The sequence below is a fragment of the Streptomyces sp. NPDC001020 genome, assembly GCF_053599115.1.
On sequence record NZ_JBSFLQ010000022.1, the window covers coordinates 56,001 to 143,384 of the forward strand.

Sequence of the window (87,384 nt, forward strand, 5' to 3'; positions counted from 1 at the left end):
GAACCTCCAGCGCCTTTTCGTGGCCGATCCGGCTGATGCGGTGGAGCAGTTCTTCCTTGGTCTTGTAATGGATGTAGAGCGCGGCCGGGCTCATACCGGCCCGGCCCGCGATGTCACGCGTCGTAGTCGCGTGGTAGCCGCGCTCGGCGAAGGCCTCCACAGCGGCGACCAGCAGCCGCCGGGCCGCGTCAGGGGTGACCTCGGCCCATGGCTGTGCCCCGCCGCCCGACTCCTGCGCCGCACTCATCGCTCACTCGCCCCTCTCACCGGCAGGGATAACACCATACCGCCGTGGGTGAGCGGGCGCTTAGGGCCTCTCGGTCGGCGGGGGCGCGGCTCCCGGAGTCACAGCTTCTCGAAGGGATCGTGTTCGGCGAGCAGCTTCTCCATCCGGGCCTGGTCGACCCGGCTGACGATCTGGCCCGCCTCCTGGCGGTCCCTGAGCACCTTGGCGAGCGTGAAGGCGGAGGTGACCAGGTACAGGACGGCGATGGCCAGGAACGCCCGCACCCAGGCGTCGGCGTTCAGCTTGTAGATGCCGACGGCGGTCGCGACCATGGCCACGGAGAAGGACGCGACGGCCTGGCCGTAGAAGGCGGCCGTGCTCTGCTGCTTGACCGGTGTCTCGCTCATGGGACCAGGGTCGGCGGAGGCGGCCCGGGCCACCATCCGTCCATGTACTCATACACGTACTCAGAAGGCCCGAACGCCTTCCGGGGGCAGGCTGAGGGGGAAGTCCGCACCTCTTGAACGCGCACTGCTGGTTTCCCGTCCCGCGGCCCTACCATGTGCGCCATGGCCCGACCGCGCAAGCCCCTCCTCAGCACCGACCGCATCGTCGCCGCGGCACGTGCGCTGGTGGACGCGGAGGGCCTCGCGGCCGTCTCCACACGCCGGCTCGCCGCCGAGCTCGGGGTCAGCGGCCCGTCCCTCTACAACCACTTCCGCACCAAGGACCAGATCCTGGAGGCGGTCGCGGACTCGGTGAGCGCCCAGGTCGATCTGTCGATGTTCCAGGACGGCCGTGACTGGCGGAACGCGCTGCACGACTGGGCGGTCTCCTACCGGACCGCTCTGCGCGACCACCCGAACATCGTGCCGGTCCTGGCCCGCGGGCCCGGCCGCCGCCCGGCCGCGCTGCGCCTCGCGGACGCCGTGTACGGCGCGATGGTCGAGGCGGGCTGGCCACCCGCGCAGGCCACCTCCATCGGCGCACTGATGCGCTACTTCGTCACGGGGTCGGCGCTCGGCTCGTTCGCGGGCGGCTTCGTGGACGACGAGACGGCGTACGACCCGGCCGACTACCCTCACCTCGGCCAGGCGCACCTTCTTGCCGAGCAGCAGGAGAGGGTCGACGAACGGGCCTTCGAGACCGGGCTGACGGCGCTGCTGGACGGGCTGGAGCGGCAGTACGAGCGGATCGGGCGGACCGCGCGGCCCGGAGTGACCGGGGAGACCAGGTAGGGATCGGCCGGGCACACTTCGGTCGATACCGAAGTGTCCATGCCCCATGCTGGGGCGTATGACCACAAGGAATCCGGGCCGGACGTGGCCCAGGGACTCCCAGGCGCCGGGGCTCGCCGCCCTCGCCGGGCTGATCGCCGACGAGACACGCGCCGCCTGTCTGCTGGCGCTGCTCGACGGGCGGGCTTGGACCGCCGGGGAGTTGGCGCGGCACGCGGGCGTCGCCGCGTCGACGCTGAGCGAACACCTGGGCAGGCTGGTCGCGGGCGGGCTGCTGGCCGAGGAGCGGCAGGGACGGCACCGGTATGTGCGGCTGGCCGACGTGGGGGTCGCCCAACTGGTCGAGGACATGGCCGCGCAGGCGACGCCGGGCGCTGATGTGACACGCCCGCGCACACTGCGGGAGTCGAGCGCCGGGTCCGCGATGGCCCGCGGCCGTACCTGCTACGACCATTTCGCCGGGCGGCTCGGCATCGCCCTCACCGACGCGCTGACCGCCGGCGGGCTGCTGCGTACGGCGAGTGAGCCGGAGGGGCCCTCCGGTTCCGGGAGTGCGAGCGTGCCGGTGCCCGACGGGGTGAGCGCGGTCGGGCTCCCGGCACCGGCTGAGGTGTCCGGGAAACGCACGCGTGAAGAAGGGTCCACCGGGTTCACGCTCACGGACGCGGGCCTGAGGTGGTTCGACGCCGCCGGCATCGGCCTCGACCGCAAGGGCCGCCGTCCGCTGGCACGCGCCTGCCTTGACTGGACCGAGCGCCGCCCTCATCTCGCGGGCGTCGCGGGCGCGGCCCTGTGCCGGCACGCCCTGGACGCGGGCTGGTGCGTGCGCATCGGCTCCGAGCGGGCCGTGAAGGTCACGGCGGCGGGTGAGCGTGCGCTGTCGGAGCTGCTGGGGATCGAGGCAGGGGTGCTGCGCTGACGCCCCGACCGACGCCCAGACCGGACCCCGGCCGGATCCCGGCCGCACGGGGCCGCGTCGGTCAGCGGCACGCCGTCCGGCACCGGCAGGGCGCAGGACACCGCCACCGCCGACTCCCCCACCGCGGAGCCGCGACCTCAGTCGCCGAAGCCGGTGGCCCGGGTGCGCTTCTACGTCTGGCTGCCGCTGCCCGACTCGGACCGCTACGGGTGGACGGTGGTCGCCGAGGAGCCCCGCCTGGTCGCGCTCCCCGACACCCGTCCGCTCACCGCCCGCGCGGAGGTGGACTTCGCCGACCTGGCCGGTGAGCCGTTCCTGGCGCTGCCGCCGTCCTCCGGTGCGCTGCGCGATCACTGGCTCGCTCTCGACGCCGGGACGGCCGTCCGCCGCGCGTCGGCGCCGAGGTGGCGAGCACCGAGGAGACGTACGAGGCACTGGTCGCCGGACTCGGTGTCTGTCTGGTCGCGGCGGGCAACGCGCCACTGATCACCCTGGGTGGGGTGACGACGCGTCCGGTGCGGGGCATCGGGCCCCGCCGCTATGCCATGGCCTGGCGACATGAGGACGCGCAGCGGCCCCTGGTGCGGGCCTATGTGGAGGCCTGCCGGCGGGCGACCGGCGGCACATGACATCGCGTGGGGCGGGTTCCGCTCCCCGCGGGGTGCCGTCCGGTCGTCTGCCACGACGGGCCACGTTCACGGCATCAGCTCAACACCCGTTCCAGATAGGCCCTCAGGAGTGCGCGGGTCTCCTCGATGACCTTCTCGTCGCCCTCCGGGGCCACCCTGAAGGCGAGCTGGACCAGGGTGTCGGCGGTTTCCACCGCGATCAGGAACGTGCGGCGCAGATCCTCGTCGGGTTCGCGGTCGAGGTACGCGGACAGCAGGTCCGTCAGACGGTCGGCGACCCTGTGGTTGGGTTCGTCGCGGGCGCCGACCGGTATCTGGTTGCCGAAGTCGACCAGGGAGAAGCCGGGTGCCGTGCGCTTCATGTCCAGGTACTCGTCCAGGATCGCGTCCATGGCGGCGCGCCAGCCGCCCTGGCCCTCCACCTTGGCCAGGCGGCGGGTGACGCGCTCGGTGTAGCGCTCCAGATTGCGTTCGGCCAGGGCGTCGACCATGGCCCGTTTGTTGTCGAAGAAGCGGTACACGGAGCCGATCGGCACACCGGCGCGCAGGGCCACGGCCCGGGTGCTCAGGTCGTCGTAGCCGCCCTCGTCGAGAAGGTCGGCGCAGGCGTCGAGGATCCTGGTCAGTCGTTCGGCGCTTCGGCGTTGGACGGGCGCACGGCGCAGCGATGTCGCTTGGGGCACGGGCTTCATCATGCCTGTCGCGCAGTAAGTGGTGAACCTCGCCCGTCGGTTCGGACACGGGCGGCCGTCGTGCTCATCGGGCGGCCCGGAGGTCATCCCGCGCCCGCTGAGCCCGGCCCACCTCGGCGTTCGACGCCGTGATGTCGGCCGTGCTCTCGACGGCCTTGCCGCGCACCGCCCACACGGTCTGGTCGTCCGCGTAGAGCCGGACGGTGACATGGTGCGTGCCGCGGGGGATCAGCCGCGCGGAGAGGCGGTAGTCGCCGGTGCGCAGCCGGACGAGAGGGTGGCCGTCCAGGTAGAGCCGGGCGACGCCACGGCCGGCCACGGCCACCGGACGTGCACCGACGGGCGAGAAGCGGAAGTTGCGGACGGTCAGCCGCACGTCCCAGTTATCACCGGCGTCCGGCTGGACCTCGACCGCCACCTCGGGCGCACTCTTCCTGTCGACTTCACGGTAGTGCCGTCCTTCCTCGTCCGTGTTGTCCAGCACCTTGCCCACCGGCGAGAGCGTCACCTCGCCCTTCCGCTCGTGCGCGTCGTCCGAGCCGCAGCCCGTCGAGCCACCGAGCAGGGCACCCACCGCGAGCACGGCGAGCAGTCCGCGCGTCCACGACATACCGGCGAGCGTATTGCACGCCCATTGCCGCGGGGATCCCCCTCAAGTCCTGGTTCTTGCGCCCTTCGACGGTTCCGGCCGGTCCGGCCGGTCCGGCCGTGTCCGGTACGGCTTGACTCTGCACATGTCAGCTCTAAGCTGCATCTGATCTTGCAGTGGTCAACGTGACCTTGCATCGAGCGGTGGGGTTAGCCGGACGTGGTGCATGCGTTAGAGGTCCTGCCGGGTGGTTCTGCTGGGCCTCCGGTGTCTGGGTTCGAGGTCGCGTACGTCGCCCCGGACGGGACGGGGTTGCGGCGTCCGCTGCCGGAGGCGTGGGCGGTGCCGTTCGAGCACGCCCTTCCCGTACGGGCCTTCGCGTCGTACCGGCGGCAGCGGAACCTGCCGGGCCTGTGGTGGTCGGCGACCACCGGCGGGCACGTCGGGTACGAGTCCTGGCTGGAGCGCGACCAGGTCATGCTGCTGGACTTCGATCCGGCGGTGGTGGGGATCTCCTCGCAGCCGTTCTGGCTGTTCTGGTCGGCGGCGAACGGGCGGCCGGTCTCGCACGCGCCGGACTACTTCGCCCGCCGTGAGGACGGGACGGGTGTGGTCGTCGACTGCCGTCCGGCCGATCGCCGCGGCCTGCGGGACGTGGTGAAGTTCGAGGCGACGGCGGCGGCCTGCGCCGAGGTGGGGTGGGAGTTCCGGCTGCTGGGTGTCCCGGATGCGGTCGTGGTCCGCAACGTCCGGTGGCTGGCGGGCTACCGGCACCCCCGGCATGGGGTGGAGCCGGCCGCCTCGCGGCTGCGGGAGGTGTTCGCCGAGCCGCTGCCGCTGATGGACGGGGCCGCGGCGGCGGGTGAGCCGCTGGCGGTGCTGCCGGTGCTGTTCCACCTGCTGTGGTCGCACGAGCTGACGGTGGATGTGTCGGTGCCGCTGCACTCCGGCTCGCTGGTCTCGCCGGGGGCGGGCCGGTGACCGCGGGCGGGGGCTCGGTGCTGCGGCCGGGTGACTGGGTGACCTTCGACGGCGGTGAGCATCAGGTGGTGGCTCTGGCCGGGACGGCGGTGCGGCTGCGGTCCGCTGCCGGGGCGGAATCGGTGGTGCTGGCCTCGTATCTGATGGCGGCGCCGGACTTCGCTGTTACCGGCGCCGAGCCGCTGCCGGAGATGGAGCCGTTCGGTCTGCTGGAGACGCTGCCGGATCCGGCGCGGGCGGCGGCGGTCGAGTGGCAGCGGCATGTGGTGGAGGTGGAGACCGGGCTGCCGCCCGGCGCCGAGCCGGGAACACCTGCGCGGCCGGAGTACGACCTGGTGTCGCGGACGGTGGTGGAGCGGGCCCAGGCGAAGGCCGACGAGCTGGGCGTGAGCCTGCGCACGGTGATGGACAAGCGGTCCCGCTACGCCCGGCAGGGGTTGTGGGGGCTGGTTGATCAGCGGTTGGTGCGGGTGAGGGAGGCGACCGGGCGGGCAGATGCGCGCGTGGTCGCGGCGATCCGCCAGGTGCTGGACGACCAGACGCAGGTGTCGACCGGGACGCGGTCGCGGGTGATCCGGCGGGTGGTGAAGCTGGTGGAGGCCACCCACGGCGAAGGGGTGGTGCCCCTGCCGAGCCGGAACACCTTCTACCGCCTCATCGACACGCTCTCGGCCGGGCGGCACGCCTTTGGGTCGGCGGTCACGCGGCGGCAGACGGCGAACCGGCCGGCGGGGCCGTTCACGCCGACGTTCGCGGACCGGCCCGGGGAACAGGTGCAGATCGACTCCACCCCGCTGGATGTGATGGTGGTCCTGGACTCGGGGGTGAGGGCGCGGGCGGATCTGACGATCGCGGTCGACGTCGCCACCCGCACGATCTGCGCGGCGGTGCTGCGGCCGGTGGGCACCAAGGCGGTGGACGCTTCGCTGCTGCTTGCGCGGATGCTGGTCCCGGAGCCGATGCGGCCAGGCTGGTCCGCGTCGCTACGGATGGCGGTCTCGCGGATGCCGCACAGGCAGCTGCTCGGCGTCGACGCGCGGATGGAGCAGGCCGCGGCGAAGCCGGTGATCGTGCCGGACACCGTGGTCATCGACGGCGGGAAGGTGTTCATCTCCGACACCTTCCTGCGGGCCTGCGAACGCCTCGGCATCTCCGTCCAGCGGGCGCGTCCGCGCACGCCGACGGACAAGGCGATCGTGGAGGCGACGTTCTCCGCGATCAACACGCTGTTCTGCCAGCACCTGGCCGGTTACACCGGCCGGGACGTCACCCGCCGCGGCGAGAAGATCGAGCAGGCCGCCGTCTGGACGATCCCCGAACTACAGGACCTGCTGGAGGAGTGGCTGCTGGCCGGGTGGCAGATGCGGCCGCACGACGCCCTGCGCGACCCGTTCCGGCCGGGCAAGGCGATGTCGCCGAACGACAAGTACGCCTCCCTGGTCGCGGCGGCCGGCTACCTGCCGCTGGTGCTGCGCGGGGAGGACTACCTGGAGCTGCTGCCGGTGGCCTGGCGGGCGATCAACGACTACGGCATCCGCATCGGCCACCGCACCTACGACGCGCCCGAGCTCGGGCCGTGGCGGCGCCAGCACTCCGGCCACGCGGCCAAGCGGGGTCTGTGGGAGGTGCACTACGACCCCTACGACCTGACCCGCGTCTTCGTCCGCACCACCGGCGGCTGGATCACCGCACCCTGGGTCCACCTGCCGCTGGTGAACGCCCCCTTCGCGGACTTCACCTGGGACCACGCCCGGCGCCTGGCCGCCGCGGCCGGCCTGGACGACGCGAACGAAGCCGACGTCGCGCGGGTCCTGGACGCGCTGCTGACCCGGGCCGAGCACGGACCGGACATCCGCACCGCCCGGGTCCTGGGCCGCACCCGCACCGCCGCCGCACTCCCCGCGCCCGCGGCGGAACCCGAGACCGAGAACACGCCCGACCCCGCCGGGCCCGACTCCGCGCCGTCCGCGGAGGTGGTGCCCTTCGGGGTCTTCGACGCCCACGCCGAAGCCGAAAGGTGGCTATGAGCACGCCCGCGACCGCGACCCCGCAGCCGGACACCGACGAGCAGGCGCCGCCGGACTCCCCGCTGACGACGAAGGAGGGTTGGCGCCGCTACGTCGAGCACGAGACCGCGGCGCCGAAGCTGCTGCCCGCCGCCGAGCGGGCCGCGCTGACCGGGCGGGAACGGGCCCGGGTGGACGAGCGGCGGCGGGAGTATCACGCGGACCTGCCGCTGGTGAACACCCCGACGATCCGGAAGGTGATCTCCACCGCCCGGCTGCTGATCCAGCTCAACCGCCACCAGGTCTCCGCCCGCCGCGGCGTGATCCTCTCCGGCGCCTCCGGCACGGGCAAGACGACCGCGCTCACCCAGCTGGGCCGCGCGCACGAGCTGGCCACCCGCAAGCGCCACCCGCACGACCGCTCCCGCCTGCCGGTCGTCTATGTCACCGTCCCGCCGGCGGCCACCCCGAAGATGCTGGCGCAGGAGTTCGCCCGGTTCTTCGGGCTGACCTTCCCGGCCCGGGCCACCCACACCGACATCGTCGACGCCGTCTGCGCCACCGCCGCGCACGTCCACGTCGACCTGGTCCTGGTGGACGAGCTGCACAACCTCAACCTCGGCTCCCGCTCCGGGGCGGAAGCATCCGACCAGCTGAAGTACTTCGCCGAGCGGCTGCCGGCCACGTTCGCCTACGCGGGCATCGACATCGAAAGCCAGGGCCTGTTCGCCGGCACGCGCGGCCGGCAGATCGCCGGACGGTTCGTCGTCATCCGCGCCGCCCCGTTCTCCTACGCCACCACCGGCGACAAGGAAGCCTGGCGGGGCCTGGTCGGCACGCTGGAATCCATGCTCCGCCTCCACGAGCACGCGCCGGGCACGCTGAGCGCGATGAGCGACTACCTCTTCCACCGCACCGGCGGCATGATCGGCAGCCTGTCGCAGCTCATCCGCGGCGCCGCCGTGCTGGCCATCGAGGACGAGAGCGAACGCATCACCGAGGACCTGCTGGCCCTTGTCCCGATCGACTTCGCCGCCGAGCAGTCCGAGCAACTCACCGCTCCGGCCAAGGCGACCGGGCGGCGGAGGCGCGCGGCCTGATGCTCCGCACGCTTCCCGACCCCGTTCCGCCCGCCCGGCACGAGATCCCCCCGTCCTACATCAGCCGCCTGGCCACCCTGCACGGCCTGGACGTCAACGGCCTGTGGTTACAGGTCACCCAGCCCGCATACCCCGGGGCAGGCCGCCGCGTCGTCGTCCCCGAACGGCTCGCCGCGCTGACCGGCCGCAGCGTCCACGCCCTGGCCGGGGCGATGCCGGAACTGCGCGACCCGCCGCCGAACTGGGAGATGTTCCGCCACCAGCCGCAGACCGGCTGCCACCTCTGCGACGCCCGCCATCCCGGCGGCCGGGTGGTGCGGCTCTTGCCCCACCACGCTTACGTCTGCCTGCGGCACGGCACCTGGATCGGGCCGCCCGACATCGACCACCCCGCCGTCGATCTCACCCGGCTCCCGGACATCATCGACGCACAGCGGCGCCACCTGCTCGTGCTGCGGCGCTACGGCTGGGCCGCCACCTACGACGCGGTGCTGACCGGCCTCATGCTCTGCGCGCATATGTGGTCCCCGGAAGGGCGCCCGTCGCCCTTCGGCCGCTGGGACTCCTGGGACGACCGCCTCGACATCCTGATCCCCTTCGACCGGGAGAAGCAGGACTACGTCGGCTTCAGCACCTCGAAGCTGTTCGCCGCGGTCTATCCCGAAGCCGTCGCCCTCGCACCGCTGATCGCCTCCCCCTACTGGCGTCGGCTGGCCGGCGGCACCGAAGCCGAGCAGGCCCGGTTCTTCGCGGAGGTCGCGGGCCGCGTCACCTATCCCTACAGCCCGCCCGACCGGACCGGTGACGCCGTCGCCCACTGGGCGCTCGCCGACTCCTGGCGACCGCCCAGCCGGCCCCTGACGACCTACACGCCCGGCCGCGTCCGCGGCACCCTGCCCGGCGTCGCCGCGAACCGGCTCGCCCGGCACGAAAAGAGCGCGTTGTGGTTCAGCCGGCTCCGCCGGAACCAGGGCCGCACGCTCCTCTTCCACGGTCACCTCAAGCCGGTCCTCCTGCGCGACGGCGAACCCCAGTACGTGAAGTGGGAGGGCACCATCTGGCACAGCACGCGCACCGACGATCAGTTGAAGGAACAGGCCGCGAAAATGCGCCGGGCACTCGAAGTCACATGCTCTCGCCTGCCGCACCAGCGCACGGAAACCGCAAGATCAAATTTCGCAGAACCTCCCGGCCGCCCGCTGCCTTAGGGCGTGTCCGGTGGGTCACGGGTGACCCACCGGACACGCCCTAGTTGTACGTCGCGAACAGGGATGAACCGACCGGCCCTTGACGTGGGTCGAGCGGAGGGGCGGCTTCGGTGATCGGAGTCCGGCGGAACAACCCGTCCAGCCGTCAGCGCTGCTCCTGTACAGCGGGTACTGGTGAACCATGACCGGCACCTTCACCACCCGCACCGTCGACGTGACAACCGGCTCCGCCGAAACCATGCACGACCTGACGAACGCGTGCTCCGCGTTCCTCCGGGAGGTCGCTCACGGGAGAGACGGACTGCTGAACGTCTTCACCCCGCACGCGACGTCCAGCCTGGCCGTCATCGAGACCGGGGCCGGCAGTGACAACGACCTGCTGGCGGCCCTCCGTGAGGTTCTTCGCGCGGACGACCGCTGGCAGGACCGCCACGGCGGTACGGTCCCCGGCCGCGATCACATGCTCCCGGCCCTGGTCCCGCCCCACGCCACGCTGCCCGTGGTCGGCGGTGAGCTGGAGCTGGGGACCTCGCAGTCCGTCGTTCTGGTGACCACCGGCCGGGACACCCCCGACCGAAAGATCCGGCTGTCCTTCCTCGGCTGACCGTACGCCGCGCTGCCCAGGCGTTCAGGTCCGCGGAGTGCTGCCGGTGTCGATGAGGATCTGTTCGGCCCGGGTGACATTGTCGGCCCGTACGGCTCTGGCCATTGCGGCCCGTGCCGCGTCGGGTGCCGCGTCGGGCGGGACCACCAGCAGAGCGAAGTGATCGTTCTCGCCCCGGGTAATGAGGACCGTGTCGTCACCGACCGGGAAGGAGTCGATGCGCACGACCCGGTCGTCAATGGCCAGCCGCGTCGGGAGCTCCTGCCAGGCACTCTCGTCCAAGCCGACGCGCGTGACGGGGCCGAGGTGCTCGGTCAGGGCAGTGATCAGACCGGGAAGCTCGGCACCGATGTCGCGGGAGCGCGGCCACCACGCGCCGTCCAGGACTCCCCCGCGCTCTTGCGTCGTCTCCAGCCGCAGGAGCGCCGTCCCAGGTCTCACAGAATGGTAAATCGCATCCGGCAGAAGCCCGGGAAGGCGTGGGGTGCCGGAATCGGCCATGAGTGCTCGCCTGTCTCCGAGAGTTCCGCGCATTCGCTCGTCGTCCGGAATGTGCCGGCAGCACCGGGCGAAGCGCTCGCAGTAATCCCACCGTACTCCGCAGGCCGGCGGCGGGTCGCCCACAGGGTCGTCGCACGCCCGCGTTCCCGCAAGGTTGCCTGGTCGCGCGAGGCCTGCGGACCCGCCTGCCGGAGTAGGGTGAAGAAGCCGAGAACACTTCGCACACCGGCGCCCATGCGGGTGTCGTTCCCGGCGATTCGCACTGCCGGGCCGTCGACGACGAGCCCGGGGCAGGGTTCGCATCATGGCTGTCACTGTCGACCGTATGACCACCGGCGAGCATGCCCCTCCGCCGCCCGCTCGCCTGTCCCTGACGCCGGGAACGGTGCCGGGGCTTCTGGATGGTGCCTGGTGGCCTCGCTCGCGTGACCTCTCCCGCGAGCTCCCCGCACTGGCGGAGAGGCTGGACCACTCCTGGGGGCGGGTTACCCACGTCACGGTGAATCCGGCCTTCTGGCCCGTGATCCCGCGCAAGGTTCCCGTCACCGGACACACGGTGCACGTGGGGTGGTTCACGAATGAGCAGGACCCGCACAAGCTCCTCGTGTTCTCCTACACCGCAGAGCGCCTGGACCTGCTGATCATCCCGCCGGAGACCGCCCCGGCCGCGGCCGCCAGGCTGATGTCCGCCGCGACCACCCCCGGAGGCCTCCTCACCGCGAGCAGGCTGATGGAGGACGAGCGAGCGGCCGACGACGCAAGGGAGTCACGGGACCGCGAAGAGGAATGGGAGACCGAGGGTGGGACCACACCACCACCGGCCGGGAACCCGACCGGGCCTCCGCCCTCCGCCCGAGGGATGTGAGGGCAGTGGAGATCGCCGTCATCCTGGCCTTGATCCTGGGCCTGATCACTGTGGGAGCCGTCCTGATTCGTCGGCTCAACGCCCAGCACGACGAAAGGATCGCAAGCTTCCACTACAGCGGCGTCCTGCCGTGGCGCGACAGCAGCAGCCGGAAGCGCCCCCGGTCGACCATCGACCCCGCCGGCCCCCTCCTCGCCCGTAACCGCCGCGAGCAACCGCACGGGGACCGCGGACGCCGCCGGATCTACTCCGGACGGAGGCGGTGATCATGACGTCCGCACACGCCACGCCCACCCCCGCACCAGCGGATCCGGTACCCCCGGCGGGATACGCCGACATCCGCGTCGTCGCCGCGTCCCCCGAGACCGCCCGCCGCGTCGCGGAAGTCCTCCGGCACTGCTTCGATTCCACCGAACAACGCAGCTACCCGGCCGGCCGCGAAGGCGGTACCCGACTCCACTTCACTGTGGACACAACGCATTCCGCCGAACCCGCGCGATCCTGGCTGGCGACCAGCCGGGCTTCGGCCGCCGACCGCCCACAGCACGGCGACGTCTGAACAGCCCGTGCAGTGCATGCCCCTGCACAAGCCCTCAGGTCAGCGACCTGAGGGGCATCGGTGAATCGCCACCTCGACTTGATCGGCTTCACCCGTGTGAAGGAGGCTCCGCCCCGTGCCAGGCTGCCGTGAGCAGGAGCAGGGCCCCAGCCAGTGGACGCCGCGACATCCCCTCGTCCCCGAGGGCGAAGCTCACGAAAGTACCGTAGCGTTGGCCCATGAGCGTCTTCATCAAGCTGGTGGAGAATCGGCCGCCAAAGGAGTACGCGAACGAGCGTAGGGCGGATATCTCCTACGACGACACCGTTGAGGAGAATTCCGAGATCTCTTACCAATACGACGTACTTCCCAGCGGGGCCCTGAGAATCCTCCGGGTTATGAGAGGAGCGGAAGCCGTCATCCATGCGGTCTACGCCCCGGGCCTGTGGTTCCGCGTCGAGGGCCTCTGCCGCGGCACTACGGAATAGCGGCACGAACAGGGCCCGAACAGGAAACGTCATACCTCGGCTGCTGGAACGAGGCCGGATCGCGCGGGAGCGACCACACGAGATCTACCGACCGAGCCGAACGCGCGACGTCACCCAGCTCGGGCACCCACTTGAGGCCGTCCAGCCCCGAGAACACCTTGCCGGGGTGCTCGCCCCATATCCCGCGCCTCTCCTGTTCAGCAGGACCGTTGCCAGTCAGGAGCCTTCAGGGACCGTCCGGGGACGTTGATCACCCTGCGGTGGCTCCTTCCACCGCCCGCCTCGCCCGACGTTCCGCAGCAGGTGCGACTTCAGCCGGGCCCACTCGGCGTCGGGTAGATCACCCCGCCCCACAAGAGTCGGAACGACATGGACGCCGCCCAGTCACCAGACCCGTAGGACACTGCCTAGACCAGCGTCCCAACCGGGTAGCCGGGCCTCACGATGCAAGGTAAATCTACGCAACTCGCACACCTGCCGTGCAGGGATACCTTTCATCTCGCTGGTCACCATCAATGAACGATGCACTGTCGAGCTGCACCGGACAGGCCGGTCCGCATCGATCCGTCACGCCCCCTTGCGCGTCGGACCCCCGAATCCTACGGTGTTACATAGGAATAAGTGACGAGGGAGCGGTGATGAGCGGCGACGCGAGGAAGACCGCGGAGGGGCTGTCCTATCTCTCCGGTTTCGGCAACGAACACAGCTCCGAGGCGGTACCGGGCGCCCTGCCCGACGGCCGCAACTCCCCGCAGCGCGCTCCGCTCGGGCTGTACGCGGAGCAGTTGAGCGGCACGGCGTTCACGGAACCCCGGGCGCACAACCGCCGTTCATGGCTGTATCGCATCCGCCCCTCGGCGGCGCACCCGGCCTTCACCCGCGCGGACAACGGCGCGCTGCGCTCGGCTCCGTTCACGGAGACGGTGCCCGACCCGAACCGGCTGCGCTGGAACCCCCTGCCGGAACCCGCGGCGGGGACGGACTTCCTGGCCGGCCTGTGGACCCTCGGCGGCAACGGCGACGCCGCTCAGCGCGCCGGCATGGCCGTGCATCTGTATCACGCCAACGCGTCCATGGACCGGGTGTTCAGCGACGCCGACGGTGAGCTGCTGATCGTCCCGGAGCGGGGCGGGCTGCTGCTGCGCACCGAGTTCGGGATGCTGCATGTGGAACCTGGTCATGTGGCGCTGGTTCCACGTGGGGTGCGCTTCCGTGTGGAGCTGCTCGACGAGTGGGCCCGCGGTTATGTGTGCGAGAACTACGGTGCACCCTTCCGGCTGCCCGACCTCGGCCCGATCGGCGCCAACGGCCTCGCCAACGCCCGCGACTTCCGTGCCCCGGTGGCCGCGTACGAGGACGTCGAGGGCCCGGTCGAGGTGGTGAACAAGTTCTGCGGCAACCTCTGGACGGCCGTCTACGACCACTCGCCGCTCGATGTCGTCGCCTGGCACGGCAACCATGTGCCGTACGTCTATGACCTGCACCGGTTCAATGTGATCGGCACCATCAGCTACGACCATCCGGACCCGTCGATCTTCACGGTGCTGACCTCACCGAGCGACACTCCGGGTCTGGCGGGCATCGACTTCGTCGTCTTCGCGCCGCGCTGGCTGGTGGGCGAGGACACCTTCCGGCCGCCGTACTTCCACCGGAACGTGATGAGCGAGTACATGGGTCTCATCGAAGGCGCGTACGACGCCAAGGCGGAGGGCTTCGTTCCGGGCGGCGGCTCGCTGCACAACATGATGTCGGCGCACGGTCCGGACCAGGAGACGTTCGAGAGGGCCAGCGCCGCCGAGCTCGGGCCGCAGAAGATCGACGACGGGCTGGCGTTCATGTTCGAGACCCGCTGGCCGGTCACCCTGACGCCGCACGCGGCAGCGGCGGACCACCTGCAACGTCGGTACGACGACGTGTGGCAGGGCGTCGAGCGCCACTTCCGCCCGGTGCGCTGAGTGGCGACGACCGGTACGGACAGCCCCGTGTCCTCCTTCGCCCCCGACTCGGTCGTCCTGAACCGAAAGCTGCCTCTCTGGTATCAGGTGTCGCAGTCGCTGCGTGCCTCGATACTCAGCCGCTCGCCCCGGGACCCGTTGCGCCTGCCCACGGAAGAGCAGTTGGCGGGACACTACGGGGTGAGCGTGCTGACCATGCGGCAGGCGTTGAAGGAACTGGAGGAGGAGGGGCTGATCAGCCGCCACCGCCGGCGCGGCACGTTCATCGAGCCCAGTGCGCTCAGGGGCGCCCCGGTACGGCTGCTGGGCTCGGTGGACGCGATCGTGGCCCAGCAGTCCGGCATGACGACGGAGTTGCTGGAACATGGCCGGGTCCCGGTGCCGGCCGAACTCGCCGAGTACTTCCCGGATCTGGCGGAGGTCGCCACGTACCACCGGTTGCGCAGCGACGAGAACACGGGCGAGCCGACCAACCACGCCCGCAACTACGTCCGTCCCGAGCTGGCCCGCCTCATCGACCGCGAGGATCTGACGCGGTGGCCGATGACCAAGGTGCTGCGGGACGTCGTGGGCGCGAAAATCAGCCGCATCACGGACACCGTGGAGGCGCGGCTGGCCGACCCGGAGACGGCACGGCTGCTCCAGGTCCCGCTGCTCAGCCCGATCCTGCACTACACCGGCATCGCGTACGACGCCGAAGGGTTGCCGCTCGACGTGGCGGTGATCCACTACCGGGGGGACCGTTTCTCGTTCACGGTCACCCTCGAGGCCGACTGACTCGAGAGCTGTCCCGACAGGCGACGCCTGCCAGGGCACCAGTCGTACGATGCCCAGCGTGACGTACGACGACGCTCCGCTGCTCGCGGACCTCCTGCCGTGGTCCGTCGCACCTCTGCGGCCGGGCCGGGCCTGGCCGTCGGCGCCCGACGCGGATTCGCTGAGGGCGCGCTGGGGCGCGCTGATGAGGGCCGAACCGTCCGGCCGCGAGGCGCTGTTCGAGCCCTCGCGTGCGCGCACGCTGCACACGTCGGTCGGGCAGCTACCGGGCCGGGCCGGCGGAACCGGGAGGCTGTTGCGTGCCTCGGGCCCCTGCCCGGAGCCCGTTCGTGTGCTGCACGCACCGTTCGACGAGCAGTGGCTGATCCCCGACCACCGGCTGATCGACGTGGCCCGCCCCGAGTTGTGGCGGGTGGCGGACCCGCACCAGGTCTTCGTCGTGGAGACGGCCGCCGCCTCCGGTTCTGCGGGCCCGTTCCTGCTGGTGTCGTCACTGCTGCCGGTGCTCCGGGCCGGCCGCGTCCGCCCGCTGTACCGGCGCCCCGGTGGCAGGGAACCGAACCTGACGCCGGGCCTGTTGGAGCATCTGGGTGCCCGTCTCGGCCACCGCCCTGAGCCGGAGGATGTCCTTGCCTGGTGCGTGGCGACCGTACGCCGTGGCCCCGACGGCCTCGCCGTCCCCCTCACCGAGGACCCCGGACTGTGGGCACGCGGAGCCGAGTTGGGCCGCCGGATGCTCTGGCTGATGCGCCGGGACGGCGAGCGCCCCAAGCTTCCTGGCGGCCGGCGGCCGTATGTCCGCGCTCCGCTGCCCGCGCGTCCCATGGCACTCCACTACGACCGCGACGAGGAGACCCTCCACCTCGACGGGGGCCGTATCTCCCCGGTCCCGCCACAAGCCTGGGACTTCGAGGTGGCCGGGGCCCGGATCCTGGAGCAGTGGTTCGCGGCCCGGACCGCCGAGCCGCAGCCCGGCACCCTGGCGGCGATCCGCCCGGCCGCCTGGCCGCAGGCCTGGACGTCCGAGCTGCTGGAACTGATCACGATCCTCGCGCTCCTGGCCGAACTCCGACCGCGGCAGTCGGAGCTCGAGTTGGCCGCCCCCGTCACGGCCACCGAGCTGCGCACAGCGGGGGTGCTCCCGGTGCCGGAGACGGCCCGTCTGCCCGCTTCGGTGCTGGACCACCACGAGGAGGGCCCCGAGGGCCAGTTCGCGCTGCTCTAGTCGGAGGACCCTGACAGGGGGCGGCGCGGCGGAGGCACCGGCGCGACGGGGCGGTCGCCCACCCGCTGGGGCGCCAGTCACCTGACGGCAGGCATGAGGCAGGGCCCCCCTTTCAAGGCCTCTCGATCGGAGGGGACCGTCGGGACACGGCGGAACATCCGAGCCGACGGGGTGGGAATGCCGGTGGTTCCGCCCACAGCGCTGCTACCGGGTGGGGGCGAGACGCGCATGGGGGACGTGCCCGCGCCCGGGAGCACACCGAGGCGCTGCCGCGCGCCGTGGGGATGGCGGACGACTCGATCGCAGCGCTGTGCCGGGACGGTGTGGCGGCCTGAGCGTGGGCTCTTGCGAGACGCCCGCGTCGCGGGCGCCGGGAGGAACGCCGGTGTCGCTCAGCGCCCGCCGAACAGTGAACGCCGCAGTCGGCGCAGCGGAGCGAAGAGCGAGACCCCCCTCACGCGCGCACCCCTGTCGGAGCGGTCGTGCGCGGCACTACGCGAGGTCAGTTCGCGCATCAGCAAGGTCGCCTCGGCCGTCTCGCGCTGCGGAACGGCAGGACCCGCCAGCACCGAGAGATGGCGGTCGAGCCGCGAACTGGTCGCACTGTTCCCGCAGACGATGGCAGGGACTCTTGCCCTGCTGCGCACTGTTATCTGTTCCATGTCACTCCCCACCCGTACGAGTCCACCCGGCCCGGGCAGAGTAACCCTATCGCCCCCTCGCGGCACTCGTGTATCGCGGGCCCAGGATTCACCTTCTCTGTAAGGGGATTGACGATCACTGTCCGAATCCGACGGTTTGGAGGGAGAGTTGGAGGGAGGATCGGCTGGTGACGATGTGTGACGCCGTCGGTCCGGACCGTTGTGGTGGGTGACGTCGCCGAGCGCTGGGACCCCTTGTCGTCCCGGGGCGTGTCGCGAGCGAGGAGCTCGAGGGGAGCACGGGTGCACGGTGAGGCGCGTGGGCCGGAGTTGACGCACCCTGCCGCCTGGCAGTGCGCCGGGTCCACCGAGGGCGACGACCGTGCTCCTCGGCCTCCTGCTCGTCGTCGCCTCGTGGCCCGGTGTTCAAAAGGGACGGCATCCGCGCTCGGTTGAGCTAATTTGGGGAGAAATCGCGCGGAGTGAATTCGTCGCGCGGATGTGAATGGGGGCGGACGTGTCCGAAGAGCCCGGCCGTGAACGTGTGGTCGCGGAGCGCTACCGTCTGCTGTCCCCCCTCGGCGAGGGCGGCATGGGAACGGTGTGGCGGGCCCGCGACGAGGTCCTGCACCGGGAGGTGGCCGTCAAGGAAGTGCGTGCCCCGGTCGGGCTTTCGGCGGCCGAGATCGAGCGCCTGTACACCCGTCTGGAGCGCGAGGCCTGGGCCGCCGCCCGGGTGGCGCACCGGAACGTGGTGACGGTCTACGACGTGGCCCACGAGGACGGCCGTCCGTGGATCGTGATGGAACTGATCCGCGGCATCGCCCTGTCGGATCTGCTGGACGCGGAGGGCCCCCTCGCTCCACAGCGGGCGGCGTCCATCGGCGCCGAGGTGCTTGCCGCACTGCGCGCGGCGCACGCGGCCGGGGTGCTGCACCGGGACGTCAAGCCGGCCAATGTGCTGCTGGCGAACGACGGCCGGGTGGTCCTCACGGACTTCGGTATCGCCCGGGTCGAGGGCAGCTCGGCGCTGACGATGACCGGCGAGGTCATCGGTTCGCCGGAGTTCCTCTCCCCCGAGCAGGCGCTGGGGCGCACTCTGGGGCCCGAGTCCGACCTGTGGTCGCTCGGTGTGCTGCTGTACGCGGCGGTCGAGGGCCACTCGCCGTTCCGGCAGGACACCCCGCTCACCACGCTGCGGGCGGTCGTCGACGAGGAACTGCCGCCACCACGCCGAGCCGGCCCGCTGACCTGGGTGATCGAGGGACTGCTGCGCAAGGACCCGGCCGAACGTCTCCCGGGCGAGCGGGTCGAGCAGGACCTGCGGATCATCAGCGCGGGCGGCACCCCACGCACGGGTGCGCCTACGTACACGCCGACCGTCGCGGCCTTCCCGGACGGAGCACCTGATCCTCATCCGCCCGCCTCCGGGGCCGACTCCGTGACCGGGCCCACCTACACGGCTCCGCCCGAGCCTGCGAGGCGCAACCGCCGTGCCGTCGTCGCCCTTCTCGTGGGCCTGACCGCCCTCGCGCTGGCCGTGGCAGGACTGACGTACGCCTTGGTGAACCGCGATGCCGGCGACAACGGGGGGAACCCGGGCGGCGGGGCCACGCGGCACGGCAACAGCACTGTCACCAGCGGCGGTCCGAGCAGTCCCGCGAAGAGCACCGGCGCGGGTACCACTGCGACCAGCACTCCTACCAGCGGTTCCCCGTCCCCCAGTACGAGCCGTCATACGGACAGCCCGCCCGCCCAGTCCGTGTCGGTGAAGGTCGTGGGCGAGCACACCGACTACTCCGGCGTCTGCTGGTCGCCGGATTCGGAGGCACCCACGTTCACGGCGACCTTCACGGTGGGCAGCGTCCCGGCCGATGTGTCCTACCGCTGGGTCGCGAGCGCGGGGCAGATCTCGAACCCGGAGTGGACAACGCTGTCGTTCCCGAAGGGCGGCGAGCGGACGGCGCAGCGGCAGATCGCGATCACCACCGACGACACGGGTGGCACGACGGTGCGCGGCAAGGTGCACTTGGAGGTGCGCGGCCCGGTGCGGGCCACGTCCAACTCGGTTCCGTTCTCGATCACCTGCGAGACGGAGACCCCGACGGGCGGGGCCTCCCCCTCCGCTTCTTGACCGTCAGGCCAGGCTGTTGAGCAGCGGCAGGTAGCCGCCGGACTGGCCGGCCGCGGTCGGGTGGTAGGACTCGCCGATGTTCAGCCAGTCGACGCTGTGCAGCCAGGAGTCTCCCGAGCAGATCTCGTGGCCACTGAAGGTGGAGCGGGTGTCACCGAAGGCGAAGCCGTGGTTGGCGGCACGCTTGGCGATGGCGGCGTCGATGTAGTCGGCTGCGCCGTTTATGGCCGACCGCTTGGTCTCGGACAGCCCGAGGCAGAGGGTGGTGTTGAGCTTGTAGAAGCGGGGGTAGCCCAGAACGACCACGCGGGCCGAGGGGGCCTTGGACCTGATCGCGTTGTAGACGGCGTCGAGCCGGCTGGGCAGGGTCGAGTCGACGTACGCCTTGGCCGTGGCGATCCGCGACAGGCAGGCGCTGTCGGAGGTGATCACACAGTTCGTCATGACATCCGCGAAGCCGGCGTCGTTGCCTCCGATGCTGATGGAGACGAGGCTCGTGGACGAGTTGAGGGCACCGAGCTGATTGTTGATCACATCGGTGGTGACGGCGCCCGAGCAGGCCATGAAGCTGAACGAGGACGGGGCGTGGGAGGCCTGCCACAGGTACGGGTAGGCCTTGGTGCTGCGTTTGCAACTGCTGGAGTCGATGTAGCTGCCGGAGCCGACACCGGAGGAGTAGGAGTCACCGAGGGCCACATAGGCCCCTGTCGATGCCTGCGCCGAGGCCGCCCCCGTGAGGGCGATGCCGATGGCGAGGAACAACGAAGTCACGTACGCCACAAGGCGAGTACGTCTCATGGAATCTCCTTTGCGGGGGGTGGGGCACGAACGGTGCCGCAACTGTGGTACCAGCTACGCGCGTTGACCGGAAGTGTTCATGCCAAGATTTAGCGCTTGCTCAGATCCCGCCCCCGCATGACCACTGCCCGATTGATTACGTGACCATGACAGATATGTGACGACGTGCCAACCCCTTGAAATCTTGAGGAAGTTGCCCCACTCTTTCCTCAGCCCTGGGCGGAACACACCGCTCCGAGACCATGCACCTGCCGGGTTCTTCCCGTTCCAGAGAACTGCCGCCGGGGTCGGCCGGGCCGTCTGGGAGTTCGACCACCTGATGGAAGGCCAGACGCCGTTCGAGGCAGGAGCCTCCGGCGCCTTCACCTCCCCGGTCATGGACATCGACCAGGGGTTGTGAACTGCTGCTGCTTGACAGCACTTGAGTGCGTTCTGGCGTGCATGAGTAAGTGCTGTGGCTCAGCGCGCTGGATTCCGGGGATGGGAATGGGAGTTCTTGTATCGAGTGCGTGACCGGTGCGGGTAGGTGCTCGTTGACTGCGGTGGCAGGGTCTTCGGTTGTCGGGCGGGGCGTGGATCATGGGCGGGTTGCGGGAGGTGGCGGCGTCGTTCGTGGTGCCCGGCCCGTTGGTGGTTGCCGTCCGTACCTGTCTCAAGGGCAGATCCCGAAGTGACTGCACCAGCACCACAGAGGAAACCTCACCCAGCCAGGCCCGTTCGTCGGACCAAATCACCGGTCATACGACAGCAACCCACATCTCCGGGTACGGCCCCGCGCCCCCGGCCGGTGGGCGCGGCGCACGCACGCCATGCGCAGTACCCGGGGGACAGGCCGCGGAAATCCGGTGCGCTGGGCGCCTGAGTGACGGATCATGGCGGCATGTCCGCGAACCCACACGACGCTCTGCCGATCCGGCTCGCCGTCGACGACAGCGACTCGCCGTCCGACGTCGTCGACGCGCTGTTCCTCGGCCGCTTCGCGACGGGCGAGCAACCGTACTCGCACGCGGCGAACATCGACCGCGTACGGTCCGGGGCCACTCTTCTGCCACCGGGCGCCCGGCTGCTGCGGGCCGCCCGCGACGACGACCGCAGCGCGACGCTCGCCGAAGGGGACGGCTGGACCCTGCTGGTCTCCCGCTGGAACCGCGGCGCTGACGTCACGGTCACCGCGACCAGCGCCGAACTGGCCGAACAGGTGCTGGACCAGGCCACGGACGGCGCGGCGGACGAGCCGGAGCCACAGCCGGAGAACGTGACGATGGGGTTCTGGTACGTGTCGCCGAGGCGCGGCGCGCACCGTACGACGCGTCAGATCTCGGCAGGCACCTGGGAGGAGGTCCGTCCGAACTACACGGCGCCGGTGGCGGACACCATGGACCGGCTGATGAAGACGACACCGGAAGACATCGCGGGCCGTCTGCTGCTGCTGCACGGCCCGCCGGGCACGGGCAAGACGTCGGCGCTGCGCACACTCGCCCGCTCGTGGCGGGACTGGTGCCAGGTGGACTGCGTCCTGGACCCCGAACGCCTGTTCTCGGACGTCGGCTACCTCATGGACATCGCGATCGGCGAGGAGGAGGTGGCGGGCAAGGGCCGCTGGCGGCTGCTCCTGCTGGAGGACTGCGACGAGCTGATCCGCGGCGAGGCCAAGCACACGGCCGGCCAGGCGCTGTCACGTCTGCTGAACCTGACGGACGGACTACTGGGACAGGGCAGGAACGTTCTGGTGGGCGTCACGACCAACGAGGCCCTGGAACGCCTCCACCCGGCTGTCGTCCGCCCCGGCCGCTGCCTGGCCCGGATCGAGGTCGGTCCGCTGACCCGTACGGAGGCGGTGAGCTGGCTGGGCCGGGAGGAGGGCGTGGGCCGCGACGGCGCGACACTGGCGGAGCTGTACGCGCTGCGGCGGGGGACAACGCCCGCATCGGTGCCGGACCAGCGGGCGGATGCGGACTCCGGGCTGTACCTGTAGCTCTACCTGCAGCTCTACCTGTAGAAGAGCGCGGCCGGTGCTTTGATGGACGTATGACCCTGTTGGTCGGCACATCGGGGTGGCAGTACCGGGACTGGCGGGACGTCCTGTACCCGGCCGACGTACCCATGCGGCTGTGGCTGGAGGAGTACACGACACGGTTCGCCACGGTCGAGATCAACAACGCGTTCTACCGGCTGCCGTCCCGGGAGACCTTCGAGTCCTGGCGGGAGCGGGTGCCGCGGGACTTCGTGGTCGCGGTGAAGGCGAGCCGGTACCTGACGCACATCAAACGTCTGCGGGATCCCGAGGAGCCGGTGCACCGCCTGATGAGCCACGCGGCAGGCCTCGGCGACCGCCTGGGCCCGGTCCTGCTGCAGCTTCCGCCGACCCTGCGCGTGGATCCGGTCCTCCTCGACGACTGCCTCGCCCGCTTCCCCTCCGGCACCAGGGTCGCGGTCGAACCGCGCCACGACTCGTGGTGGACGCCTCGGGTGCGCGGGGTGCTGGAGGCCCGGGGCGCGGCGCTGTGCTGGGCCGACGTACTGTCCCGCCCGGTCACCCCGCTGTGGCGGACCGCCGACTGGGGCTACGTCCGCTTCCACGCGGGCCGTGCCCGGCCGTGGCCTCACTACGGCCGCCAGTCCCTGACGACCTGGGTCCACCGCGTCGCCGAGGCCTGGCCCGAGGGCCGGGACGTGTACGCCTACTTCAACAACGACCCGCACGCGGCGGCGGTCCTGGACGCGACGGCGTTCGCCCGCGCGGCCACGGCGGCAGGCCTGCCGGTGACCCGCACGCCCTCACACCTGCCGACGCCCGCGGGCACGGCGTGAGCCCGCACGGTGCCGGACCCGGCCCCGCAGCCCCGGGCGGCAACCCGTCCTCAGTCCCCGTAAGCCGACCGCAGGGCATCCTGTATCGCGGCCAGCGCCGCGGATTCGTCCAGTCCGAGCCGCCGTACCTTCTCGGCATAGGCCTGCGCCGCTGCCGCCGCCTCGCGCTCGGCGGCTGAGCCGGCGGCGGCCACGAACGTTCCGTTGCGCCCCCGCGTCTCGATCACCCCGTCGGCCTCCAGCGCCTTGTACGCCTTGGCGACCGTGTTGGCCGCGAGGCCGAGGGACTCGGCCAGCCCTCGCACGGTGGGCAGCCGGTAGCCCACCGGCAGCACCCCCGAGCGGGCCTGCTCGGAGATCTGCATCCGCACCTGTTCGTAGGGCGGTGCGCTCCCGTCGATGTGAATCTTCAAGGTCACGGGGCGATTGTCCCGCACTCTTCAGGAAAATGATGAGCGTTCCGGCGCTTGTTCCGCGTACTGTGCGCCCTCATGACTGTGATCGTGCGCGACCTCAGGCCCGACGTTCCGGCCGACGTGGAGGGCTTCGCCCGTGTCCGCCACCTCGCGCTCCCGTACATCCTGTGGACGCCGGACGCCGTCCGCCACCATCTCCTCCACAGCCCCCCGGACGCTCGCCGCCGCTGCCTTGTCGCGGAAGAGGACGGCGAGGTGATCGGCACGGCCCAGATCGGACTCGCCCACGACAGCCCGGAGCCGGGCCAGGGCCAGCTCAACGTCTACGTCCGCCCGGACAGGACCCGGCGCGGCGCCGGCGAGCTCCTCGTCCGCGCCGCGGAGGAGTATCTGGCCTCCCTCGGCGCGACCAGGCTGTTCGCCTGGGTCCTGGACGAGCCGGCCAACCGCGCCTTCGCCGAGCGGCACGGCTACCGGAGCAGCCGCTCCGCCCACTTCCTGCGCCTGGACCTGGCGCAGGCCACGCTCCCGCCGCCCGGAACCCTTCCCGCGGGCGTCGAGCTGCGCACCGGCGCCGACTTCGCGGACGATCCGCGTCCGCTGTTCGAGCTGGACGCGGAGACGATGGAGGACGAACCGGGCGACATCGACTCCGAGTTCACCGACTACGAAGCCTGGGTCGAGGAGTACTGGAAGCATCCGCTCCTGAACCGCGAACTGACCACGGTCGCGGTCGTCGACGGTCGCCCCGCCTCCTTCAGCGTGGCCTACACGGACGGTACGGACCGCTACGTCACCGCCATGACCGGCACCGCCCGCGCCTTCCGCGGCCGCGGCCTCGCCAAACTCGCCAAGAACGATTCCCTGCACCGGGCCCGCGCCGCCGGGTTCACCCAGGCGTTCACGGGCAACGACGTCGGCAACGGCCCGATGCTCGCCATCAACAAGTGGTTCGGTTACGAGATCTGCGCTACGGAGGTCCGGTATGTCCGCGAACTCGGCTGAGGTGACGACCCGGGTGGAGGTCGTCCTCGTCAAGGCGGGCCGCACGAAGATCCGTTACCCTGCCGGGCTGCTCCACGACGACGGCACCCGGATCACCGTGCGCGCCCCCTGGGCGGGCGACGGCGTCCGTGACTTCGGCTTCGTACGGTTCGAACCCGGTGACGTCTTCACCGAGTACTACTGGCGCGACCGGTGGTACGCGGTGAAGGAGGTCCGCGACGGGCAGGGAGTGCTGAAGGGCTGGTACTGCGACATCACCCGCCCGGCCACGCTCCGCGGCGGCGAGCTGGTCGTCGAGGACCTCGACCTGGACCTGTGGCGCTCCGCCGACGGCACAACCGTACTGCGCCTCGACGAGGACGAGTTCGCGGCGAGCGGCCTGGCGACGGCGGACCCGCGGGCGGCGACGGCTGCCACGCAGGCCCTCGACACCCTCGAACTCCTCGCCCGTCAGCATGACTTCGAGGCGCTGTTCGCCTGAGCCCGGTGCTCAGACCTCCGCCACCACCGCATACCGCTCGTCGGCCACCTCCTTCCCCCACAGCCGGGCGTCGTCCGACAGCCGCTCGACGCGGACGTCCCGGGCGAGGGGCGCAAGGAGGTCGGTCAGGTGGTCGGCGGGCACACCGACCGGGCTCACCGTCCCCCACACGCCCTCGACCAGTACCAGGCGTCCGCCGGGGCGCAGCAGTCCCCGCCAGTGCCGCAGAACGCGGCCTGGGTCGGGCAGGGTCCACAGCACATGGCGGACGAGGACGACGTCGAAGAGCTGCTCGCCGACCGGCGGGGTCGCGGCGTCACCGATATGGAACACGGTGTCATGGCCCGCCGTCTTGGCGCGGGCCAGTTCGACCATGGCCGGCGACAGGTCCACCCCCGTCACCCGGTAACCCCGCTCGGCGGCCAGCAGCGACAGGCTGCCCGTGCCGCAGCCCAGGTCCAGGAGGTCACCGGGACGGGGTGGCAGCCATGCCTCCAGCCGGGCGGCCCAGGCCTCGCGCACCGCAGGGTCGCGCAGCCCGTGGTCGGGTTCGTCGTCGAACGTGGCGGCCTCGATGTCCCAGTTCACCTCCGCGCCCGGGGCCGCCGAGGTTTCGGCCACCTTCTTCTTGGTCATGTACCCGGTCATGCCACCAGAGTGACAGTCACCACTGACAATCGCTTCACGGCAGTCGCCACACACAGCCCGCCACCGATCAGGAGCCGCACCGAAAGGCTCCACCTCCGCACACCCGGTAGGCACAAGGAGGCAGCTATGCGCCGAGTGACCGTGCACAAGCCCCTGAAGAAGACCGACTCCCGCCGGACGCGGGAGAAGGCCGACGAACTCCCCACCGGGCGTGCCGAGGTGCGAAAGGACATCGCACGCGTCTGGTGGCCGGACGGCTGATCCCGCCCGCCACCCGACGCCGTGAGAACCCTTACCCCAGCCGCTTGCGGTAGTGGACACGGTCGTACGGTCCGTCGACGCGGCGTTCCACGACCTCGTACCCGTACCTGGGGTAGATCTTCTGGTTCTCCCACATCATCGCGTTCGTGTAGAGCCTGACCTCGGGCAGCCCCAGCGCACGCGCGCGTGCATCGACGAAGGCGAGCAGCCGCCGTCCCACACCCCGTCCCCAGGCGTCGGGGTGCACGGCGATGCTGTCGAGGAAGAGATGGTCCTCGTACGCCTCCACCACCACGAGGCCGGCCACCGGATTCCCCGTCACGAACACCCGCCCCGCGGCCACATCCGCCGAGTGATCCTGCTCCATGGGCTGCGGCACCACACCGATCCGTTCGATGTAGTGGTGGTACGCCGCTTCGGTCACGGCCTTCACCGCTGGTACGTCGGCGGCGACGGCGGGCCTGACCTCCGCGTCTGTCCTGACATCTGTCATGTGACGCACGGTACTTGGGATCAGCTGAACGCCGACGCGCAGGTGGTCGCGGTGGCGTGGGCCGGGTCGAGGGCGTTCGCCACCTCGTGGAAGGCGATCCGGTCGGACAGGCCGATGGCCACGTGCTCGGAGAGGTCGACCGGGCAGAGGTTCTGCAACAGGACGTTACGGACGTCCGATCCGCTGAGGAACTGCGAGGTGTACGGTGTGACCACCTCGTCGAACCTGGTGGCGATGACCGTGTAGTGGACGCCGGCCACGGTGTCGCCGCCCGCGTTGAGCTTGGTCAGGAACGCGGAGCCGGCCACCTGGTCGGCGAGCCCGGGCGTTGCCATGGAGAGCAGGTCCCCGGCACCGGGGAAGTACGGCAGCAGGTTGGCGAGCCCGTTCAGGGTGGTGCCGTGGTTGTCGGGCGCGATACCGACGAGGGCGTTCACCTTGGCGGCGCCGCCGAGGAACTTCAGGTAGTGGCGGGGCATCATGCCGCCCTGCGAGTGGCCGACGATGTCGACCTTGGCCGCGCCGGTCGCGGTGAGCACCTTGTCGACGAAGGCCCCGAGCTGCTCGGCGGAGGTGGCGATGGGGCCGAGCCCATGGAAGAGGGGGACGCCCGGCAGCTGACCGTAGTCGAGCGAGAAGACGCAGTATCCGCGGCTCGTCAAGTAGGGCGCGAGGGTCAGCCAGTTGTCGACGGAGTTCGCGAACGTGCCGTGGACGAGGACCACCGGGCGGGGGTGGACGGCGGACGGCTTGCAGGAGTAGTCGTTCCACCCCCCGCTCGGTGCGGCGGCTTCGGCGGTGGCGGTGGGAATGACGGCGACCGCGGCGGTCAGCAGCAGCGCGGCCAGCGGTCTGAGCATGCGTTTCCAGGGCAGCATCGGGTGATCTCCTTGCGGCTCACGGAAGATGTGAAGACCTTGCGCCCTGTGATCCGGATCACGAGGATGCTGTTCACCCGTCAAGTTACGAACGAGTAGCCCGCGCGTGAAGTTACGTGTCGGTAAAAACTCCGGTGACGGCCGACGGTGCCCGCTATTCCTGGAAGCGAACCGACCCCGCGTGACACTCGGTCACCAGGCAGGCCGGATCGGCCCACGGGGCGCCATGCGCAGCAACTGTCCTCGCAGAGCACGCATTTCGCGCTCCCCGAGTAGTTCCGCCCAGGGCCGCACAGCCTCCGCCGCGGCCTCCTCGGCGGCCCGGGTGCACTCCCAACCGTGCTCGGTGAGCACGATGAGCCGGGCTCGCGCGTCCTCGGGATGCGGCCGACGCTCGACGTACCCCTTGCGCACCAACTCGTCGACGAGCTGGCTCGCGGCTTGCTTGGTCACCCCGAGATGGGCGGCCAGCTCCGTGACGGTCGCGCCGTCCGGGGCGAGCCGGGTGAAGGCGAATCCGTGCGCGGGCCGCACCCCCTCGAAGCCGCGGGCGACGACACCGTCATGGATGCGCTGGGTGAGCTCACCGGCGACGGCGAGCAAGGCGGCGGACAGGGCCATGGCCTCGGAGTTCTGCACGAAGGCATTGAAACATCCTTGACAGATAGTCAAGCAGCTTGACTATTATTACAGTCAAGCAACTTGACCATCTCTCGACGGAGGCACACCCATGCCCATCGTCCGCTCACCCGAAGCCGTGACCCACGAAATGCACGGCGCCCGTTTCATCTCGTACGCCACCCCCGCGACCGGCAGCAAGGAGCTGTGCGCCTGGCGCGGCGAGATCCCCGCGGGCACCCGCGCCCCCCTCCACACCGTGACCCGGGAGGAGATCTTCCACCTGCTCGGCGGGGAGCTGTTGATCACGCTCGACGGCCAGACCGAACGGATCACCGCGGGTGACACGGTGATCATCAACCCCGGCGCGACCCTGGGGGTCGAGAACCCGACGGACGAGGTCGCCGTCTCCTGGGTCACCACCTCCATCGGCCTGGAGGCGGAACTCGCCGACGGCACACGCATCACTCCCCCCTGGGCGCACTGACACCCAGGTCACCCCAACTCCGCTGCCCCGTCATGAAGATGACGGGGCAGCGCTCGTTCGGCCCGCTTCCCCGATCACCTCGAAACCGATCTCACGTTCGAATCATGTCGCCGACCTGGGATGATGGGGTTAGAGTAATCGAACGCAAGTGCGACAGATATTTCGGGCGAATAGTCGAAAATAGGGTGGAGTGATGGAGGTGCGACATGGCGGACTTCGCGCATGTGCATGTCGCGTCCGGTTACTCCGCGCGGTACGGCGGCGCCCATCCCGAGCACCTCGTCCGACGGGCAGCCGAACGCGGCATGAGGGCGCTCGCGCTCACCGACCGGGACACGGTCACCGGTGCCGTACGGTTCGCCGAGGCCTGCGCCAGGGACGGGATCCGGCCGGTCTTCGGTGTCGACCTGGCGGTGGAAGCCCTCGCGCCCCCTCCCCCGGCACAGCGCCGCCGCACCCCGGCGCGCGGTGGCGCGCATGTGGTCGAACCGCCGCTGCGGGTCGTGCTGCTCGCCCGGAACCGGACCGGATGGGCCCGGTTGTGCCGCATCACCTCGGCCGCCCACGCCGGTGCCGTGGGCGGCAGGGCGCCGGTCGTGCCGTGGCAGGCGCTGCGCGAGCACGGCGGCCCCGACCTGATCGTGCTGCTCGGGCCGCTCTCGGAGCCGGTGCGGGCGCTGGCGGCGGGCCGGGAGGACGTCGCGGTGAAGCTGCTGGCGCCCTGGCGGGAGATCTTCGGCGACGGGGTCCGGCTGGAAGCCGTCGTGCACAAACGTTCCGGCACCGGGCCCGGGTCGCTTCGCCTGGCCGCCCGCACCCTGACACTGGCCGACCGCACCGGTACCACCGCCGTACTCTCCAACGCCGTCCGCTACGCGGACCCGGACCAGCATCGCCTCGCCGACGTCCTGGACGCCGCGCGGCTGCTGCGGCCCATCGACCGGCGCCGCCTGGACAGCGGGCAGCGCTGGCTCAAGGACGAAGGAAGGATGGCCGGCATCGCGCGGCTGGTCGCCGAATGCGCCGGAGCCGATGACCGACGGGCACGTCGGCTGCTGGCGGACACCGCCGCCACGGCGGCCGCGTGCACGGTCGACCCCGCGGCGGACCTCGGCCTGGGCACACCGCATCTCCCGGAACCGGAAGTGTTCGGTGCCGAGCCCGGACCGGGCGGCGCGGCACGGCTGCTACGGCAGCGGTGCGAGGACGGCCTGGCCCGGCGGGGCCTGGAACACGACCGGCCCGCATTGGACCGGCTGGACGAGGAACTCGCCGTGATCTCCCGGCTGGGCTACGGCTCCTACTTCCTCGCTGTCGGCCAGGTCGTGGCCGACATCCGGGCGAAGGGCATCCGGGTCGCGGCCCGCGGCTCGGGCGCCGGGTCGATGGTCTGCCACGCGCTGGGCATCGCCACCGCCAACCCGCTCGACCACCACCTGCTGTTCGAACGCTTCCTGAGCGTGCGCCGGGCGTCGCTGCCCGACATCGACATCGACGTGGAGTCCGCCCGACGGCTGGAGTGCTACGACGCGATCTTCGACCGGTTCGGTGCGGAACGGGTGGCGGTCACCGCGATGCCCGAGACCTACCGGGCCCGCCGGGCCCTGCGGGACACCGGTCTCGCACTCGGGATCGCGCCGGCGGAGGTCGACCGGATCGCCAAGAGCTTCCCGCATCTGCGGGCCTCGGACATCACCGGTGCGCTCGCCGAGTTGCCCGAACTGCGGCAGTTGGCGGCCGAGGCGGACCGGTACGGGCCGCTGTGGGAGCTCGCCGAGGGGCTCGACTCCCTGGTCCACGGCATGGCCATGCACCCCTGCGGTGTGGTCATCAGCGACGCGACGCTCCTGGACCGGCTGCCGGTGCAGCCGACCCCTCAGGGCGACTACCCGATGGCGATGGCGGCGAAGGAGGAGATCGAGGCGCTGGGCAACATCAAGCTGGACGTCCTGGGCGTGCGGATGCAGTCCGCGATGGCCCATGCCGTCGCGGAGATCGAACGGACGACCGGCAACCGCATCGACCTGGACGACCCACGGCAGGTGCCGCTCGACGACGTCTTCGCGTTCAAGCTCATCCAGGAGAGTCGGACCCTTGGCCTGTTCCAGCTGGAATCCCCTGGCCAGCAGGACCTTCTCTCCCGGATGCAGCCCCGCGATCCGCAGGACGTCATCGCCGACATCAGCCTCTTCCGGCCCGGGCCGGTCGCCGGAGGCATGCCCGAGCGGTACATCGCCGCACGTCACGGAGGCTCGCCTGAGTACGCCCACCCGGACCTGGAGCCGGTGCTCGCCGACACCTACGGTGTGACCATCTGGCACGAGCAGATCATCGAGACCTTGTCGGTGATGACGGGCTGCGACCGTTCCCTGGCCGAGGTCGCCCGGCGGGCGCTCGGCGACAGGGCGCGGCTGCCCGGAATCAGGGACTGGTTCCATCGCCAGGCGCGCGCCCGCGGTTACAGCCCAGCGGTCCTGGACGAGGTCTGGAAGACCGTCGAGGCCTTCGGTGCCTACGGCTTCTGCCGGGCGCACGCGGTCGCCTTCGCCGTGCCCGCCCTGCAGAGCGCCTGGCTCAAGGCGCACTACCCGGCGTTCCTGCTGGCCGGCCTCCTCGAGCACGACCCCGGCATGTGGCCCAAGCGTGTCCTCGTCGCCGACGCCCGCCGCCACGGTGTGCCGGTCCTGTCCGTCGACATCAACCGCTCCGGGGTGAAGCACACCGTGGAGAAGACCGAGTCGGGGCAGTGGGGCGTGCGGCTGGCGCTGTCCGCGGTGCACGGCATCAGCGAGGGCCAGTGCGCACGGATCGAGGAGGGCCGGCCGTACGGATCGCTGTCGGACTTCTGGCAGCGGGCCCACCCCAGCAGGCCCGTCGCCGAACGCCTCGCTCAGATCGGCGCGCTGGACTGCCTGCACGACGGACAGCTGACCCGACGCGATCTACTGCTGCAGATCTCCGAGTTGCACCGGCAGTCCCGCACCCGGTCCGCGGGCACGGGCCAGTTGCCCCTCGACGCGGGAGCCGTCGGAGGAGCGGAGCCCAGCGGTCTGCCGGAGATGACCGGGCGCGAGGCCCTGAGCGCGGAACTGAGCACCCTCGGTATCGACGTCTCCAAGCACCTGATGGAGCACCACCACCGGCTGCTGCGGGAGATCGGCGCGACCGACGCGGCACATCTGGCCGGTATGCGCCCGGGCCGGCAGGTCCTCGTCGCCGGTGTGCGGGCCGCGACCCAGACCCCGCCGATCGCCAGCGGCAGGCGGGTCATCTTCGTCACCCTGGAGGACGGTTCCGGCCTGGTCGACCTGGCGTTCTTCGAGGACTCCCACCCGGCCTGCGCGCACACCGTCTTCCACAGCGGGCTGCTGCTGGTGCGGGGCACGGTCCAGGTACGCGGCACCCGTCGCACGGTCGTCGGCACCATGGCCTGGGACCTGGACAAGATCGCCGCCGCCCGCCGTGACCACGGCCCGGAGGCCGCGCTCGCCCTGCTCGGGGCCGACCACCCGTACCCGACTCCCGCCCAGCCGCAGCGCACCCTGGCCAACGGCACCACAGGCGCCCGGCTGCACCCGTACGCCGACCTGCAGCCGGCCGGCAGCCGTTCGGCCGATCTGAGGAAGCTCGGCTACACCAGCCCCGGTTCGGCAGGCTGACGTGTCACACGGGCAACGGTCCCGCCAGCGCCTTCTGGTGCTGCATCCGCGTCAGCCGCAGCACGACGGCGATGGCGAGCAGCGCGGCCGCGACATCGACGGCATCGGAGAACACCATCGTGCGGGACGCGTCGTGCAGTGCCGAAGCGGTCTCTGCGCGGTCGTACGAGGTGTAGGCGGCCCGGTCGGCGAGGAGCGAGACGATCCACAGCGACCACCAGGCGTTGACCAGTCCGTGCGAGCGGCGCGCGGCCCAGGGGGTGCTGGCGTCCCAGACGTCGAGGGCGATCCGGCGCGGGAACCAGAGGTTCACGACGGGGGTGAACCAGGCGCCGATCGCCCAGCCGCGCGACTTGCTGTGCGCGGACTGGTCGAACACCTCGGCGTTGACCCGCACCCGGTAGAACCAGCAGAGGTACACGACGATGCTGATCACCAGCGTGACGACCTGAGCGATGCCGGACACGCCGTACATGTCGTCGGCGTGGTCGGCGCGCCGGGTCACGTCGGGGCCGATGACGCCGTCCATGAGGTCGCCCGTGACGTCGAACTGCAGGAAGTCCGCCCAGATGGAGAACAGGTCCGCGGCGATGACGAGTCCGAGCGCCGCGGCGGCGGCCCGGCCGAGACCGACCGGCGACCGCAGCCAGGCCCCGGGGGCACCTACGTGCGACGGGCCGAGTGGCGGCGTGATGGCGCACTGGGCGCAGAGGGTGCCTTCGGGCACGGCGGCGGCATGGCGACAGCGGGCACAGAGCATACGGGTCCCCCGGGACGTACGAGACAGGCACAGACGTGGAAGCGCCGTGCACGACTCTCCCCGAGGCTCACGCACAGCATCCGGAAGATACGTTCCTGCAACTCTGCGCGTCCACTTCGACTACACCCGGGTCCGCCCGCTGACGCAGCCCTCGAAGTCGCACAAATATTCGAACAAGGTCTACGGTGGAAACAAGGAACGCCCGAGACACGTGAGGCGTCTGGTGAACCCAGGGAGTGCGGAATGGCCACGCGTCAGCGGCACATCGCCCACCTCCATCTGCACGCCACGCTGACGGAGGCCCAGCTCGACGACATCATCGAACTGATGTCAGGCATCACGCCTCATGTCCAGGCCGTCCCGCCGAACGCCGTTCAGCTCGACCTGACCTCGGCGCTCAGGTACTTCAACCAGTCCCCCTACAACGTGCTCCAGATGGCGATGCTCCGGCTGAAGGCCCTCTACGACATCGAAACCAGCGCCGGACTCGCGGGCAACCGCATGCTGGCCGCCATGGCGGCCGACACGTCCGCGCCGGGACACACCACCTGGGTCCCCACCGACCAGGCCGCCGACTGGCTGCGCCCCCGCCCGGTCATCGCGCTGCCGGGGATCGGCCGCGTCACCGCGACCACCCTCGACCGGTACGGTCTGCACACCATCGGCCAGATCGCCGATCTGCCGCCGGCGACCCTGCAACGCCTCCTCGGCGTCGGCCAGGCACGACTGCTGTCCGAACGCGCCCGCGGTCACGACCCCCGTCCGGTCACCCCGCTGGAACCGGCGGCACATTTGACCGCCGATCTCGTGCTCGACCGGGACTGCCTCGATCCCGCCCAGCATCACCGAGCCGTCCTCGGCCTCGCCGAACAGATCGGCAGACGCCTGCGCGGTGAAAGCCAGGTCACCGGGCGTATCACCCTCACGGTGCGATACGCCGACCGCAGCTCCACCACACGCACACGCAAGCTGACGGAACTCACCGACCACTCACCCGCCCTCGCCGAGGCCGCCCTGGGCCTGCTGGCCGGCCTCGGACTGCAGCGGGCGAGGGTACGCGCCTTCGCGATCCGCGCCGACGACCTGTCGCCGGCCGAGGCCGCTCACCGCCAGCTCTCCATGGACCCCGGCGACGACCGCTCCCGCGCCGCCGAGGCCGCCGCGGACAAGGCCCGCCACCGCTTCGGCTCAGGAGCCGTACGCCCCGCCACACTGGCCGGCGGCCCGGAACAGGCACCGGCCAGACGATGAAAGTCCCGCCCCCCGAAATGCGGGGGGCGGGACTTCGTCAGGCCGGCGGGAGGGGTCAGCCGATCTCGGCGCCCACCGCAGAGAGCGCCGCGGTGACCGGCTGGAAGAAGGTCTCACCGCCCGAAGTGCAGTCGCCGCTGCCTCCGGAGGTGAGGCCGATCGCGGTGTCGCCGTCGAAGAGCGCGCCACCGCTGTCACCGGGCTCGGCACAGACGTCGGTCTGGACGAGGCCGCTGACCGTGCCCTCCGCGTAGTTCACGGTGGCATCCAGGCCGGTGACCGTGCCGGAGTGCACCTGGGTCGTCGAGCCGCTGCGCGTCACCTTCTCGCCGACCGTCGCATCGCCCGCCTTGGTGATGGCCTGCGTGGAGCCGTTGTAGAGGTCGACGGCGCTCGGGTGGTCGACCTCCGCCGTGTACTTGACCAGACCGAAGTCGGTGCCCGGGAAGCTGGACTGCTCGTTCTGGCCGATCTCCTTGCCGTCGGAGTCCGACCAGGTGGAGATCGCCTCGGTGCAGTGTCCGGCGGTGAGGAAGTACGGCTGGCCGCCCTTGACCACGTTGAAGCCGAGCGAACAGCGCCCGCCGGAACCCTTGATCGCGTCACCGCCCGCGATGAACGCCTTGTACTCCGCCTTGGACCGGCGCAGTTCGGCCCGTCCGCCCAGGCCGTCGACGACCTTGGTGAGCTTCGCCCACTCGGCCTGCGAGACGGTCTTGTCGGCCGTGACGACGACCCTGTTGCTGCGGGGGTCGGTCGCCCACGAGGTGCCGGGGATGGTCGCGTCCTTGGTGAGCGTGGTGCGGGCGCCCGCCAGTTCGCTCAGGGTGTGCCGGACGATTCTGGCCTGGGCCCCGGCCGCCCTGACCTTCTTCGCGCCCGCTTCGTCGAGCACGTTGACGACGAGGTGCTTCGCCTTCGCGTCGTAATACGTTCCGGCCGTACCGGCGCCCAGGTCCTTGTCGAGCGACGAGGCGAGCTTTCCAGCCGCGGCGACCGAGAGGGTGTGGGGCGTCTCGGCCTTCGGAGTCTCACTCGCGTTCGCGTTCTGGAAGGTGACACCCGCGGCGATCAGTGCGGCAACGCCGGCGCCGGCCAGGGCCGCGCGCCGCTTGGGTATGCGTCGGTGCTTCAACTCACGTCCTCCTGTGGGGGGTCGACCGCGGGGAGATGGTGGGGGGCCGCCGCGGCCGAAAGGCGTACGGGAACGGGGCGGCGCACCACAACAGCCACATCCGTACCCGACGTGCGGCGCCCACTATTCCGAGGTCGACAGGGCGCACACAAGGTCGACTTCAGGACGCTTGTCCATCAACGGGCCTACGTTCCCGATGAGATGACCCTGCCTGGTCGCACCGCGCTCCGTTCCCGTTGCAAACACTGACGGTTGGTCATCCATGCGCGGCCTGCGAGGTCTAGTCCTGTCCGGATTTCGTCCCCTCGAGGTCTTCATTCAGCGCGGGGACGGGCAGCGGGAGTTGCTCCTGCACCGATTGCTCGGCCGCCTGGGGCGCCGCCGGAGCCTGCCGCCGGGGCGCTTCCGCCACCGGCTGCTGCGCCCGCTCCAGGAACCGCAGCAGTTCCACCGGGAAGGGCAGGACGAGCGTGGAGTTCTTCTCGGCGGCGACCGCCACCACGGTCTGCAGCAGTCGCAGTTGCAGCGCGGCCGGGGACTCGGACATCTGCTGTGCCGCCTCCGCCAGCTTCTTGGAAGCCTGGAGTTCCGCGTCGGCGTTGATGACCCGGGCCCGCCGTTCCCGGTCGGCCTCGGCCTGCCGGGCCATGGAACGCTTCATGGTCTCCGGCAGCGACACGTCCTTGATCTCGACGCGGTCGATGGTGACGCCCCACTCCACGGCCGGGCTGTCGATCATCAACTCCAGCCCCTCGTTGAGCCTTTCGCGATTGGACAGCAGATCGTCCAGCTCGCTCTTGCCGATGATGGACCGCAGCGAGGTCTGCGCCATCTGCGAGACGGCGAACCGGTAGTCCTCGACCTGAACGATCGCGTCGGCCGGCGAGGTCACCTTGAAGTACACGACGGCATCCACGCGCACCGTGACGTTGTCCCGGGTGATGCCCTCCTGCGCGGGCACCGGCATCGTCACGATCTGCATGTTGACCTTGCGGAGCCGGTCGACGAAGGGCACGACCATCGTGAATCCGGGCCCGCGCACCTCGGGCCTGAGCCGCCCGAGGCGGAACACCACTCCCCGCTCGTACTGCTTGACGACCCTGGCCGCCGCCATCGCGTAGACGGCGCCGGCAGACGCGAGGGCCACTCCCGCCGCCACCAGTTCCTCGACCATGTCGGCCCCCCAGGGTCCGAAGTGGGCGTACTCAGGGGAGTTCGCACGCGTTCGCCGCGCGCACTTTTGACGGTAACTCCGGAATGTGAGCAAGAGCGAGCCCCCGTACGCAAGTTGCGTACGGGGGCTCGCCCACCGCTGGCTGCGGTAGGTGGCCGGTTGTCAGCCGACGCTCACGCCATAGTGGCTGAGGGCCGCGGTGACCGGCTGGAAGAAGGTCGTGCCACCGGAGGTGCAGTTGCCGCTGCCGCCGGAGGTCAGGCCGTAGGCCACGGATCCGCTGTAGAGGGGACCGCCGCTGTCGCCGCCCTCGGCACAGACCGTGGTCTGGATCATGCCGTAGACGATGCCGTCACTGCCGTAGTTGACGGTGGCGTTCAGTGCGGTGACCTTGCCGCTGTGCGTACCCGTGGTGGAGCCGCGCCGGTAGACGGTCGTACCGACGCTCGGGGTGGCGGCACTGGAGATGGTCTGGCTGCCGACCGCGCTCGGGTGCGCGATCGAGGAGTTGGTGTAGCGCACCAACGCGTAGTCGCTGCCGGGGAAGGTGTAGCCGACGTTCGTGCCGAGCACGGTGGTGTGACCGGAGTTGGAGTACCAGGTGGAGGCGACCTTCCCGCAGTGTCCGGCGGTCAGGAAGTAGTAGGTGCTTCCACTGTGCACGTTGAAGCCGAGCGAGCAGCGGTAGGCGCCGCCGTAGATGGCGTCGCCACCGGAGATCAGCTTGCTGAACCGGCCCGGCGTGTGCTTGATGGTGAGGGCGCCGGCATTGCTGCCCGCCGCCTTCTTGATCTTCGCGATGTCGGCCTGGGAGACCCTGCTGTCGACGGTGACGACCACGCGATGCGTGGCCGGGTCGACGGCCCAGGCGGTGCCCGCGACATCGGACTTGAGTACCGAGTCGCTCACACTGCTGAGCTGGGTCGCGCTGAAGGTCTGTGCGTCGCTCGCGTTCGCGGTGGGGACGGCGAACGCGGCCGCGGCCATGAAACCGGTGGCCACGGCGACAAGCCGGGTCCATCTCGCGGCCCTGGTTGTGGGGGTGGTGCGCTTGATCCTCACTTTTCGTTCCCTCCAAGGGAATTCGGGGGCCCACGTGGGGTTGGGGCCCGTGAGGCGCAGCCAGGGGCAGTAGGTCCGGATTCCGAACATGCCGTGCCCCTGACAAGCACTAGAGGGGAGTATTCGGGCGCGCGGCCGATCGGCGCAAGGGCACCTTTCGGCCGCGCATCACTCACCCCGTCGGTGCATCAGGCGGATTGAGGGGCAGCCGGGCAAACGGGCGTGGCTCAGCAGTCGCAGCCACAGTCACATCCGTCACCGCAGCTACAGCAGTTCCCGCAGCATTCACAGGCGTTGCCGCACCCGTCGCAGCAGTCGCAGCCGCCCTGGCACCAGCCCTCCCGCCGTTTCCGCGACCAGGGCCCCTCGAACTCGTCGGCGCAGCACACCTTGCACGTGCAGCACAGTCCGGCGGCGGCCGCGCACCCGGCCCACAGGCCCCGCCTGTCGGGGCGCGGTGGCTCGCCACCGAAGGGGTTCCCGTCGGGCGGACCCCCCGAGTCCTGGGGGTGCCGGGGTGGCGCGTAGGGGCCCTGCGGGCTGTACGGACCGCCCTGCTGCGGTGGACCGAAGGCGCCCTCGACGGCATGCCCGCATGACTCGGCCCCGAAAGCCCGGTCCACCGAGCGCCGCAGTTCGTGCACGAGCAGGACGTGCGCGAGCCGTCGGTCGGTGCCGTGTCCTTCGGAGGATCCCCCGGACCCCCAGGTGACGTCACGCAGCGCGAGCCGTATCCCGTGCAGGGCGTCATCGGCCAGGCGGCGGGCTTCCTCCAGCGACGTCCCGGTGTGGGTGAGCGGGTTCCAGGCACCCGACGCGGCGTCAGCCTCCTGGTCCTCCACGGCGTCCAGCAGATGCGCGAGCCGCCCGAAGAGCCGGCCGGCCTCTGCGAGCGGCTCGACGTTGCCGGGGCGCCCGGCCAGCACCGCCGTGTACGCGAAGGCGGCGGCGGTGGCGGTCTCGGTCGGCTCGGTCACGGTCAGGATCGGGGTGCCGGGCCCGGCGAGCGCCTCGATGCCGACCTGACGGTCCACGGCGTCCACGAGCACGGCGGTGTCGAAGCCGACGGCGGAGCCGGCGCGGGCTCCGGCCCTGCCCCAGCTCGTGGCGACCCGGCGCGCGGCGAGTGCCACCGGCTTGCGCGCCAACAGCCCGTCTCCGTCGGCCGCGTGGTCGCGCACCTTGGCGGATGCGAGTACCAGCGAGACGGCGGCCGCCAGTCGCGCCCCCTCGCCCCGCGCGACGGATGCGGTGCGCATACCGCGCAGCGGACAGGGACCCGCGGTGCGCCGCCATCCGGTGGTCCGCTTTGCCTGAGCCCCCGTCAGGACGGAGATGAGCAGCCCGTCGTAGTTCGTCACCACGCGGGCGAACTGCCCGTGGTCCTCGCGCAGCGCGAGGCACAGCCCGCACAGATGCGCCATCCACTGGGTTCCGAGATCCTCGCCCAGCCGGTGCCGACAAGGCCGTACCATCCCGAACACGACACTCCCCCGTGACTCGTGCGATGTTGAGCTGCGGCATCGTATCTGCCACCTCGTTCACCCGTACGCACGACCCGTCACCCATACGCCGCCGCAAATAATATTTCACTCTCAGTCAGCAGCCGTATACCGAACGCCCCTTGGGGGAAGCGGGCTCTCGACGGACGCGTTGTGCACCAGTACCGTCACGAATCCCCCGCGCGGCGTCTATCCGCTTGGCGCCACATCCGCATCATGGACGACCATGGGATCGCGTAAGGCTTGAAAGTCCGCTGTGAGAGGAGGCGTCCATGGGATCGGTGCGCAAGGCGAGTGCCTGGCTTGGCCTCGTCGACGACAACGATGACGAGCGTTACTACGACGACGACTACGCCGAGGGTCAGGAGCAGGGTGACGCCTGGGTGACCGACCCGCGCGTGCAGATCGCGCCCGACACAGGTCAGGACACGGGCCGCCGGATCGGCACGGTCACCCCGGACAGCTTCCGGGACGCCCGGATCATCGGCGAGCTCTTCCGGGACGGCGTCCCCGTCATCATGAACCTCACGAACATGGAGGGGGCCGACGCCAAGCGCGTGGTGGACTTCGCGGCCGGCCTGATCTTCGGCCTGCACGGCTCGATCGACCGCGTCTCCACCCGGGTCTTCCTGCTGACTCCCGCGAACACGGAGATCGTCAGCGGCGACACCGCAGGCCGGCGGAGCGACGGCTTCTTCAACCAGAGCTGAGGCAGGGCCGCTCACCGGCCCTGCCCGCTTCGGGTCCGGTCAGCGGAAGGCGTCGAGCCCGGTGAGCGCCTTGCCGAGCACGAGCTGGTGCATCTCGACGGTGCCCTCGTAGGTGAGCACCGACTCCAGATTGGTGGCGTGCCGCATCACGGGGTACTCCAGTGAGATCCCGTTGGCGCCGAGGATGGTGCGCGCGGTGCGGCAGATCTCGATGGCCTCACGCACGTTGTTGAGCTTGCCGAAGCTGACCTGTTCGGGACGCAGTCGTCCCGCGTCCATGCGCCGCCCCAGATGGTGGGCGAGCAGGATCCCCTTGTGCAGTTCGACCGCCATGTCGGCGAGCTTGGCCTGGGTCAGCTGGAACCCGCCGATGGGCCTGCCGAACTGTTCCCTGGTCTTCGCGTACTCGACAGCCGCCTCGAAACACGACCGGGCGGCCCCCATCGCCCCCCACACGATCCCGTACCGGGCGTGGGAGAGACAGGTGAGCGGCCCCTTGAGCCCGACGACGCCCGGCAGTACGGCGTCGGAGGGCACCCGCACGTCGTCGAGAACCAGCTCACTGGTGACGGACGCCCGCAGTGACCACTTGTGCTTGATCTCGGGGGCGGCGAACCCGGGACGGTCGGTGGGGACGACGAACCCGCGGATCCCCTCGTCGGTGCGCGCCCACACGACGGCGACGCCTGCGACCGACCCATTGGTGATCCACATCTTGCGGCCGTTCAGCACCCAGTCGGACCCGTCACGCTTGGCGTACGTGCGCAGCGCGGACGGGTCGGAGCCATGGTCGGGCTCGGTGAGCCCGAAGCATCCGATGACATCGCCGGCGGCCATACGGGGCAGCCACTGCTGCTTCTGCTCCTCGCTCCCGAACCGGTGGATCGCGTACATGGCCAGTGATCCCTGCACGGAGACGAGGGACCGGATCCCGGAGTCGGCGGCCTCCAACTCCAGGCAGGCGAGCCCGTACTGCACGGCGCCGGCCCCGGCACACCCGTACCCGCTCAGCGACATCCCGAGGGCGCCGATCCGGCCCAGCTCCCGGGCGAGCTCACGGATCTGAGGCAGTTCGCCCCGCTCGTACCAGTCGGCGACGTTCGGCAGCACACGCTCCGCCGCCCAGGCCCGCACGGTGTCACGAATGGCGAGATCCTCGGCATCCAGCAGGTCGTCGATCCCGAGCGGATCGGCGGGGTCGAAGGGCGGCAACGTCGAGGACGCGGACATGGACAGCCTCCGTGACACTGAAAACTAGCAGCGCTAACCAAGGGACGTGGCCGACGCTACGGGGCGCCGTACTGTGCGTCCAGTATCGGGGCGGCGATCGCGGGGCAGAGGTGCGCCAGGGCCGTCGGCGTGCGCCGCGCGGAAGGGTGGGGCGGCTACGCCGAGACGGGTGAGTCCGTGGCCTTGCCGGGGGCTTCCTGGGGGGCCTCCCGGGGCGCCGGGACCACGTTCATCGGGCCCGCCGCGGGCGGCTCGCAGTTCATGACTCGCGGCAACCGGAGCGCCATCACCGCTCCCAGCAGCAACAGCGCCGCGCTGACCAGCAGCGTCACATGCAGCCCGTGCACGAAGGACTCCCGGGCGGCGTGACGCAGGGCCGCGCCGCGCGTGCCGCCGAGGCGGTCGGCAACGTCGTAAGCCTCCCCCAGCGAATGGGTGGCGGCCGCGGAAGCCGACGCCGGAACACCCGGCACCGACGACAGGCCGGGCGCGTACGCGGCGTTCATCACGCTGCCCAGCAGCGCGATCCCGATGCCCGCGCCCAGCTGGTACGAGGTCTCCCCGACCGCCGCCGCCCCGCCGGCCTGGGTCTGCGGCGCCTCGCTCAGCATCGACTCGTACGCCCCGAAGAGCGTCGTCTCCAGCCCGAAGCCCAGCAGGACGAAACCGGACAACAGCAGCCCCGGGTTGTCGTGCCCGCCCATCGCGGTCAGCGCGGTCACCGCTCCGGCTGTGAGGCAGAAGCCGAAGACGACCATGCGCCGCGGGCCGAAGCGCTGCAGCATGTTCCGGCCGGCCAGCCCCGCCGCCATCGCCGCGAACGTCAGCGGCAGCAGGCGCAGACCCGTCTGCAGCGGGGAAAGACGCAGGACCAGCTGCAGATACTGCGCCGCGATCAGTTCGAGACCGACCAGCGCCAGCATGGCCAGCACGATGCACCCCACCGAGGTGCTGAACGCCGGCCGTGCGAACATCCGCAGGTCGACGAGCGGGTGCGCGCGGCGGCGCTGACGGCGTACGAACGCGACCAGCAGGGCCGCACCCGCCAGCAGCAACAGCAGCGTCCACAGGCCGAACGGCGCCTCGCCACCGAGCCGCTTCACGCCCAGGACCACGACGAAGAGACCGGCCGCCGCCATCAGCGCACCGACCACGTCCCACGGGCCGTCGCCCTCGCCCCTCGACTCCGGCAGCAGCAGCCGCCCGACCGGCAGGCTGACCAGCATCAGCGGGATGTTGATGAGGAAGACCGAGCCCCACCAGAAGTGCTCCAGCAGGAAGCCGCCCAGCAGCGGTCCGACCGCCGCGCCCACCGCGGCCACCGCGCTCCAGATGCCGATCGCCAGCGCCCGCTCGCGCCGGTCGGGGAAGACGTGCCGCAGGATGGACAGGGTCGCGGGCATGATCATCGCGCCGCCCACGCCGAGCAGGGCCCGTGCCGCGATCAGCACATGCGCGTCCTGGGCGAGGGCCGCGACACCGGAGGCCACACCGAAGAGGGCGTATCCGGCGAGCAGGACCCGTCTGCGGCCGATCCGGTCGCCCAGCGTGCCGAAGAGGATCAGCAGCGAGGCGCAGACGAGTGGATAGGCGTCGACGATCCAGAGCAGTTCTATCGCGCCCGGCTTGAGGTCCTCGGTGACGGCGGGCACGGCGACGTGCAGCACGGTGGCGTCGACGGCGACGAGCAGCAGGCTCACGCAGAGGACCACGAGGACGACCCAGCGGCGCGCACCGTCCCCGGTCTCCCGACGGCGCGACGCAAGGGCAGCCGTGGTCGTCCCGGACATGTACGTACCTCCCAGATGGTCCCTCGCTTCGGCGGATCCACGGGATGGGGACTTGCCCGCGGCTGCGGCCGGGAGGAGCGGTTCTCCCATGGCCCACGCAACAATGCGAGTGATCCGCAAGCGTACGCGAGTTCTGATGGCCGTCGCGTGGCGGACCTCTCATGTGCGGCGGGAAGGGGGTGTGGCATACAACACGCCCCCCTGCGCCAATACGCCGAGGAACATCTCGGGTTCCCTTGAACGTCGATAATCGAGCGCGTGACCGATCTTGAAACGTGCCTGGCGCCGCCTCGCACCGGCGCCGTGCACCGGGCCGCCCCCGCCCTGGCCGGGTACGCGGCGGTCCGCGCCGTGGGCCTCGTCGCGCTCGCGCTGTGGAGCGCGGCGCGGGGCACGAGCGCACACACCCTGCTGACCGCCCGCTGGGACTCGCTCTGGTACACCCGGATCGCCGAGCTCGGCTACGGCTACGAGGTCCGCCTCCCGAACGGCGACGTGCACTCGAATCTCGCGTTCTTCCCGCTGCTGCCCTGGCTGGAGCGGGTGGGCGCGGCGCTGACCCCACTGTCGTACCCCGACGCGGGCCTCCTCGTCGCCACGCTCGCCTCTCTCGCCGCGGCCTGGGGGATCTTCGCCGTGGCGGAGCATGTGTACGACCGTCGCGTCGGCGTCTGTGCGGTTCTGCTGTGGGCGGTGCTGCCGGTCGGGATCGTGCAGTCGATGGCGTACAGCGAGTCCCTGTTCACGGCACTGGCCGCCTGGTCGTTGTACGCGGTCCTGACGGGCCGGTGGGTGACGGCGGGCGTGCTCGCCTCGCTGGCGGGGCTGACCCGGCCGGTGGGGGCGGCCGTCGTCGCGGCCGTGTGGGCGGCCGCCCTCGCCTCGTACCTACGGGACCGGCGCACACACCCGACGACCGGCGCGCCGCCCCTTCGTCACGCCGTCGGTATGCTCCTCGCTCCCCTCGGTGCCGCCGGCTACGTCCTCTGGGTCGGCCACCGCACCGGCAAGGGCCCCCTCGGCTATCTGGACGTCCAGGCCGGCTGGCGGAACGGCTTCGACGGCGGCTATGCCTTCGCCCGCTTCGTCGCCGACAAGTTCACATCCTTTCCGTCGGCTCTGGCCGGCGTCGGGCTGATCGTCGGGGTCGCGCTGATCGTCTGGTTGTACGTGGTGTGCGTACGGCAGCGCCAACCGCTGCCGTTGCTCGTGTACACAGGTGTGGTCACCGCACTCGCCCTGTGCGCGTCAAGCTACTTCGGTTCGAAACCGCGCCTGCTACTGCCCGCCTTCCCCCTTTTGCTGCCCCTCGCCCGAGCCCTTGCCCGGGTGCGTCCTTCCAGGTCGGCGACGGTTCTCGGCGCTGTCGGGGCCGCGTCGGCCCTCTACGGGGCGTTCTGGCTGAACGGCTCCGGTCCGCCGTGATCCACTTCACCGGGACAGGTGAGCGGCCGGATAATTCCACCCCGGCATTCGGCGAACGAATTAATAAAATGCGCGAGCCCAGAGCCCATGGTGAATTGAACGCCGGTACCACACCGTTGCCGAATTCCCAGAAATCACCCTGTTGTTGAGAGGAATCCCACATCACATCGTCATCACAAATCCGGTGATTCGGCCGGGCGCGCTGCTCACCGGCTGTAACGTCGATTGACGTGTGTACCGAACCAAAGCTGAGCCGTCTGGACCGGGTGTTCGCCCGGTTGGACCGTGAGCCGGAACGACCGGCCCACATTGATGTGCCCAGGATGAGCCGGCACCGAGTGGTTCTCTTCTCGGCGACTCTGGCCTTCTACGCGGCGATCGTGTGGGCCGTGGTCGTCTCCTCCTGGCTGGTCCGGCTCGACTGGCAGGTCATGTTCTTCCGGCCCTACCAGCAGTGGCCGCAGATCCACGCGTTCCTCGACTACTACGTGGTCCTGGGCCAGCGCGGCCCGACCGCGGTGATGGTCGCGGCCTGGCTGGGCTGGCGCTCCTGGCGGCAGCACACCCTGCGCCCGCTGCTCTCGCTGGGCGCGGCGCTCCTCCTGCTGAACGCCACGGTGGGTGCCGCCAAGTACGGCATGGGCCGCCTCGGGCCGCACTACGCGACCGTCATCGGATCGAACGAGATGTGGAGCGGCGGCGATATATTTCCCTCCGGCCACACCGCGAACGCCGTGGTGACCTGGGGCATCCTGGCCTATCTGGCCTCGACGCCGCGGGCCAGGCGGTGGCTGTCCGCGCTCTCCGCGGTGACCTCCCTCGGCGTCGGCCTGACCACGGTCTACCTCGGTACGCACTGGCTGAGCGACGTGCTCCTCGGCTGGGCCGCGGGGCTGCTCATCCTGCTGGCGCTGCCCTGGTTCGAGCCGCTGATCGCCCGCGCGGAGACGGGCATCTTCGCCCTGCGGGACCGTTGGCGCAGCCGCCGTGCCGTCCCGGGACCGGTCCCGGTCGGCACGCCCACACCGGTCGCCCTCCCGCGCGTGGCCGTGGACAAGGACGTGCAGGCCCGGGAGCAGGTGGCCGCCACCCGTACGCCCCGGTCACCCGTCTACCTCGCTCCTGGCCCGCACACGGCCCGTTCGGAGCGCACTCCGGTCACGCCTGCGGGCAGCCGACGGCCGCCGCACTCGGACCGGGTGTCGCGCGGCACCGCGTCGGCCCGGCCCGTGGCGGGCGGCTGAGCGACCGACACGCGGGTCCCGGTACACACCGCCTCCCCGCCCGCCCACCGAAGGCCCCGGCTCGCCCGAGCCGGGGCTTTCGACGCGACCGGTCACCTGTGCGTCGCCGGGTCAGCCCTTCCAGCAGCGCCTGACACGGGCATTCTCGACCTCGAAGTTCAGCCGTCCGGGGCGGTACTCCATGGTGATGATCGCGCCCGGCGGCAGCGAGCGGACCGTGGTCCAGCCGCGCTCACGGGCGAGCCGCTCGGCTCGGTGCACATCCAGGCCGACATACGTCTCCGGGGGATCCTCGGGTTCTGCGCCGGGGGTGGGAATGGGTGCCATGCCGCCACGTTAGGCCGCGGACCCCGGCCACGGAAGTCGGGGCTCGTCTCCCGGGCCGGCCATCCCCCTCCGTCACGCTTCTGTCACAGATTCACGACACCCGTTTCGCCCCAACGGAGTCACACGTACGAGGGGTTCCGCATGTGTCGCACACCTCCTCGAACGTAATTCGGGACCGGCTTTCGGACGGTCCGACGGGGCTCCGGATAACCCTGCGGAAATGACCGCGATCGGTTCACTCCTTTCCTTTCCATTCCGATTCCGGGATGCCCCGCACTGCCGGGTTCCACATAAGGAGCGCACGACTTCGGCACAGAATCCCCGTACACCCTTGCCGGAACGCGGGTCGGCGGCCGCATCCTGGTGCGAGCCCGCGGAACAGCCGGACCCCGGGCTCCAGCAGAGCCCGTCGCCCAGCCCGTTCGGGAGCCAAGGACAGCCGGTCCGGGTCGTGTTGGGCATCCCTACCGTCCCGGCGGTTCGGCGGGATCAGGCACCTTGGACGTCGAGCCGCTGACCGGGCATGATCAGGCCGGGATCACCGCCGATGACCGCCCTGTTGCGGACGTACAGCCGCTGCCAGGTGCTCCCGTGCCGCTCGGCGATGCCGCTGAGGGTGTCGTCGCTGCGGACGGTGTAGTCGCCGTGTGCGGCCCGACGGCCGGTGTGTCCGGTCGAGCGCTCCGGCGCCTTCGACCGCTGCTTCGGCGAGGCCGACCGAGTGCTGGCGGGCGCCGGGGACGGGCGTGTGGCCGCCGCTGTGCCGGACGCGGCGGGCGCGCCACCGTAGTTTTCCCCTCCAAGGCCCCGGGATCCCCCAAGGCGGGGCGCGTCGGCCCGCGTGTGGGACGCGGTCGTCGCGCCGCCCCGTCCGCCGGAGATGGTGCTGCGCGCCGATGCTGCGGCGCGGCCGGTGGACGTACCCGGGCGGTGCTCGTTGCACACGGCGGAGGAAAGTAGGCAGGCCGACGGTTCGGTATCAATCAACGCCTTGTCGTTCCAGGCCAGTTGTCTGTTACCGGGGGTATCGGCGGTTTCCGGACACCCATTTCATTCACTGATTTCCGGATATATCAACCGGCCACACCATCGGCGCGTGAGTCACTCCATGAAGTCAACTTCCGTCAGTGATCGTCCAGTTGACGTTGAGTAACCGATTCCGCAGGCAACTTCACCCTGCGCTTCTGATGGTTCGGCTCCGTTCTTTTCCAAGCGTGACTCCGGCCACAGATCGCCCGTTGTCATCTTCATGAGCCCGGGGACCCCCGGGCTCATGGGCCGGGAGCCACCCGGCACCGTCACGCACCGCATCCCGAGGGAGCCACCCGTGCCGCGCATGCTCGACGTCAGCGACGCCGTACGCGCCGAGATCGGCGACGAAGAAGCCGACCGGCTGCTCGCCGGAGAGAACGCCCCGGGCAGTTACGACTGCACCTCCTGCCGCACCCCGGGCGACTCCGTGCTGGAGCGCACCAGCACCGTCCTGTTCATCGGCGAGGAGACCGCCGTCCTCGCCTTCGCCCACGCCACCTGTCTGCCCTCCCAGGTCGTCCAGGTCACCGAGGAGCAACTGCAGGGCGCCGTCCGCTCCATCACCGCCGAACAGGGGCCCGCCAGGGGCGTGCCCGAGCAGGCGGTGCTGGGCGTCACCAGTGGCCTCGTCCTGATCGCCGGGGATTTGTATCCGGCGCTCGTCGTGGAGCCGACCGCGCCCATCGTGCGCCCGGGCACGGTCGGCATCGGTGACGACTTCCTGACCCTGCTCATCGAGCAGGGATTCATGCCGCTGACCACGACCGAGTCGATGCCGCCCGTGCTGCACGGCTGGTCGGTCCTGCTCGCGATGGGCCAGCTGCACGCCGTGCTGCAGCCCGGGCCGAACGGCGGACAGCCGGTGGCCTGGTGGCAGGCGCACCAGCCGCTGCACGTCACCGACGGGTGGCGCGCGGCCGCCAACAAGCACCAGCAGGTACTGATGTTCGCGGCGCCGGTGGGTTCGATCGGCCGCCAGCCGCGGGAGGACCTGCTGCGCGATGCGCTGGACAAGGCGGCGGCGAACGGAATGCTGGTGGCCGCCGCCCTGCCGCTGGCGGGTACCTGAGCGTTCGCCGAAAGCGGTTCCCGGCCGCGAGCCGCCGAAGCGGCCTAATCGACCGCATCTCTTGGGCGGCGGGGTCGTTGGCCCTTACGTGCACGCATATGACGTCCCCCGCCGCCAGTCCTATTCACCGATCCCCTCCGGGCCAGCGGCCCAGGACGGCGCACAGGCCACGCCGATCTACGACGCGCTCTACGACGAGTACGTCAAGTCCTTCCGGGCGTTCCCGGGCGATCGCAGCGGCGAGGAGGACCTGGGCTTCATCGCCTTCAACCTCCCGCACCACAGGGGCTCGTACGGCACCGGGACGTATGGAACAGGCCACGGCGTCCCCCAGCACGCGACCGGGCATCTGGCCCCCCAGCACGGCCACACGCCCACCCAGTCCTCCGTCTGGCAGCGAGTGGGGCAGCACATCGGGGGGACGCATCACGTTCCCGCGCTGCCGCCCGCGCCGCGCCAGGGACGCTGAGCAAAACCCGTAAGGGGCGGCTCCGTCATGGAGACCGCCCCTTACGCGTGGCGCGGGTGCGCCCTACTTCTTCTTGCCGCGCTTCTCGCGCACGCGCACGGAGATGTGGATCGGCGCTCCGTCGAAGCCGAACTCCTCACGCAGCCGCCGCTCGATGAACCGGCGGTAGCCCGCCTCGATGAAGCCGGAGGCGAAGAGCACGAACCGCGGGGGCTTGGTGCCCGCCTGGGTGCCGAAGAGGATGCGCGGCTGCTTGCCACCGCGGACCGGGTGCGGATGTGCGGCGACCAGCTCACCGAGGAAGGCGTTGAGCCGCCCCGTCGGCACCCGCGTCTCCCAGCCCGCCAGGGCGGTCTCGATCGCCGGGACCAGCTTCTCCATGTGCCGTCCGGTGCGCGCCGAGACGTTCACCCGCGGTGCCCAGGTGACCTGGGCGAGCTCGGTCTCGATCTCCCGCTCCAGGTAGTAGCGGCGCTCCTCGTCGAGGGTGTCCCACTTGTTGAAGGCGAGGACGAGTGCGCGGCCCGCCTCCACGGCCATGCTGATGATGCGCTGGTCCTGGACCGAGATGGTCTCGGAGCCGTCGATCAGCACGACGGCGACCTCGGCCTTCTCGACGGCCGCCGCGGTGCGCAGCGAGGCGTAGTAGTCGGCGCCCTGCTGGAGGTGGACCCGCTTGCGGATGCCGGCCGTGTCGACGAACTTCCAGGTCTTGCCGCCGAGTTCGATCAGCTCGTCGACCGGGTCGCGGGTGGTTCCGGCGAGTTCGTTGACGACGACGCGCTCCTCGCCCGCGACCTTGTTCAGCAGCGAGGACTTGCCGACGTTCGGGCGGCCGATCAGGGCGACGCGACGCGGACCGCCGAGGGCGGTACCGAAGGACTGTGCGGGGGCCTCGGGCAGCGCCTCCAGGACGGCGTCCAGCATGTCGCCGGTGCCACGGCCGTGGAGGGCCGAGACGGGGTGCGGCTCGCCGAGGCCGAGGCTCCACAGGTACGCCGCGTCGGCCTCGCCGCTCGGGCCGTCGACCTTGTTGGCACACAGCACCACGGGCTTGCCGGCCTTGCGCAGCAGTCGTACGACCGCTTCGTCGGTGTCGGTGGCACCGACCTTGGCGTCGACGACGAAGACGACCGCGTCGGCCGCCTCGATCGCGTACTCGGCCTGCGCGGCCACGGAGGCGTCGATACCGAGGACGTCCTGCTCCCAGCCGCCGGTGTCGACGACCTTGAAGCGGCGGCCCGCCCACTCCGCCTCGTAGGTCACACGGTCGCGGGTGACCCCGGGCTTGTCCTCGACGACTGCCTCACGACGGCCGATGATGCGGTTCACCAGGGTCGACTTGCCGACATTGGGGCGGCCGACGACGGCGAGGACGGGCAGCGGGCCGTGTCCGGCCGCTTCGATGGCGCCCTCGACGTCCTCGATGTCGAAGCCCTCTTCCGCGGCGAGCTCCATGAACTCCGCGTACTCGGCATCGCCGAGCGCCCCGTGCTCGTACTCGTGCTCGGCCGAGCCGTCGGGCTGGATCTGGTCGTTCATGAAGTCCGTACCTCGTTCATCGTGGTGATCGGTGGGGCACCGCTCCTACGGTGATCCACTACTCAAGTGTCGCCTAGCGCCCGGTGAAGCGCCTGGCGTTTTCCAGGTGCGCGGTGAGCTGCTTCTGGATGCGCCCGGTCGCCTCGTCCAGCGCCTTGCGCGTACGCCGCCCACTGCCGTCGCCCGCCTCGAACGGGTCGCCGAAGACGACGTCGATACGGCTGCGCAGCGGAGGCAACCCTTGTATCAACCGTCCGTGCCTCTCGGAACTTCCCAGCACGGCGACCGGCACGATCGGGGCTCCGCCGCGCACCGCGAAGTAGGCGAGCCCGGCACGCAGCGAGGCGAAGTCGCCCTCGCCGCGGGTGCCCTCGGGGAAGATCCCGAGGACTCCCCCGTTCTTGAGCACGCCCAGCGCCCGGGTCACGGCCGTCCGGTCGGTGGTCGCCCGGTCCACCTCCAGCTGCCCGATGCCGCGCAGGAAGGGGTCGAGGGGGCCGACGAACGCCTCTTTCTTGATCAGGAAGTGCGTCGGCCTCGGCGCCACGCCCATCACCATCGGGCCGTCGATGACGTGGGAGTGGTTGACCGCGAGGATGACCGGACCGGTCGCCGGAACCTTCCAGGCGCCCAGGACGCGCGGCTTGAACAGCCCGTACATCAGGGGGACGCCGATGCGCCGCCCGACCTCGGCGCTCCGTGCCGAAGGAGCCTCGGTCACTTTCCGGCCCGCTTCTCCTCGACGAGGGTGACGACGCACTCGATGACCTGCTTGAGGGTGAGGTCGGTGGTGTCCACCTCGACCGCGTCGTCCGCCTTCGCCAGCGGGGACGTCTTGCGGTTGGAGTCGGCCGCGTCCCGCTTGATCAGCGCCTCGCGGGTGGCGTTGACGTCCACGCCCTTCAGCTCGCCACTGCGGCGGGCGGCGCGCGCCTCCGGAGAGGCGGTGAGGAAGATCTTCAGGTCGGCGTCCGGCAGTACGGTCGTGCCGATGTCACGGCCCTCGACGACGATCCCGTTCTCCGCGGAGGCGGCGAGGGAGCGCTGCAGTTCGGTGATCCGGGCCCGCACCTCGGGCACCGCGCTGACCGCGCTGACCTTGGAGGTGACCTCCTGGGTGCGGATCGGGCCGGAGACGTCCGTGCCGTCCACGGTGATGGTGGGCGCGGCCGGGTCCGTGCCGGAGACGATCTCCGGCTTGCCCGCCACCGCCGCGACCGCCCAGGGGTCCGCTATGTCAATGCCGTTGTTCACCATCCACCAGGTGATCGCCCGGTACTGGGCCCCGGTGTCCAGGTAGCTCAGCCCGAGCTGCGCGGCCACGGCCTTCGAGGTGCTGGACTTGCCCGTGCCGGAGGGGCCGTCAATGGCGACAATCACTGCCGGGGCGGTCCGGGCGGCGCCGTTTTCCACGGTGGAGACACCTTCCTGGTGCGGGGTGGTGGATGTGGGCGGGACGCACTGGCGCCCCGCACAAGGTTACTGGCTCGCCGGACCCGGTATGACTGGCGGACGGCCGGACCTGCCGTCACCCGGCGCCGGCCCGGCTCAGGCAGCCCCCGGTTCACTGCCGGATCGCCCAGCCCCGCTCCCGCAGCGCCGCCGTCAGCACGGGCGCCGCCTGAGGCTCCACGGTGAGCTGGACCAGACCCGCCTGCTGTCCCGTCGCGTGCTCGATGCGTACGTCCTCGATGTTGACGCCCGCCATGCCCGCGTCCGCGAAAATGCGGGCCAGCTGACCCGGCTGGTCGTCGATCAGTACCGCCACGACCTCGTAGACCCGCGGAGCGGTGCCGTGCTTGCCGGGCACCCGGACCTGGCCGGCGTTGCCGCGGCGCAGCACGTTCTCGACCCCGGCGGTGCCCTCACGTCGCTTGGCGTCGTCGGAGGACTGGAGTGCGCGCAGGGCCCGTACCGTCTCGTCCAGGTCGGCGGACACCGCGGAGAGCAGGTCGGCGACCGGGCCCGGATTCGCGGACAGGATGTCGATCCACATCCGGGGGTCGGACGCCGCGATGCGCGTCACGTCCCGGATGCCCTGACCGCACAGTCGGACGGCCGTCTCCTCCGCGTGCTCCAGGCGTGCGGCGACCATGCTGGAGACCAGGTGGGGCATGTGGGAGACGAGCGCGACGGCACGGTCGTGGGCGTCGGCGTCCATGACCACGGGCACGGCACGGCAGTGCGAGACCAGCTCCAGGGCGAGGTTCAGCACCTCGGTGTCCGTCTCCCGCGTCGGGGTCAGCACCCAGGGGCGCCCCTCGAAGAGGTCCCCGCTGGCCGCCAGCGGCCCGGACTTCTCGCGGCCGGACATGGGGTGTGTGCCGATGTACTTCGACAGGAGGACCGGGTCGAGGCCGAGCGCCTCCAGTTCGCGGCGCGGGCCGCCCTTGACGCTGGCCACGTCGAGATAGCCGCGCCCGAGGCCGCGCCGCATGGCGTCGGCGAGCGCGGTGGCCACATACGCGGGCGGGGCCGCGACGATCACCAGGTCGACGGGTCCCTCGGGCGCCTTGTCGGTGCCGGCGCCGAGCGCGGCGGCCGTACGGGCCTGCTCGGGGTCGTGGTCGGCGAGGTGCACGGTGACCCCGCGCGCGGCGAGCGCCAGGGCCGCCGACGTGCCGATCAGCCCCGTGCCGATGACGAGTGCGGTCCTCACTGGGCGATGTCCTTGCGGAGGGCGGCCGCGGCGCCGAGGTAGACGTGCGCGATGTCGGCGCGCGGCTTGTCGGACTCGATGTGGGCGAGGACGCGGACGATCCGGGGCATGGCGCCCTCGACGTCCAGTTCCTGCGCGCAGATCAGGGGCACGTCGACGATGCCCAGCTTGCGGGCCGCGGCCGCCGGGAAGTCGCTGTGGAGGTCGGGCGTGGCGGTGAACCAGATGCTGATCAGGTCGTCGGCGGTGAGGTCGTTGCGTTCCAGGACGGCGGTCAGCAGGGCGCCGACCTGCTCCTCCATGTGCCCGGCCTCGTCCCGTTCGAGTTGGACAGCGCCCCGGACCGCTCGTACCGCCACGGTGATGCTCCTCGCTGGTTCTCCGGCTGGCCTATGGAAGCCTCTGATCGCACCAGCCTAGTCAGCCCGGGGACGCAGGTGCGCGGCGCCCGCCTGCCGAGACGCGGGCCGCTGCCGCGCGCCGGTCACGGAAACCGCTCACGCGTCCCAGAGCGCCCCGAGCGCCTGCAGCTCGCCCGCGTACTCGATCCGGTCCGCCCACTCCCGCGGCCACACCTCGTCGCCGAGGTGGGCACCCGCGAAGGCGCCCGTCAGGCAGGCGATCGAGTCGGAGTCGCCACGGGTGCAGGCGGCCCGGCGCAGGGCGGTGACGGGTTCGTCGGGGAAGAACAGGAAGCACAGCAGACCGGTGGCGAACGCCTCCTCAGCGATCCATCCCTCGCCGGTCGCCAGACATGGGTCGGTCTCCGGCGATGCGGTCCCTACGGCCGTCCGGACGCGTTCGAGGACCGCCAGGCACTCGTCCCAGCCGCGCGCGATGAAGTGCTCCGGCGTGGGGTCCTGGGCGTGGGCCCACAGATCGCCGAGCCACCGCTCGTGGTAGCGGCTGCGGTTCTCGTGCGCGTACGCCCGCAGCAGTTCCAGCAGACCCGTCGGTTCAGCGCCCTGCGCGAGCAGACGTATGGCGTGTGCGGTGAGGTCGGACGCGGCGAGCGCCGTGGGGTGGCCATGGGTGAGCGCGGCCTGCAACTGGGCTGCTCCGGCCCGCTGTTCATCGCTCAGCCCCGGTACGAGCCCGACGGGTGCCACCCGCATGTTGGCCCCGCAGCCCTTGGAGCCGATCTGGCTGGCCTGCTGCCAGGGACGCTTCTCGTCCTTCAGCAGGTTGCAGGCGAGCAGGCAGGTCCGGCCGGGCGCTCGGTTGTTGTCGGGCGACTGGTACCAGTCGACGAACTCCTCGCGTACCGGCCGCTCCATCCGCTTCGGCGCCAGAACCCCGCGATCCATGGCCGTGCGCAGTCCGCGCCCGAGCGCCAGCGTCATCTGCGTGTCGTCGGTGACGATCGCCGGCCTCGGCAGCTCCATCTCCCGCCAGGGCCCGAGCTTGGCGACGATGGACGGCACGTCGTTGAACTCGGTCGGGAAGCCGAGCGCGTCGCCCAGAGCGAGCCCGATCAGGGCTCCGGTGGCGGCACGTTTGACGAGGGCCGGGGTGGTCATGAGGACCGTCCTTCCGTGACGGGGCGGAGCAGGGGCGGGTACAGAGCGGTGGCGCCGCCCGCGCGGTAGAGGGCGGCGGGTTTGCCCCGGCCGCCGGTCAGCCGGACGGCGCCCGGAACCTGCTCGACGAAGCCCGGGGTGGCGAGGACCTTGCGCCGGAAGTTGGGCCGGTCGAGGGCGGTGCCCCACACGGACTCGTAGACCTGCTGCAGCTCGCCGAGGGTGAACTCGGGCGGGCAGAACGAGGTGGCGAGGCAGGTGTACTCCAGCTTGGCGCAGACGCGGTCGTGAGCGTCCGCAAGGATGCGGTCGTGGTCGAAGGCGAGCGGGCCTGGTGCTGCAGCAGGCAACGTCTGCCCGTGAAGGGGCGGCGTAAACGTTGCCTGCTGCGGCACCAGACCGTCGTACGGCAGCCAGCGCGCGTGCGCCGCGTCACCGCCGCCGCGTGGCTCGAGCGAGGCGAGCTGGGGGTCCTCCCGGACGGAGTCCGGGGGAGGGTCGGGGACGAGCGCGGCGAACGCGACGGAGACCACGCGCATCCGCGGGTCGCGGTCGGGGTCGCTGTACGTGCGCAGTTGTTCCAGATGCAGGCCGACAACGGGCCTGTCGGCCCCGCCCGGGGCCGCGACGAGGCCGGTCTCCTCGGCGAGTTCGCGGCGCGCGGCGGTCTCGGCGGACTCGTCGGGCAGGACGAAGCCGCCGGGGAGCGCCCAGTGGCCCGCGTAGGGCTCCTGGCCGCGTTGGATCAGCAGGACGTGCAGCGCACCCGCGCGGACCGTGAAGACGGCGAGGTCGACAGTGACGGCGAAGGGTTCGAAGGCGTACTTGTCGTAGCCGTCCATACCGTTCTCGTGCCCCCGTGGTGCTTGCGCCATGCCGTTCATCTCCGCTCCGGGAGCGGGTCGGCGAGGTCCCAGCCATTGGCGAGCAGCGCGTCCACGGCGGCTACTGCGGTCGCGAGCCGTTCCTCGTGCGATCCGGTCAGCGTGATGAACCTCCGTCCGGTGCGCGTGAGTTCGTCGCGGAAGCGTGCGGTCATCCAGGGCCGCAGCTCCTCGCCGTCGCGCAGCCCGTCGTCCTCGAAGGGCACGCCTTCGTGGTCGGTGAGCAGCCACAGGTCGTGGCCGACCCGGTCGGCGATCTCCTCGACCCGGGGATTGCGCCCGCCCACGTAGCGCTCGTGCCAGACGGTGGTGGCGAAGGAGTCGGTGTCACAGAAGAGGACGGGTGAGCCGTTGCGGGCGTACCGGTTCTCGCGTCGGTTCTGCCGCTCGGCGATCACCGGGAACTCGTCGGAGCCGAACTTCACGTCCTCCCACTGCGCCTGCGGCCGGTCGACGCGCAGCGCGGCGAGCTTCTCCTCGCTGTAGTCGCGCCCGCACTCGGGGACCCAGCGGGTCGCCGCCCATGCCCCCCCGCGCCGCTGATAGTGCTCGGCGAGGGCGCGGGCCATGGTGGTGGTCCCGGTGGATTCGGCGCCGAGCACGACGACGCGGCGGGTGAGCCAGGCGCGGACGGGCTCGGCGAGCTGATCCCAGTACGCGACCGGGTCCTTACGGACGGCGGTGCCGGACACCGGGAAGGCGGTGCGGTCCAGGTCGACGCAGACGTGCCGCGCGTCGAAGCGGCGGGCGAGTTCGTCGCCGTAGCCCTCCGAGGTGAAGACGGCGTCGACAGGGATGGGCCAGTAGCTCACGCCCTCCCGGAAGATCGCCATGTGTGCGTCCCAGATCGCGGGGTCGTGCAGGTCCATCGGGACGTCGTCGACAACGCCCCGGACCCGGGCCGTGTCATGGACCTCTGCCATCCAGCGGACGCGTTCGGGCAGCGGTACGGACTCCACGGACGCGGCGCACACCAGAACGGTGAGGTGGTCACAGTGTTCGAGCGCGCTGCGCACGAGGTGGTGATGGCCGGCGTGCGGTGGATAGAACTTGCCGAGCACGAGCCCGTGCCTGAAGCGCTTCACGCGGCCGCCTCCATCGGTCGTGGCGCGCCGAGTTCGCGCCGCCAGCCGCGTAGCCCCACGAGGCACAGGGCCAGGAACCCGGCGTACAGCAGCGAGGTCAGATAGAGGTCCTTGTAGGCGTACAGGGGGATGTAGACCAGATCGGCGGCGATCCACAGCCACCAGGACTCCACGAGCTTCTTGCACTGGCCGTACGTCGCCATCAGGGACAGCGCGGTCGTCACGGCGTCCCACACGGGGACGGTCGAGTCGGTGGCCCGGTCGAGGAGGGCCGTGAGGGCGAAGGTGCCCACCGCCCCCGCCGCGAGCAGCCATGCCCATTCGGTGCGGCTGGTGCGCCGTACCGGCAGGGTGTCGGAACCGGGACCACCCCCGTGGGCCCAGGTCCACCAGCCGTACCCGGCGAGGGCGATGAAGACCAGTTGGAGACCGGCGTCCGCGTACAGGCCCGACTGTGTGAACAGCACGATGAAGAACACGTTGTTCGCGATGCCGATCGGCCAGTTGGCGATGTGCTGGCGGGCCACGAGCCAGACACAGAGCGCGCCGCTCGCGAACCCGAGCATTTCCTCAGGACTCACACCCACCCCACCCCTTTAACAGTCAGTTCGACTATAAAGAAGGGAGTGGGATCCCACAACCCGCGGTGCGGTGCGGATTCTTCGGGAAGAGAAACGGAATCGGCCGGTCCTGGAACCAGGACCGGCCGATGCACGGGCTCGAGATGCCGAAAGGCGAACTCAGAGGTCGACCTCGCGCATGAGCATGCCGACCTCCGTGTTCGACAGCCGACGCAGCCAGCCCGACTTCTGGTCGCCGAGGGTGATCGGACCGAAGGCGGTGCGCACCAGCTTGTCGACGGGGAAGCCGGCCTCGGCGAGCATGCGGCGCACGATGTGCTTGCGACCCTCGTGCAAGGTCACCTCGACGAGGTAGTTCTTGCCGGTCTGCTCGACCACCCGGAAGTGGTCCGCGCGCGCGTAACCGTCCTCGAGCTGGATGCCGTCCTTGAGGCGCTTGCCCAGGTCGCGCGGGATCGGGCCCACGATGGCCGCCAGGTAGGTCTTCTTGACGCCGTACTTCGGGTGGGTCAGCCGGTGGGCCAGCTCACCGTGGTTGGTGAGCAGGATGACACCCTCGGTCTCGGTGTCGAGCCGGCCGACGTGGAAGAGCCGCGTCTCACGGTTGGTGACGTAGTCGCCGAGGCACTGACGGCCCTCCGGGTCCTCCATGGTGGAGACGACACCGGCCGGCTTGTTGAGCGAGAAGAACTGGTACGACTGCGTGGCCACGGTCAGCCCGTCGACCTTGATCTCGTCCTTCTCGGGATCGACCCGCAGACCCTGCTCGAGGACGATCTCGCCGTTGACCTCGACCCTGGCCTGGTCGACCAGCTCCTCGCAGGCCCGCCGGGAGCCGTAGCCGGCCCGCGCGAGCACCTTCTGCAGCCGCTCGCCCTCCTGCTCGGCGCCCGGGAAGGTCTTGGGCAGCTTGACGTCCTTCTTGCCCGCGTACCGCTCGCGGTTGCGCTCCTCGGCGCGCGCCTCGTACTCACGGGAGCGCGCGGGCGCCGTACGGCCTCCGCGCTGCTGGGACGGCCTGGGGCCGCCCTTGGCGCCACCACGCGCGCTCGCGCCGCGCCCGGACTTGGGGCCGTCCTGGGAGGCGCCGGGGCCCACGTCGTAGCGGCGCTCCTCGGGGCGGGGCTTGCGGGGGCGGCCCTGCCCCTGCTTCTGGTCCCTGTTGTTGCCGGCACCGCGGTAGTTACCGCGCCCGCCGCTCTTGCCGCTGCCGCTGCTTCGCATCAAAGTTCCGTCGTCGTGTTCGTCGTGTGATCGTCGTCTGCGACCGGAGCATCGGGAGCATCCGGGTCGAACGACAGTACGCCCTCCTGGGTCTCGGCCTCGATCGCCTCCGCCTCCGGGAGGAAGGGCGCGAGTTCCGGGAGCTCGTCCAGGCCGCGCAGGCCCATCCGCTCCAGGAAGTAGTTCGTCGTCCTGTACAGGATCGCACCTGTTTCGGGTTCCGTGCCCGCCTCCTCGACCAGACCGCGCTGGAAGAGGGTGCGCATGACACCGTCGCAGTTCACTCCGCGGACCGCCGAGACGCGGCTGCGGCTGACCGGCTGGCGGTACGCGACCACCGCGAGAGTCTCCAGGGCGGCCTGGGTGAGCCGGGCCTGCTGCCCGTCGAGCACGAAGCGCTCCACGGCGGGGGCGTAGGCGGCTCGGGTGTAGAAGCGCCAGCCGCCCGCGACGAACCGCAGCTCGAACCCGCGCCCTTGCACGGTGTAGTCGTCGGCGAGCTCGCGCAGGGTGTCGGCGATCTGCCGCCGGGGCCGCTCCAGGATCTTCGCGAGGTGCTCCTCGGTGGCGGGCTCGTCCACGACCATGAGGACGGCCTCCAGGGCGGGCTTGAGGTCGAGGCCGGACACGGCACTCGGGCCGGGCGGAACCTCGGCGGTCTCCTCGCTCACACCTTCTCCTGTGGTGTCGTGCCGTTCTCGGCCAGTGCCCCGGCAGGCAATGTCTGCTGGGGCACTGGGTCCTCGGGCGGCCGGTCGAACTCGTCCGTGACCATCGGTGTCCCGTCGCCGTCCCCGCCGGTCCAGCGCACCAACAGTTCACCGAGGGCGGTCTCCTGCTCCAGTGCCACGGCCTTCTCGCGGTACAGCTCGAGCAGCGCGAGGAAGCGTGCGACGACCGTGAGGGTGTCGCCCGTGTCCTGGACGAGCACGCGGAAGCTGGTCTCGCCGAGTTCGCGTAGCCGGGCGACCACGATCCCCGCCTGCTCCTGTACGGACACCAGCGGGGCGTGAATGTGCTCGACGTACACCTGCGGTTCGGGCCTGGGCTGCATCGCCTTGACGGCGAGCCTGGCGAACCCCTCCGGGCCGATGCTGATGGCGACCTCGGGCAACAGGTCGGCGTGGTGGGGTTCGAGGCCGACGGTGCGGGGGTAGCGCCGGGCCTCGTCCTCGGTCCGCCGGTTGAAGATCTCGGCGATCTGTTTGTACGCACGGTACTGCAGCAGCCGCGCGAAGAGCAGGTCCCGGGCTTCGAGCAGCGCGAGGTCGGCCTCGTCCTCGACCGTGGCGACGGGCAGCAGCCGCGCGGCCTTGAGATCGAGCAGGGTCGCGGCGACGACGAGAAACTCGGTCGTCTGGTCGAGGTCCCAGTCCGGCCCCATGGCCCGGATGTGCGCCATGAACTCGTCGGTCACCGTGGACAGGGCGACCTCGGTGACGTCGAGCTTGTGCTTCGCGATCAGTTGGAGGAGAAGGTCGAACGGCCCCTCGAAGTTGGCGAGCCGGACCTTGAAGACACCGTCACCGGGCTCCGGCTCCTCCGGGGACTCCGCACGGGAGCCGGTGCCCTCGGCCGCCGGGACCTCCGGCTCGACATCAGCCGGCTCGGCATTTCCGTCGGCGGGCGCCTCGGCCGCCGGCTCGCCGCCCGGAAGAACGACGGCCGCCTCGGGCCCCTCGAACGCGGCTTGCGGATCGGGCTCGACCCCAGGCCCCAGGTCGTCGGGCCGGTGACCGCCGACCGGTGATTCACTCTCGGCCGCGGGTGGAGCAGGCCGGGTCGCGGTCCCGGGCCCACGTCCCAGCGCACGCCGACGGCCCAAGGAGCCGGTGGCGGGAACGGAGCCGTCGTACGAGGTCATGGCCGTCGAAGGCTACCTGCTTACCGCCCGCGAAGCCGACGTACGAGGATGCTCGCGTCCCCCCGGGACTCCAGATCCGCCAGCACCACGGCAACCGCCTCGCGCACGATCCGTCCGCGGTCGACCGCGAGCCCGTGCTCGCCCCGGAGCACGAGGCGGGCGTGCTCCAGGTCCATCAGTTCCTCCGCGGAGACGTACACGGTGATCTTCTCGTCGTGCCGTTCCCGCCCACTGGGCCGCCGCCCGGCCGCACGCCCCCGCTTGCGCGGCTGGGCCGTGGAAGAACCGGCAGACCCTTCCTGCGCCGCCTGGCGCCGTGCGGGCCGCTCCGCGGCGGCTCGCATGCGGGACTCCCCCGCCTCCGCCTCCGCGGCGTCCGCCGCGGCGTGCTCGTCGCCCTCCCCGTCGCCGCCCTGTGCGGGCACCGCCGACGGGGCGTCCTCCGCGGCCGTCACATCGCTCTCGCCCGCGGGAGCCGGCACCCGGGCCTCGCCGTTGGCCTGGCGCCTGGGGGTGGACGCCTGGAGCGCCATTCCCCCGGTGGTACGGAACAGTTCGTCGGCCCCCGGCAGACTCACTCGGCGTGACACCGGGCGAGCACCTCCCTGGCGAGCTGGCGGTAGGCGGCGGCACCGACGGAGTTGGAGGCGTACGTGGTGATCGGCTCACCGGCGACCGTGGTCTCCGGGAAGCGCACGGTCCGGCCGATCACCGTGTGGTAGACGTGGTCGTCGAACGCCTCGACGACCCGCGCGAGAACCTCACGGCTGTGCACGGTCCGGGAGTCGTACATCGTGGCGAGGATGCCGTCGAGCTCCAGCTCCGGGTTGAGCCGCTCCTGGACCTTCTCGATGGTCTCGGTGAGCAGCGCGACACCGCGCAGGGCGAAGAACTCGCACTCCAGCGGCACGATCACCTTGTGCGCCGCAGTGAGCGCGTTCACGGTGAGCAGGCCGAGCGAGGGCTGGCAGTCGATCACGATGTAGTCGTAGTCGGGCAGCAGCGGCTTGAGGGCGCGCTGGAGCGTCGACTCGCGTGCGACCTCCGACACCAGCTGGACCTCGGCCGCCGACAGGTCGATGTTGCTCGGCAGCAGATCCATGTTCGGGACGGCGGTCTTCAGCAGGACCTCGTCCGCGGACATGCCGCGTTCCATGAGCAGGTTGTAGACGGTGAGGTCGAGCTCCATGGGGTTGACGCCGAGGCCCACCGACAGCGCGCCCTGCGGGTCGAAGTCGACGAGCAGCACCCGGCGCCCGTACTCCGCGAGCGCGGCGCCCAGGTTGATGGTCGACGTCGTCTTGCCGACGCCGCCCTTCTGGTTGCACATCGCGATGATCTTCGCGGGGCCGTGATCGGTCAGCGGACCCGGGATCGGGAAGTACGGCAGCGGGCGTCCGGTCGGGCCGATGCGCTCACGGCGCTGACGGGCAGCGTCGGGCGCGAGCGTCGCCGCGTACTCGGGGTCGGGCTCGTATTCGGCGTCGGGATCGTAGAAGTGCCCGTCGGGCAGCTCGTCGTAGTCGGCGAAGTTGTTGTGGACCCCGCCTCTCCCGTTGCCGGCCATGGCGTTCACGTGTGGGCCATCCATGCTCTGGTGTGCTGTCGGAGCCAGCTGCGGGCTCTGGCTCTGGTGGGCTGCGAAGGTACGGACAGCGACGGAGCCGACAGCCTCGAGCCCCGTGGGGCCCGTGACCCGCGCAGGCATTCCTGGTTGGCCACCCCCGGGAGCAAATGTCGACTCATTCACAAGTCGTCTTACCTCCTTGGTGACCAGGAAACTTCTAGATAGGTCAGCGTGGCACCATGCCGACGGTTGGCGACTCTATGGCGTGTCGGCGGTCCGCAGCAACACAATCCGCCGGACCCGGCCGGATGTGTCGGCAATGAAACATCCCGCTGTCAAGGGTGTCCGGACGTCGTTCGCCAGGTTTCACCGGTGTGCGAAACGGTGAAAGGGTTGCGTTCGAGGCGAGTTGAACGAGTGTCGCAAAGTGACCATACACACATCCGGCCGGACCTTGTCGGGCAAGGTCCGGCCGGGCATGTGGTGTTGACGACGTGAGTTGACCTGTCGCCTTGTGGCGCCGGGCAGTCGAACCCGGGCCGGTGGGCGGCCTAGCCGAGCAGGGACTCGAGATCCATGTGCTCCAGACCGAGCGCCTCGGCGACCTCCTTGTAAACCACCTTGCCGTCATGAACGTTGAGGCCCTTGGCCAGCGCGGCGTCGCGGCGCAGCGCCTCGACCCAGCCGCGGTTGGCGAGTTCCACGATGTAGGGCAGCGTGGCGTTCGTCAGCGCGTAGGTGGAGGTGTTGGGGACGGCGCCGGGCATGTTGGCGACGCAGTAGAAGACCGACCCGTGGACGTTGAAGGTCGGCTCGGCGTGCGTGGTCGGGTGGGAGTCCTCGAAGCAGCCGCCCTGGTCGATCGCGATGTCGACAAGGACACTTCCCGTCTTCATCCGGGAGACCAGCTCGTTGGTGACCAGCTTCGGGGCCTTCGCGCCCGGGATGAGGACGGCGCCGATGACGAGGTCGGCCTCAAGGCAGGCCTTCTCCAGCTCGAAGGCGTTGGAGACGACGGTCTTGATCTTCGTACCGAAGATCTTGTCCGCCTCCTTGAGCTTGTTGATGTCCTTGTCGAGCAGGGTCACGTGGAAGCCCAGCCCGATGGCGATCTGCGCGGCGTTCCAGCCGGAGACGCCGCCACCGATGACGACCGCCTCGCCGGCCGGCACACCCGGGACGCCGCCGGGCAGGACACCGCGGCCACCGGCAGCACGCATCAGGTGGTACGCACCGACCTGCGGGGCGAGACGGCCCGCGACCTCGGACATCGGGGCGAGCAGCGGGAGCGCGCGGTTCGGCAGCTCGACCGTCTCGTAGGCGATCGCCGTGGTGCCGGACTCCAGCAGGGCGTCCGTGCACTCCTTGGAGGCGGCCAGGTGCAGGTAGGTGAAGAGGATCTGGTCCTTGCGGAGCCGGTGGTACTCCTCGGCGATGGGCTCCTTGACCTTGAGCAGCAGGTCGGCGGTGGCCCAGACCTCGTCGGCGGTCTCCAGGATCTGCGCTCCGGCGGCCACGTACTCCTCGTTCGGGATCGAGGAGCCGACACCGGCGTTCCGCTCGACGACGACCTGGTGCCCATTGCGCACCAGCTCGTGCACGCCGGCGGGGGTGATAGCCACCCGGAACTCGTTGTTCTTGACCTCGCGGGGGATGCCGACCTTCACGTCGATCACGGTCCTTGGCTCAGAGGGGTTCTGGGGCTGTGCATGCCGGGGCAGAGCAAGCCCGGTCGATGCATGTCATACCCGGGCGTAAGAGAACGTACCGGGAGACACCGCAGGAGAACCGGCGGCAGGGCCAGTCTAATGAAGGATTTCGACCTGTCTAGCCTTTCATTGCATTAATCCTTATCGACTGCACTGCGGATTTCGTAGGCGTTAGTGGCATGTTCCGCCGCACATGCGCTGTCCTGGGGCTCTTCTCCGAGGAGACGCTCGGCCGCTCCCCGGTGGAGCTGGGCGGCCGCCGGGTCGCCGAGGTGCTCCAGGGTGTCGGCCAGCCGGAGTCGCAGCGCTGCCTGCAGCCGCACGTCGTCCGCGCGTCGGGCCCACTGGACCGCCTCCTGGCAGGTGTGCAGCGCCTCCTCGGGCCGGCCCGCGTACTCCTGGACCCGAGCCAGCTCACTCAACGCCCGTGCGTGGGCGGCCACATCACCGTTCCTGCGGTGCCCCGCAGCCGCCGCGCGCCAGTTACGCAGGGCCTCTTCGTAGCGGCCCGCGTAAGTGTGGGCGGTGGCGATGCGAGCATAGAGCCGGGCGGCCTCCGCGCGCTGATCACGGGCGAGACGCTGGGCCAGAGCCCGGCCGTACCAGTCGGCTGCCCGGTCGTAGTCCCCCAGCTCCTGGTGGGCGCCGGCTACGGATTCCATCGCGCGGCCCATCGCATACGGGTCGTTCGCCTCCCGTCCGGCGTCCAGCGCCGCCCGGTAGCGGGCCAGTGCCTCGGCCGTCCGGCCGGTCTGCGCGTCCAGGTCGGCGAGGTTCAGCAGGGCCGCCGCCTTCTCCCGGGGCAGGTTCCCGCGCTCGGCGACGCCGAGGACGAGCCGGTGGATGCCGTACAACTCGGGCGCGGCCGCACGGCTGCCGAAGTGGGCGACCATGGCCCGCACCAGCGCGGCCATGAGACGGCGGGCCAGGGTGGTGAGCTCGCCGTCGGCGGCCGCGAGCCGCGCCGCGGCCAGCAACGCGGGCTGCCGGGTGCGCAGCCAGTCCTCGGCGGCCCGCGGGCTCGGGAAGCGCAGGGCCGAGGGCAGGGCGAGGAGCTTCTCACGGGCCTGCGGACTGTCGGTCTCGGTGATCGCACGACAGGAGTGCAGCAGTCGCACGGTCCGCTCCAGCATGCGCGCGCGGGCCAGCTGCAACTCGGCCGGTCGGTCCTGGTCCTCGGCCAGCGCGCGCAACAGCGGCAGCAGACAACCAGGGACCTCGTACCGCGGCATCCGCGAGTCCACGCGCCGCAGGAAGCCGAGGGTCGCGAAGTCGTCGAGGGCGCCGCCGGCCTCCTCCACCGAGCAGCCCGCCAGCGCGGAGGCGATGTGCGGATCGACGAGGCCGGCGGGGGCCAGGGAGAGCAGGCGCAGCGTCCGCCGGGCCGCGTTCGGCAGTGCCTCGTACGAGAACCGGAAGACCCGGGCCCGCGGCGGCCCGTCGTCGCCGACTGCGCGAAGCTGCTTGGCGAGGTCGGCGACGGCGGCCTTGGGGCGGACGGTCAGCCAGCCGCCGACGAGGACCAGCGATGCGGGATGAGCGGCGCACTCCTCGACGAGCAACTCGGCGGCACGTGGGTCGACGGTGACGCGCACCGAGCCCGCGTACTGGGTCAGCAGCTCCAGCGCGGACTTGGTGTCCAGGCCGCCCAGGGTGCATGGGCGCACGTCCGTGATGCCCGTCAGCGGGCCCTCGGAGACGGCGACGACGAGACAGTCGGGCGTCTGAGGCAGCACCGCGTCCACCTGGTCGGCGGCCACCACGTCATCGAGCAGGAGCACCATGCGGCGCTCCACGAGGGCCTCGCGCACCGTCTGACTCAGCTCGTCCTCGTCGGCCCCGGGCGAGGTGGGCAGACCCAGGGCGGTCAGCAGCTCCCGGGCGACGCGCTCGGTCGGTACGGGTGTGCCGTCGGGCTCGCTGAGGCGGACACGCAGCACCCCGTCCTCGTAACGGTGCGCGACCTCGCGTACCAGCTCCTCGGCGAGCGCGGTGCGCCCGGAACCGGGCCGACCCGCAATGAGCAGCACCCGCGCGACGGGCGCCTTGCGGCCGGTGAGGGTGTCCAGACCCGCGCGTTCGATGTCGGCCTGAAGTTCTTTCAACTCCCTTGTGCGGCCGAAGAAATGATGCCCTGTGGCGGCGGGACGCCGGTCGCCCTCCGACAGCTCGCTGTCGTCTGTCTCCACCGCCTGATCCGTCACGGGCCACGCTCCCGTCCCACTGCGCACACGGGCCCGCCGGGCCTTGGGCGGGTCGCTTGCAGAGCCTAGTTCACGCTCTGCGACGGCCCCGGCGGAGCACGGCACAGACATCCCCCGATCGGATCAGGCGATGGTACGACCAGTGGTGTGGGGCGGGTGTGCGGTGCGCGGGCGAACGGGGCTGTGCGGCCTCAGGCCTCGAAGGGCCGCGCCGGCCACGGCGCCTGGGCCGGGCGCAGGGCGTCCAGGCCGTCGCCGTCGCGCGCGGCGACCAGTGAGAGGACGCCTACGACGAGGCAGTTGTTGTGCAGATCGCCGGCCAGCGCACCGCGCACGAGGTCCCCGACCGGCACCCGGGCCAGCTCCATGTCGGCCTCTTCGTGCTCGACCTGGAAGCGCTGTCCCTCCGCCTCGGACAGGTCCCGGGCGAGGAAGATGCGCACGGCCTCGTCGCAGCCGCCGGGCGAGGTGTAGACATCGGTCAGCACCCGCCAGTCCCCGGCCCTGACGTGCGCCTCCTCGTACAGCTCGCGCTGGGCGGCGTGCAGCGGGTTCTCGCCGGGGACGTCGAGGAGGCCGGCCGGGATCTCCCAGAGCTTGTGCCGCACGGGGTGGCGGTACTGCCGTATGACCAGCACCCGGTCCTGTTCGTCGAGGGCGAGGACGGCGACGGAACCGGGGTGCACCTGATAGTCGCGGCGGGCGACCGAGCCGCCGGGCATGACCACGTCGTCGGTGCGGACGGAGGTCTTGTTGCCGACGAACGGGGTGTCACTCGCCCTGACCTCCCACTCTTCCGGGGTGTCCTTGATCGCCATCTCGCCCTGTTCCTCCCACGCGCCTACGACAACCGGGGCACGCATCCCGTAGGACGCGCACCCCGGTCACCGTACAGCTCGTGCGTTACTTGCCCGTCTTGCGCTCCACCGCGGCCTTGACCAGGCCCGCGAACAGCGGGTGCGGGCGGGTCGGGCGGGAGCGCAGCTCGGGGTGCGCCTGCGTGGCCACCAGGTAGGGGTGAACCTCGCGCGGGTACTCGACGTACTCCACGAGCTTGCCGTCCGGGGAGGTGCCGGAGAACACGATGCCCGCCTTCTTCTCCAGCTCGGCGCGGTAGGCGTTGTTCACCTCGTAGCGGTGGCGGTGGCGCTCCTCGATGTACTCCTTGCCGCCGTAGACCTCGCGCACGATCGAGCCCTCGGCCAGCTTGGCCGGGTACATGCCCAGGCGCATCGTCCCGCCCATGTCGCCCTCGCCCGCGACGATGTCGAGCTGCTCGGCCATGGTGGAGATCACGGGGTGGGCGGTGGCCGCGTCGAACTCCGTGGAGTTCGCGTCGGGGATGCCGGCCAGGTTGCGCGACGCCTCGATCACGATGCACTGCAGGCCGAGGCAGAGGCCCAGCAGCGGGATCTTGTTCTCGCGGGCGTACTGGATGGCGCCGACCTTGCCCGAGACGCCACGGTCACCGAAGCCGCCGGGGATGCAGATCGCGTCCACGTCGGAGAGCTGCTTCTTGGCTCCCGCCGGGGTCTTGCAGTCGTCGGACGTGACCCACTTGATCTTCACCCGGGCCTTGTTGGCGAAGCCGCCCGCGCGCAGCGCCTCGGTCACCGACAGGTAGGCGTCGGGCAGGTCGATGTACTTGCCGACCAGGGCGAGGGTGACCTCGTGGTCGGGGTTGTGGACACGGTCGAGCAGGTCGTCCCAGGTCGTCCAGTCCACGTCACGGAAGGGGAGGTCCAGCTTGCGGACGACGTAGGCGTCCAGGCCCTCGGTGTGCACGACCTTCGGGATGTCGTAGATCGAGCGGGCGTCGGGACAGGCCACGACCGCGGCCTCGTCGACGTCGCACATCAGCGAGATCTTGCGCTTGATCGCGGTCGGGACCTCGCGGTCACAGCGCAGGACGATCGCGTCCGGCTGGATGCCGATGTTGCGCAGGGCCGCGACGGAGTGCTGGGTCGGCTTGGTCTTCAGCTCACCGGAGGGGCCGATGTAGGGCAGCAGCGAGATGTGCACCACGAAGACGTTGTCGCGGCCGACCTCGTGACGGACCTGGCGGACGGTCTCCAGGAACGGCAGCGACTCGATGTCGCCGACCGTGCCGCCGACCTCCGTGATCACCACGTCCACCTCGTCGGTGGCCATGCGCCGGATGCGGTGCTTGATCTCGTTGGTGATGTGGGGGATGACCTGCACCGTGTCACCCAGGTACTCGCCGCGTCGTTCCTTGGCGATCACCGTCGAATAGACCTGGCCTGTAGTGACATTGGCGGAGCCGTCCAGGTCACGGTCGAGGAAGCGCTCGTAGTGTCCGATGTCCAGGTCGGTCTCGGCGCCGTCATTGGTGACGAAGACCTCACCGTGCTGGAAGGGGTTCATCGTGCCCGGGTCCACGTTCAGATACGGGTCGAGCTTTTGCATGACGACACGCAGTCCCCGCGCCTTGAGCAGCATGCCGAGGCTGGAGGCCGTCAAGCCCTTGCCGAGCGAGGAGGCGACACCCCCGGTGACGAAGATGTGCTTGGTCGTCGTTGATTTGGGCGGCATGGCCAAGAGGGGGCTCCCGTGGTCGCGGTCTGGGGTGCGGTACGGCTGATTTCTCCGAAGGATCTCCGGGGGTGCCGTCGCTGCGGTTCGGGGGTTTCGAGCCCACCGGTCCACGGGCTACCAGGGTATCAGCGCCAGGAGGAGGCTGCTCCCGGCCACACTCCGCGCACGCGTCGGCACCCATGCGTGATGCTTCCGCGCCTCTCACCCGTCACTCACTCGTTCGGGGTACTTCCGTTGTCCAGAGCGGCAAGCGGATCACCAAAGCGCGTCGTATCCTGCTCGGAAACTCGCTGCTGAGCACTCCCGGCAGACGGCACCACCCCCGCCCGTCACCGGAACAACATCGGCTCATCAGTTCGTTGAACATCGACCGCATCATTTACGAACGGGTCGGTGACCGACGACTTCTCATCGACCCCCTGACCCCAAAAGCAACCGCCCCTCGGGGCGACGTGGCCGTTGGACTGGAGTTGCATTGGCCGGGCGCATCGAAGACTACGCACTCATCGGAGACATGCAGACCGCGGCGCTGGTCTGCCGGGACGGCACCGTGGACTGGCTGTGCCTGCCCCGCTTCGACTCCCATGCCGTCTTCGCGGGACTGCTCGGCACGGAGGAGCACGGCTTCTGGCGCCTGGGCCCCGCCCACGCGGCGGACCTCCAGCCGCCGCCGGCGACGCGGCGCTCCTACCGCGGCGAGTCCCTGATCCTCGAATCCGAGTGGGACACCCCGCGCGGGACGGTCCGAGTGACCGATTTCATGCCGCCTCGTGACGGCGCCCCGCAGCTGATCCGCATCGTGGAGGGCGTCACCGGCCGTGTACCGATGCGCTCGATGCTGCGCATGCGGTTCTCGTACGGACGAGTGGTGCCCTGGGTGCACAAGCACGAGGGGCGCACGGTGGCAGTGGCAGGACCCGACTCGGTGTGGTTCGACACCCAGGCCGAGACCTACGGGAAGGCGCTGACCACGTACGCGGACTTCACGGTCGCGCCGGGTGACCGGATCGCGTTCACCATCTCGTGGCAGCCCTCGCACAAGGAGCCGCCGCCGCTGCCGGAGCCCGAGCAGTCGCTGGAGGCGGCCGAGGACTTCTGGCGGGAGTGGGTGGACCACTGCACGTACCACGGCCCCTACCGCGAGGCCGTCATCCGCTCTCTGATCACGCTGAAGGCGCTCACCTACGCGCCGACGGGCGGCATCGTGGCCGCGCCCACCACCTCCCTGCCGGAGGAGATCGGCGGCGTGCGCAACTGGGACTACCGCTACACCTGGCTGCGCGACGCGGCGATCACCCTGTCGTCGCTGCTGCGCACCGGCTACCGCGAAGAGGCCCGCGCCTGGCGCGAATGGCTGTTGCGGGCCGTCGCCGGGGACCCGGAGAACCTGCAGATCATGTACGGCATCGCGGGCGAACGGGAGCTGGGCGAGGCCGAGTTGGACTGGCTGCCCGGGTACGAGAACTCGGCGCCGGTACGCGTCGGCAACGGCGCCGCGCACCAGTTGCAACTGGACGTGTACGGAGAGGTCACCGAGGCCCTGCACCTGGCCCATATGACGGGCCTTTCCCGCAATGACTACGCCTCCCTTCTCCAGCTCAAGCTCATCCGCTACCTGGAGCAGCACTGGGACGAGCCGGACGAGGGCATCTGGGAGGTGCGCGGCCCACGCCGTCACTTCGTTCACTCCAAGGTGATGGCCTGGGTCGCGGTCGACCGCACGATCAAGCTGCTCGAGTCCGGGGACGCCGACGGCCCGCTGGAGAGATGGCGCGAGCTGCGCGACGTCATCCACCGGGACGTGTGCGAGAAGGGCTACGACAAGGAGCGCAACACCTTCACCCAGTCGTACGGCTCCAAGGAGCTGGACGCCTCGCTGCTGCTGATTCCGCAGATGGGCTTCCTGCCTCCGGACGACAAACGTGTGATCGGCACGATCGAGGCCATCCAGCGCGAGCTGTCCACGTCCGACGGGTTCATCCTGCGCTACCCGACCATGGGCGGGAGCGAGGGCGTGGACGGGCTGCCGGGCGACGAGGGCGCGTTCCTCGCCTGCTCGTTCTGGATGGCGGACGACCTGGCGATGATCGGCCGGGTGGACGAGGCCCGCAAGCTGTTCGAGAAGCTGCTGGCCCTGCGCAACGACCTGGGCCTGCTCGCCGAGGAGTGGGACTCCCGGCTGCAGCGCCAGGTCGGCAACTTCCCGCAGGCGTTCAGCCATGTGCCGCTGATCGACACGGCACTACGGCTGACGGCTTCCGGGGCGTACGGGGGCTGAGGCCCGCCTGCCCGTGACGCCGGGCCGCCGGGCAGGACCGACGCGTCGTGCCGCACTAGGCTGACGGCAGTCCTGTCCCCCGCTTGCGGGAAGGGGGCGGCTGCCACGGCTCCCTTCGCCACGGCACGTACGGCGCTCGCCGCGCTCCGTGCCGATCTGGCCGGTGAGGTCCTCGCCCCCGGCGATGCGGGCTACGACACGGCCCGCACCGTCCACAACGCGCGGATCGACCGTCGGCCTGCCGTGATCGCCCGGTGCGCGGGGCATGGTGACGTGGTGCGGGCCGTGCGCTTCGCCCGCGATCTGGATCTGCACATCGCCGTGCGCGGCGGCGGCCACAGCGTCGCCGGCCTGGGGGTCAACGACAACGGGCTGGTCGTCGACCTGAGCCGGTTGCGCGGGGTCACGGTCCATCCCGGGGCCGCCGCGGTACGGGTCGAGGGCGGTGCCCTGACGGGCGACCTCGATCGCGCCACCCGTCCGCACGCCCTCGCGACCACCGGCGGCCGGGACTCCGCTGCCGGCGTGGCGGGCTTCGTCCTCGGTGGCGGCAGCGGCTGGCTGGAGCGGGCCTTCGGCCCGGCCGCCGACAATCTCCTCGGCGTCGAGCTGGTGACCGCGGACGGCACCACGGTCCGTGCGACCGCCGAGGAGCGCCCCGAGCTGTTCTGGGCTCTGCACGGCGGCGGCGGGAACTTCGGCGTCGCCACCGCGCTCACGCTCAGGCTGCACGAGCTGCGCGAGTTCTCCGTCGCGCTGGTCGTCTTCCGGCCCGAGGCGGGCCCCGAGGCGATCCGCGTCTTCCGCGATGTCATCGCCGGCGGCCCGGCGGAGGCCGGCGGCGGCGTGCTGTACCTGACCGGGCCGCCCGAGCCGTTCGTCCCTCGTCACCTGGTCGGCACGCTGCTGTGCCTGGTGGTGCTCACGTACGTGGGCGGCGAGGGCCGGTTGCGTGGGCTCGCCCGGCCGCTGCTGGCCCTGCCGCACATCTCGGAGGCCCTCGCCGCCCTGCCGTACACCGGCGTCCAGCGCATGCTCGACACCCCGTCCGGGATGCGGAACCACGGATCGGCCGAGTATCTGACCGCCCTGCCCGACGCGCTGGTCGACGTCTTCTGCGCCCGTGCCCGCACGATGCCCGTCCCCACCGGCTGCCGGTTCATGCTGTGCCCACTGGCGCGCTCCGCGTACCCCCTCCCCCGGCGGGACGCGCCCTGGGCCGTGCACCCCTGCGGCATCTGGGCGGACCCGTCGGACGACGAACGGGTTCTGGGGTGGGTCGAGGACGCGCGTGCCGACATCGGGCCCTGGCACACCGGCGCCGTCCACCTGCCCCTCATCGAGGACGAGGGCAGGGACCGGCTGGTGGCCGGCCTGGACACGGACAGCCTCAACCGGCTGGCGCGGGTGAAGCGGCGGTACGACCCCGACAACGTGTTCCGGTACAACCACAACATCGCTCCGGCCTGACCAGCGACCGCCCGTGCGCCCGAGGAATCCGCGCAGGTAGTAGCGTCACCGCATGGACAGCCGTTTCGACCCTCACAGCACCCAGGGCACCGGGATCACCGTGCAGCGGGCGCTGGAGCTGCCCGGGTTGCACAGCGGACTGCCGGAGGTGCTGGCCGGCGCCGACCGGCTGCACCGCACGGTCCGCTGGGTGCACGCGGGCGAGGTCCCGAACATCGCTTCGCTGCTCAAGGGCGGCGAGCTGCTCCTGACCACGGGATACGGGCTGGGCACCCGGCCCGCCGACCAGCGCGCGTTCGTCCGCACGCTGGCCGAGCGCGGCATCGCGGCCCTGGTCGTGGAGCTGGGCCCGCGCTTCTCCCGGCTACCGGCCGCCCTAGTGGAGACGGCCCGGACGGCCGGGCTGCCGCTCGTCCAGCTCCACCGCGAGGTGCCGTTCGTGGCGGTCACCGAGGAGATCCACACCGAGATCGTCAACGGCCACTACGCCCTGCTCCAGCGGGCCGAGGAGGTGCACCGCCGCTGCACCGAGGCGCTGCTCGGCGGCGGCGGGGTGCCCCAGGTGCTGCGTATCCTGGCCGGCTTCAGCGGCAACCCGGTGTTCCTGGAGACCGCCGACGGGCAGTTGCTGTACGCCGCCGGGACCGGTCCGGCCGACACGGACCCGCTCCAGGTGTGGGAGGGTCTGCGCGGCCAGCACAAGGACGAGCCGCCCGCCGGGACGACCCTCGTGGACGTGCCGGGCGGCGGCCCCGGCACGGGCTCCGTACGGGCCCGTCTGGTGCTGCTGCCGGTCAGTGCACCGGTGGCGCCGGTGCACCGGATCGCCGCCGAGCGTGCCGCGGACATCCTCGCCGTGGTGCTGATGCAGGCCCGGCAGGAGGAGGAGTTGGCGGCGCGCGGGCGCGGCGACTTCCTCACCGACCTCGCCGAGGGCCGGATCGCCGCCGAGGACGCGCCGGCGCAGGCCCGGGTGCTGGGTTTCAAGCCGGGCGGCAACCCGTTGCTGCCGGTGGTGATGCGGCTTGCGGACGGCCTGTCGCCGGGCGGCGGGGGCTGGGCGGTCCTGGCGCGGGCGGTCGCGGAGACACTGGCGTCGGTGGGCGTACCGGTCCTCCTGGGCGTACGTCCGGTGGAGGGCCGGGTCCCGCTGCTGCTGGGCCTGCGCTCGGAGTCGGAGCGTTCGGCGGTCGCCGACCGGGTGGCCGCGGCACTGCGGGCGGGGGTGGAGCGGGCCGGCATGCAGCGGCCGGGTGCGCCGCCGCCGGTCGTGGTGGTCGGCGTCGCGGGCGGCTGGGCGGCGGCGTCGGCGGGGCTGCGGCACGCGGCGGAGACGGCGGCGGCGGCCCAGGGACTGCCGGAGCGTCCCTGGTACGACGCCCGCCGTCTCGACATCGACCTTCTGCTGTGGCGGCTGCGCGACCATCCGGATCTGGCGGCCTTCGTGGACCGCGCGATCGGCCCGCTGCGCGACCACGACCACCGTTCCAGGCCGCCGCTGCTGCCCACGCTGGAGACCTATCTGGCGCACGCGGGCCGCAAGGCGGAAACAGCCCGCGAGCTGCACCTGAACCGGCAGACGCTCTACAACCGGCTGGCCCGGATCGGGGAGCTGCTGGGCACGGACCTCGACGACCCGCAGACGGTCCTGGCCCTCAGCCTGGCACTGCGCGCACGCCGGCACGTGCCATAGGTCAGGCGAGTGGCCACACCTCGGTCACCTCGTCGTAGACGCTGAGCACTTGGGCGACGGTCTCGTCCTCCGTCGGCCAGGTCGCGACCTGTCGCTCGCCCGTCTCCCTGAGCTGGTCCCGACGCACGGGATCGTCGAGGAGACGTACGACGGCGGCGGCGAGCGCCTCGGCGTCCTCGGGTGGGACCAGTTCGGCAGCGTCGCCGACCAGTTCGTGCATACCGCCGACGGCGGTGGCGACGAGTGGCACACGCGCGTACAGGGCCTCCTGGGCGACAACGGACCGGGACTCCCGACTGTTCGGAACCAGCGCGAGGTCGGCGGCGGCGAGCAGTTCGCCGACGTCGTCGCGCCGCCCCACCAGCCGCACGGGCAGATCCTCCTCCTCGATGCGCCGCTGGATCTCCGCCCGCAGCGGCCCCTCCCCCGCGACCACGACCAGGGGCGCCGGGTCGAGGTGGCGCCAGGCGCGGGAGGCGTCGAGCAGCACGTCGTACCCGCGGTGACGGTCCAGGGCGCCGACGACCATGAGCAACGGCCGGTCCATGGCGCCGAGTTCGGCGCGGAGCTTGGGGCGCAGCCGGTCGGGGTCGTCGTGCTCGACGGCTTCGCGGGGCGCCGGCAGGGCGACGGCGGCGAGCCGGGCGTCGCGGGCGCCCCGCCGGCGGGCCCGGTCGACGAGGTCGGACGACGTGCCCAGGACGACGGACGCGGCCCTGACGACACGTCGTTCGAGAGCGCGCAGGAGACGGGCGCGGGCGCCCTCGGCATGCCCACGGGTGTGCCAGGTGACGACGAGGGGGGTGCGGCGCCCGCTGAGCGCGAGGACGGCGCGCAGGCCGGCATGCAGCCCGTGCGCGTGCACCAGGTCGGCGTCGGCGCAGGCGAGGCGGAGCGCGGCCAGGCAGGTGGGCTCCGTACTGCGGGGCACGGAGACGTGCTGGGCGCCGGCGCCGGTGAAATCGTAGATGTGCTCGGCCTCGACGGGGGCACACACGGTCACGCGCACGCCCCGGGCGACCAGTCCCGCGGCCAGCGACCGCACATGCGCGCTGCTGCCCGCGCTGCCACCGCCGAGCACCTGCACGGTGTGCAGCGGCGACCGGCCGTGCGGTGTGGGGCTGCTCGCAAGGCTCACGTGGCCGGGGCTCCTGGTTCGGCGTCGGACGGTCACGAAGAAACGTACAGAAGGATCGTGCGGTGGGGGTGGACCGCGCGAGTGCTCCGCGGATGACTCAAGCATGCCAGGGCGCACGGGTGTTGCGGCACTGGCGGGGTGCGCGACGGCATCGAGCCGGGTGGCCCCGGGCCGACAAGGTCACTCACACGGGCGAGGGGCGTAGCATTTTCGGGTGGCGCGCGGCACGAGCGATCCGAGACTGCCACGATCTCGGCGCCTCGCTCTTTTTGCCACGAACTGATCAAGATTTGACACAGTCCCTAATCTGTTGCGCATGGGTACCGGGGGACACCTGATTGACGGCCGATTCCAGCTGATCGAGCCGCTCGGCAGCGGGGGCATGGGCACGGTCTGGCGGGCGAGCGACACCGTGCTGCACCGGGAGGTCGCACTCAAGGCCGTCCGGTCGGACGCGGAGGCGTCGGACGTCTCACGCGAGCGCGTCCTGCGCGAGGCACGAGCGCTCGCCCGGCTCAGCCACCCCAACGTCGTGACCATCCATCACATCGTCGACACGGACCCCCATCCGTGGCTCGTGATGGAGCTGGTGTCCGGTCCTTCCCTCCAGGAGCGGCTCGCGGCCGGCCCCATGACGCCCGGGGAAGCGGCCCGTATCGGCCGCCAGGTGCTGTCCGCGTTGAGCGCCGCCCATGCGGCCGGCGTCCACCACCGGGACGTCAAACCCGCCAATGTGCTGCTGCGCGCCGACGGAACCGCCGTGCTCACCGACTTCGGGATCGCGGGGCTGCGGGGCGCCACATCGCTGACAGCCACCCATGAACTCGTCGGATCCCCCGAGTACATCGCTCCCGAGCGCATCCGCGACCACGGCGACACCCCCGCGTCCGACCTGTGGTCGCTCGGCATGCTGCTGTACGTGTGTGTGGAGGGCGTCAGTCCGCTGCGACGGGCGACCGCGCTCGCCACCCTCGCCGCCGTGCTCGACGAGCCGGTGCCGCCGCCGGTGCGCTCCGGCCCTCTCGCGCCCGTGCTCCAGGCGCTGCTGACACGGGACCCGGCGGCCCGCCCGGACGCGCAACGGCTGGACGCGATGCTGGCGCAGGTGGAGTCCGCCTCGACGCCCGACTGGGCACAGCCGACGGCCACCACTTCGGTGCCGCCGTCTTTTACTCCCAGCCATCCGCCCACTCAGCTGGACACCCCCAGACCCGCCCCCGCGCCGGGCCGGCAGCGGAACCGAAAGCCGGTCGTCATCGCCGTGACCGCCGCCATGCTGGCGGCCACGGCGGCTACCGCGCTGGTGCTCACACTGCGGGGCCCGAACCACGACAAGGCGAGCGGGACTTCGCCGAGTACGGCGTCCTCACAACCTGTGGCGACCGCGCCGGGTTCCACACCCGAGCAGAGTCCCACCGTGACGACGGACCCGACGCAGGACCCGACGCAGGACCCGACGCAGGACCCGACGCAGAACGGTACGGCCGACCCGACCGCGGATGAGAAGCGATCGGCCTCCCCGGTCGAAGGGTCTTCCCCGTCGAAGGGTCACTGGATCGCCCAGCTCTACTCCGAGCCCGTCAGTACCGGCATCACCGTGCGTGATCAACGACTCGCCAAGATCCGGCAATCGGTGCCCGAAGCGGAGTTTCTCCGCAGCGATGACTACGCGTCGTTGAATCCGGGCTACTGGGTGATCTACGCCCCCGGCCCGTTCACCGACGGCCACTCCGCACTGGCCTTCTGCGCCGAGCGCGGCAAAACCACGGCCAACGCGTGCATCGGCCGTTATCTGAGCACGAGTTCGGCCGACCACGGCCTCCAGTGTCGCCCTCCGGTCGGCCGGCCGGAGGGCCGCTGCACCCGTTCCTCCTGAAACTCCGAACGTGAGCCGGGACTTGGCCGCGCGAAGGGGCTCTGTCCAGCGGTTCTCGGCCACACAGCGGGCCGGGCGCAGCCGTGCGGTCCCGGTCAGGCCTGCAGTCCCGTCTGATCCTTCTCTGCCACCGCATAACCGGGCACGGACGGCCACCGAACGGTCAGCACCACCGACTCTTCCTCCGCGAACCATGAATGGTCGACGCCGCGCCCCCACACGACGTAGTCACCCAGCTGTTCCAGAAGAACGCTGCGGCCGGGGAGTTCGACGCGGAAGCGGCCGCTGATGAGCACCAGGAGAGCCGTGCGCTCCTCGCCCCTCACCCACTGCGATCGCTCGTCGCCAGGGGGGTGGACACCCCACTTGATCTCCACCGCCTCGCTGTGGCGCGGATCGCCGACGTCCTTGAAGTGCCCGAGGAGCCATCCCCGGTCCAGTGCCGCGTCCTTGCCGGCGTTACCCACGTACACGCTGTCATTCACGTGGCCGCACGCTAGCAACCGCTCTGGTGCGGCACCCCGCCGGGCAGGCCCCTACCCGTCCGCCCGCGCCGTCGCCAGCAGTTCCTCAGCGTGTGCCCGGGCCGTCTCCGAGTCCTCCTGGCCGGCCAGCATCCGGGACAGTTCCCGAATGCGCTCCTCGCCCTCCAGGACCTTCACCCCGGACCGTGTCACCGACCCGTCGTTCGTCTTCTCCACCAGCAGTTGGCGGTCGGCGAACGCCGCCACCTGGGGCAGGTGGGTGACGACCACGACCTGCGCGGTCTTCGCGAGCCGGGCCAGCCGGCGGCCGATCTCGACCGCCGCCTTGCCGCCGACGCCCGCGTCGACCTCGTCGAACAGATAAGTCGGCACGGGGTCCGTTCCGGCGAAGACGACCTCCACCGCGAGCATCACACGCGAGAGCTCACCGCCGGAGGCGCCCTTGGCGATGGGCCGCGGCGGCGCACCGGGGTGAGGGGCGAGCAGCAACTCGACTTCGTCGACGCCCGACGGCCCGTACGCGACCGTACGGCCGCCGACCTCGATGCCGTCGGAATCCTCCGTCTGCCGGATCTCGAACGACACGCGCGCGTGGGGCATCGCGAGCGAGGCCAGCTCGGCGGTCACGGCGGCGGCGAACCGTTCGGCTGCCTCCGTGCGGGCGTCCGTCAACGCCTGGGCGAGGCCGCCCAGCTCGCTGCGCAGGGCGTCCCGCTCGACGGTCAGTTCCCCGATCCGTTCGTCGTCGCCGTCGAGCTCGGTCAGCCGTGCGGCGCTCTGCTCGGCCCAGGCGAGGACGGCGCCCATGTCCTGCCCGTACTTGCGGGTCAGTGCGGTGAGCGCGGCCCGCCGCTCCTCGACGGCGGCCAGCCGCAGCGGGTCGGCGTCCAGGTCGTCGGCGTACCCGGCCAGCTCGCCGGCCACATCGCCGAGCAGGATCCCGACCTCCGCGATCCGGTCGGCGAGCCCGGCCAGCGCCGGATCGTGCGACCGCACCGTTTCCAGGGCCCGGTGTGCGCCCGCGACCAGTGTGGCCGCGTCGACGCCCTCGGGATCCTCCGGATTGCCCGCGAGGGCGGCGTGCGCGGCTGTCGCGGCCGACGCGAGTTCCTCCGCGTGCCCGAGCCGCTCGGCCTCCTCGGCCAGCTCCACGTCCTCGCCCGCCCGCGGCTCCACGGCCGCGATCTCGTCGAGCCCGAAGCGCAGCATGTCGGCTTCCTGGGCCCGCTCACGGGCGCGCGTGGTGATCTCCTCCAGTTCCACGGACACGGTCCGTAGTCGCCGGTAGGCCTCCGTGTACTTGGTGAGCGGCACGGCGACGGCGTCTCCCGCGTACCGGTCGAGCGCCTGCCGCTGCCGGGACAGCTTGAGCAGCCCCTGCTGGTCGGTCTGACCGTGCACGGCGACCAGTTCGTCGGCCAGCTCGGCAAGCATGCCGACGGGCACCGAACGACCGCCCAGATGGGCCCGTGAGCGTCCCTCGGCGGAGACGGTACGGCTGATGAGCAGGGCCCCGTCGTCGAGCTCGGCTCCCGCCTCTTCGGCGCGTACGACGGCGGAGGCGCCCTCGCGCATGGCGATCCGCCCCTCCACGACCGCGTTCTTCGCGCCGATCCGTACGAGCGCCGCATCCGCGCGCCCGCCGAGCAGCAGACCGAGACTGGTGACGACCATGGTCTTGCCCGCACCCGTCTCACCGGTCACGGCGGTGAAGCCGGGCGACAGCTCGACGACCGCGTCGTCGATGACTCCGAGTGACCGTATCCGCATCTCCTCCAACACGGAGAAGACCTTACGAGGTCGAGCGGGGGATGTGCGAGCGGCCCTTGTCACCCTGGGGAGGTAACCGCGTTCGCCGGGCTACCGAGGGCGCCCCCGCCACCCCGAAACCGGCAAGGCGAACTTGGCCACCAGCCGGTCCGTGAACGACGCGTGGTGCAGCCGGGCCAGGCGCACCGGCACCGCCCCGCGCCGCACCTCGACCCGCGCCCCCTGCGGCAGCTCCACCATCCGCCGCCCGTCGCACCAGAGCACCCCGTGCGGGGTGTCCGGCTGCACCTCCACGGCGAGCACGGAGTCCGGCGAGGTCACCAGCGGCTTGGCGAACAGTGCGTGGGCGCTGATCGGCACCAGGAGCAGGGCCTCCACCTCCGGCCACACCACGGGTCCGCCGGCGGAGAAGGCGTACGCGGTCGACCCGGTGGGGGTGGCGCACACGATGCCGTCGCAGCCGAACCCGGTCACCGGCCGCCCGTCGATCTCCAGGACGACCTCCAGGAGCTTCTCGGCGGAGACCTTCTGCACGGCCGCCTCGTTGAGCGCCCAGTCGACGTGCACGATGTCGCCGTTCCGGTGCACGACGACGTCGACGGTCATGCGCTCCTCGACCTCGTACGCCTTCATCACCACCCGGTCGACGACCCGGTCGAGGTCGTCCCGCTCGGCCTCGGCGAGGAAGCCGACCCGGCCGAGGTTGACGCCGAGCATCGGCACCCCGGAGGCGCGGGCGAACTCGGCGCCGCGCAGCAGGGTGCCGTCACCGCCGAGCACTATGAGCAGCTCGCACCCGTCGAGACACCGGGGAGTGGCCTCCTTGACCAGCTCCACCTCCTCCGGCAGCGGCAGGTCGGCCGCCTCGGCCGCCAGGACGCGCACGCCGATCCCGCACCGCAGCAGCCCCTTGACCACGAGTTCGGCGCTGCGAATGGCCGCGGGCCGCCCGGTGTGGGCGAGTAGGAAAACAGTACGAGCTCGGTTCTGTGTCACCGCGGCCCCTCCGCCACTGCACGGTCTACGTCGGCCGGGTCCAGCGCTGGTGCTCCGGCTCGCAGCCACAGAAAGTACTCGACGTTGCCGGAAGGTCCGGGCAGCGGACTCGCCGTCACGCCGTTCACCCCGAGCCCCAGTTCCGCGGCCCGTTCGGCCACCCCGCGCACGGCCTCGGCGCGCAACTGCGGGCTGCGGACCACACCGCCGCTGCCCAGCCGTTCCTTCCCCACCTCGAACTGCGGCTTGACCATCATCACCAGGTCGGCGTCCGGCTTCGTGCACCGCACCAGGGCGGGCAGCACCAGTCCGAGCGGGATGAAGGACAGGTCTCCCACGACAAGGTCCACGGGCTCCCCGTCGATCGCTTCGAGCGTCAGTTCGCGTACGTTCGTACGGTCCTTGACGGTGACGCGCTCATCGCTCTGGAGAGACCAGGCGAGTTGCCCGTATCCGACGTCGACGGCGACGACGTGGGCGGCACCCGCGCGCAGCAGGACGTCCGTGAAGCCTCCGGTGGAAGCGCCGGCGTCGAGTGCCCGCCGCCCCTCGACCTTCAGGCCCTGCGGTACGAAGGCCTGCAGGGCGCCGGCGAGCTTGTGGCCGCCGCGCGAGACGTAGTCGGGGTCGCTGTCGTCCTGGACGACCACGATGGCGGCCGCGGTCTCCACCTGTGTGGCGGGCTTGGTCGCGACGGTCTTGTCGACGGTCACCCGGCCGGCGGCGATCAGCTGGCTGGCGTGTTCGCGCGAGCGCGCCAGCTTACGACGAACCAGCTCCGCGTCGAGACGGCGGCGTGCGACTCCTGCCACGTTCGGTTCAGCTCCTGTTTCCGGTTCCGAGAGGCCGTGGGGGCGCCGGAGGTCCCGGGCGGGCGTCGAGCGCGGTGAGCGCGTCGCGCAGCCCCCTGTGTACATCCTCGTACACCTCGAGGTGTCCGTCCGTGGCGAGGTGGTCCACGTCGGCCAGTCGCTCCAGCCAGGTGTCGACATCGGCGTTGCCGGTGGGGGTCCGGGGCACGTTCAGGGGCGCGGTGGCGGGCCGGGGCGGTGGCTCCGCGAGTGCCGCGTTCTGGGGAGCACCGGTCTCCGGGACAGAGTCGCTCATGCCTCGACGCTACCGTTCCTCGGCAGGGAGCAGGGGGGAGTCCGCGCACTGGCACGCCCGAACGGTCGGGAGCCCTGCCGACCAGGCCATCGAGCGAAAGCGGGCGCTGAGGTACCGTCGCTCCCGATGGCGACGATCGAGGAGTGCCGCAGCGCACTCGACAAACTTTCGGACAACCTGGCGGGTGCCGACGGGGACGTACGCACGGCCGCGTCCCTGGACCGCTCGCTGAGCTGCCGTATCACCGACCTGGACATCACCTTCGTCGGCCGCCTCAGGGGCGGCCGGATCGAGGTTCTGGACACGCTCCCGGGGCCTCCGTCCGAGAAGGCCCAGATAAGGCTGACCATGACCGGCGACGACCTGGTGGCGATGGTCGCCGGCGAACTGAACTTCGCGAAGGCCTGGGGCTCGGGCCGGGTGAAGCTGGAAGCCGGCCTGTGGGATCTGCTCCGGCTCAGGAAGCTCCTTTAGCGACCACGCGGGCACGTGCCGTGCGTGCGGCGGGGATCACCAGTGGCGTGCCGGTCTCCGGGTCGTCGATGACCTGGCAGCGCATCCCGAAGACCTCCTCGACCAGCCCTGCCGTGACGATGTCGTTCGGCGCCCCCTCCGCGATGACCCGACCGTCGCGCAGCGCGATGAGGTGGGTGGCGTACCGGGCGGCGTGGTTGAGGTCGTGCAGGACGGCGACCAGTGTGCGTCCCTGTTCCTCGTGCAGTTCGGCGCACAGGTCGAGCACGTCGATCTGGTGCTGGATGTCGAGGTAGGTGGTCGGCTCGTCGAGCAGCAGCAGCGGGGTCTGCTGGGCGAGCGCCATGGCGATCCACACCCGCTGTCGCTGACCGCCGGAGAGTTCGTCCACGTACCGGTCGGCCAAGTCGGCGACGCCCGTGTGCGCCATCGACTCCCGTACGACCCGCTCGTCCTCGTCCGACCACTGACGCAGGAGCCCCTGGTGCGGATAGCGGCCTCGGCCCACGAGTTCGCCGACCGTGATCCCCTCGGGCGCGACCGCTGACTGCGGCAGCAGGCCCAGGGTCCGCGCGACCTGCTTGGCGGGCAGCGTCTGGATGACCTGCCCGTCCAGCAGCACCCGTCCCCGGGACGGTTTGAGCATCCGGGACAGGGCGCGCAGCAGCGTGGACTTGCCGCAGGCGTTGGGGCCGACGATCACGGTGAAGGAGTTGTAGGGGATCTCCACGGACAGTTGCTCCGCGATCACGCGCTGGTCGTAGGCGAGGGTGACGTCGTCGGCCAAGAGACGGTTCACCGTGCTCCTCACGTTCTTCTTGTCTTCGTCCGGCCGTCCGGCCTGATTTCTCCCCGGCGCTCTGTCCGGTCCGCTCACGGTGTTCATATCCGGCCCGCCCGACGCTCGGAGACCAGCAGCCACAACAGGTAGCCGCCGCCGAGGATCCCGGTCACCACGCCCACGGGCAGCTGGTCCGCGCCGAAGAGCCGCTGTGAGGCCCAGTCGGCGACGATCAGCAGGGTGGCGCCCATGGCCATGGAAGGCACCAGGTTCGGCCCGGGCCTGGGGGCACCTCCCGCGCCCTTGAGGCAGCGGACGAGGGTCAGCCGACGGGCGAGTTGGGGGGCGGTGAGTGCCACGAACCCGACCGGGCCCGCGGCTGCGGTGGCGCCTGCGGTCAGCAGCACGGCGGACACCATCAGCAGCAGCCGTACGCGCTCCACGCGCACACCGAGGGCGTACGCGACGTCGTCGCCCATCTCCGTCACCCGCAGCGCGCGTACGTGGCCGAGGACAAGCGGTACGAGGACGGCGTACAGCCCGAGCAGGGGCCAGACCTGGTCCCAGTCACGGCCGTTGAGGGAACCGGTCATCCAGACGACCGCGCGGGCCGCGTCGACGATGTCGGCCTTCGTGAGCAGATAGCCGTTGACCGCCGTGACGACCGCGGAGACGCCGATGCCGACCAGGACGAGACGGTAGCCGTGCACGCCCCGCTTCCAGGCGAGCAGATAGATGGCCAGTCCGGTCGCCAGTCCGCCGGCCAGCGCGCCGAGGGCGACCTGGGTGGCGGTTCCGGAGAACAGTACGATCACGACGAGCGCTCCGGCCGTGGAGCCCTGCCCGACACCGAGCACGTCCGGGCTGCCCAGTGGATTGCGGGAGAGGGACTGGAACAGCGCGCCGCCAAGCCCGAGCGAGGCGCCGACCAGCAGTCCGACGAGCACGCGCGGCAGCCGCAGTTCGGTGACGACGAACTCCTGTCGCGCGTCGCCGCCTCCGGCCAGCGCCCTGAGGACGTCCCCGGCCGGGATCGAGAAGTCGCCGGTGCCGATGAGCGCGACGCTCGCGGCGAGCGCGGCCAGCAGGAGCAGGACGACGACCGTGAGGGTGCGCGGGTCGAACCGGACGGACAGCCCGCCGCGGGTGCGCAGGGTGCGGGTGGTCTTCACAGCTGGGCCGTCCTGCGTCGTCGTACGAGGAAGACGAAGACCGGGCCGCCGATGACCGCGGTCACGATGCCGACCTGGAGTTCGGCGGGACGGGCGACGATGCGGCCGATGACGTCGGCGCCGAGCAGCAGTACGGGCGACAGGACGGTCGCGTACGGCAGGATCCAGCGCAGGTCGGGTCCGGTGAAGGACCGTACGGCGTGCGGGACCATCAGCCCGACGAACACGATCGGCCCGCAGGCGGCGGTCGCGGCTCCGCACAGCAGGGTGGCGGCGGCCATCGACAGCGCGCGGGTGCGGCCCGGGCTCGCGCCGAGGGCTCGAGCGGTGTCGTCGCCCATCGCCACGGCGTTCAGCGGCCTGGCGAGTGCCAGTGCGAGTACCGTTCCGACCGCGAAGAACGGCAGGACCTGCCGGATGGTCTCACCGTTGGCCGAGGCCAGCGATCCGACCATCCAGAAGCGCATCCTGCCGAGCGCCGCCCCGTCCATGATCATTACGGCCTGGAGATAGCCGTAGAGCGCGGCGCTGATCGCGGTGCCGGCGAGCGCGAGCCGCACAGGTGTGGCGCCCCGGCTGCCGCCGAGGAACCAGACCAGCGCCCCGACGAGGGCCGCGCCGAGGAAGGCGAACCACACGTAGCCGCGCAGGCTGGTCACACCGAAGTACGTGATCGCGGTGACGACCGCAGCGGACGCGCCCGCGTTGATGCCCAGCAGTCCCGGATCGGCCAGCGGGTTGCGGGTGAGTGCCTGCAGGACGGCGCCCGCCAGGCCGAGCGCGGCGCCGGCGAGCAGCCCGAGGACCGTCCGCGACAACCGGTCGCGGACCACGACATCGGAGTACGTCCCGGAGTCGTGGAACAGGCCGTGCCAGACCTGGTCCGGCGGAAGCTCTTTCGCCCCGATCGCGATGCCGGCCAGCGCGACGAGAGCCAGGAGCACGACCGAGGCGAGGAGCCCGAAGCCCCTTGTCGCCCGGCGGATCGGGGGCGCGGGGGCGGTAGCCGCGCACGATTCGGAAGGACTGTCGACCAACACGCAGTTAGGTTAGCCTACCCTCACCAATGCTCACGGCTCCCGGTCAAATACCGGGGGACCCGCCCTCCATGCCTCACAGCCCCAGGCGAGCCAGCGCCTTTCCCCCGTCCAGCCCGCAGGAGCCCTCGCCCGCCGCTGTCCAGGCCACCGCGCACAGCGCCCGCAGACCGTCCAGGGCCTCGCCCTCACCGGCCAGTTCCAGCCGCTCCTTCCCCGCGGTCGCCGTCCAGCCTCCGCAGCGGAACCCGCCGTCGGCCTGGGCGACCTGTGGCTGCCCGGTCAGCATGCCGCGCAGGTCGGCATCGATGTAGGCCGGCCGGTGGTGCGGCGGCGCGGCGAGCAGTTGGGCACCGTCGGTCACTCCCGTGAGGACGAGCAGCGAGTCGACCTCGCCGTTGAACGCTCCCTCGATGTCCGTGTCCAGCCGGTCCCCGACCACCAGGGGTCGCTCGGCTCCGGTGCGCAGGATCGTCTCGCGGTGCATAGGTGGCAGTGGCTTGCCCGCCACCTGTGGCTCGGCGCCGGTCGCGATGCGTACGACCTCCACGGCCGCCCCGTTGCCCGGTGCGATGCCGCGCGCGCTCGGGATCGTCAGATCGGTGTTCGACGCGAACCAGGGCACCCCTCGCGCGATGGCGTAGCACGCCTCCGCGAACCGCCCCCAGGCCAGCTCGGGTCCGCCATATCCCTGCACCACGGCCACCGGATCGTCGTCGGCCGACTCGACGGGCACCAGGCCCCGCTCCCGCAGCGCGACCCGCAGCCCCTCGCCGCCGATGACCAGGACGCGCGATCCGGCGGGCAGTTGCTCACTGATGAGCCGGGCGACGGCCTGCGCGGAGGTGATGACGTCCGAGGCCTGTGTCGGTATCCCCAGTTCCGTGAGGTGTGCGGCCACCGCGTTCGGCGTTCGCAGCGCGTTGTTCGTGACGTACGCCAGGTGCATACCGCCCGCGCGGGCGATGCCGAGTGACTCCACGGCATGCGCGATCGCGTGGCCGCCCGCGTACACCACCCCGTCCAGGTCGAGCAGTGCGGTGTCGTACGCCTCGCTCAGGGGCCGCGCGCTTTCCTCGGGCCATGTCCTGACGGTCTGGCTCATTCCGCATCGCTCCTCGCTCTTTCTCTTTCTCCGATCATCGCTCATGGCGCTGACGCACTTACGATGCATCAATGAACACTGTGGTCCCCGGGGACGTATCGGAGCACATGGGCCTCGACCTGGCCCCCTTCCGGGGGCTGCGCTACGACCCACGCCGCGTCGGCAGTCTCGCGGCGGTCACCTCTCCGCCGTACGACGTCGTCGTTCGCCCGGACGGGCTGCTTCATCTGGAGTCGGCCGACCCGTACAACATCGTCCGGCTGATACTGCCGCAGGCCAACACTCCGGCGGCCCGCAATCAGCAGGCGGCGGACACTCTGCGCCGCTGGCTGTCCGAGGGCATCCTGGCGGCGGACGACGAGCCGGGCCTGTACGTCTACGAACAGCGTGGTGAGGGGCTGCTGCAGCGCGGTGTCATAGGCGCCCTTCGGGTCTCGAAGCCCTCGGACGGCGTCGTCCTGCCCCATGAGGACGTCATGCCGCATGTGATCGCGGACCGGGCGGCCCTGATGCGCGCGACCTCCGCCAACCTGGAACCCCTTCTCCTGACGTACCGGGGCAATGGCTCCGAGGCCGGTACGGGGGCCGTCATCGAGCGCACCACGGAGGGCGAGCCCCTGCTGCACACCACGACGGAGGACGGCTTCCGCCACCGTCTCTGGGCGGTCACGGATCCCGCCGACCTGGCCGAGATCCAGACGGACCTGGCCAGGCACCAGGCGCTGATCGCGGACGGCCATCACCGCTGGGCCACGTATCTGCGTCTGCGCGACGAGCATGCTTCTCCCAGTCCCTGGGACTACGGCCTGGTCCTCCTGGTGGACACTGCCCGCTACCCGCTCCGGGTCCGTGCGATCCACCGCCTCCTGCACCGCCTCCCCGTGGCCGAGGCGCTGTCCGCGCTCACGGGCCTGTTCCGCGTACGCGATCTGCGTGTCCCACTGGCCAAGGCCCTGGAGGTACTCGCGGACGCGGCCTACGTCGGCAACGCCTTCCTGCTGGCGGGCGACGGCACCTTCCATCTGGTCGACCGGCCGAATCCGGATCTGCTGGCCCGTACGATCCCGGCGGACCACCCGGAGGCCTGGCGCACTCTGGACGCGACGGTCCTGCACGCGACGCTCCTGGAGCATGTGTGGCACATCCCGGAGGACTCGCCGGAGCACATCGCCTATATCCACGACACGGCTGCCACGGTCGAGAAGGCGGAGCGTGACGGTGGCACGGCCGTGCTGATGCATCCGGTCCGCGAGGAGGTGGTGCGGGAGTTGGCCCGTCAGGGCGTGACGATGCCGCGCAAGTCGACGTCGTTCGGTCCGAAGCCGGCGTCGGGGCTGGTGCTGCGGGCACTGACGTCCTGACACGCTCCCGCGCATCCCGAAACGCGACGGGGCGGGATCCTTGCCCGGATCCCGCCCCGTCGTGTGGTGAGGGTCAGCTCTCGTTGTCCTCGGAGCCGTTTTCCCCGGTGCCTTCGGTGTCCGCCTCGGGCGAGGACTCGCCGTTCGCTTCCTGGGCGTTCTCGTGGTTGGCGCTTTCGTCGAGCGCGTCGACGAACTCCACGCCGTCCAGTTCGGCGAGCCGGTCGGAGGCGTCGGTGCTGCCGTCCTTGTCCGACTCGACGGTCTTGGCGAACCACTCGCGTGCCTCGCCTTCCCGTCCGGCGGCGAGGAGCGCGTCGGCGTACGCGTACCGCAGCCGCGCGGTCCAGGGCTGCACGGAGGTGGAGGCCAGCTCCGGGCTCTGCAGTGTCACGATGGCGGCGTCGAGCTGCCCCATGTCCCGGCGCGCGCCGGCCGCGACGAGCCGCATCTCGACCTGACCGGCCTTGTCGAGCTTGTGCACGTCGGGCGCACCGGCCATCTCCAGCGCCTTCTCGGGCCGGCCGAGGCCGCGCTCGCAGTCGGCCATGACGGGCCACAGTTCGACGTTGCCGGTCATGCGCCGGGCCGCCCGGAACTCGGCGAGGGCCTCGCCGTACTTCTGGTTGGCGTATGCGGCGAAACCGGCCGCCTCACGCACAGCGGCGACACGGGACGCGAGGCGCAGCGCCACCTTGGAGTACCCGTAGGCACGCTCGGGGTCCTCGTCGATGAGCTTGGCGATCATCACCAGGTTCCTGGCGACGTCCTCGGCAAGGGTCTTGGGCAGGCTCTGCAGCTCCTGCCGTACGTCCTTGTCGATCTCCTCGCCGGTGACGTCCTCGGGGATCGGCAGCCGCTTGATCGGCTCGCGGTCGCGGTCACGCTCTTCGCGGAACCGGCCGCCGTCGCGCCGGTCGTCGCGTCCCCGGAAGCCACCGGGGCGGCCGCCGCGGTCGTCGCGACGGGGGCCGCGGAAGCCGCGGTCGTCACGTCCACGGAAGCCACCGCGCTCACCGCGGCTGTCTTCACGACGGAAGCCACCGCGCTCACCACGGTCGCTGTCGCGGCGCTCGTCGCGGCGGCCGTAGCCACCACGCTCGTCATCACGACGGGGAGCAGGGCGGTCGCCCTCGCGACGGAAACCACGGTCACGGTCATCACCACGACGCTCGTCACGGCGACCGTAGCCACC

84 protein-coding genes and 2 pseudogenes (1 of these 86 cut by a window edge) are annotated in these 87,384 nt (G+C 71.0%); 36 read left to right on the top strand and 50 right to left on the bottom strand.

Features of this window, described 5'->3' with window-relative positions; all coding sequences use genetic code 11:
* Together ACWDEX_RS21645 and ACWDEX_RS21650 are read right to left on the bottom strand one after the other, a co-directional pair.
* A protein-coding gene (locus ACWDEX_RS21645; RefSeq protein ID WP_450465336.1) for a TetR/AcrR family transcriptional regulator crosses the window boundary here: on the bottom strand, positions 1-247 show its beginning. 374 nt of this gene lie to the left of the window's left edge; the window shows 247 of its 621 coding nt (coding positions 1-247); its start codon is at positions 245-247; the stop codon falls past the left edge of the window.
* 98 nt (positions 248-345) lie between these two features.
* Positions 346-633, bottom strand: coding sequence for a YiaA/YiaB family inner membrane protein (locus ACWDEX_RS21650; RefSeq protein WP_450465337.1), 288 nt, complete (start codon positions 631-633; stop codon positions 346-348).
* A gap of 162 nt (positions 634-795) precedes the next feature.
* Between ACWDEX_RS21650 and ACWDEX_RS21655 the strand changes: the two genes are divergently transcribed.
* The 3 genes and pseudogenes from ACWDEX_RS21655 to ACWDEX_RS21665 all read left to right on the top strand — a co-directional run.
* Positions 796-1,464, top strand: coding sequence for a TetR/AcrR family transcriptional regulator (locus tag ACWDEX_RS21655; protein WP_450465339.1), 669 nt, complete (start codon positions 796-798; stop codon positions 1,462-1,464).
* 46 nt (positions 1,465-1,510) lie between these two features.
* Positions 1,511-2,383, top strand: coding sequence for an ArsR/SmtB family transcription factor (locus ACWDEX_RS21660; RefSeq protein ID WP_450465340.1), 873 nt, complete (start codon positions 1,511-1,513; stop codon positions 2,381-2,383).
* 171 nt (positions 2,384-2,554) lie between these two features.
* Positions 2,555-3,012: pseudogene (locus ACWDEX_RS21665) on the top strand (LysR substrate-binding domain-containing protein); the annotation flags it as partial.
* A 74-nt stretch (positions 3,013-3,086) separates the two neighbouring features.
* Here the strand turns inward: ACWDEX_RS21665 and ACWDEX_RS21670 are convergent.
* Together ACWDEX_RS21670 and ACWDEX_RS21675 are read right to left on the bottom strand one after the other, a co-directional pair.
* A complete protein-coding gene (locus tag ACWDEX_RS21670; RefSeq protein WP_450465438.1) occupies positions 3,087-3,704 on the bottom strand; it encodes a TetR family transcriptional regulator in 618 nt (205 codons plus the stop codon).
* A gap of 64 nt (positions 3,705-3,768) precedes the next feature.
* Positions 3,769-4,314, bottom strand: a complete 546-nt coding sequence (locus ACWDEX_RS21675) for a hypothetical protein (protein ID WP_450465341.1) — start codon at positions 4,312-4,314, stop codon at positions 3,769-3,771.
* Between the two features lie 246 nt (positions 4,315-4,560).
* On the opposite strand from ACWDEX_RS21675, the gene ACWDEX_RS21680 reads away from it, so the two are divergent.
* The 5 genes from ACWDEX_RS21680 to ACWDEX_RS21700 all read left to right on the top strand — a co-directional run bounded on the left by ACWDEX_RS21680 (position 4,561) and on the right by ACWDEX_RS21700 (position 10,192).
* Positions 4,561-5,274 carry a TnsA-like heteromeric transposase endonuclease subunit gene (locus ACWDEX_RS21680; protein ID WP_450465342.1) on the top strand — a complete coding sequence of 238 codons (714 nt, stop codon included), beginning with the start codon at positions 4,561-4,563 and terminating at the stop codon, positions 5,272-5,274.
* Positions 5,271-7,301: a Mu transposase C-terminal domain-containing protein gene (locus ACWDEX_RS21685; protein WP_450465343.1), complete on the top strand. Its 2,031-nt coding sequence runs from the start codon at positions 5,271-5,273 to the stop codon at positions 7,299-7,301. The genes ACWDEX_RS21680 and ACWDEX_RS21685 overlap by 4 nt, the downstream gene beginning before the upstream one ends.
* Entirely contained in the window at positions 7,298-8,380 is a 1,083-nt protein-coding gene (locus tag ACWDEX_RS21690; RefSeq protein ID WP_221910772.1) for an ATP-binding protein, read from the top strand. Before ACWDEX_RS21685 ends, ACWDEX_RS21690 begins: the two co-directional genes overlap by 4 nt.
* Positions 8,380-9,588, top strand: coding sequence for a hypothetical protein (locus ACWDEX_RS21695; protein ID WP_390754489.1), 1,209 nt, complete (start codon positions 8,380-8,382; stop codon positions 9,586-9,588). Before ACWDEX_RS21690 ends, ACWDEX_RS21695 begins: the two co-directional genes overlap by 1 nt.
* Before the next feature lie 181 nt (positions 9,589-9,769).
* Complete coding sequence (locus tag ACWDEX_RS21700; RefSeq protein ID WP_450465344.1) at positions 9,770-10,192, top strand: YjbQ family protein; 423 nt, start codon at positions 9,770-9,772, stop codon at positions 10,190-10,192.
* Positions 10,193-10,216: 24 nt separating this feature from the next.
* Here the strand turns inward: ACWDEX_RS21700 and ACWDEX_RS21705 are convergent, their stop codons facing one another.
* The gene (locus ACWDEX_RS21705; protein WP_381567129.1) at positions 10,217-10,693 is read right to left on the bottom strand and encodes a DUF5994 family protein; all 477 of its coding nucleotides are present in this window, start codon (positions 10,691-10,693) and stop codon (positions 10,217-10,219) included.
* 304 nt (positions 10,694-10,997) lie between these two features.
* Here ACWDEX_RS21705 and ACWDEX_RS21710 point away from each other — a divergent pair, with 304 nt between their 5' ends.
* The 7 genes from ACWDEX_RS21710 to ACWDEX_RS21740 all read left to right on the top strand — a co-directional run bounded on the left by ACWDEX_RS21710 (position 10,998) and on the right by ACWDEX_RS21740 (position 16,541).
* Positions 10,998-11,558: a DUF5994 family protein gene (locus ACWDEX_RS21710; protein WP_450465345.1), complete on the top strand. Its 561-nt coding sequence runs from the start codon at positions 10,998-11,000 to the stop codon at positions 11,556-11,558.
* 5 nt (positions 11,559-11,563) lie between these two features.
* Positions 11,564-11,824: a hypothetical protein gene (locus tag ACWDEX_RS21715; protein WP_221910767.1), complete on the top strand. Its 261-nt coding sequence runs from the start codon at positions 11,564-11,566 to the stop codon at positions 11,822-11,824.
* Positions 11,825-11,826: 2 nt separating this feature from the next.
* Positions 11,827-12,117, top strand: coding sequence for a hypothetical protein (locus ACWDEX_RS21720; RefSeq protein ID WP_221910766.1), 291 nt, complete (start codon positions 11,827-11,829; stop codon positions 12,115-12,117).
* Positions 12,118-12,335: 218 nt separating this feature from the next.
* The gene (locus ACWDEX_RS21725; RefSeq protein WP_221910765.1) at positions 12,336-12,584 is read left to right on the top strand and encodes a hypothetical protein; all 249 of its coding nucleotides are present in this window, start codon (positions 12,336-12,338) and stop codon (positions 12,582-12,584) included.
* 638 nt (positions 12,585-13,222) lie between these two features.
* Complete coding sequence (gene hmgA, locus ACWDEX_RS21730) at positions 13,223-14,539, top strand: homogentisate 1,2-dioxygenase (protein WP_450465347.1); 1,317 nt, start codon at positions 13,223-13,225, stop codon at positions 14,537-14,539.
* 27 nt (positions 14,540-14,566) lie between these two features.
* Positions 14,567-15,316: a GntR family transcriptional regulator gene (locus ACWDEX_RS21735; protein WP_450465348.1), complete on the top strand. Its 750-nt coding sequence runs from the start codon at positions 14,567-14,569 to the stop codon at positions 15,314-15,316.
* A 49-nt stretch (positions 15,317-15,365) separates the two neighbouring features.
* A complete protein-coding gene (locus tag ACWDEX_RS21740) occupies positions 15,366-16,541 on the top strand; it encodes a type ISP restriction/modification enzyme (RefSeq protein ID WP_450465350.1) in 1,176 nt (391 codons plus the stop codon).
* A gap of 392 nt (positions 16,542-16,933) precedes the next feature.
* On the opposite strand, the gene ACWDEX_RS21745 is transcribed toward ACWDEX_RS21740, so the two are convergent.
* Positions 16,934-17,203, bottom strand: coding sequence for a hypothetical protein (locus ACWDEX_RS21745; protein ID WP_450465351.1), 270 nt, complete (start codon positions 17,201-17,203; stop codon positions 16,934-16,936).
* 496 nt (positions 17,204-17,699) lie between these two features.
* On the opposite strand from ACWDEX_RS21745, the gene ACWDEX_RS21750 reads away from it, so the two are divergent.
* Positions 17,700-19,316 carry a protein kinase domain-containing protein gene (locus ACWDEX_RS21750; protein WP_450465352.1) on the top strand — a complete coding sequence of 539 codons (1,617 nt, stop codon included), beginning with the start codon at positions 17,700-17,702 and terminating at the stop codon, positions 19,314-19,316.
* A gap of 3 nt (positions 19,317-19,319) precedes the next feature.
* Here ACWDEX_RS21750 and ACWDEX_RS21755 read toward each other — a convergent pair whose 3' ends face one another.
* On the bottom strand, positions 19,320-20,114 hold the full coding sequence (locus ACWDEX_RS21755; RefSeq protein ID WP_450465353.1) for an SGNH/GDSL hydrolase family protein: 795 nt from the start codon (positions 20,112-20,114) through the stop codon (positions 19,320-19,322).
* Between the two features lie 247 nt (positions 20,115-20,361).
* Here ACWDEX_RS21755 and ACWDEX_RS21760 point away from each other — a divergent pair.
* From ACWDEX_RS21760 to ACWDEX_RS21770, 3 genes and pseudogenes are all read left to right on the top strand, one after another.
* Positions 20,362-20,508, top strand: a pseudogene (locus ACWDEX_RS21760) (GNAT family N-acetyltransferase); the annotation flags it as partial.
* A gap of 486 nt (positions 20,509-20,994) precedes the next feature.
* Positions 20,995-22,089 (top strand): DUF5925 domain-containing protein, encoded by a 1,095-nt coding sequence (locus ACWDEX_RS21765; RefSeq protein WP_450465354.1) that lies wholly within the window; start codon positions 20,995-20,997, stop codon positions 22,087-22,089.
* Between the two features lie 53 nt (positions 22,090-22,142).
* A complete protein-coding gene (locus ACWDEX_RS21770) occupies positions 22,143-22,925 on the top strand; it encodes a DUF72 domain-containing protein (RefSeq protein WP_450465356.1) in 783 nt (260 codons plus the stop codon).
* Between the two features lie 50 nt (positions 22,926-22,975).
* On the opposite strand, the gene ACWDEX_RS21775 is transcribed toward ACWDEX_RS21770, so the two are convergent.
* A complete protein-coding gene (locus tag ACWDEX_RS21775) occupies positions 22,976-23,344 on the bottom strand; it encodes a GntR family transcriptional regulator (RefSeq protein ID WP_450465357.1) in 369 nt (122 codons plus the stop codon).
* 72 nt (positions 23,345-23,416) lie between these two features.
* On the opposite strand from ACWDEX_RS21775, the gene ACWDEX_RS21780 reads away from it, so the two are divergent.
* Positions 23,417-24,346 (top strand): GNAT family N-acetyltransferase, encoded by a 930-nt coding sequence (locus ACWDEX_RS21780; RefSeq protein WP_450465358.1) that lies wholly within the window; start codon positions 23,417-23,419, stop codon positions 24,344-24,346.
* The gene (locus ACWDEX_RS21785; RefSeq protein WP_450465359.1) at positions 24,327-24,827 is read left to right on the top strand and encodes a DUF402 domain-containing protein; all 501 of its coding nucleotides are present in this window, start codon (positions 24,327-24,329) and stop codon (positions 24,825-24,827) included. Before ACWDEX_RS21780 ends, ACWDEX_RS21785 begins: the two co-directional genes overlap by 20 nt.
* Positions 24,828-24,836: 9 nt before the next feature.
* Here ACWDEX_RS21785 and ACWDEX_RS21790 read toward each other — a convergent pair whose 3' ends face one another.
* The gene (locus tag ACWDEX_RS21790; RefSeq protein WP_450465360.1) at positions 24,837-25,475 is read right to left on the bottom strand and encodes a class I SAM-dependent methyltransferase; all 639 of its coding nucleotides are present in this window, start codon (positions 25,473-25,475) and stop codon (positions 24,837-24,839) included.
* A gap of 126 nt (positions 25,476-25,601) precedes the next feature.
* On the opposite strand from ACWDEX_RS21790, the gene ACWDEX_RS21795 reads away from it, so the two are divergent.
* Positions 25,602-25,736 (top strand): hypothetical protein, encoded by a 135-nt coding sequence (locus ACWDEX_RS21795; RefSeq protein ID WP_450465362.1) that lies wholly within the window; start codon positions 25,602-25,604, stop codon positions 25,734-25,736.
* A gap of 31 nt (positions 25,737-25,767) precedes the next feature.
* On the opposite strand, the gene ACWDEX_RS21800 is transcribed toward ACWDEX_RS21795, so the two are convergent.
* The 3 genes from ACWDEX_RS21800 to ACWDEX_RS21810 form a co-directional block, all read right to left on the bottom strand.
* Positions 25,768-26,229 carry a GNAT family N-acetyltransferase gene (locus ACWDEX_RS21800; RefSeq protein WP_450465364.1) on the bottom strand — a complete coding sequence of 154 codons (462 nt, stop codon included), beginning with the start codon at positions 26,227-26,229 and terminating at the stop codon, positions 25,768-25,770.
* 20 nt (positions 26,230-26,249) lie between these two features.
* The gene (locus ACWDEX_RS21805; protein WP_450465365.1) at positions 26,250-27,107 is read right to left on the bottom strand and encodes a lipase family alpha/beta hydrolase; all 858 of its coding nucleotides are present in this window, start codon (positions 27,105-27,107) and stop codon (positions 26,250-26,252) included.
* Between the two features lie 192 nt (positions 27,108-27,299).
* On the bottom strand, positions 27,300-27,746 hold the full coding sequence (locus ACWDEX_RS21810) for a MarR family winged helix-turn-helix transcriptional regulator (protein ID WP_450465366.1): 447 nt from the start codon (positions 27,744-27,746) through the stop codon (positions 27,300-27,302).
* A gap of 91 nt (positions 27,747-27,837) precedes the next feature.
* Here ACWDEX_RS21810 and ACWDEX_RS21815 point away from each other — a divergent pair, with 91 nt between their 5' ends.
* The gene (locus tag ACWDEX_RS21815) at positions 27,838-28,212 is read left to right on the top strand and encodes a cupin domain-containing protein (RefSeq protein WP_450465367.1); all 375 of its coding nucleotides are present in this window, start codon (positions 27,838-27,840) and stop codon (positions 28,210-28,212) included.
* A 206-nt stretch (positions 28,213-28,418) separates the two neighbouring features.
* Entirely contained in the window at positions 28,419-31,871 is a 3,453-nt protein-coding gene (locus ACWDEX_RS21820; protein ID WP_450465368.1) for a DNA polymerase III subunit alpha, read from the top strand.
* A gap of 4 nt (positions 31,872-31,875) precedes the next feature.
* On the opposite strand, the gene ACWDEX_RS21825 is transcribed toward ACWDEX_RS21820, so the two are convergent.
* Positions 31,876-32,598 (bottom strand): DUF4328 domain-containing protein, encoded by a 723-nt coding sequence (locus ACWDEX_RS21825; protein ID WP_450465369.1) that lies wholly within the window; start codon positions 32,596-32,598, stop codon positions 31,876-31,878.
* 276 nt (positions 32,599-32,874) lie between these two features.
* Between ACWDEX_RS21825 and ACWDEX_RS21830 the strand changes: the two genes are divergently transcribed.
* Complete coding sequence (locus ACWDEX_RS21830; protein ID WP_450465370.1) at positions 32,875-33,882, top strand: DNA polymerase Y family protein; 1,008 nt, start codon at positions 32,875-32,877, stop codon at positions 33,880-33,882.
* A 55-nt stretch (positions 33,883-33,937) separates the two neighbouring features.
* On the opposite strand, the gene ACWDEX_RS21835 is transcribed toward ACWDEX_RS21830, so the two are convergent.
* The 4 genes from ACWDEX_RS21835 to ACWDEX_RS21850 form a co-directional block, all read right to left on the bottom strand.
* Positions 33,938-35,017: a S1 family peptidase gene (locus tag ACWDEX_RS21835; protein WP_450465371.1), complete on the bottom strand. Its 1,080-nt coding sequence runs from the start codon at positions 35,015-35,017 to the stop codon at positions 33,938-33,940.
* Positions 35,018-35,297: 280 nt separating this feature from the next.
* On the bottom strand, positions 35,298-36,191 hold the full coding sequence (locus ACWDEX_RS21840; RefSeq protein ID WP_450465372.1) for a slipin family protein: 894 nt from the start codon (positions 36,189-36,191) through the stop codon (positions 35,298-35,300).
* A 162-nt stretch (positions 36,192-36,353) separates the two neighbouring features.
* Complete coding sequence (locus tag ACWDEX_RS21845; RefSeq protein ID WP_450465373.1) at positions 36,354-37,253, bottom strand: S1 family peptidase; 900 nt, start codon at positions 37,251-37,253, stop codon at positions 36,354-36,356.
* Between the two features lie 227 nt (positions 37,254-37,480).
* On the bottom strand, positions 37,481-38,728 hold the full coding sequence (locus ACWDEX_RS21850) for a DUF5685 family protein (RefSeq protein ID WP_450465440.1): 1,248 nt from the start codon (positions 38,726-38,728) through the stop codon (positions 37,481-37,483).
* 299 nt (positions 38,729-39,027) lie between these two features.
* Here ACWDEX_RS21850 and ACWDEX_RS21855 point away from each other — a divergent pair, with 299 nt between their 5' ends.
* Complete coding sequence (locus ACWDEX_RS21855; RefSeq protein ID WP_450465374.1) at positions 39,028-39,465, top strand: cell division protein SepF; 438 nt, start codon at positions 39,028-39,030, stop codon at positions 39,463-39,465.
* Positions 39,466-39,504: 39 nt separating this feature from the next.
* Here ACWDEX_RS21855 and ACWDEX_RS21860 read toward each other — a convergent pair whose 3' ends face one another.
* Together ACWDEX_RS21860 and ACWDEX_RS21865 are read right to left on the bottom strand one after the other, a co-directional pair.
* Positions 39,505-40,695, bottom strand: coding sequence for an acyl-CoA dehydrogenase family protein (locus ACWDEX_RS21860; protein WP_450465375.1), 1,191 nt, complete (start codon positions 40,693-40,695; stop codon positions 39,505-39,507).
* Between the two features lie 155 nt (positions 40,696-40,850).
* Positions 40,851-42,485, bottom strand: a complete 1,635-nt coding sequence (locus tag ACWDEX_RS21865; RefSeq protein WP_450465376.1) for an MFS transporter — start codon at positions 42,483-42,485, stop codon at positions 40,851-40,853.
* Between the two features lie 258 nt (positions 42,486-42,743).
* Here ACWDEX_RS21865 and ACWDEX_RS21870 point away from each other — a divergent pair, with 258 nt between their 5' ends.
* Together ACWDEX_RS21870 and ACWDEX_RS21875 are read left to right on the top strand one after the other, a co-directional pair.
* The gene (locus ACWDEX_RS21870; protein WP_450465377.1) at positions 42,744-43,910 is read left to right on the top strand and encodes a glycosyltransferase family 39 protein; all 1,167 of its coding nucleotides are present in this window, start codon (positions 42,744-42,746) and stop codon (positions 43,908-43,910) included.
* Between the two features lie 230 nt (positions 43,911-44,140).
* Complete coding sequence (locus ACWDEX_RS21875) at positions 44,141-45,154, top strand: phosphatase PAP2 family protein (protein ID WP_450465379.1); 1,014 nt, start codon at positions 44,141-44,143, stop codon at positions 45,152-45,154.
* Between the two features lie 111 nt (positions 45,155-45,265).
* On the opposite strand, the gene ACWDEX_RS21880 is transcribed toward ACWDEX_RS21875, so the two are convergent.
* On the bottom strand, positions 45,266-45,481 hold the full coding sequence (locus tag ACWDEX_RS21880; protein ID WP_450465380.1) for an I78 family peptidase inhibitor: 216 nt from the start codon (positions 45,479-45,481) through the stop codon (positions 45,266-45,268).
* A gap of 489 nt (positions 45,482-45,970) precedes the next feature.
* The gene (locus ACWDEX_RS21885; RefSeq protein WP_450465382.1) at positions 45,971-46,426 is read right to left on the bottom strand and encodes a LysM peptidoglycan-binding domain-containing protein; all 456 of its coding nucleotides are present in this window, start codon (positions 46,424-46,426) and stop codon (positions 45,971-45,973) included.
* Between the two features lie 382 nt (positions 46,427-46,808).
* On the opposite strand from ACWDEX_RS21885, the gene ACWDEX_RS21890 reads away from it, so the two are divergent.
* Together ACWDEX_RS21890 and ACWDEX_RS21895 are read left to right on the top strand one after the other, a co-directional pair.
* The gene (locus ACWDEX_RS21890) at positions 46,809-47,582 is read left to right on the top strand and encodes a hypothetical protein (protein WP_450465383.1); all 774 of its coding nucleotides are present in this window, start codon (positions 46,809-46,811) and stop codon (positions 47,580-47,582) included.
* 88 nt (positions 47,583-47,670) lie between these two features.
* Entirely contained in the window at positions 47,671-48,051 is a 381-nt protein-coding gene (locus ACWDEX_RS21895) for a hypothetical protein (RefSeq protein ID WP_450465385.1), read from the top strand.
* A 63-nt stretch (positions 48,052-48,114) separates the two neighbouring features.
* Here the strand turns inward: ACWDEX_RS21895 and der are convergent, their stop codons facing one another.
* From der to ACWDEX_RS21985, 18 genes are all read right to left on the bottom strand, one after another.
* Entirely contained in the window at positions 48,115-49,593 is a 1,479-nt protein-coding gene (gene der / locus ACWDEX_RS21900) for a ribosome biogenesis GTPase Der (protein ID WP_450465386.1), read from the bottom strand.
* A gap of 73 nt (positions 49,594-49,666) precedes the next feature.
* Positions 49,667-50,314 (bottom strand): lysophospholipid acyltransferase family protein, encoded by a 648-nt coding sequence (locus ACWDEX_RS21905; protein WP_450465387.1) that lies wholly within the window; start codon positions 50,312-50,314, stop codon positions 49,667-49,669.
* On the bottom strand, positions 50,311-51,006 hold the full coding sequence (gene cmk / locus ACWDEX_RS21910) for a (d)CMP kinase (RefSeq protein ID WP_450465388.1): 696 nt from the start codon (positions 51,004-51,006) through the stop codon (positions 50,311-50,313). Before cmk ends, ACWDEX_RS21905 begins: the two co-directional genes overlap by 4 nt.
* Positions 51,007-51,157: 151 nt before the next feature.
* On the bottom strand, positions 51,158-52,252 hold the full coding sequence (locus ACWDEX_RS21915; RefSeq protein ID WP_450465389.1) for a prephenate dehydrogenase: 1,095 nt from the start codon (positions 52,250-52,252) through the stop codon (positions 51,158-51,160).
* The gene (aroH, locus tag ACWDEX_RS21920; RefSeq protein ID WP_450465390.1) at positions 52,249-52,611 is read right to left on the bottom strand and encodes a chorismate mutase; all 363 of its coding nucleotides are present in this window, start codon (positions 52,609-52,611) and stop codon (positions 52,249-52,251) included. The genes ACWDEX_RS21915 and aroH overlap by 4 nt, the downstream gene beginning before the upstream one ends.
* A gap of 138 nt (positions 52,612-52,749) precedes the next feature.
* Complete coding sequence (locus ACWDEX_RS21925) at positions 52,750-53,772, bottom strand: ADP-ribosylglycohydrolase family protein (RefSeq protein WP_450465391.1); 1,023 nt, start codon at positions 53,770-53,772, stop codon at positions 52,750-52,752.
* The gene (locus ACWDEX_RS21930; protein WP_450465392.1) at positions 53,769-54,647 is read right to left on the bottom strand and encodes an NUDIX hydrolase; all 879 of its coding nucleotides are present in this window, start codon (positions 54,645-54,647) and stop codon (positions 53,769-53,771) included. Before ACWDEX_RS21930 ends, ACWDEX_RS21925 begins: the two co-directional genes overlap by 4 nt.
* A gap of 5 nt (positions 54,648-54,652) precedes the next feature.
* The gene (locus tag ACWDEX_RS21935) at positions 54,653-55,741 is read right to left on the bottom strand and encodes an AAA family ATPase (RefSeq protein WP_450465394.1); all 1,089 of its coding nucleotides are present in this window, start codon (positions 55,739-55,741) and stop codon (positions 54,653-54,655) included.
* On the bottom strand, positions 55,738-56,328 hold the full coding sequence (pnuC, locus tag ACWDEX_RS21940) for a nicotinamide riboside transporter PnuC (RefSeq protein ID WP_450465396.1): 591 nt from the start codon (positions 56,326-56,328) through the stop codon (positions 55,738-55,740). Before pnuC ends, ACWDEX_RS21935 begins: the two co-directional genes overlap by 4 nt.
* A gap of 153 nt (positions 56,329-56,481) precedes the next feature.
* On the bottom strand, positions 56,482-57,546 hold the full coding sequence (locus ACWDEX_RS21945; RefSeq protein WP_450465398.1) for a pseudouridine synthase: 1,065 nt from the start codon (positions 57,544-57,546) through the stop codon (positions 56,482-56,484).
* Positions 57,546-58,217, bottom strand: a complete 672-nt coding sequence (gene scpB, locus ACWDEX_RS21950) for an SMC-Scp complex subunit ScpB (RefSeq protein ID WP_450465400.1) — start codon at positions 58,215-58,217, stop codon at positions 57,546-57,548. Before scpB ends, ACWDEX_RS21945 begins: the two co-directional genes overlap by 1 nt.
* Entirely contained in the window at positions 58,214-59,410 is a 1,197-nt protein-coding gene (locus ACWDEX_RS21955; protein ID WP_450465402.1) for a segregation/condensation protein A, read from the bottom strand. The genes scpB and ACWDEX_RS21955 overlap by 4 nt, the downstream gene beginning before the upstream one ends.
* Positions 59,411-59,430: 20 nt before the next feature.
* On the bottom strand, positions 59,431-60,000 hold the full coding sequence (locus tag ACWDEX_RS21960) for a hypothetical protein (RefSeq protein WP_450465404.1): 570 nt from the start codon (positions 59,998-60,000) through the stop codon (positions 59,431-59,433).
* Positions 59,985-61,118, bottom strand: coding sequence for a ParA family protein (locus tag ACWDEX_RS21965; RefSeq protein WP_450465406.1), 1,134 nt, complete (start codon positions 61,116-61,118; stop codon positions 59,985-59,987). The genes ACWDEX_RS21960 and ACWDEX_RS21965 overlap by 16 nt, the downstream gene beginning before the upstream one ends.
* A gap of 410 nt (positions 61,119-61,528) precedes the next feature.
* On the bottom strand, positions 61,529-62,653 hold the full coding sequence (gene ald / locus ACWDEX_RS21970; protein ID WP_450465408.1) for an alanine dehydrogenase: 1,125 nt from the start codon (positions 62,651-62,653) through the stop codon (positions 61,529-61,531).
* Positions 62,654-62,820: 167 nt separating this feature from the next.
* Positions 62,821-64,890 (bottom strand): tetratricopeptide repeat protein, encoded by a 2,070-nt coding sequence (locus ACWDEX_RS21975; RefSeq protein ID WP_450465409.1) that lies wholly within the window; start codon positions 64,888-64,890, stop codon positions 62,821-62,823.
* A gap of 191 nt (positions 64,891-65,081) precedes the next feature.
* The gene (locus tag ACWDEX_RS21980; protein WP_450465441.1) at positions 65,082-65,708 is read right to left on the bottom strand and encodes an NUDIX domain-containing protein; all 627 of its coding nucleotides are present in this window, start codon (positions 65,706-65,708) and stop codon (positions 65,082-65,084) included.
* A gap of 85 nt (positions 65,709-65,793) precedes the next feature.
* A complete protein-coding gene (locus ACWDEX_RS21985) occupies positions 65,794-67,443 on the bottom strand; it encodes a CTP synthase (RefSeq protein ID WP_450465411.1) in 1,650 nt (549 codons plus the stop codon).
* A gap of 478 nt (positions 67,444-67,921) precedes the next feature.
* Between ACWDEX_RS21985 and ACWDEX_RS21990 the strand changes: the two genes are divergently transcribed.
* The 3 genes from ACWDEX_RS21990 to ACWDEX_RS22000 all read left to right on the top strand — a co-directional run bounded on the left by ACWDEX_RS21990 (position 67,922) and on the right by ACWDEX_RS22000 (position 72,887).
* Positions 67,922-69,724, top strand: coding sequence for a glycoside hydrolase family 15 protein (locus ACWDEX_RS21990; RefSeq protein ID WP_450465413.1), 1,803 nt, complete (start codon positions 67,922-67,924; stop codon positions 69,722-69,724).
* A gap of 72 nt (positions 69,725-69,796) precedes the next feature.
* Positions 69,797-71,194, top strand: a complete 1,398-nt coding sequence (locus tag ACWDEX_RS21995) for an FAD-binding oxidoreductase (protein ID WP_450465442.1) — start codon at positions 69,797-69,799, stop codon at positions 71,192-71,194.
* A gap of 52 nt (positions 71,195-71,246) precedes the next feature.
* On the top strand, positions 71,247-72,887 hold the full coding sequence (locus tag ACWDEX_RS22000) for a PucR family transcriptional regulator (protein ID WP_450465415.1): 1,641 nt from the start codon (positions 71,247-71,249) through the stop codon (positions 72,885-72,887).
* 1 nt (position 72,888) lies between these two features.
* Here ACWDEX_RS22000 and ACWDEX_RS22005 read toward each other — a convergent pair whose 3' ends face one another.
* Positions 72,889-74,061 (bottom strand): glycosyltransferase family 4 protein, encoded by a 1,173-nt coding sequence (locus ACWDEX_RS22005; RefSeq protein WP_450465417.1) that lies wholly within the window; start codon positions 74,059-74,061, stop codon positions 72,889-72,891.
* 280 nt (positions 74,062-74,341) lie between these two features.
* On the opposite strand from ACWDEX_RS22005, the gene ACWDEX_RS22010 reads away from it, so the two are divergent.
* Complete coding sequence (locus ACWDEX_RS22010; protein ID WP_450465418.1) at positions 74,342-75,901, top strand: protein kinase domain-containing protein; 1,560 nt, start codon at positions 74,342-74,344, stop codon at positions 75,899-75,901.
* Between the two features lie 95 nt (positions 75,902-75,996).
* On the opposite strand, the gene ACWDEX_RS22015 is transcribed toward ACWDEX_RS22010, so the two are convergent.
* The 5 genes from ACWDEX_RS22015 to ACWDEX_RS22035 all read right to left on the bottom strand — a co-directional run bounded on the left by ACWDEX_RS22015 (position 75,997) and on the right by ACWDEX_RS22035 (position 80,259).
* Positions 75,997-76,386 (bottom strand): signal peptidase I, encoded by a 390-nt coding sequence (locus ACWDEX_RS22015; protein WP_450465420.1) that lies wholly within the window; start codon positions 76,384-76,386, stop codon positions 75,997-75,999.
* 51 nt (positions 76,387-76,437) lie between these two features.
* Positions 76,438-78,156 carry a DNA repair protein RecN gene (gene recN / locus ACWDEX_RS22020; RefSeq protein WP_450465443.1) on the bottom strand — a complete coding sequence of 573 codons (1,719 nt, stop codon included), beginning with the start codon at positions 78,154-78,156 and terminating at the stop codon, positions 76,438-76,440.
* Between the two features lie 90 nt (positions 78,157-78,246).
* Positions 78,247-79,152 (bottom strand): NAD kinase, encoded by a 906-nt coding sequence (locus ACWDEX_RS22025; RefSeq protein ID WP_450465421.1) that lies wholly within the window; start codon positions 79,150-79,152, stop codon positions 78,247-78,249.
* Positions 79,149-79,964, bottom strand: coding sequence for a TlyA family RNA methyltransferase (locus tag ACWDEX_RS22030; RefSeq protein ID WP_450465423.1), 816 nt, complete (start codon positions 79,962-79,964; stop codon positions 79,149-79,151). The genes ACWDEX_RS22025 and ACWDEX_RS22030 overlap by 4 nt, the downstream gene beginning before the upstream one ends.
* Before the next feature lie 7 nt (positions 79,965-79,971).
* Positions 79,972-80,259 (bottom strand): hypothetical protein, encoded by a 288-nt coding sequence (locus ACWDEX_RS22035; protein WP_450465424.1) that lies wholly within the window; start codon positions 80,257-80,259, stop codon positions 79,972-79,974.
* A 126-nt stretch (positions 80,260-80,385) separates the two neighbouring features.
* Here ACWDEX_RS22035 and ACWDEX_RS22040 point away from each other — a divergent pair, with 126 nt between their 5' ends.
* On the top strand, positions 80,386-80,733 hold the full coding sequence (locus ACWDEX_RS22040; RefSeq protein ID WP_450465425.1) for an SCP2 sterol-binding domain-containing protein: 348 nt from the start codon (positions 80,386-80,388) through the stop codon (positions 80,731-80,733).
* On the opposite strand, the gene ACWDEX_RS22045 is transcribed toward ACWDEX_RS22040, so the two are convergent.
* The 4 genes from ACWDEX_RS22045 to ACWDEX_RS22060 all read right to left on the bottom strand — a co-directional run bounded on the left by ACWDEX_RS22045 (position 80,717) and on the right by ACWDEX_RS22060 (position 84,828).
* On the bottom strand, positions 80,717-81,619 hold the full coding sequence (locus ACWDEX_RS22045) for an ABC transporter ATP-binding protein (RefSeq protein WP_450465427.1): 903 nt from the start codon (positions 81,617-81,619) through the stop codon (positions 80,717-80,719). The two genes, ACWDEX_RS22040 and ACWDEX_RS22045, sit on opposite strands and share 17 nt — an antisense overlap.
* Positions 81,616-82,686 (bottom strand): FecCD family ABC transporter permease, encoded by a 1,071-nt coding sequence (locus ACWDEX_RS22050; RefSeq protein ID WP_450465428.1) that lies wholly within the window; start codon positions 82,684-82,686, stop codon positions 81,616-81,618. The genes ACWDEX_RS22045 and ACWDEX_RS22050 overlap by 4 nt, the downstream gene beginning before the upstream one ends.
* On the bottom strand, positions 82,683-83,726 hold the full coding sequence (locus ACWDEX_RS22055; RefSeq protein ID WP_450465430.1) for a FecCD family ABC transporter permease: 1,044 nt from the start codon (positions 83,724-83,726) through the stop codon (positions 82,683-82,685). The genes ACWDEX_RS22050 and ACWDEX_RS22055 overlap by 4 nt, the downstream gene beginning before the upstream one ends.
* Before the next feature lie 73 nt (positions 83,727-83,799).
* On the bottom strand, positions 83,800-84,828 hold the full coding sequence (locus ACWDEX_RS22060) for an HAD hydrolase-like protein (protein ID WP_450465432.1): 1,029 nt from the start codon (positions 84,826-84,828) through the stop codon (positions 83,800-83,802).
* A gap of 71 nt (positions 84,829-84,899) precedes the next feature.
* Here ACWDEX_RS22060 and ACWDEX_RS22065 point away from each other — a divergent pair, with 71 nt between their 5' ends.
* Positions 84,900-86,189, top strand: a complete 1,290-nt coding sequence (locus ACWDEX_RS22065) for a DUF1015 domain-containing protein (RefSeq protein ID WP_450465433.1) — start codon at positions 84,900-84,902, stop codon at positions 86,187-86,189.
* Between the two features lie 73 nt (positions 86,190-86,262).
* Here the strand turns inward: ACWDEX_RS22065 and ACWDEX_RS22070 are convergent, their stop codons facing one another.
* The gene (locus tag ACWDEX_RS22070) at positions 86,263-87,045 is read right to left on the bottom strand and encodes a hypothetical protein (RefSeq protein ID WP_450465445.1); all 783 of its coding nucleotides are present in this window, start codon (positions 87,043-87,045) and stop codon (positions 86,263-86,265) included.
* Between the last annotated feature and the right edge of the window lie 339 nt (positions 87,046-87,384).

Coding starts and splice junctions, on each gene's coding strand:
- ACWDEX_RS21860 (WP_450465375.1), bottom strand. CDS start 40,695: ATGTCCGCGTCCTCGACGTTGCCGCCCTTCGACCCCGCCGATCCGCTC.
- ACWDEX_RS21820 (WP_450465368.1), top strand. CDS start 28,419: ATGGCGGACTTCGCGCATGTGCATGTCGCGTCCGGTTACTCCGCGCGG.
- ACWDEX_RS21945 (WP_450465398.1), bottom strand. CDS start 57,546: ATGCGAAGCAGCGGCAGCGGCAAGAGCGGCGGGCGCGGTAACTACCGC.
- ACWDEX_RS21980 (WP_450465441.1), bottom strand. CDS start 65,708: ATGGCGATCAAGGACACCCCGGAAGAGTGGGAGGTCAGGGCGAGTGAC.
- ACWDEX_RS22065 (WP_450465433.1), top strand. CDS start 84,900: ATGAACACTGTGGTCCCCGGGGACGTATCGGAGCACATGGGCCTCGAC.
- ACWDEX_RS21710 (WP_450465345.1), top strand. CDS start 10,998: ATGGCTGTCACTGTCGACCGTATGACCACCGGCGAGCATGCCCCTCCG.
- ACWDEX_RS21720 (WP_221910766.1), top strand. CDS start 11,827: ATGACGTCCGCACACGCCACGCCCACCCCCGCACCAGCGGATCCGGTA.
- ACWDEX_RS22060 (WP_450465432.1), bottom strand. CDS start 84,828: ATGAGCCAGACCGTCAGGACATGGCCCGAGGAAAGCGCGCGGCCCCTG.
- ACWDEX_RS21850 (WP_450465440.1), bottom strand. CDS start 38,728: ATGGTACGGCCTTGTCGGCACCGGCTGGGCGAGGATCTCGGAACCCAG.
- ACWDEX_RS21670 (WP_450465438.1), bottom strand. CDS start 3,704: ATGAAGCCCGTGCCCCAAGCGACATCGCTGCGCCGTGCGCCCGTCCAA.
- ACWDEX_RS21985 (WP_450465411.1), bottom strand. CDS start 67,443: ATGCCGCCCAAATCAACGACGACCAAGCACATCTTCGTCACCGGGGGT.
- ACWDEX_RS21725 (WP_221910765.1), top strand. CDS start 12,336: ATGAGCGTCTTCATCAAGCTGGTGGAGAATCGGCCGCCAAAGGAGTAC.
- ACWDEX_RS21660 (WP_450465340.1), top strand. CDS start 1,511: ATGCTGGGGCGTATGACCACAAGGAATCCGGGCCGGACGTGGCCCAGG.
- ACWDEX_RS21925 (WP_450465391.1), bottom strand. CDS start 53,772: ATGACCACCCCGGCCCTCGTCAAACGTGCCGCCACCGGAGCCCTGATC.
- ACWDEX_RS21700 (WP_450465344.1), top strand. CDS start 9,770: ATGACCGGCACCTTCACCACCCGCACCGTCGACGTGACAACCGGCTCC.
- ACWDEX_RS21770 (WP_450465356.1), top strand. CDS start 22,143: ATGACCCTGTTGGTCGGCACATCGGGGTGGCAGTACCGGGACTGGCGG.
- ACWDEX_RS21690 (WP_221910772.1), top strand. CDS start 7,298: ATGAGCACGCCCGCGACCGCGACCCCGCAGCCGGACACCGACGAGCAG.
- ACWDEX_RS22000 (WP_450465415.1), top strand. CDS start 71,247: ATGGACAGCCGTTTCGACCCTCACAGCACCCAGGGCACCGGGATCACC.
- ACWDEX_RS21855 (WP_450465374.1), top strand. CDS start 39,028: ATGGGATCGGTGCGCAAGGCGAGTGCCTGGCTTGGCCTCGTCGACGAC.
- ACWDEX_RS21655 (WP_450465339.1), top strand. CDS start 796: ATGGCCCGACCGCGCAAGCCCCTCCTCAGCACCGACCGCATCGTCGCC.
- ACWDEX_RS21830 (WP_450465370.1), top strand. CDS start 32,875: ATGGCCACGCGTCAGCGGCACATCGCCCACCTCCATCTGCACGCCACG.
- ACWDEX_RS21880 (WP_450465380.1), bottom strand. CDS start 45,481: ATGGCACCCATTCCCACCCCCGGCGCAGAACCCGAGGATCCCCCGGAG.
- ACWDEX_RS21865 (WP_450465376.1), bottom strand. CDS start 42,485: ATGTCCGGGACGACCACGGCTGCCCTTGCGTCGCGCCGTCGGGAGACC.
- ACWDEX_RS21965 (WP_450465406.1), bottom strand. CDS start 61,118: ATGCCTGCGCGGGTCACGGGCCCCACGGGGCTCGAGGCTGTCGGCTCC.
- ACWDEX_RS21790 (WP_450465360.1), bottom strand. CDS start 25,475: ATGACCGGGTACATGACCAAGAAGAAGGTGGCCGAAACCTCGGCGGCC.
- ACWDEX_RS21740 (WP_450465350.1), top strand. CDS start 15,366: ATGCCCAGCGTGACGTACGACGACGCTCCGCTGCTCGCGGACCTCCTG.
- ACWDEX_RS21765 (WP_450465354.1), top strand. CDS start 20,995: ATGTCCGCGAACCCACACGACGCTCTGCCGATCCGGCTCGCCGTCGAC.
- ACWDEX_RS21800 (WP_450465364.1), bottom strand. CDS start 26,229: ATGACAGATGTCAGGACAGACGCGGAGGTCAGGCCCGCCGTCGCCGCC.
- recN (WP_450465443.1), bottom strand. CDS start 78,156: ATGCGGATACGGTCACTCGGAGTCATCGACGACGCGGTCGTCGAGCTG.
- ACWDEX_RS21840 (WP_450465372.1), bottom strand. CDS start 36,191: ATGGTCGAGGAACTGGTGGCGGCGGGAGTGGCCCTCGCGTCTGCCGGC.
- ACWDEX_RS22040 (WP_450465425.1), top strand. CDS start 80,386: ATGGCGACGATCGAGGAGTGCCGCAGCGCACTCGACAAACTTTCGGAC.
- der (WP_450465386.1), bottom strand. CDS start 49,593: ATGAACGACCAGATCCAGCCCGACGGCTCGGCCGAGCACGAGTACGAG.
- ACWDEX_RS21675 (WP_450465341.1), bottom strand. CDS start 4,314: ATGTCGTGGACGCGCGGACTGCTCGCCGTGCTCGCGGTGGGTGCCCTG.
- ACWDEX_RS21745 (WP_450465351.1), bottom strand. CDS start 17,203: ATGGAACAGATAACAGTGCGCAGCAGGGCAAGAGTCCCTGCCATCGTC.
- ACWDEX_RS21695 (WP_390754489.1), top strand. CDS start 8,380: ATGCTCCGCACGCTTCCCGACCCCGTTCCGCCCGCCCGGCACGAGATC.
- ACWDEX_RS21755 (WP_450465353.1), bottom strand. CDS start 20,114: ATGAGACGTACTCGCCTTGTGGCGTACGTGACTTCGTTGTTCCTCGCC.
- ACWDEX_RS21650 (WP_450465337.1), bottom strand. CDS start 633: ATGAGCGAGACACCGGTCAAGCAGCAGAGCACGGCCGCCTTCTACGGC.
- ACWDEX_RS21705 (WP_381567129.1), bottom strand. CDS start 10,693: ATGGCCGATTCCGGCACCCCACGCCTTCCCGGGCTTCTGCCGGATGCG.
- ACWDEX_RS21805 (WP_450465365.1), bottom strand. CDS start 27,107: ATGCTGCCCTGGAAACGCATGCTCAGACCGCTGGCCGCGCTGCTGCTG.
- ACWDEX_RS21955 (WP_450465402.1), bottom strand. CDS start 59,410: ATGACCTCGTACGACGGCTCCGTTCCCGCCACCGGCTCCTTGGGCCGT.
- ACWDEX_RS21795 (WP_450465362.1), top strand. CDS start 25,602: ATGCGCCGAGTGACCGTGCACAAGCCCCTGAAGAAGACCGACTCCCGC.
- ACWDEX_RS22035 (WP_450465424.1), bottom strand. CDS start 80,259: ATGAGCGACTCTGTCCCGGAGACCGGTGCTCCCCAGAACGCGGCACTC.
- ACWDEX_RS21780 (WP_450465358.1), top strand. CDS start 23,417: ATGACTGTGATCGTGCGCGACCTCAGGCCCGACGTTCCGGCCGACGTG.
- ACWDEX_RS21815 (WP_450465367.1), top strand. CDS start 27,838: ATGCCCATCGTCCGCTCACCCGAAGCCGTGACCCACGAAATGCACGGC.
- ACWDEX_RS21930 (WP_450465392.1), bottom strand. CDS start 54,647: ATGGCGCAAGCACCACGGGGGCACGAGAACGGTATGGACGGCTACGAC.
- ACWDEX_RS21785 (WP_450465359.1), top strand. CDS start 24,327: ATGTCCGCGAACTCGGCTGAGGTGACGACCCGGGTGGAGGTCGTCCTC.
- hmgA (WP_450465347.1), top strand. CDS start 13,223: ATGAGCGGCGACGCGAGGAAGACCGCGGAGGGGCTGTCCTATCTCTCC.
- ACWDEX_RS22010 (WP_450465418.1), top strand. CDS start 74,342: ATGGGTACCGGGGGACACCTGATTGACGGCCGATTCCAGCTGATCGAG.
- ACWDEX_RS22045 (WP_450465427.1), bottom strand. CDS start 81,619: ATGAACACCGTGAGCGGACCGGACAGAGCGCCGGGGAGAAATCAGGCC.